Origin of the sequence: Botrimarina hoheduenensis, assembly GCF_007859815.1 — a bacterium.
Lineage (GTDB): Bacteria > Planctomycetota > Planctomycetia > Pirellulales > Lacipirellulaceae > Botrimarina > Botrimarina hoheduenensis.
Genome location: NZ_SJPH01000002.1, coordinates 630,324 through 745,666, shown reverse-complemented (window position 1 = coordinate 745,666; position 115,343 = coordinate 630,324). Strand labels below are relative to the sequence as shown.

At 62.7% G+C, this 115,343-nt stretch carries 93 protein-coding genes and 1 tRNA gene (2 of these 94 cut by a window edge); 58 read left to right on the top strand and 36 right to left on the bottom strand.

From position 1 onward, the window contains the following. Both dnaK and Pla111_RS06715 read left to right on the top strand, forming a co-directional pair. On the top strand, positions 1 to 1,542 hold the 3' portion of the coding sequence (gene dnaK, locus Pla111_RS06720; protein WP_146572585.1) for a molecular chaperone DnaK. It extends 360 nt beyond the left edge of the window; the window shows 1,542 of its 1,902 coding nt (coding positions 361-1,902); its start codon lies beyond the left edge, outside the window; its stop codon occupies positions 1,540 to 1,542. A gap of 1,055 nt (positions 1,543 to 2,597) precedes the next feature. Next, on the top strand, positions 2,598 to 2,855 hold the full coding sequence (locus Pla111_RS06715; protein WP_146572583.1) for a hypothetical protein: 258 nt from the start codon (positions 2,598 to 2,600) through the stop codon (positions 2,853 to 2,855). 226 nt (positions 2,856 to 3,081) lie between these two features. On the opposite strand, the gene Pla111_RS06710 is transcribed toward Pla111_RS06715, so the two are convergent. The 4 genes from Pla111_RS06710 to Pla111_RS06695 form a co-directional block, all read right to left on the bottom strand. Beyond that, positions 3,082 to 4,407 (bottom strand): NAD(P)/FAD-dependent oxidoreductase, encoded by a 1,326-nt coding sequence (locus Pla111_RS06710; RefSeq protein ID WP_146572580.1) that lies wholly within the window; start codon positions 4,405 to 4,407, stop codon positions 3,082 to 3,084. Next, the gene (locus Pla111_RS06705; protein WP_146572578.1) at positions 4,400 to 4,978 is read right to left on the bottom strand and encodes a gamma carbonic anhydrase family protein; all 579 of its coding nucleotides are present in this window, start codon (positions 4,976 to 4,978) and stop codon (positions 4,400 to 4,402) included. The genes Pla111_RS06710 and Pla111_RS06705 overlap by 8 nt, the downstream gene beginning before the upstream one ends. Then, on the bottom strand, positions 4,978 to 7,179 hold the full coding sequence (locus Pla111_RS06700) for a glycoside hydrolase family 30 protein (RefSeq protein ID WP_146572576.1): 2,202 nt from the start codon (positions 7,177 to 7,179) through the stop codon (positions 4,978 to 4,980). Before Pla111_RS06700 ends, Pla111_RS06705 begins: the two co-directional genes overlap by 1 nt. Positions 7,180 to 7,253: 74 nt before the next feature. Further along, positions 7,254 to 8,273: a LacI family DNA-binding transcriptional regulator gene (locus Pla111_RS06695; RefSeq protein WP_146572574.1), complete on the bottom strand. Its 1,020-nt coding sequence runs from the start codon at positions 8,271 to 8,273 to the stop codon at positions 7,254 to 7,256. 468 nt (positions 8,274 to 8,741) lie between these two features. Between Pla111_RS06695 and Pla111_RS06690 the strand changes: the two genes are divergently transcribed. From Pla111_RS06690 to Pla111_RS06675, 4 genes are all read left to right on the top strand, one after another. Continuing rightward, positions 8,742 to 9,377, top strand: coding sequence for a PEP-CTERM sorting domain-containing protein (locus tag Pla111_RS06690; RefSeq protein WP_146572573.1), 636 nt, complete (start codon positions 8,742 to 8,744; stop codon positions 9,375 to 9,377). A gap of 206 nt (positions 9,378 to 9,583) precedes the next feature. Then, entirely contained in the window at positions 9,584 to 10,933 is a 1,350-nt protein-coding gene (locus Pla111_RS06685; protein ID WP_146572571.1) for a hypothetical protein, read from the top strand. Positions 10,934 to 10,986: 53 nt separating this feature from the next. Continuing rightward, a complete protein-coding gene (locus tag Pla111_RS06680; protein ID WP_146572569.1) occupies positions 10,987 to 12,075 on the top strand; it encodes a DUF1559 domain-containing protein in 1,089 nt (362 codons plus the stop codon). Next, complete coding sequence (locus tag Pla111_RS06675; protein ID WP_146572566.1) at positions 12,072 to 12,521, top strand: hypothetical protein; 450 nt, start codon at positions 12,072 to 12,074, stop codon at positions 12,519 to 12,521. The genes Pla111_RS06680 and Pla111_RS06675 overlap by 4 nt, the downstream gene beginning before the upstream one ends. Before the next feature lie 21 nt (positions 12,522 to 12,542). On the opposite strand, the gene Pla111_RS06670 is transcribed toward Pla111_RS06675, so the two are convergent. The 8 genes from Pla111_RS06670 to Pla111_RS06635 form a co-directional block, all read right to left on the bottom strand. Further along, positions 12,543 to 13,370, bottom strand: coding sequence for a mechanosensitive ion channel family protein (locus Pla111_RS06670; protein ID WP_231930790.1), 828 nt, complete (start codon positions 13,368 to 13,370; stop codon positions 12,543 to 12,545). A gap of 419 nt (positions 13,371 to 13,789) precedes the next feature. Next, positions 13,790 to 15,967, bottom strand: a complete 2,178-nt coding sequence (locus tag Pla111_RS06665; RefSeq protein WP_146572562.1) for a cation:dicarboxylate symporter family transporter — start codon at positions 15,965 to 15,967, stop codon at positions 13,790 to 13,792. 427 nt (positions 15,968 to 16,394) lie between these two features. After that, complete coding sequence (locus tag Pla111_RS06660; protein WP_146572561.1) at positions 16,395 to 17,624, bottom strand: aldo/keto reductase; 1,230 nt, start codon at positions 17,622 to 17,624, stop codon at positions 16,395 to 16,397. A gap of 188 nt (positions 17,625 to 17,812) precedes the next feature. After that, positions 17,813 to 19,723 carry a 6-phosphofructokinase gene (locus Pla111_RS06655; protein ID WP_146572559.1) on the bottom strand — a complete coding sequence of 637 codons (1,911 nt, stop codon included), beginning with the start codon at positions 19,721 to 19,723 and terminating at the stop codon, positions 17,813 to 17,815. A 179-nt stretch (positions 19,724 to 19,902) separates the two neighbouring features. Continuing rightward, positions 19,903 to 20,628: a polyprenol monophosphomannose synthase gene (locus Pla111_RS06650; protein WP_146572557.1), complete on the bottom strand. Its 726-nt coding sequence runs from the start codon at positions 20,626 to 20,628 to the stop codon at positions 19,903 to 19,905. Between the two features lie 55 nt (positions 20,629 to 20,683). Beyond that, positions 20,684 to 21,799 carry an A/G-specific adenine glycosylase gene (gene mutY, locus Pla111_RS06645; RefSeq protein WP_146572555.1) on the bottom strand — a complete coding sequence of 372 codons (1,116 nt, stop codon included), beginning with the start codon at positions 21,797 to 21,799 and terminating at the stop codon, positions 20,684 to 20,686. Beyond that, entirely contained in the window at positions 21,796 to 23,850 is a 2,055-nt protein-coding gene (locus tag Pla111_RS06640) for a hypothetical protein (protein WP_146572553.1), read from the bottom strand. The genes mutY and Pla111_RS06640 overlap by 4 nt, the downstream gene beginning before the upstream one ends. Positions 23,851 to 24,145: 295 nt before the next feature. After that, on the bottom strand, positions 24,146 to 25,657 hold the full coding sequence (locus Pla111_RS06635) for a carboxypeptidase M32 (protein WP_146572551.1): 1,512 nt from the start codon (positions 25,655 to 25,657) through the stop codon (positions 24,146 to 24,148). Between the two features lie 118 nt (positions 25,658 to 25,775). Between Pla111_RS06635 and bshB1 the strand changes: the two genes are divergently transcribed. The 4 genes from bshB1 (at position 25,776) to xerC (ending at position 29,088) form a co-directional block, all read left to right on the top strand. Next, positions 25,776 to 26,465, top strand: coding sequence for a bacillithiol biosynthesis deacetylase BshB1 (gene bshB1 / locus Pla111_RS06630; protein ID WP_146572549.1), 690 nt, complete (start codon positions 25,776 to 25,778; stop codon positions 26,463 to 26,465). 121 nt (positions 26,466 to 26,586) lie between these two features. After that, complete coding sequence (locus Pla111_RS06625) at positions 26,587 to 27,717, top strand: hypothetical protein (protein WP_231930789.1); 1,131 nt, start codon at positions 26,587 to 26,589, stop codon at positions 27,715 to 27,717. 128 nt (positions 27,718 to 27,845) lie between these two features. Next, entirely contained in the window at positions 27,846 to 28,085 is a 240-nt protein-coding gene (locus Pla111_RS06620) for a hypothetical protein (protein ID WP_197524815.1), read from the top strand. A 103-nt stretch (positions 28,086 to 28,188) separates the two neighbouring features. After that, positions 28,189 to 29,088, top strand: a complete 900-nt coding sequence (xerC, locus tag Pla111_RS06615) for a tyrosine recombinase XerC (protein ID WP_146572547.1) — start codon at positions 28,189 to 28,191, stop codon at positions 29,086 to 29,088. A gap of 43 nt (positions 29,089 to 29,131) precedes the next feature. On the opposite strand, the gene Pla111_RS06610 is transcribed toward xerC, so the two are convergent. Beyond that, positions 29,132 to 30,139, bottom strand: a complete 1,008-nt coding sequence (locus tag Pla111_RS06610; RefSeq protein WP_197524814.1) for a hypothetical protein — start codon at positions 30,137 to 30,139, stop codon at positions 29,132 to 29,134. Positions 30,140 to 30,386: 247 nt separating this feature from the next. Here Pla111_RS06610 and Pla111_RS06605 point away from each other — a divergent pair, with 247 nt between their 5' ends. Beyond that, a complete protein-coding gene (locus tag Pla111_RS06605; protein WP_146572543.1) occupies positions 30,387 to 31,799 on the top strand; it encodes a sigma-54-dependent transcriptional regulator in 1,413 nt (470 codons plus the stop codon). 25 nt (positions 31,800 to 31,824) lie between these two features. On the opposite strand, the gene Pla111_RS06600 is transcribed toward Pla111_RS06605, so the two are convergent. After that, entirely contained in the window at positions 31,825 to 32,337 is a 513-nt protein-coding gene (locus tag Pla111_RS06600; RefSeq protein WP_146572541.1) for a DUF6960 family protein, read from the bottom strand. Positions 32,338 to 32,508: 171 nt separating this feature from the next. Here Pla111_RS06600 and Pla111_RS06595 point away from each other — a divergent pair, with 171 nt between their 5' ends. The 5 genes from Pla111_RS06595 (at position 32,509) to Pla111_RS06575 (ending at position 37,426) form a co-directional block, all read left to right on the top strand. Beyond that, complete coding sequence (locus Pla111_RS06595) at positions 32,509 to 34,008, top strand: hypothetical protein (protein ID WP_146572539.1); 1,500 nt, start codon at positions 32,509 to 32,511, stop codon at positions 34,006 to 34,008. Positions 34,009 to 34,095: 87 nt separating this feature from the next. Beyond that, positions 34,096 to 34,683 (top strand): hypothetical protein, encoded by a 588-nt coding sequence (locus Pla111_RS06590; RefSeq protein ID WP_146572537.1) that lies wholly within the window; start codon positions 34,096 to 34,098, stop codon positions 34,681 to 34,683. A 289-nt stretch (positions 34,684 to 34,972) separates the two neighbouring features. Beyond that, the gene (locus Pla111_RS06585; protein ID WP_146572536.1) at positions 34,973 to 35,365 is read left to right on the top strand and encodes a hypothetical protein; all 393 of its coding nucleotides are present in this window, start codon (positions 34,973 to 34,975) and stop codon (positions 35,363 to 35,365) included. A gap of 306 nt (positions 35,366 to 35,671) precedes the next feature. Next, complete coding sequence (locus tag Pla111_RS06580) at positions 35,672 to 36,439, top strand: segregation and condensation protein A (RefSeq protein WP_146572534.1); 768 nt, start codon at positions 35,672 to 35,674, stop codon at positions 36,437 to 36,439. Positions 36,440 to 36,586: 147 nt separating this feature from the next. Further along, positions 36,587 to 37,426, top strand: coding sequence for an MBL fold metallo-hydrolase (locus Pla111_RS06575; protein ID WP_146572532.1), 840 nt, complete (start codon positions 36,587 to 36,589; stop codon positions 37,424 to 37,426). 58 nt (positions 37,427 to 37,484) lie between these two features. Here the strand turns inward: Pla111_RS06575 and Pla111_RS06570 are convergent, their stop codons facing one another. The 6 genes from Pla111_RS06570 to Pla111_RS06545 form a co-directional block, all read right to left on the bottom strand. Beyond that, on the bottom strand, positions 37,485 to 38,924 hold the full coding sequence (locus tag Pla111_RS06570; protein WP_231930788.1) for an arylsulfatase: 1,440 nt from the start codon (positions 38,922 to 38,924) through the stop codon (positions 37,485 to 37,487). A 23-nt stretch (positions 38,925 to 38,947) separates the two neighbouring features. Further along, a complete protein-coding gene (locus Pla111_RS06565) occupies positions 38,948 to 40,525 on the bottom strand; it encodes a 30S ribosomal protein S1 (RefSeq protein ID WP_146572530.1) in 1,578 nt (525 codons plus the stop codon). A gap of 528 nt (positions 40,526 to 41,053) precedes the next feature. Further along, on the bottom strand, positions 41,054 to 41,938 hold the full coding sequence (gene fhcD / locus Pla111_RS06560; RefSeq protein ID WP_146572528.1) for a formylmethanofuran--tetrahydromethanopterin N-formyltransferase: 885 nt from the start codon (positions 41,936 to 41,938) through the stop codon (positions 41,054 to 41,056). Positions 41,939 to 42,016: 78 nt separating this feature from the next. Beyond that, positions 42,017 to 42,856 (bottom strand): DUF4974 domain-containing protein, encoded by an 840-nt coding sequence (locus Pla111_RS06555; protein ID WP_146572526.1) that lies wholly within the window; start codon positions 42,854 to 42,856, stop codon positions 42,017 to 42,019. A 272-nt stretch (positions 42,857 to 43,128) separates the two neighbouring features. After that, a complete protein-coding gene (gene xylA / locus Pla111_RS06550) occupies positions 43,129 to 44,442 on the bottom strand; it encodes a xylose isomerase (protein WP_146572524.1) in 1,314 nt (437 codons plus the stop codon). 73 nt (positions 44,443 to 44,515) lie between these two features. Further along, positions 44,516 to 46,651 carry an endo-1,4-beta-xylanase gene (locus tag Pla111_RS06545; protein ID WP_146572522.1) on the bottom strand — a complete coding sequence of 712 codons (2,136 nt, stop codon included), beginning with the start codon at positions 46,649 to 46,651 and terminating at the stop codon, positions 44,516 to 44,518. Between the two features lie 547 nt (positions 46,652 to 47,198). On the opposite strand from Pla111_RS06545, the gene Pla111_RS06540 reads away from it, so the two are divergent. The 10 genes from Pla111_RS06540 (at position 47,199) to Pla111_RS06495 (ending at position 60,214) form a co-directional block, all read left to right on the top strand. Next, on the top strand, positions 47,199 to 48,200 hold the full coding sequence (locus Pla111_RS06540) for a LacI family DNA-binding transcriptional regulator (RefSeq protein WP_146572520.1): 1,002 nt from the start codon (positions 47,199 to 47,201) through the stop codon (positions 48,198 to 48,200). 144 nt (positions 48,201 to 48,344) lie between these two features. Beyond that, positions 48,345 to 49,031, top strand: a complete 687-nt coding sequence (locus Pla111_RS06535) for a hypothetical protein (protein WP_146572518.1) — start codon at positions 48,345 to 48,347, stop codon at positions 49,029 to 49,031. Between the two features lie 98 nt (positions 49,032 to 49,129). After that, positions 49,130 to 50,545, top strand: coding sequence for a hypothetical protein (locus Pla111_RS06530; protein WP_146572516.1), 1,416 nt, complete (start codon positions 49,130 to 49,132; stop codon positions 50,543 to 50,545). 98 nt (positions 50,546 to 50,643) lie between these two features. Continuing rightward, positions 50,644 to 51,720: a DUF1559 domain-containing protein gene (locus tag Pla111_RS06525; protein WP_146572514.1), complete on the top strand. Its 1,077-nt coding sequence runs from the start codon at positions 50,644 to 50,646 to the stop codon at positions 51,718 to 51,720. A gap of 116 nt (positions 51,721 to 51,836) precedes the next feature. Next, complete coding sequence (locus Pla111_RS06520) at positions 51,837 to 52,244, top strand: hypothetical protein (protein WP_146572512.1); 408 nt, start codon at positions 51,837 to 51,839, stop codon at positions 52,242 to 52,244. Between the two features lie 14 nt (positions 52,245 to 52,258). Beyond that, the gene (locus tag Pla111_RS06515; RefSeq protein ID WP_197524813.1) at positions 52,259 to 53,608 is read left to right on the top strand and encodes an MFS transporter; all 1,350 of its coding nucleotides are present in this window, start codon (positions 52,259 to 52,261) and stop codon (positions 53,606 to 53,608) included. Continuing rightward, positions 53,605 to 54,789 carry an endo-1,4-beta-xylanase gene (locus Pla111_RS06510; RefSeq protein WP_197524812.1) on the top strand — a complete coding sequence of 395 codons (1,185 nt, stop codon included), beginning with the start codon at positions 53,605 to 53,607 and terminating at the stop codon, positions 54,787 to 54,789. The genes Pla111_RS06515 and Pla111_RS06510 overlap by 4 nt, the downstream gene beginning before the upstream one ends. A 42-nt stretch (positions 54,790 to 54,831) precedes the next feature. After that, positions 54,832 to 57,174 (top strand): glycoside hydrolase family 3 N-terminal domain-containing protein, encoded by a 2,343-nt coding sequence (locus tag Pla111_RS06505; protein WP_146572509.1) that lies wholly within the window; start codon positions 54,832 to 54,834, stop codon positions 57,172 to 57,174. A 115-nt stretch (positions 57,175 to 57,289) separates the two neighbouring features. Next, positions 57,290 to 57,916, top strand: coding sequence for a molybdenum cofactor guanylyltransferase (mobA, locus tag Pla111_RS06500; protein ID WP_146572507.1), 627 nt, complete (start codon positions 57,290 to 57,292; stop codon positions 57,914 to 57,916). A 63-nt stretch (positions 57,917 to 57,979) separates the two neighbouring features. Beyond that, positions 57,980 to 60,214, top strand: a complete 2,235-nt coding sequence (locus Pla111_RS06495; RefSeq protein WP_146572505.1) for an FdhF/YdeP family oxidoreductase — start codon at positions 57,980 to 57,982, stop codon at positions 60,212 to 60,214. 164 nt (positions 60,215 to 60,378) lie between these two features. Here the strand turns inward: Pla111_RS06495 and Pla111_RS06490 are convergent, their stop codons facing one another. Together Pla111_RS06490 and ribB are read right to left on the bottom strand one after the other, a co-directional pair. Continuing rightward, a complete protein-coding gene (locus Pla111_RS06490) occupies positions 60,379 to 60,861 on the bottom strand; it encodes a hypothetical protein (RefSeq protein WP_146572503.1) in 483 nt (160 codons plus the stop codon). A gap of 33 nt (positions 60,862 to 60,894) precedes the next feature. After that, complete coding sequence (gene ribB, locus Pla111_RS06485) at positions 60,895 to 62,112, bottom strand: 3,4-dihydroxy-2-butanone-4-phosphate synthase (protein WP_146572501.1); 1,218 nt, start codon at positions 62,110 to 62,112, stop codon at positions 60,895 to 60,897. A 145-nt stretch (positions 62,113 to 62,257) separates the two neighbouring features. Between ribB and Pla111_RS06480 the strand changes: the two genes are divergently transcribed. The 7 genes from Pla111_RS06480 to Pla111_RS06450 all read left to right on the top strand — a co-directional run bounded on the left by Pla111_RS06480 (position 62,258) and on the right by Pla111_RS06450 (position 69,655). Beyond that, a complete protein-coding gene (locus Pla111_RS06480) occupies positions 62,258 to 63,199 on the top strand; it encodes a hypothetical protein (protein ID WP_315851482.1) in 942 nt (313 codons plus the stop codon). Positions 63,200 to 63,361: 162 nt separating this feature from the next. Further along, a complete protein-coding gene (locus Pla111_RS06475; RefSeq protein WP_146572500.1) occupies positions 63,362 to 63,835 on the top strand; it encodes a CBS domain-containing protein in 474 nt (157 codons plus the stop codon). A 117-nt stretch (positions 63,836 to 63,952) separates the two neighbouring features. After that, entirely contained in the window at positions 63,953 to 65,818 is a 1,866-nt protein-coding gene (locus Pla111_RS06470; protein ID WP_146572498.1) for a 2-oxoacid:acceptor oxidoreductase subunit alpha, read from the top strand. A gap of 81 nt (positions 65,819 to 65,899) precedes the next feature. Continuing rightward, positions 65,900 to 66,928 (top strand): 2-oxoacid:ferredoxin oxidoreductase subunit beta, encoded by a 1,029-nt coding sequence (locus Pla111_RS06465; protein ID WP_146572496.1) that lies wholly within the window; start codon positions 65,900 to 65,902, stop codon positions 66,926 to 66,928. Between the two features lie 60 nt (positions 66,929 to 66,988). Next, positions 66,989 to 67,513, top strand: coding sequence for a CBS domain-containing protein (locus Pla111_RS06460; RefSeq protein WP_146572494.1), 525 nt, complete (start codon positions 66,989 to 66,991; stop codon positions 67,511 to 67,513). 89 nt (positions 67,514 to 67,602) lie between these two features. After that, the gene (locus Pla111_RS06455) at positions 67,603 to 68,571 is read left to right on the top strand and encodes an endonuclease/exonuclease/phosphatase family protein (RefSeq protein WP_146572492.1); all 969 of its coding nucleotides are present in this window, start codon (positions 67,603 to 67,605) and stop codon (positions 68,569 to 68,571) included. Between the two features lie 100 nt (positions 68,572 to 68,671). Beyond that, positions 68,672 to 69,655, top strand: a complete 984-nt coding sequence (locus Pla111_RS06450; RefSeq protein WP_146572490.1) for a hypothetical protein — start codon at positions 68,672 to 68,674, stop codon at positions 69,653 to 69,655. Positions 69,656 to 69,701: 46 nt separating this feature from the next. Here Pla111_RS06450 and Pla111_RS06445 read toward each other — a convergent pair whose 3' ends face one another. Next, the gene (locus tag Pla111_RS06445) at positions 69,702 to 70,604 is read right to left on the bottom strand and encodes a hypothetical protein (protein WP_146572489.1); all 903 of its coding nucleotides are present in this window, start codon (positions 70,602 to 70,604) and stop codon (positions 69,702 to 69,704) included. A gap of 227 nt (positions 70,605 to 70,831) precedes the next feature. Between Pla111_RS06445 and Pla111_RS06440 the strand changes: the two genes are divergently transcribed. From Pla111_RS06440 to Pla111_RS06430, 3 genes are all read left to right on the top strand, one after another. Then, complete coding sequence (locus Pla111_RS06440; protein WP_146572487.1) at positions 70,832 to 72,244, top strand: hypothetical protein; 1,413 nt, start codon at positions 70,832 to 70,834, stop codon at positions 72,242 to 72,244. Between the two features lie 66 nt (positions 72,245 to 72,310). Then, positions 72,311 to 73,153, top strand: coding sequence for an FAD-binding domain-containing protein (locus Pla111_RS06435; RefSeq protein ID WP_146572485.1), 843 nt, complete (start codon positions 72,311 to 72,313; stop codon positions 73,151 to 73,153). A 64-nt stretch (positions 73,154 to 73,217) separates the two neighbouring features. Beyond that, positions 73,218 to 73,640 carry a deoxyribodipyrimidine photo-lyase gene (locus Pla111_RS06430; protein WP_146572483.1) on the top strand — a complete coding sequence of 141 codons (423 nt, stop codon included), beginning with the start codon at positions 73,218 to 73,220 and terminating at the stop codon, positions 73,638 to 73,640. 10 nt (positions 73,641 to 73,650) lie between these two features. Here Pla111_RS06430 and Pla111_RS06425 read toward each other — a convergent pair whose 3' ends face one another. Then, a complete protein-coding gene (locus Pla111_RS06425) occupies positions 73,651 to 74,589 on the bottom strand; it encodes an SDR family oxidoreductase (RefSeq protein ID WP_146572481.1) in 939 nt (312 codons plus the stop codon). A gap of 52 nt (positions 74,590 to 74,641) precedes the next feature. Then, positions 74,642 to 76,324 carry an ExeA family protein gene (locus Pla111_RS06420; RefSeq protein ID WP_146572479.1) on the bottom strand — a complete coding sequence of 561 codons (1,683 nt, stop codon included), beginning with the start codon at positions 76,322 to 76,324 and terminating at the stop codon, positions 74,642 to 74,644. 124 nt (positions 76,325 to 76,448) lie between these two features. Between Pla111_RS06420 and Pla111_RS06415 the strand changes: the two genes are divergently transcribed. The 5 genes from Pla111_RS06415 (at position 76,449) to Pla111_RS06395 (ending at position 81,220) form a co-directional block, all read left to right on the top strand. Continuing rightward, positions 76,449 to 77,147, top strand: coding sequence for a phosphoribosylanthranilate isomerase (locus tag Pla111_RS06415; protein ID WP_197524811.1), 699 nt, complete (start codon positions 76,449 to 76,451; stop codon positions 77,145 to 77,147). A 199-nt stretch (positions 77,148 to 77,346) separates the two neighbouring features. Next, the gene (ahcY, locus tag Pla111_RS06410; protein WP_146572474.1) at positions 77,347 to 78,708 is read left to right on the top strand and encodes an adenosylhomocysteinase; all 1,362 of its coding nucleotides are present in this window, start codon (positions 77,347 to 77,349) and stop codon (positions 78,706 to 78,708) included. Between the two features lie 578 nt (positions 78,709 to 79,286). Continuing rightward, positions 79,287 to 80,033 carry a ParA family protein gene (locus Pla111_RS06405; protein ID WP_146572472.1) on the top strand — a complete coding sequence of 249 codons (747 nt, stop codon included), beginning with the start codon at positions 79,287 to 79,289 and terminating at the stop codon, positions 80,031 to 80,033. After that, positions 80,026 to 81,009, top strand: a complete 984-nt coding sequence (locus Pla111_RS06400) for a ParB/RepB/Spo0J family partition protein (protein ID WP_146572470.1) — start codon at positions 80,026 to 80,028, stop codon at positions 81,007 to 81,009. Before Pla111_RS06405 ends, Pla111_RS06400 begins: the two co-directional genes overlap by 8 nt. A gap of 137 nt (positions 81,010 to 81,146) precedes the next feature. Then, positions 81,147 to 81,220 (top strand) — tRNA-Pro (locus Pla111_RS06395). A gap of 62 nt (positions 81,221 to 81,282) precedes the next feature. Here Pla111_RS06395 and Pla111_RS06390 read toward each other — a convergent pair. From Pla111_RS06390 to Pla111_RS06380, 3 genes are all read right to left on the bottom strand, one after another. After that, positions 81,283 to 82,068, bottom strand: a complete 786-nt coding sequence (locus tag Pla111_RS06390; RefSeq protein ID WP_146572468.1) for an MBL fold metallo-hydrolase — start codon at positions 82,066 to 82,068, stop codon at positions 81,283 to 81,285. Positions 82,069 to 82,194: 126 nt separating this feature from the next. Beyond that, positions 82,195 to 83,385 carry an L-2-hydroxyglutarate oxidase gene (gene lhgO, locus Pla111_RS06385; protein ID WP_146572466.1) on the bottom strand — a complete coding sequence of 397 codons (1,191 nt, stop codon included), beginning with the start codon at positions 83,383 to 83,385 and terminating at the stop codon, positions 82,195 to 82,197. Beyond that, entirely contained in the window at positions 83,382 to 83,813 is a 432-nt protein-coding gene (locus tag Pla111_RS06380) for an MTH1187 family thiamine-binding protein (RefSeq protein ID WP_197524810.1), read from the bottom strand. Before Pla111_RS06380 ends, lhgO begins: the two co-directional genes overlap by 4 nt. Positions 83,814 to 84,025: 212 nt before the next feature. Here Pla111_RS06380 and Pla111_RS06375 point away from each other — a divergent pair, with 212 nt between their 5' ends. The 5 genes from Pla111_RS06375 to Pla111_RS06360 all read left to right on the top strand — a co-directional run bounded on the left by Pla111_RS06375 (position 84,026) and on the right by Pla111_RS06360 (position 88,253). After that, positions 84,026 to 85,153 carry a DUF1207 domain-containing protein gene (locus tag Pla111_RS06375; protein ID WP_146572464.1) on the top strand — a complete coding sequence of 376 codons (1,128 nt, stop codon included), beginning with the start codon at positions 84,026 to 84,028 and terminating at the stop codon, positions 85,151 to 85,153. Between the two features lie 99 nt (positions 85,154 to 85,252). Further along, the gene (gene tsaD, locus Pla111_RS06370) at positions 85,253 to 86,305 is read left to right on the top strand and encodes a tRNA (adenosine(37)-N6)-threonylcarbamoyltransferase complex transferase subunit TsaD (protein WP_231930787.1); all 1,053 of its coding nucleotides are present in this window, start codon (positions 85,253 to 85,255) and stop codon (positions 86,303 to 86,305) included. A gap of 259 nt (positions 86,306 to 86,564) precedes the next feature. Beyond that, positions 86,565 to 86,699, top strand: a complete 135-nt coding sequence (locus Pla111_RS17565) for a hypothetical protein (protein WP_261342117.1) — start codon at positions 86,565 to 86,567, stop codon at positions 86,697 to 86,699. Between the two features lie 279 nt (positions 86,700 to 86,978). Beyond that, positions 86,979 to 87,929: a substrate-binding periplasmic protein gene (locus Pla111_RS06365; protein ID WP_146572460.1), complete on the top strand. Its 951-nt coding sequence runs from the start codon at positions 86,979 to 86,981 to the stop codon at positions 87,927 to 87,929. 3 nt (positions 87,930 to 87,932) lie between these two features. Further along, positions 87,933 to 88,253 carry a hypothetical protein gene (locus tag Pla111_RS06360; protein WP_146572458.1) on the top strand — a complete coding sequence of 107 codons (321 nt, stop codon included), beginning with the start codon at positions 87,933 to 87,935 and terminating at the stop codon, positions 88,251 to 88,253. 104 nt (positions 88,254 to 88,357) lie between these two features. Here the strand turns inward: Pla111_RS06360 and Pla111_RS06355 are convergent, their stop codons facing one another. The 4 genes from Pla111_RS06355 to Pla111_RS06340 all read right to left on the bottom strand — a co-directional run bounded on the left by Pla111_RS06355 (position 88,358) and on the right by Pla111_RS06340 (position 93,699). Beyond that, positions 88,358 to 88,960: an REP-associated tyrosine transposase gene (locus Pla111_RS06355; RefSeq protein ID WP_146572457.1), complete on the bottom strand. Its 603-nt coding sequence runs from the start codon at positions 88,958 to 88,960 to the stop codon at positions 88,358 to 88,360. Positions 88,961 to 89,292: 332 nt separating this feature from the next. Further along, on the bottom strand, positions 89,293 to 89,874 hold the full coding sequence (locus Pla111_RS06350; RefSeq protein ID WP_146572455.1) for a hypothetical protein: 582 nt from the start codon (positions 89,872 to 89,874) through the stop codon (positions 89,293 to 89,295). Between the two features lie 558 nt (positions 89,875 to 90,432). Next, a complete protein-coding gene (locus Pla111_RS06345) occupies positions 90,433 to 91,542 on the bottom strand; it encodes a S1C family serine protease (protein ID WP_197524809.1) in 1,110 nt (369 codons plus the stop codon). A gap of 249 nt (positions 91,543 to 91,791) precedes the next feature. Beyond that, positions 91,792 to 93,699, bottom strand: coding sequence for an SLC13 family permease (locus Pla111_RS06340; protein ID WP_146572451.1), 1,908 nt, complete (start codon positions 93,697 to 93,699; stop codon positions 91,792 to 91,794). Positions 93,700 to 94,152: 453 nt separating this feature from the next. On the opposite strand from Pla111_RS06340, the gene Pla111_RS06335 reads away from it, so the two are divergent. Next, positions 94,153 to 98,349 carry a VWA domain-containing protein gene (locus Pla111_RS06335; RefSeq protein WP_146572449.1) on the top strand — a complete coding sequence of 1,399 codons (4,197 nt, stop codon included), beginning with the start codon at positions 94,153 to 94,155 and terminating at the stop codon, positions 98,347 to 98,349. Between the two features lie 79 nt (positions 98,350 to 98,428). Here Pla111_RS06335 and rph read toward each other — a convergent pair whose 3' ends face one another. From rph to argB, 4 genes are all read right to left on the bottom strand, one after another. Then, positions 98,429 to 99,169 (bottom strand): ribonuclease PH, encoded by a 741-nt coding sequence (gene rph / locus Pla111_RS06330; protein ID WP_146572447.1) that lies wholly within the window; start codon positions 99,167 to 99,169, stop codon positions 98,429 to 98,431. Between the two features lie 73 nt (positions 99,170 to 99,242). Then, on the bottom strand, positions 99,243 to 100,178 hold the full coding sequence (argF, locus tag Pla111_RS06325) for an ornithine carbamoyltransferase (protein ID WP_146572445.1): 936 nt from the start codon (positions 100,176 to 100,178) through the stop codon (positions 99,243 to 99,245). Between the two features lie 132 nt (positions 100,179 to 100,310). Beyond that, complete coding sequence (locus Pla111_RS06320; protein ID WP_197524808.1) at positions 100,311 to 101,522, bottom strand: aspartate aminotransferase family protein; 1,212 nt, start codon at positions 101,520 to 101,522, stop codon at positions 100,311 to 100,313. Positions 101,523 to 101,652: 130 nt separating this feature from the next. Then, complete coding sequence (gene argB, locus Pla111_RS06315) at positions 101,653 to 102,594, bottom strand: acetylglutamate kinase (RefSeq protein WP_146572831.1); 942 nt, start codon at positions 102,592 to 102,594, stop codon at positions 101,653 to 101,655. A gap of 255 nt (positions 102,595 to 102,849) precedes the next feature. Between argB and Pla111_RS06310 the strand changes: the two genes are divergently transcribed. The 11 genes from Pla111_RS06310 to Pla111_RS06260 all read left to right on the top strand — a co-directional run. Continuing rightward, a complete protein-coding gene (locus Pla111_RS06310; RefSeq protein ID WP_146572443.1) occupies positions 102,850 to 103,599 on the top strand; it encodes a sugar phosphate nucleotidyltransferase in 750 nt (249 codons plus the stop codon). Between the two features lie 115 nt (positions 103,600 to 103,714). Further along, positions 103,715 to 104,659 carry a ribose-phosphate diphosphokinase gene (locus tag Pla111_RS06305; RefSeq protein ID WP_146572441.1) on the top strand — a complete coding sequence of 315 codons (945 nt, stop codon included), beginning with the start codon at positions 103,715 to 103,717 and terminating at the stop codon, positions 104,657 to 104,659. Between the two features lie 581 nt (positions 104,660 to 105,240). Next, positions 105,241 to 105,858 (top strand): 50S ribosomal protein L25, encoded by a 618-nt coding sequence (locus Pla111_RS06300; protein ID WP_146572439.1) that lies wholly within the window; start codon positions 105,241 to 105,243, stop codon positions 105,856 to 105,858. A gap of 84 nt (positions 105,859 to 105,942) precedes the next feature. Further along, complete coding sequence (pth, locus tag Pla111_RS06295; protein WP_146572437.1) at positions 105,943 to 106,515, top strand: aminoacyl-tRNA hydrolase; 573 nt, start codon at positions 105,943 to 105,945, stop codon at positions 106,513 to 106,515. A 281-nt stretch (positions 106,516 to 106,796) separates the two neighbouring features. Then, positions 106,797 to 107,186, top strand: a complete 390-nt coding sequence (gene rpsF, locus Pla111_RS06290) for a 30S ribosomal protein S6 (protein WP_146572436.1) — start codon at positions 106,797 to 106,799, stop codon at positions 107,184 to 107,186. Between the two features lie 72 nt (positions 107,187 to 107,258). Further along, positions 107,259 to 107,720 carry a single-stranded DNA-binding protein gene (ssb, locus tag Pla111_RS06285; RefSeq protein ID WP_146572434.1) on the top strand — a complete coding sequence of 154 codons (462 nt, stop codon included), beginning with the start codon at positions 107,259 to 107,261 and terminating at the stop codon, positions 107,718 to 107,720. A 152-nt stretch (positions 107,721 to 107,872) separates the two neighbouring features. Next, positions 107,873 to 108,409, top strand: a complete 537-nt coding sequence (gene rplI / locus Pla111_RS06280; RefSeq protein ID WP_146572432.1) for a 50S ribosomal protein L9 — start codon at positions 107,873 to 107,875, stop codon at positions 108,407 to 108,409. A gap of 213 nt (positions 108,410 to 108,622) precedes the next feature. Beyond that, positions 108,623 to 110,083, top strand: a complete 1,461-nt coding sequence (gene dnaB, locus Pla111_RS06275) for a replicative DNA helicase (RefSeq protein ID WP_231930786.1) — start codon at positions 108,623 to 108,625, stop codon at positions 110,081 to 110,083. A 458-nt stretch (positions 110,084 to 110,541) separates the two neighbouring features. After that, on the top strand, positions 110,542 to 113,580 hold the full coding sequence (locus Pla111_RS06270) for a BamA/OMP85 family outer membrane protein (RefSeq protein WP_146572430.1): 3,039 nt from the start codon (positions 110,542 to 110,544) through the stop codon (positions 113,578 to 113,580). 698 nt (positions 113,581 to 114,278) lie between these two features. After that, positions 114,279 to 114,980 carry a hypothetical protein gene (locus tag Pla111_RS06265; protein ID WP_146572428.1) on the top strand — a complete coding sequence of 234 codons (702 nt, stop codon included), beginning with the start codon at positions 114,279 to 114,281 and terminating at the stop codon, positions 114,978 to 114,980. 128 nt (positions 114,981 to 115,108) lie between these two features. Further along, positions 115,109 to 115,343: the 5' portion of a hypothetical protein gene (locus Pla111_RS06260; protein WP_146572426.1), read on the top strand. The gene runs 605 nt beyond the window's last position; only the first 235 of its 840 coding nucleotides appear in the window; it begins with the start codon at positions 115,109 to 115,111; its stop codon lies beyond the right edge, outside the window.

Below are 115,343 nucleotides of genomic sequence, written 5' to 3'. Positions count from 1 at the left end.
CTCCGCAAGCTCAAGGAGTCGGCCGAGGCGTACCTGGGCCACAAGGTCAACAAGGCGGTCATCACCGTCCCGGCCTACTTCAACGATGCGCAGCGCCAGGCGACCAAAGACGCCGGCCAGATCGCCGGCCTCCAGGTCGAGCGGATCATCAACGAGCCCACCGCCGCCAGCCTCGCCTACGGCCTCGACAAGAAGGGCCAAGAAACGATCTGCGTCTTCGACCTGGGCGGCGGCACGTTCGACGTGTCGATCCTCGAAGTCGCCGACGGCGTGTTCCGCGTTATCAGCACCAACGGCGACACGCACCTGGGCGGCGATGACTTTGACGAGGAGCTGATCAACCACGTGGCCGATCAGTTCAAGAAAGAACAGGGCATCGACCTGCGCTCCGACACCATGGCGCTGCAGCGTCTGCAAGAAGCGTGCGAAAAGGCCAAGAAGGAGCTCAGCTCGGCCCAATCGACCGACCTCAACCTGCCGTTCATCACGGCCGATGCGTCGGGCCCCAAGCACTTGCAGATGACGATCACGCGCACCGAGTTCGAGAAGCTCTGCGACAACCTCTTCGATCGGGTCAAAAAGCCCGTGCTGAAGGCGATGGAAGACGCCAAGCTCAAGGCGGCCGATATCGATGAGGTGGTCCTCGTCGGCGGCTCGACCCGCATCCCCAAGGTGCAGGAGATCGTCAAGTCGATCTTCGGCAAGGACCCCCACAAGGGGGTCAATCCCGACGAGGTGGTCGCCATCGGCGCCGCCATCCAAGGGGGCGTGCTCGCCGGCGATGTGCAAGACATTCTGTTGCTCGACGTCACGCCGTTGTCGCTGGGCATCGAAACCCTCGGCGGCGTCATGACGAAGCTCGTCGAGCGCAACACGACGATCCCCGCCGAGCGGAAGCAAGTCTTCAGCACGGCCGACGACAATCAGACGGCCGTCACGGTGCGGGTGTTCCAGGGCGAGCGCGAGATGTGCGCCGACAACCGGCTGCTGAGCCAGTTCAACCTGGAGGGCATCCCGCCGGCGCCGCGTGGTGTGCCGCAGATTGAGGTCAAGTTCGACATCGACGCCAACGGCATCCTCAACGTGGCCGCCAAGGACCTGGGCACGGGCAAGGAGCACACGGTCAAGATCGAGCAATCGTCGGGCCTGTCAGACGAAGAGATCGAGCGGATGAAGAAAGACGGCGAGGCAAACGCCGAGACCGACAAGCAGAAGCGTGAGCTGATCGAGGCCCGCAACGCGGGCGAGGCGCTCGCGTATCAGGTCGAGAAGACGCTCAAGGAGCAGGGCGACAAGCTCGACGAGGCAAGCCGCGGCCCGATCGAGGGGGCGATCAAGAAGGTCCGCGACACGATCACCGGCGACGACAAGGCGGCGATCAAGAGCGCGACCGACGAGCTGCAGCAGGCCACCCACGCCATGAGCGAGGCGATGTACAAAGCGGCGGGCGACAGCGCCACCGCCGCAAACGGCGCCCCGACCGAAGCCGACGCCACGGAAGATGACGCGATCGACGCGGAGTTTGAAGTGAAGGAGGGGTGAGGCGGGTAACCAGAGATGTACGCAGATAAACACGGATGAACCGCGTGGGGTGCGATCCGGCGAATGCCGGGTCGCACCCCACGCTTCTTATAAGAAATACATTTGCCGAGATTTGTACGATCGTCGAGAGAAAGTGGTGCAGAGGACATGGCGGCTGGCCAGCGTGTCATCAAGACGTTGCGGCTAGATTCGAACCTAGACTCATACCGCGACTTCTTCACTACGGAGCAAGGTCAAGCTCTGTATTCGCGAATGCATCCGGGCAACGCGTCGCTTATCGACGATCTCGGATTTGCATGGCGAGCGGCCGCATACGCGGCTGCACTACCGGGCCAAGTCACGGGGCAAATCCCTGCTTTCCTTGATGGACTGAATCGGAGTCCGCAGTTCGCTGATTCTCAGCTAACGACGATGGAGCGGGTACTTGGCATACTTGCACAGCGGCTTCCTACGGTCACCGCGGACCCGAAGCTATTGAGGGATCTAAAAAAAACTGTGCTTGACATCCTTGGCGAACTGGCGTCTGCCAGAACCAAACATCCACTCCACATCGAACAAAACGACCTTTGGGAACAGTTTTTGGGGACCGCAGAATTTCAGTTCTATGTGGTGAGTTCGCAACGCTTCTGCTATCTGACGACGTACGCCGCGTATGAGGCATTCTTGGTTGGCGTGGCAAGGACCAAGACCGGAGACGACAGCATTCGGTCAAGCGATAGGAATCCGTCGTTCGCGACTCGTCTAGATCAGGCCATCGGAGAATCAACAAGTTCCAAGTGTTGGAGCGCGGAACCAGTCAAGATCGCGAGAGAAATACGTAATGCACTGATGCACGAGCGTGGGTGTGTAACCAGGCAGCTTGAGCAGTACCGGAGCAAGCTAAGGCTAGAGGGGGACGAGATTCAGCTTTGGCCTTCCGATAACCGGCGACTCTTCGAAGACTTGTTGGAGCGAGTACTGGTCGCATTGGACGATGACCGATGGCAGCAGACAGAGGTCAAGGCGTAGCTACTGGCATCAGCGACCTAAGCAGTCATCTCAACCGAATCCGTCTCATGCCCGACCCTACCGCTTGGCTCTTGATCCGCTTGTTCCTACTGGTGATTGGAATCGCCGCCGGGCTCTACGGGCTGCATCGCCTTGCCCTGCGGCTCGAAGCCGCCGGGTATCTCTACTACAAGCACAAGAAACCCACCGGCGGCGGCGGCACGGCCGTCTTCGGCGAGCTGGATCGGCTCGTCCGGCCCTCGATCGAGCACAGCATCGAAGCCCAGGACGAACGAAGGGTTGTTCGTCAGAATGATGGAGAGTGAAGCCCTGGCGAGCGGTGGACTTTTGTTTTGAGCCCCCGGACATTGACCGGGGGCTGATTGTGGTGAACCCGATCGTAAGTGATTTGAGCGGGCCCTATTCACGACGCCAGGTGCCGCTGGTGGCTCACCAGCAGCGGTAAGCGGCACCCGGCACGCACGGCTGAGCATATCAGCACCGGCAGCCAACGGTATCGCGCAACAACCTCTGCGCGACACCGCCGCTTGCTTATGGCGTGGGGGACGGTGCGGCGGCGGAAGCTGTCGGGCGCGTGTCTTTGCCCGTGATCAGCCAGGCCGAGCGGCCGCGCGTCAGGTAGCTCCAGGCCCACTGGAAGAGCACCAGCACCCGGTTCTCGAACGACACCAGCTGCATCAGGTGCACGAACAGCCAGGTGAGCCACGCGAAGTAGCCGGCGAACTTCAGCCGCCCCATGCTGACCACCGCCGCCGACCGACCGATGGTGGCCATCGAACCGTAATCGTAGTAGCGGAACGGCGTGGAGGGCTGCGAGCGCAGCCGCCGACGGATCATCGCCGCGGCGTGACTCCCCTGCTGGATCGCAACCGGCGCGACGCCGGGCAGCGGTTTGCCCCCCTTGCCGACACAGCTGGCCATGTCGCCAAGGACGAGCACGTTGGCGTGGGCACCGAGCGACAGGTCGGCACCGACGGGCACCCTGCCCGCACGGTCGGTTTCGAGCCCGGCGGCTTCGGCCAGGCGCTGCGCGAGCGGCGAGGACTGCACGCCGGCGGCCCACAGCACCGTAGCGGCCGGGATCGCTTCTTCGGCGGCGGCGTCGCGGACGACGACACCCCGCGCGTCGATCCGCGTGACGGTCTTCTGCGTGAGAACCGTCACCCCGAGCCGATGGAGGTACGCGGCCGCCTTGGCGGACAGGGTCGGATCGTAGGGGCCGAGCACACGCGGCCCGGCTTCAATCAACACCAGCCGAGCGTCGGCCGGATTGATACGGCGAAAGTCACCTTTGAGCGTGTGACGCGACAGCTCGGCCAGCGCGCCAGCGAGTTCGACACCGGTCGGACCGGCACCGACAACGACGAACGTCAGCAGCCGGCGTTGCTCTTGCAGGTCGTCAATCCGTTCGGCCTGCTCGAAGGCGCGGAGCACCCGCGCGCGGATGTCGGTGGCGTCGTCGAGGGTCTTGAGCCCCGGCGCGGCGGGGGCCCATTCGTCTTTGCCAAAGTAGCTGTGCGTGGCCCCGGTTGCGACCACCAACCAGTCGTAATTGAGGGTTCCGTCAGCGAGGAGCACGCGCTTGGCTGGCAGGTTGAACCCGACAACCTCGCCCTGCAACACGGTCGCGTTCTGTTGGCGATGAAAGATCGAACGCAAGGGGGCGGCGATGTTCGCCGGCGAGAGGCCGCCGGTCGCCACCTGATACAACAACGGCTGAAACAGATGGTGATTCGAGCGGTCAACGAGCGTTACCGACACGGGAGCCCGACGCAGCGCCCGGGCACAGGTGAGCCCCCCGAAGCCACCGCCAATGATCACGACCCTCGGCAGCGGAGCGGGCTTCCGATCAGTCACCACGATTGGCCCCCGCGAGACCGAGGTCGGGCGACTGCGGCGGAGCGCCCGTGTACCCGCCCGCGCGGTAGGCGGCAACGTAACGGACGTAGTTCTCGGCCGACACGTCGAGGAAGGCCCGCTCGGCGTCGGTGAGGGGGCGTTTGACAACCGCCGGCACCCCCGCCACGAGCATGCCGGGCGGTGCGGTGAAGCCGGGCCGGAGCAGCGCGCCGGCGGCGACGAGCGTGTGCGGCTCGAGCACGGCCCCGTCGAGCACAATGGCCCCCATGCCAATCAGCACCCGCTCTTTGACCGTGCAGGCATGCAGCACGGCGTTGTGACCGATCGTGACGCGCTCGCCGATGGTGAGCGGGCCGGTATCGTGCGTAACGTGGAGCGTGACGTTGTCTTGCACGTTGGTTCGGGCCCCGATCCGGACCGGGCAGACGTCGCCCCGGACAACGGCGTTGAACCACACGCTGGCGTGGGCACCGATGTGGACATCGCCGATGACGCGCGCGCCGTCGGCCAGAAAGACCGTCTCGTCGAGTTGCGGCCAGACACCGCGGAAGGGTAGCAGAGTCGCCATCAGCGCAGTCTAGCGGCGACCGGCAGGGAGCGAACGCCCCCCCAGCACAGCAGGCCGGCCGCCAGGAACGACGCCGCGGCGGGCTCGGGGATGCTCTGTGCCGAGGCGTTCGACGCCGACGCCGACGGCAACGTGGCACCAAAGTTGTCACGCCAGATCTGGTAGTCGGCCTGGGTGTAGGTTGTGCCGAGACCGTCGCGCCAGACCGTGTAGTCGGCGGCGTTGACCACGCCATCGTTGTTGAAGTCGCCGGCGAGGTTGGGAACCACGCCGAAGCTGACCCCATCCACCAATGCCGAGCCCCCCAAGCCGCTCGGCTGCGAGAACACAAACACCAGACGGGCCTCGACGGCCCCCGCCGGCGCGGTGCCGTCGAGTGCCGAAGCGATCCACTGGCCGGTTGGCGTGGCCCCCGTGGCGAGCGTGATCTGTTCTTGTCCCAAGAAGTTCGCGGACTGGAACTGCCCGTCGAAGACGCTGTAGTACTCGATCTTCATGAGCACTTGGTTGTCGGTGCCGGCGATCGATCCGACATTTGGCAGCAGCACGCTGGCGTCGATCCGCAGACGCTCGCCCGCGGTAACGCTGATCGCCTGCGAAGCGCCCGCAAAGCCATTGGTGCCACCGGGGCCCGAGAGCAAGAGGGCGTGCTGCCCGTCCAGGGCCTGGGAATTGGTCACGCGGACGTTGTTGCTTGTCACGCCCCACGGCAGCCATCCATCGAGCGACCCGCCGGAGGTGTGGTAGCCCCCCTGCTCAAAGCCACCGTTGCCGAAGTCGGCCCGATCGTCGGCGTCCCAGGCGAAGGTCGCGACACTGCGAGCCGGCAGGGTGTAACGAAAGTTCTTGCCGTCCCGCACCGCGCGAAACAGCAGCGGATTGGGGGTGGGGTTCAGCGCTAACAGAACCTGCGAGCCATCGGGATTCTGAAAAGCCACGGTTTCGATCAGGTTATTGATCGAGTTCGAGCCGATCCGCACCGCGCCGGGCTGAACGTGCTGGCTCGCGTGCCCGAGAGAGTAAAACTCCTCGTTGTGCGTAACCGCTCCGGATTGCGAGTTGACGGTGATAACGCCCCGGCAATCGCTGCAACCGCCCAGGTGAGGGTCGCCGTTCTCGTCGAGAGCCAGGTTCCACAGCAGCACGGTAGCCCCCCAGTTGCGGGCTCCGCCGATGAGCAGATTGCGCGCGTACCAGATAAGGTTGTCTTCAAAGACGGGGGCAAAATCTCCGCCGGTGACTTCTGTGAAGTAGATCTCTTTGTCGGGGTGGGCGTTACGGACGACCGACTGTGCGCTCACGTCGCCCGCGTAGCCGTGGAAGGCCGTGCCCGCGACATACTGCCGGGCGACCGGGTCGTTCAGCACCGCCAGCGGGTAGGCGGTGTTATCCCAGTTGTGGTCGTAAGCGAGCAATTGGGTTGTGAGCCCCGCGGCGGCAAAGTTCGGTCCGACGTGATTTTTGATTAGGTCGATCTGCTGCGTTGCGGGCATGCTCATGCCCGGGTAGCTAGTGGGGGTGAAGAGGGGCTCGTTCTGTAGCGTGAGCGTATCGATCGGGTGCCCCTCGGCGGCGTAGGCCTCGACAAACTTCTGCAAGTAAGTGGCGTAGGCACCGTGCCACTGCGGGGCCAGTTGGCCGCCGATGACCGAGCCGTTCGTCTTCATCCAGCCGGGCGCACTCCAGGGCGAGGCCATCAGTTGTAGGTCCGCATTGCGCGCGCGGGCGGCGTCCAGGCTCGGCAAGATCGTGGGGCGATCGGGGTCGATCGAAAAACCGGCCAGTGCGGGATCGGTCTGGTTCGGGCCCAGGTCGTTGTAGGTGTAGAAGCCGTCGGCCGTGAAATCGGAGGCCCCCATCGCGAGCCGCAGGTAGTTCAAGCCGATGCCATCGTCAGACGAAAAGAGATCATCCATAGCACGATCTCTTTGCGCTGGGTTCAAGCTGTTTTGCAGGAGCGAAGCGGAAGAGTTGGTCATCGCCGCACCGTAGCCGCGCATCGTCTGAAAGGTTTGCGACGCGTCGATCGTTATGCCGACACCGCCGCTGCCCGTGCCGTTCTGAAACACGACATCGGTCTGTTGGCTGAGCAGGCGCGACTTATCGCCGCTCGTGATCCACACATCAACCGCATCAGCGGGATTGGCGTTGACCAGCACGAGTGTCATGGCCGCGAGAACCATTCGGCGTTGCTTGAGCACGGTGGAGAGGTCCGTAATTCTGAGAGGATGACGTTGAAGATGAGTACGCCTAGAGCGGTGCCGAAACGCAATGATCAGCTTCGCAGGTCGCGACAAGAATTGCGTTCGATCAGTTTGCCGGGCAAGCGCATGACCATCGGTGCTTGCGGCGTGGCAACGAGTTCGCTCAGGCGGTTGACCGCCAGGCGTCCGACGCGTTCGCGGTCGAGCCCGATCGTGGTGAGCTTCGGGTGCAGGGTTTGGGACAGCGAGTTGTTATCGAAACCTACAACACTCAGATCGGCAGGAATCGACAGATCGCGCTCACGCGCCCATTGGTAGACACCCATCGCCAGGAAATCGCTCGCGGCATAAACCGCGCTAAAGCCCTCGGCTCGATCGTACAGCTCGGCAAGTCCCGAGGCACCGTGCTCGGTGTCGAAGAACGAGAGCAACGCGAGGTCGGGATCATCATCGAGCCCCAGGTCCTCGACGGCCCAACGATAGCCGAGAAAGCGTTCGCGGGCGTCGGCGTTGTTCGGTTCGCCACCGAGGTAGGCGATGCGTCGGTGCCCGCGGTTCGCGAGGTGCTGAACCACTTGGTACGAACTCTCAACGTTCTCGGGACCGATCGCGTCTCCGACCAAGTGGGCCAGCGAACAGCAGACCAGCACGTAGGGCACGCGGTCACGGTGGAGTCGGTCGATAAAATCGCGCGGCGGACGCCCCGTGATCAACAAGCCGTCGCAGGCCTCGGTAGGAAGTTCTGCTACGTCTTCGATCGGTCCATCGAATGCTTCAAAGCTGAGCTGCACGGCCATCTCACGAGCCGCGGCCGACGCACCCGAGAGGATGTCGCCGTAGTAGCTGTGCCCCAGCGCCGCGTTCACACCGAAGGCGTAGAAGCCGATCGAGCGCATCGCGTGGGCTGCCCGAGGGGCTGATTGCCGCGTGCGACGGGGGACGTAGCCGAGCTGCTGAGCGGCGTCGCTCACGCGACGACGCGTCGCGGTTGAAACGCCGGGCCGATTGTTCAGCACAAGCGACACCGCCGCGGAGGAAACCCCCGTGTGGGCGGCGATGTCTTTCAAACCGATGCGCGGGTTGTCGCTCATTGAGCGGGGCTCTTGCGAGGTGAGTCGAGGCAAAAGATTCAGACGAGACCAGCCGCACCGCGGCTCCCAGCAAGCTCAAGCAGCAAGCTACCTGGGAGGGCTCGGCGGAAGTAGCGAAGCGTCGAGGGCCGGAAGGATTCTGGCGTTTCTTATTCAATCCGTTAACTTAACTTTAGTTGTCTTCCGTAAAGAAGCAAGCGGTATGGAGGGTATATGATGGCAATTGCCGGCTAAAAATATTAATGCGTCAACTTAAATAATACTTGCTTGCCACTGAAAGAGTTACTAATCTGAAGTCAGTCGCGGGAGACGTAAAACTCGTCTTCCCTGGCTGATCCTTATCGCGCGAGCGGGGAATTCTGGCCCGCTCCGCAAGCTGACTCTCTTCCACGGTTAGGTCATCTTCTCCGCTGGGGTCGTTCGCCAGGCGATCTGCCCCGCCGCAGAACTCTCCCTGTTTCTCCCCTCATGAAGAAAGTGATCGAACTCATGCGCAGCGTACTCCTGACGATGTTTGTCTGCGGATTCGGGCTGATCAGCTCGGCTCCGCTGGATGCTCAAGAACTCCTGACCAATCCGGGCTTCGAAGACACCGATACCAATGGCAGCTACGGCGATGACTGGGGCAGCTTCGGTGCCGCAGGCTTCCATGCGTTCTTTGGCCCCAACGGTCACGCCAGCTTGTTTATGGATAACCCGGGCAACTTCGGCGGCGTCTTCCAGACCGGCATCGCGGGAGTCGCGGGGGCTGAGTACACGTTCTCGCTGCTCGACGTGAGGATCGAATCCAACGCCGCCGCCAACCTGCGATTTGGGCTTGAGTACTACCAAGCTGACGACAACACAGCCGCGGGTGCGTTTGACATTGTTCCCGTCGCGTTCCCGCCCACGGGTGACGGATTGAGCTTTACGATGAGCGCCATCGCGCCGGCCGGTACGGCTTTCGTGCGGCCGATCATCCTGTTCGACAACGTGACCTCGACCGCTTCGGGCCAAGAAAACGCGTTTGTCTTTGGTGCCTCGCTCACAGCGGTGCCCGAACCGACTTCGGCTCTGTTGCTCGGCACGCTCGGACTGAGCCTGGCGCGTCGCCGCCGACGGTAAGCGGTGCGGGGAGCACCGTGGTCAGCCCCGCCAGCTCACGGCCGAGCAGCGGGGCTGGCCGCGTCGCCACAGCGGAATCGCGGACACGATCAACCTGCCCCTACCCCGCTGATAATTCACTCGTCAGATAGCTCAGCGCATGACTAAGCGCTACAAGTTCCCCCTCCGCCACGCACAATCGCCCGACCCCCACGACAGGATCCCCCATGAAAACCTTCTTGAGCTGCTGCGGCCTTCTCGTGGGCTGCACCCTGAGCACGTCGTCGGCGCTGGCGGTGACCAATCTGGCCGTGAACCCGGGGTTCGAAGACCTCGACCTCAATACCGAGCTGGGTGACGGTTGGGGCCAATTTTTTAACGCCGGATTCAACAATTTCTTCGGGGCCAACGGTCACGCCAGCCTCTTTGGAGACATCGCGGGGAATAGCGGTGGAGTTTTTCAGCTAGGGATTCCTGGCGTCGCGGGACAGCGCTACCAGTTTGACCTTCTCAACACCCGCATCGAATCCGCTTGGGATGCCGACTTGTACCTCGGTGTCGAGTACTACGCCGCCGACGACACGACCCAGTTGGGCGTCGATGAGATGGTGATGAACACCGCGGAGCGGATCAACAACGGCACGATCGATGGCAATATTTTTAGCTTCCAGGGGGGGCCTGCTCCGGTCGGCACCTCGATCGTTCGGCCTGTTGTCCGCTTCGACAACGTGAACGCCACCTATCTCGGACAGTCGCAGGCCAACCTGTTCGTGTTCGACACCTACTTTTCAGAAGTCCCCGTGGAAGGGGGCAATCTGCTTAAGAACCCCGCCTTCGACGACGACTACAACGGCACGAATCTTCCGGGAGTTCTGCAATCGGGCGACAACTGGGGAACGTTCGGATCGGCCGGTGCCGTGCAGTTCAACGACTTGTTCGGTGGCAACCCCCACGTGAGTTTCTTCGCCGACACGGCGGGCAACAACGGCGGGCTCTTTCAGCAATCGCTGCTGGCTCAGGCTGGGGAAGAGTACCGCTTTACCCTCGAAGATGTCCGCCTGGAGCAGAACTTTGACGCCGACTTCAACTTCGGTTTGGAGTTCTTCGCCTCCGATGATTTCACCAAAGTGGGCGAGAGCATTGTTGCGGTTGATACCTCAACCACCGGCGACGGCTTAACCTTCAGCATGACCTCCACCGCCCCGGTGGGCGCGGTCTACGTCCGTCCTCTGATCACGTTCGATAATGTCAACGCGGCCTACCTCGGTCAGTCACAGGCCAGCGCGTTTATTTTCTCAACCTCGCTCGCGGTGGCGGTTGAGACCGCCGTCGATGGCGATTTCAACGGCGATGGCCGTGTCGACAACGGCGACCTGAACCTGCTTTTAGGTTCGTGGGGCTCCACGACGGTTCCGGCTGCGTGGATCAACGGCTTCGTCTCGCCCGTTGATAACGCGGAGCTGAATGCGCTGCTGGGCAACTGGGGCTTCGGCACGGCCGTGGCTATCCCCGAACCCGCGGCCGGTTTGCTGCTGATGGCAGGTCTGCTTGCTACAGGCGGTCGGCGACGTGCTTGAAGCTGGCGGGCAAATCTCTCCGACATACTGAATGTGAAAGGAAACCCCGATCCATGTCCGCTGGTACTCCCAAGCGCGCCTTCACCCTGGTTGAGCTGTTGGTGGTGATCGCGATCATCGGCATCCTGGTGGCGCTTCTGCTTCCCGCAGTCCAGGCCGCCCGCGAGGCGGCGCGACGCTCGTCCTGCGTTAATAAGCTGAAGCAGATCGCTCTGGCGGCGCTCAATCACCACGACGTGCAGGGGCACTTCCCCGTGAGCGGTGGCTATGTCGACTTCCCCGCCGCCAACTCTCGTGGTGAAAGACACAATTGCGCCGGATGGATTCTGCAGCTTTTACCACAGATCGAGGAGCAAACCCTCTACGACCAGTTCCAAAGCGGCGGTGCCTTTGAGGGACAATACCTCAACAACTTCTGCCGGTCGGGGGCGCGGATCCCCGATCGAGGATTGGGCTCTTTCAAGAACGGAATCTTTGTGCCCGATCTGATGAAGACCCAACTCTCGGCGTTGATGTGCCCCTCGGACGAATTCGTCAGCCAGCTCAATACCGGCCAGTTTCAATGGGCCGGTTGCGAGGTTTCGCTGACCAGCTACAAGGGAGTGGTTGACGATACCTTCGCTAACGGGATCACAGGCAGCACCACTCAACAGTTTCGCAACGACTTGTCAGCCTTTCCCTCAGGCATCTACCAGACGGGTGAGGGGGATAACGGTGACTTCAATTTCTCGGATAGCGGGGATCGCGACTGTCATGCCGACACGCGTTGCCGGGGCATGTTCTTCCGCGTGAGCTTCCGCAAGCCCGTGAAGATTGCGACCGTCATTGACGGTACGAGCAAGACCTTCATGATCGGCGAGAGCCTCCCCGAGTACGACGATCACTCGACCGCGTTCTACTCCAACGGCGACTGGGCCAGCTGCAACACGCCCATCAACTACGGCCTCAACGAGAATCCGGAAGAGTTCCGCGTGGACCGCTGGTTCGACGCCCAGGGCTTCCGCAGCCGGCATCCGGGAGGAGCCCACTTCGCCCTGGTGGATGGCTCGGTGAGGTTCGTCGTCGATAGCAGCGATTCGGTTGCCTACCGCACCGCCTGCACCCGCAACGGTGAAGAAGTCTCTGCGGGAGGCACTCCATGACCCTGCGCCCCACCGACATGCTCTATAAATCGGCTTACGGCTTTTTCCTTGCCTCGCTCTTGTTGGGCCCCCTAACGGGATGTGGATCGCGGCTGGCCACGGTCACAGGGACGGTCTCCCTTGGCGGAGATAAGGTCGTCAAGAACGAGTCGCGACGCGGCTACGTTTCGTTTGTCCCCGCTAGCGGCGACGGTGTAACCGCCTCGGGCTCGATCGACGAGCGCGGAGAGTACCGGCTCAGCCTCGGATCGAGCCAAACGCTGCCGCCCGGCGAATACGCCGTATCGGTGCGTGTGTGCGATGTCACGCCACCGCCTGAGCCAGGAGGTTACTCCTCTTCGCGCGACATATCGCCCGAGCGATACGGTTCGGCGAAGACCTCAGGCTTGCAGTACAAGCTCACCCCGGGCTCAAACCGCATTGAGATCGCGCTCGACGCGAGCTGATCGCGCCGCCGCGCGAGGGACTCAAGCAACGCGACGCATCGATTCTTGGGCGGGCGTTTGCAGATGGATTTCCATCTGCGGGAACGGGATGCCGATGCCGGCCCGATCCAGGTGATTCTTCACCGAACGGATCAGCGCCTGTTTGACCGTCAGGAAGTCGGTTGTGGGGGCCCAGCCACGCACCGACCAATCAACGCTCGAGGCTCCTAGTTGGACCAGCACTACGGCGGGCTTGGGCTCGTGCAGCACACCGGGAGTGGCCTCCAGAGCGGTTTCCAGCGTGGCGCGGGTCAGGTCGATATCAGCGCTGTAGACCACGCCAACCGCGATATCCGCCCGCCGCACGCGGTGGTGCGTGACGTTCTCGATCGTTGATCCGAAGACGCTGCTGTTGGGCAGAATGATGCGACGGTTGTCGAACGTGTCGAGCGTGGTGGTGAACAGCTCGATCTCATCGACCGTGCCGAGCTGACCGCCTACGTTGACCGTGTCGCCCACGCGGAAAGGGCGGAAGATCAGCAGCATCGCTCCCGCGGCAAAGTTCGACAGGGTGCCCTGAAAGGCGAGGCCGATCGCGAAGCCAGCGGCACCCAGCAGCGCCGCGAAGCTGGTTGTTTCGACGCCGAAGTAGCTCAGGCAGCAGACGCCCGCCACCGCCACGACCCCCCACCAAGCCAGCTTGGCGAGAAACTTTGAAAGGGTCGCATCGAACTTGAGCCGCGTCAGACTTGCCCGCACGGTCGAAGCGACCCAGCCGGCAAAGGTCAACGCCAGGAACAGGATGATGAGCGCCAGCGCGACGCGCATGCCCCCTTGCAGGGTGAGCACCTGCCAGTCGGCGGGTGACATCTCACTGATCCTAAAATTGAGCAGTTTTTCGAGCGCCAAGCGCAACGGCTCCGCCGCTTCTTGGGCTTTCTCGATAGTTTCTGTAGCAGCCTGAGCTGCGAGGGGGGTGTCCATTCGCGCGATTTACCAAACCGCAAGCGGACGTGGCAACGTCACTTCCGTGAGAAAGCGATCGCAGCGGTGCCAACTTGCCGATGGCGCGTTCCCCGCCACCTGCTAGCAGTCTCATCGCTATTCCACGGTTAACACGGTATGCGGCTGTGCACTCGGCCCCGCCGCGACCAGCGACTCATGCCAACCTCCGCCTCGGTCGGGATCGCTCCGCGCGGAGGAAGCCACCGCGGTGAGCCGAACCTGCTGATCTTAGGGGGGGGCGAAGCTTCCGTTGGCAGCCTTGGGGGGAATTGGCTTAGCGCGGGTCAGTCAATCCAGTTCAAGACGTCACGGGCGACACACCAGCGGGGGCCCGCCTCACTTGCCCCCTGGCCGAGGATCCATTTAGCGTAAAGTTGCTCGACACTGCCATCGGCGACCTTGAGGCGGATCCACGCATCGAGGAACCTGCGCCACTCCTCCTCACCCTGTGGGAGAGCAAAGGCGAGCTGTCCGCGCAGCTGTGGCTCGGCGATCGCGACGTCGAACCTCGGATGCCGAATCGTTTGCGTATAGCCCCCCTCGGTGGTCATCACGAGGCCATCGAATCCAGCGCCCTGGTTATTAAAAAACTCTTGCGGCGAATCGATTGCGATCACCTCCGCGTTGGGGAGGTGGTCGCGAATGCTTTGCGCCACCCGTCGGCCGAGAATCGCCAATCTCAGATCGGGAGTGTTCGCTATCTCTCGCCACGAGAGAAACTCGTCGCGACGGTGGTCCTCAACAACCACCGAGGTGGTGACCGTCATATAAGGCCAGGAGAAGTCGTCGCTGGCGAGCCTCCTCGCATTGACGATCAGCCCGCCGATCGCCAGATCTATCTCACCGCTGTCGAGCAGCAGGGTGTGGTTGTCATAGGACCAGGGGATAAAGCGCAAGCTGACCCCTAGTTCCGCCGCCAGATCGTGTAGCAGGGCGACGTCGAAACCGACGAGCTCCTCCTTCTTATTGAAGAAGGAGAAAGGTGCCATATCGCGATGGTAGCCCACTCGGATGACCCGCGTATCGAGAACGCGAGCTAAGCGACTCTGATCGCGCTCAAGTTGCCTCGCTGCAGCGGATTCTTGCTGGCTTACGTCGAGCACCTCGACCGCCACGCGCGAGTTGAGGCGCATCTCATTGAGTGTCATTTGAGCGCCGCTCGTATCGCTCATCAGCCGGCCTAGCAACGAGTTCATCGCTGGCACGGCGGCGACCAACAAGCCACACGCCAGGGCCAGCGTAACGATCGCTCGCACCGGTTGCACGCGTAGGCAGCCCGTTGCCGCACAAGTTGCGATCAGTGTGAAACAGAAGAGGTTCATCACCGCCAGGAGGGTCGCAAACCAGCCGTTGACGACTCCGGTAACGACGTACAGCTGGTACATATCCGAGGGAATGCGCAACTGATCCAGCAGAAATGGTAGCGCCAGATCGACGCCACCGAAGAGCGAAAGAATCCCGAGCGCCGAAAACATCGGGTAGTCCGCGAGAGAAACAGCGTTACCCGTGTACCAGCCGGCGAATAAAACGAAGGTTAGCGTCAGCAGCTTGCCCAGGTTCGGAAAGTTGAACGAGATCGGGATCAGCACCTCAATAAAGCTATCGGTGTCAGCCGTTCTGATGCCTCTCTCCTCAAAGAGAAGCTTGCCCTGCTCAACCAATAGCGGCAGGACCACGAACAAGTTGCCCGTCGCAAATCCGGTCAACAACGCCGTACGCGAGGCACGCAGCACCTCGAGAAATCGAAACGGCGTCAGCGCCGCGACGATGCCTGGCATCACAACAAACGTCAAGAAGAGCGTCATCAGCACGAAACTGCCGATGAAGACCTGCAGCCGACCGATCTGTTCAACCGACATCGTCCCCGCGGCATTCGCGGCAATCGCAAACAGGCCAAACGGAGCGAGGCGGATCACCATGACGGCCACTTTGGTCAGCGCCGTCGACATGACATTGAGCACCTCGAGCAACCCGTGCTTGCGATCCGCGTTGACCGAGATGAGCGCGACACCCGTCACTACACTGAACACCGCGACAGCGGGCACCGTTGTTTGTGCCATCGCCCGAAAAGGGTTCACCGGTATGTACAGGCCGAGAAAATCGAAATGCTTTAATTCGACGAGGTTCGGGCTGTAGAAGGTACCCGACTCGCTCGCGGGGAACATCAGTGGCGTTAAGAACACAAAGAAGAGGGCCAGCAGCCAGGATGCGAGAAGCACCATTCCGGGGGTCACTGCGAGGCGTTTCGCCTTCTCGGCCTCGAGGGCACCGATCCCCCCAATTAGCGAGACCATCATGTAGGGCAGTATCGCCATCTGGAGCAGACCGATGTACGCCTTACCGACCGGGTCCAAAGCGCCACAGATTTCTCCGAAGAACAAGCCGCAGAGAACACCCAACACCAGCCCTAACGGAATGCTTATCGATCGGTTAAGCCGAACGATCTTTTTCAGTTTGGGCATCGGGGTGGCGGGCGTGGATTGCTGCCCCGTTCAAATAGCCAGGTTCCGCTACGCGCGAAGCGCACTCGGAACGGCTTCTACGGGACGCTAGGTGGGGGGCGGGTGAGTCCTGGCTTTAAGCAAAGGACCCGGCGGGGCAATCACTATCACGGATTTCTGTCGGCTTGTCAGCTGCGATCTTGCAGCTGCTTCGATGCAAGCTGATTGGCCCTCCGCAAACGTGTGAGAGAGCGACACCAGAGTTTGATAGGCCTCTCCTGGCCTAAGTGATCTTGCGGTTTCCTCCTCCAACCACAGTGGAGAGTATTGCGAGAATCACCGTGGATTACCGTGGCGTCGTCCCCTGTCACGCGATGATGATTGCCGAAGGAACCCGTCGAGCACACCAAGCTGGGGGATCGGCTCCTCACAACCGCGGCGGATACCGCTAGCTAGCGCTCAGCCGTTTGATCTCCGCACCGCCGAGCAGCTCGTGCGTTTCACGCAACCAGCCGACGATTTGATCGGCGAAGGGTGATGCCCCGTAAGCCTTGGCGAAGCGCTCTTCGGTGATCGTGTCGAGATGCGCCGCGCTCAGGCCGGGGAACCAGTGCCCGCCGTTACCCAGCAGGTTGTAGCGCATCTGGCCGTATTCGATCATGTCGTACGCCAGCGCGAGCTGTCGCAGCCAGAGCACCACGTGTGTGTTAATGTAGCCGGCGTTCTTCTCGGCGTCCCACGCGGGGAGCCCCTCGCGAAAGCGATCGGCGTGCTCGGCACCCACCGCCTCGACGAGCGCCGCGTGAAGCCGCTCGACGATGGGCCCGATCACGGCGTGCGCCTCGTGCAGGTGCGCTAAGCTCGAGACTTGCAAATCAAAATCGCTCGGCTGCGAGGCACCGAGGCTCAGCGTGTGAATCTCGGGACGATTCAGACAGAAGAGACAATTGAAAACGATCGGGTGCAGCGGCTGGCACAACTCGACGAGTCGCTCCGAGGGGCGATAGAGCATGCCCCCCTTATCGCTGGGCGAGATGATGAACACCCCCAGATCGCGCCGTGTGGCCGCTTCCACCGCGGGCCCGTTCCACTGGTTGATGTAGTACCAGTGAAGATTCACATAGTCAAAACCACCGAAGGGCTCGGCGTTGATAGCGTCGACGATCAGATCAGTAGCACCGTGGGTCGAGAAGCCGACGTGGCCGACGCGTCCCTCGGCTTGCAACTGGCGGGCGACTTCGAGGCACCCCCCCGGCCGGATCGCCCACCAGAGCAGCTCGTGCGTGTTGATCCCGTGCAGGCCTAACAGATCGACGCGTTCCATCTTCAGCCGATCGAGGGAGTCGAGCACCTGGCGGCGGAACTCGTCGGCGTCGCGCAGCGGAGCGACCTTTGTCTGGACGATTAAGCCGTCGGGGCCTCCCCTGGAGGGCCGTTGCTCGCGCAGCGCGGGCAGGATCTGACCCAACTGCCGCTCGCTGGTTCCGTAGCCGCGTGCGGTTTCGATATGCGTAATGCCCAGCTCCAGCGCTCGGACGATCGTGGCTTCAAGATTGCGCTGATTCTCTGCCTCGACGACGTCCAGCGGGGCGTCGTCCCAGGTCTGCTGATACCGCATCCCCCCGCAGCTAAAGACGGGCATGGAAAGCTCGGTCTTGCCAAAGCGTCGGTATTGCATGGGGATGATTCAGAAGACGGTGGGTCGCTCAAAGCAAACCGCCATCCTATCGCTCCACGGCTGGTTGCAGAACCGCGGGGTCGGTTCAGAATCTCACCAAACACCCGCCGCAAAGCGCTACGAGCCGCGAGAGAGTGACTCTCTCGCGGCTCGTTGTCGTTATTCCCAATTGCTACGCTAGACAAGGCTCACTCGGTGAGAGCGGCCTCGAGCGCAGCCCGCGCCTGTTCGACCGAATCCTCTTCCAAGTCGGACTCGGCTGACTCGGTCAGAGGGGGCTTGGCGGCGGGAGCGGGGTCGGCCGAGGTTGAAGCCGCGGCAAGCTTCTGCTTGACCAACTCCGCGACGTCAATTGCCCCCAGATCGGCGCTGACCGTTGACGAGGCGGGTGCTTCATCACGACGGGCCTGGGCGGCCTCGGCGATGCGCTTCGCCAATTGGGCCTGTGCACGGCGGATCGGGTCTTCCGCGTCAGTCGCGGCGCCTGATTCCTCGACGATTGCCTTAGCAGTTGTCTCCTCGTCATCACTGGCTTCTGTGTCGGTGGACGCTTCTTCTTCCTTTAAGGCTTCCAGCGGGCCTTGGGTCGCCGTATCAACCTCGTCGAGCATCTCAAGCAGCGACTCCGCGACCGCTTCGACTTCATGGTCCTCGTCGTCGGCCGCAGTCTCAGCGGTTGGGTCGATAACGATTTTCTGCGCTACCGGCTCGGTGGTCGTGATGGCATCGGGCCGCTTCGCTTCCGTTTCTGCCGGTTGCGCCATTGCGGTCTCAGCCGATGCTTGGGGCTCGGTCTCTTCCGCAACGGCCTCTGCTACAACGGCCTCTTCCGCAGGGGCCTCTGCCACGGCGGGCACTTCTACCGTGATCTCATCCACCGCGATCGCTGCTACAGCCGCCCCGACTTCTAGGGTTTCAATCGGCATACCCGCAACGAGCTGGACCTCCTCCGTCGGCCCCGCAGCAAGATTCACGTAAGCCTCTGAGCTGAAAACGTCGTGTCCCAACGCATCGGCCGGACGATCGCCAAAGCTGATGCCCAACGCCCGAGCCGCCTGGACTGCCGGTCCGTTTTGATCGACCTGGCGCAGGACGTTGACGGCCTCCATAATCGGCACGCTTGTCATCTCCGGTGGCCGGCTGCAGATCATCTCGCCGAAGCGTTGCTCTTTGATCAGGCGTACGGCATGGGCCCCGAATTGGGTGGCCAGAACGCGGTCGAAAGTGGTGGGCTTGCCGCCTCGCTGCAGGTGGCCCAGCACGCTGAGGCGGGTTTCGCGGTGCAAGCGTTTAGCGATCTCGTCGGTAACGGCGCGGCCGACACCGCCGAGCTTCATTTGCTGACCCGCACGTTCCTCGCCAACCAAGCCACCATCGGGCAGATGCGCTCCTTCGGCGACGACGACCAGTGTGAACTTCTTGCCCTGACTCTCACGGTGCAGAATCTTATGGCAGACGTGGTCATAGTCCCATTTGATCTCGGGAATGAGGATCACGTCACCGCCGCCGGCGATGCCCGCGTGCAGAGCGATCCAGCCGGCGTGCCGACCCATCACCTCAAGGACCATGATCCGCTCATGGCTGGCGGCCGTGGTGTGCAACCGGTCGAGGGCGTCGGTTGCGCACTCGATCGCGCTGTCGAAGCCGAAGGTGAACGCCGTAGCCGACAGGTCGTTGTCGATGGTCTTGGGAACGCCCACCACATTGATGCCGTTCTCATGAAACTGCTGGGCGACGGCGAGCGAACCATCGCCGCCCACGCAAATCAGGCCGTCGATGCCGAGTTGCTCGATCGTTTGCTTCACGCCAGCAATCAGGTCGGGCGCGATCTCGACGCGGTCTTGCACCCCGACCGTCGCGGCAAAGCGACCCTTGTTGGTCGAGCCCAGGATCGTTCCGCCCTGGCTCAAGATACCCGCGGTGCTACGCGGGGTGAGGTGAACGTATTGAACGGGGTCGTAAAGCCCCTCGTAGCCCTTCAGGAAGCCAACACAGTCGTAGCCGAGCTGGTGGCAGGCCTTCACGGCACCACGGATGACGGCGTTGAGTCCGGGACAGTCGCCGCCCGACGTAAGGATACCGATGCGTTTCTTGGTCATGGACTTTGTTTCCGTGCGGCAGAGACTCAGAGAGAGGGGGGAGCAGCCAGTAACCTCGCCGCGCGGGTTTACTCACGCGGGCGCAAGAGGTCCGCATAAGGCTAGGTCACCCCAAACAGCGCGCAGCCCGGTACCAACCGCTGGGAGAGAGCCACCCTCGCCTTTGCCGGCGCTAGCCCTTACGACCGGCGTGACCCGAACCACTCGATAGCGCCGAGCCGAACGAGAAGCCTTGCCGCGGCATAGACTTCGCTGCGGTTGATCTTTGAGGCCCCGGCGCGGCGTTCGGTGAAAGTGATCGGAGCCTCGGCAAAACGAGCCCCTGACTGCTTGAGCCGCCAGAGGATCTCTTCCAGATAGGCGTACCCGGTGCATCTGAGCTGGGTAAAGTCGAGCCGACGCAGCGCATCCACTCGATACGCCCGGAAAGCACCGCTGCAGTCCTGCGTGGGCAACCACAGCAGCCAGCGGGCCGCGGTGTTGACAAACCGGCTCGCCAGCCGGCGTTGCAGTGGCCAATCCACGATCGCACCGCCAGCCACATAGCGCGAACCGATCGCCACATCGGCCCCGGCGTCGATGAGTTCCAAGAGCTTCGGCAGCCGGTCGGGCGGATGACTCCAATCGGCGTCGAGCGTGGCCACCACGTCGTAGCCTTCATCGATCGCCACACGCATCGCGGCCAGGGTGGCCGATCCCAGCCCCAATTTCCCCTGACGGCTTAACAGACGCACCCGCGGGTCGGCCTTGGCCCGCTGCGCGGCCCAGGCTCCTGTTCCGTCAGGCGAATTGTCATCGACAATCAGCACTTCGGCCTGAGGGACCCTGGCGAGGACCGCCTCGACAAGCGTCGGGAGGTTCTCGATCTCGTTGTAGGTAGCGATCGCGACGAGCGTCTGTGCCATGTCCCCCAGTATCTGCCCAAACAAGGGCTGCGCCGAGCGCAGATCGCTCCGCGATCTACTCCGCAACCAGCCGCTTGGCGATCTTCCGGGCGGTGACGCTCAGCGGCAGATCGCTCAACTCCACGGGCTTCAGCCAGCGCGGCGTGCCGGGACGGGCAATCCGTCCGTCAATGGCATGAGCCTCGTAGACTTCTAAGGTAATGCGGAAGCGCGTGACACCGTGCTTAAGGGTCAGCAGTTGTGTCCCCACTTCGCACCGCACGCCGGTCTGGTCACGAACCTTATCGGCAATCTCGTCGCGTACCAAGAACGACTCCTCGGCATCGAGTGAGAAGCGCGGGAAGTCCCACAACCCGGCCCAACGTTCGTCGGCAGCGCATTGTCTCACGAGCACCGCAGCGCCCTTGCGGACGACAACCGCCGCCTCGCGCACGTCGGCGAATACCAGCTTCTTAGTCGTCGGGGCCAACTTACCGACAACTCCCTGCCGTCGCGCCTCGCACAGTGTCTCGACAGGGCACCGCGGGCAGGCGGGGCTGGTTGGCGTGCACACTAACGACCCGAGCTCCATGAGCGCTTGATTAAAATCGGCCACGTTCTTCGTGGGGAGCAGCTCTTCGGCGAGCGACCACAGCCTTTTCTGACCGGCGGAGCGAGTGGGATCTCCCTCGTAAGCGATCAATCGTGTGAGCAGCCGGATCGTGTTGGCTTCCAAAATCGGCGCGCGCTTCCCAAACGCGATCGAGACAATCGCCCCGGCCGTATAGCGGCCGATGCCCGGCAGGGTCTGCAGGGTGGCGAGGTCGGCGGGGAAAACGCCAGCATGCTCTTCGGTCACGCGGCGCGCCGCAGCATGCAGCGAGCGGGCGCGCCGATAGTAGCCAAGCCCTTCCCACAACCGAAGCACCTGCTGCTCATCGGCAGCGGCCAGATGTTCGACGGTTGGAAAAGCGGTCATGAAGCGCTCGAAGTAAGCGCGCACCGTCTCAACTTGCGTCTGCTGCAGCATCACCTCGCTGACCCACACGCGGTACGGATCGCCATCTTGGCGCCAGGGCAGATCGCGGCGGTGCGTGGCGTACCACGCCAGCAGCCGCTTCCGGAAGCGGTCCTTCCATGCCGCGGGGCGAGGCTTGTCGGCGGTTAACGGCTTGCCCGCGGGGCGGGTCACAGCTCGCCCGGTTCACCCAGGGCGAACGTCTTCCGCGACCACACCGCACGGGGATCTTCTCCTTCGTAGCCGTCGATTCGTTCGGCGGGCGATTCCACCACCACTCCTACCACTCCTATCATCTGCGCGCGCGAGGAGATAAATCGCTTCGCATCGATCGGCTCGGTCGTGATGACTGGCACCCGAATTCCGTCCAGCTCAAACTCATAGCGAACCATTTTACCGGCCTTGGCGGGGGGCCCAACCGGCATGGCTGCGAAGAACACGCCGCCGTGCGGGCGATCCCCCCATTCGATCCAATGGCGTGCAATCACCCGCGAGCTTTCGCGGGGCAAGGCCTCTCGCCAGAGCTTGGTAAACACATCCCGGGCCGCGAACTCGGCGTCGCGACGCAGACGCGTGGGGGCATTCGGATCGTGAAGCGTCAGCGCCTCGCCGAGCTCGCAAAGCGTTGCGTATGCTCGGCCCATCGAAGGTGCCTCGTCCGGCACTTGCAGCGATCCTTCGGAGAAGATGCCTGCCGCCTCACGGGCACCGGTCGCGAGCGCCGCGAGGGAAGCGGCGTCGTACAGCGGTGCCCCACGCAGTGGGAAGCTCGGAACCGACTCGAACGAGGCGTTCTTCGCCCGATCAGCAGCGGGCGAGGAGGTCGGAAGTGAGTTATTCGCAGGAACCACCGCAGAGCGGGCCGCGCGGATCGGTTTGTCGGTCGACGGGGTCGGGGCCTGCGCGCTCGCCATCGCTGGCGGGGTGGCGCGAAGGGTGTCGTCGGGCAAGGTAAACTCAGCAGGTTCGGCGTGCTTCGTTGAATCCGGCACCTTGTTCAGCTCCGGTTTTGAAGCGTCTCCATAACGCGAGCCGACGCGCTCTTCTCCCTTCGGGATTGACCATGCTGCGGGGATATCGGGTTGAGCATCGTCCTCATAGGTCGCGGTCTCGACTCCGCTGTGCTCGTAGCGGCTCCGTGGAGCGGCGGGGCTAACCGCCGATGGAGCCGCCTCACGCAACGCAATCGGCTCGTCACTCGGCACTGCCGGGGGGAGCGTTAGGCTTGCGGGCTCGCGGGCCGGAACCCGGTCGCTGGGAGTCTCTCCCGAAGCGGTAAAGTTGGGCATGGGTAGTTCAACGGTTTCGAAATCGCTCAACGTCAACCAAGCCGCGGGCACCGCAATCATCAACAGTCCTGCGACAGCGCTGATCGGACCGCTCCATCCATGACGGCGCGGCTCCGAGGTACCGAGCAGCAGCGGCTCGAGCGCTTCGTCTTCGATTCGATCTGCCTCTTGTTCTACTGCTTCTTCCCCCAACAGATGGCTGAGGTCGTTCTGAAACGAATCGCTAGCGGAAGATAGCTGACTCGCTTCTTTGACTGGCTTGGAAACGCCCATCGTTACCGAGGCCCGCGCTGCCACGATCGGTTCTTTAGGCGTTGCGCTGATTCTTCGCTCGGATACCGAGGGGGCAGGAACCACGGCCGGTGCCCGCTCGAGCGCTGCCGTTGATCCTGCGGCTGAGGGCTTTGGTTCGTCAGTCGCTGAAGGCTCTTGATCGAGCGGCGTATCGCGAAAGTCGAAGCCGAACTCTTTCAGCAGGTCGGACGTCTGCTTAGCTGAGTCGGCTCCGCGCGCCGAAAGTGGTTCGTCGCCCCTCTTCGATGTGGTGCCGAACGGCTCCGACAACGCTTTGCCGGTCTGCGCCTCACCATCGCGGGACTTGTCGAGGTCCTTCGCAGGAGATGCGTTACCCGTCCCGATTGAGGAATTCGGCTCGATCGACGGTGGAGTCCACCCGCGTGCTTGGCTGAGCGTCGGACGCACGGAGGCCGAGGGCGAACTATCTGTGGAGGCGACTACCGGAGTAGGGCTGCTGACGACAACCGCCGGACGAAGGCTGCGCACGCGCAGCCGCTCATGCTCAACTTCGGTCTGGCAGTGCGGGCACTCCAATCGCCCGCGTGGCGAGGCCGGGCCGGGGAGCGCAAACAGCTCTTCGCACGCCGGGCACACGCCGACCACAGGGAGCGAGACTTCGGAAGTGTCGTTAACAGGCATCGGCGGGCGGTCCTCCAAGACCTCAGGCGTCGGCAAGCGGGCGGGGCCGGCAAGCGAAACGGGGCTTCAAGCGGTGCTGACTCTTGCCGTATCCATGCCCCGCTAGAAGCGGTTGTGGCAACCGGCGCAATCGATCGGCATGTGCATTCTGCACCGAATCGACCGATTACGCAGCGCTGGGTAGCGGGTGCTAGCACCCGGTTCGGCCCCCAAGGGTCCACCAAATCCGCAAAAACCGCAAAGTCTACCGCTCCCGACGCACCGAACGCCCCCGCCGCTGCGCTGGGATCAAGTTTCAAAGCCCATAGAGGCCGCCGAACTTGGTCCGCAGATGGGCCATCAGCGGCTCGGCCGAAAGCGGCTTGCCGGTAATCTGCTCGACCAGCTGCGCGGCGCTGACACGCTGTCCGACCGAATGGATCTTGGTGCGGAGCCAATCGAGCAGCGGGGCAAACTCGCCCCGAGCGAAGCGGGCCCCTAAGTCGCCGAGGTCCGACTCTGCCTGCTCGAAAAGCTGAGCGGCGTAGAGATTCCCCAGCGCGTAGGTGGGGAAATAGCCGAAGGCACCCATGCTCCAATGCACGTCTTGCAGGCAGCCCTGAGCATCGTTCGCGGGAGTCGCGCCGACGATGCGCGTGTACGCCTCGTTCCACGCACCGGGCAGGTCGGCCACCGCCAGATCGCCCTCGATCATCGCGCGCTCGAGTTCGTACCGTACCACCACATGCAGGTTGTAGGTCGCTTCGTCGCTGTCGACACGGATCAGCGAGGGTTTGGCCTCATTGATCGCGAACCACCACTGGTCGGGATCGACTCCTTTCATGCTGGTGGGGAAGGCCGCACACAGCGGAGCAAAGAAGTGCTGCCAGAAGCCACGGCTGCGGCCGACCAGGTTCTCCCACATGCGTGACTGCGACTCATGGATGCCCAGCGAGATCGCCGTCCCCGGCGGCAAGCCAAACCATTTTTCCGAAAGTCCCTGCTCGTAGAGACCATGTCCCGTCTCGTGCAGGATGCTGAAGAACCCGTCAACAAAGTCGTGCTCGTTGTAGCGCGTCGTGAGCCGGATATCGCGCGGGCCGGCCCCGCCGCAAAACGGATGGGGGGTCACGTCCAGAGAGCCGGCTTGGAAATCGAAGCCGACGGCCGCCGCGGCGACTTTACCAAAAGCCACTTGCTGTTGAACCGGAAAGCTCCGCTGGGTTAGTTCGCTCGGGGCCGTGACGCCGCTCTGTACAATCTGCTGGACAAGCGGTGTCAGCTGGTCGCGCAGCGCGGCAAGCGCCGCGCCAACCGAGTCGCCCGTTTCACCGGGCTCGTACTCATCCAGCAGCGCATCATAGGGTGAGCCGTTGTACCCAAAGGCTGCAGCGCGTTGCCGTTGCAACTCGAGCATCCGCTCGAGCGATGGACGAAAGGTCGCAAAGTCGTCTGCCTTGCGAGCCGCCGCCCAGGCATGATGCGACTGGCTCGCGACGCGGGCCACTTCCTCGACGAGCTCGCCGGGCAGCTTGGTGAGCCGGTGGTAGACGCGCGTCATCTCTCGGGCCACGCAGCCGATGTCGCTCTCGGGATCAGCAGACTCGTCCGCAGCGCTTAGTTCAGCCAGCCAATCGCCCAGTTCGGGGGCGGTGCTGCGACGATGGATAACGCCGGCAAGATACGCTTGCTGCTCGGCGCGCCACGCGGCCCCCGCCGGCGGCATATGGGTTTGCTCGTCCCATTCGACGAGGCCCGAGATTGACGACAGCAGGGCGGTCTCACGGGCGTGCGCGCGGACCTTTTCAAAGGTGTTTGCAACAGACATAGCGATATCGTGCGGCGTTTTAACGACGGGAACCAAGGACGAGTTACACTAGCTTTTCTGTTAGCGTAGAGATTCGTCGCCAAACTCCCCACCCCCGCTCACCGACCCGCCGCCACGCATGCTGGACGCCCTGATTATTGCCCCGCACCCTGACGACGCGGAACTCGGTGCCGGCGGCGTCATCCTGAAACTGCTGGCCGAGGGAAAGCGGGTCGGCGTGCTCGACCTGACAAGCGGTGAACCAACGCCGCACGGCTCGCCCGAGCTGCGCGCGCGTGAAACCGCCGCCGCCACGGAAGTGCTCGGCCTGCCGTGGCGAGAGAATCTCGGACTCGTGAACCGCTCACTCGAGCCGACCCTTGAGAACCGCGCGAAGCTAGCGGGAGTCCTGCGGCGAGAGCGGCCTCGGTGGCTGTTCGCTCCCTATTGGGAAGACGCCCATCCTGACCACACCGCCGCCACCAAGCTGGTGGAGGATGCCCGCTTCTGGGCGAAACTCACCAAGTGCGACCTACCGGGCGAGCCGTATCACCCCGAGCGGATCTATTACTACTACTGTGTTCATCTGAAGCTGGCACCTCAGCCCGCGTTTGTGCTGGACATCTCGGAGGTCTGGGAGCAAAAGCTAGCGGCCATCCGTTGCTACCACAGCCAGTTTGTCACCGGCCGACCGACCGAGCCCCCCACGTTTCTCGAGCGCTTGCGCGATGAAGCGGCTTACTGGGGCAAAGCGATCGGCACCGCCTACGGCGAGCCGATCGCAACGCGCGAGCCGCTGGCGTTGCGATCGCTAGCTGGCCTCGTTTGAAACCACGATCTCTGCCCGAGAATATCTGTAGCGGTTGTGACGATTGTGCCGATGCCCCCTGAGACGGCGCATCCGCGCGCCGCGTGCTAGCAGGGGGGCTGCTGGCAAGGCTATTGCCCCGATGCGGTCGTACTTTCGACTACTGCTGCTTGCGCTCGCGCCGCTCGTCGTTCTGACGACCGGGTGCCACATTGTCGTGCCCGAGGTCTCGCACCAAGCGCTCTTGCACAACCCCTTCCCGCAGCTGAGCCGGGTGGCGGTTACGCCATTTTTCAACCAAAGCGAAGAGCCGACGGTTGATGGTCGCCAATTCGCGCGGGCTTATTTCTCAGAACTGCAAACTATCCCCGGCTATGAAGTCGTTCCGGTTGGCGTCGTGGAGACGGCGATGCGCGAGATGGGGATCGTGAACCTAGACGATCCGGCGAAAGTGCGTGCCCTGGGCGAAGCGCTGGGGGTCGATGCCGTGGTTGTCGGAGCCGTCACGGAGTTTTCACCCTACTATCCGCCCCGGTGCGGCCTGCGTGTCAGTTGGTACGCCAGCAACCCCGGATTCCACGAGATCCCGGCCGGTTATGGGCTCCCGTGGGGCACGGCGATGGAAGAGTACATCCCGCCGAAAGTGGTTTTCGAAGCCGAGATGGCGTTGGCTCGCGCACAGCTAGAAACACAATCGCCGACGGTTGGTGGTCTGCCCCAGGTGGTCACGCCGACCGATCAGGCACCCTTGAGTGAGCCGCTCCCCTTCCCCTTGGAAGCAACGCAGCCGCTCGAGGCCGATCCTTTCGAGGGTTCGGGGGAGCCTGCCGAATCTCTGCCCGCTCCGCAGGACGCTATCGATGCGCGCGACGCCGGCGCAGAGGCCACTTCGTACGCTGCGAACGATGCGATCGGCCCGACAGGATCAAGCGTCGCTACTGATGCCACCGGCGCATTCCCCCCGGAATGGCCCGATGCGAGCGGCTTCACGCCTCCCGGTCCCTCTGCCGTGCGTCCTCAAGCGAGTCCGAACTTCGGTCCGGTTATGACGCAAACGCAGGTTTATCATGGTGCCGATGCCGAATTCACTGCAGCGCTTGCCGACTATGTCGGTTTTCGCGACGACGCGCGCACCGGCGGCTGGCAGTCGTACCTGTCGCGTAGCGACGACTTCATCCGCTTCTGCTGCCACCGCCATCTGAGCGAGATGCTGATCGCGCGCGGTGGAGGTGGTGAAACGCGAGTGGTGAGCCGCTGGCCGCGTGGCCGATAGACGGTCGTTAGAGCACACGATCGTTCTGTGTCCTCTAGCGCGGTGGCCCGGATGCCGCCCCCTAGCGGAGCTCGGTCGTCCCCGCCGCTCGCATTCCCCCCGCAAGCTGCCGCACGGAGGCGCCCGCCGTGAGTGATGAAGTGAATGTTCTGGCTTTAGTCAAAGGCACGGAACGGTACCTATTTTTGTACAGCGATGATCAGCAAGCCGCCGCGCTCCGAGCCCTCGGCCGCGCCGCGTCGAACCCTGAGCTGAGCTTCACGTGGTACGACGCCGCGGTGCTCAGCAAGCGGATCCGCAACGAGGCCCAAAAGCAACAGCTTTTTGGTTCACGACTGTCGGGCAAGGCACCGCTCCCCAAGGAGTGAGTTCTTTCCCGAACGATCAAGCCACAGGCTGCGGGGTCTCGCTTACCACTAGGTTGGCGATGCCCTGCAGCCTTTTTCTTTTCTTTTGGGAGATTCTTGAATCGTGCGTCGCGAAACGGGCCAGTTCCTGCGTCACTTGCAGCGCGAGCGCAACGCCTCGCCGCACACGATCAAGGCTTATCGAGAAGACCTCGCCGGCCTGGCCGAGTACCTCGAAGACGAAACCGGCAAGACCCCCGAACCCGCGTCGATCACTCCCACCGAACTGCGCGGCTACGCCGCGGCGCTGGGCGAAGCGGGCTATGCCAAGTCATCGATCGCGCGTCGGCTCGCGTCGGCGCGCAGCTTCTTTCGTTTCGGGCAGCGTGAGGGCTGGGCCCCCGCGAATCCCGCGGCCGCTCTGCGCAACCCCCGCAAGTCGCAACGGCTGCCGCACTTCCTCAGCAGCGACGAAGTCGGCCGTCTGCTCGCGACCCCCGCCACGAAGACCGCCCAGGGTCTGCGCGATCGTGCGATCCTCGAAACCCTGTACTCGGCGGGCCTCCGCGTCAGTGAGCTTGTCGGCCTGTGCGACGGAGACCTCGACCTCGAAGAGGGGGTCCTGCGGGTTCGCGGCAAGGGCCGCAAAGAACGGCTCGCTCCGCTCGGTTCTTTTGCTAGCGCTGCGCTGCAAAACTGGTTTGCGGCCCGATCGCTGCACCCCGCCGAACCCTCCGGCGAAGCGGCGGCCGTGTTCACGAATCGCTTCGGTCGGCGGCTCACGACGCGCAGCGTTGCCCGGATGCTGGAGAAGCATCTGGCAACCGCGGGGCTCGATCGCCGCACCAGCCCGCACACGCTGCGGCACAGCTTCGCGACCCACCTGCTGGATCGCGGAGCCGACATCCGCAGCGTGCAAGAGCTGCTCGGCCATAAGAGCCTGGTCACCACGCAAATCTACACCCACCTCAGCACACGCAACCTGCGTGAGGCATACGAGCGTGCTCACCCCCGCGCCCGGTAAGTCGGGCGCAGGAGCTACCCCATCCGCCAACCGCTGGTCGTGATCAACGCCGCTTGTAAAGAAGCGTCGCCGCCGACAGCAACATTAGCAGAGCGCATGAAGGTTCTGGGATCGGAACGCTGAAGCCAAAGTCATCGAAGAAGTTCTTGCCCAGCAGCGGCCCGGCGTTCAGGCCATCTTCGAGACGCCAGCCGAGCACGGTCAGGTCGTTGAGCGCCGTTCCGAGCGCTGTTCCCGCAGGGGCCAACGGCGTCCAGGTGTTGGCCGAGAGATCAAAGTAGTCCAGCGAGAACGTGTCCGCGGTCAGATCGATCGAAACCCGCACGCCATCCCAGTTGTTCTGGTCAGCGATGAAGGCCGTGGCGTTCCAGGGATTCGAAGGGCTGTCACGCCAGTAAACCGAATTGTCTCGGGCGTATCCCCACTGCAAGCCAATGTTGTTAGCGCTGTCTTTGAACGACATGGTGAACTTGTCGCCCGACTTGTCGGGCGTCGGCGTGTCGCCCGGATTGGGGCAGAAGTAAAAGCTCACATCGACCGTTCCCGAGGTAACGCTGGCTGGCGTCACGCCACCGAAGTCGTAGCTATCGAGGTTGTAGTCGTACTCCATGGCTCCGGTCCCCAGCGGCGTATCGTTGCGCAGGGCTAGGTTGTAGGCGTCGGTCCGACCACCGAAGTGGCCGCCGACAGCGTACGCGCCCACACCGTTAGGATCGGTCGGCGCATACGCCGGTGCCGTCGCGGTGTAGCTGAGGCGGTTCACCGCGGAGGCAAAGTATCCGCCGACAGGGCTGGTCAGCTCCCACAGACCGCTATCGGGCAGCAAGAAAGTGGGGCCCGAACCCCCGCCTGAGTTGGCCCCGTACTGCCCGGCGTTGTAGTAGGTCACGTCACCGGTGATGCTCCCGTACTGCGGGGCGTACCCGTCCGCGGGGGTGAAACTGTTCAGGTGGGCATTAGCGTGCGAAGCCCCCCCCACCAAGCCAACAAGAAACAAGACGCGCAGCGCGCATCGACTCCGCAAATCGGCGTTCATTAGCGTGTCACTCACAAGAAGCGAGGCGGCGAGAAGAAACCGTGATTGGCCCCGTGTTCGGTTGACCAAACTTGTCACGGCGTGTTGAGCATAGCTCTCCGCCAGGCAAACACTAGCGGATTATTTTGATTTTTCTGGTTGGATCGATTTCCCGGTTACCCGGGAATCGGTGCCGGGGCGGTGTCTCTTTTTTGACACAGCCAGTCTGTGACGTAGGTATTTGGCGACACAAGTCGTGTGCCAATCACCCCGAAAGCTCAAGATGACCGTCGGCTCCCCCCCCGCTGCGCTCCAATCCGCCTCGCTCCTGCTGGTCGATGACGACCACCACGTGCTCGAGTCGATGGCCGATTGGCTGCGGAGTTTTGGCATGCAGGTTGATGCCGAATCGAGCTACGCCGGCGCTTTGGACCGCATCACCGCCCGTTCGTACGACCTGGTTCTGGCCGATATCCGTCTCCGCGATGGCGACGGCTTCGACCTGCTCGAACAATCGCTCCGCCGTCGGCCCGGCACCCAGGTGCTGCTGATGACCGGCTACGGAACCGCCGACTCCGCGATCGACGCGGTTCGCGCAGGGGCCTTCGACTACCTGACCAAGCCCCTGATCGACGACGAATTGGTCATGGCACTGGAGCGTGCTCTTTCGCAACGCAAAGTGCTCGCAGAAAACACCGAGCTGAAGCAGCAGCTGGATCGCAAACACGGCATGAGCCACATCATCGGCTCCGACCAGCGGATGCTGCGCGTCTTCGACATTATCGAGAGCGTCGCCAACACCCGCGCGACGGTGCTGGTTACCGGTGAGAGTGGCACGGGTAAGAGCCTGATCGCACGAGCGATCCACACCCGGAGCGAGCGCCGCACCGGCCCGTTTGTCGAAGTCGCGTGCGGAGCCCTGCCGGAGAACCTGCTTGAGAGCGAACTCTTCGGCCATGTTGCCGGAGCGTTCACGGGAGCAACGACCAACAAGGTGGGCAAGTTCCTCCAAGCCGATGGCGGAACGATCTTCCTGGACGAGATCGGAACGGCTACGCCTGCCATGCAGGTCAAGCTGCTCCGGGTGCTGCAGGAGCTCGCCTTCGAGGCGGTGGGCGGCACACAAACACACCGGGTGGATGTACGCGTTGTTCTGGCTACCAACGAAGACCTGGCCCAGCGTGTTGCCGAGGGGGCGTTCCGCCAAGACCTGTACTACCGCATCAATGTCATTAATCTCGAGCTGCCGCCGCTGAGGAGCCGTCCGAGCGACATCCCGCTGCTCGCCAAGCGATTCTTGGAAGAGGTCCGCGAAGACGCCAATCGGCCAGGCGTGACGGGGTTCTCCGACGAGGCGCTAGCCGCGATGCAGCGCTTTCACTGGACCGGCAACGTCCGCGAGCTGCAAAACGTCATCGAGCGCGCCGTCCTTTTGGGCAAGGGAGAGGTGATCCAGCTTTCTGACCTGCCGGTCGAGATGCGGTTGGTGAACCCGCACGCGAGTGGTTCAGCGGGCTACACGGGCCAGACGCTTAAAGAAGCCCTTGAAGGCCCTGAGCGACAGATCATTCTCGAAGTGCTCGAACTCAACGGCTGGAATCGCAACGAGACCGCCGATCAGCTCGGCATTAATCGCACAACGCTCTACAAGAAGATGAAGCGGCTGGGGCTGGAAGACCGCATGCCGGTGAGCTGAGCGGTCCCCGTGGCGGGGACGGGCTTCAAGGGTCTAGCAACTCGAAGTCGCCCTCGTCTCCGGAAGGTTCGATCCGAAATTCTTCCTGCGGACGCGGGGCTTCCGTGTGGCGAAGGTCTTGCGCCGTGTAGGCGTGTTCGAAAGGCGTGCCTTCCACGCCCAGCAAGAAGTACTCGATCCGTCCTTCGTGCTCGTTCCAAAGCACGTCGCGAACGTGCCCGGTGTGCGGCTCGTTGGTCATCCCCCGGGGGCGGACCTCGACCATGTCGCCGACTTCAAACCCTTCCGATCGCAACTCTCGCCAGAGGGTGCGTCTTACACGGATCTGTACCGATCCGTACCTCATCACGACATAGTCCTCTGGCGTAGCGGGCTCGATTCCCTCGCGACGCCACACCCGAGAACTGGGAATCACCGATCGCGCGACCGCGACGTCCTGCGGATGAACCCAGTTGTCGCCATCCTCAGGCCACCACGGGAAGTAGCCGTGTTTGGGGTCGGTCTTGAGCGGCGGTAACGGTGGCAGGGAATCGGACATCGCACCAACGATTATACGGATTATTCTATCCTCAGTCGCACCACCTACCGTGGCGAGCAAAGACTCGTCTCGGCTGCTGGCCTAAACTGGTGCAGGGGCCCCGCCGCGTTATTCGCGGAGATACCGCCCTGCCCTTCTGACAACGATTGAGTCGCCCCCCTCGGGTCCGTCATGCGTACGCAGCAATTTTTTGATCATCACGGCGTGCAGAGTAATCCGTTTGCCGAGGAAGACGCCCAAACCGACCAGGTCTTCAAGTCTCGCTGCGTCGAGGTGCGTCATCCGGCCTGGGACAAGGTCTTCGGCGATCCGGCGGACCCCGCGACCTCGGTCGTCTTCGGCGAGAAGGGTGCCGGCAAAACCGCCATGCGGTTGCAGATTGCCGACGCCATCAAGACGCACAACGCCCACGCGCCCAAGGGGGATCGGCTGTGGGTTGTCGAATACGACGACTTCAACCCGTTGCTCGACCGCTTTGCCGATCGGCTGCCTGCCCGCAAGCAGCGGGACCCGAGCCGGGTGCTCGCCGAGTGGAAGCTCTGGGACCATATGGACGGCGTGCTGTCGCTGGCGGTGACCGATCTGGTGGATCGCCTGTTGCACGCCGCCACGCCCCGCGGGCCGGCGGCCAATCGGATCGATCCGGCAGACGCTCGCAACAAGCTCGATACTGCCCAGAAACGCGATCTGCTTCTGCTCGCCGCGTGCTACGACGACTCACACGCCGAGCCGCCGCTGGAGCGTTGGAAACGGCTTAGCCGGTCGATCGGCGGGGGAACCTGGCGGAGCTGGTACAGCGCACTGCTGGGCGTGGCAATCACGATCGCGGTGCTGGGTCTCATCGCCTGGTCTCGCGAGTGGTCGTGGCTTAAGACGGCCTGGCCCTATTTGGCGATTCTGCTGGGCTGGTCGCCGTGGATCTATAAATGGTGCGACCGCCAGATCGCGGCGGGGTCAATCCGGCGTCGGTTGCGGGTGATTCGTCGCGACGCGACCGCCCTGCGTCGGCAGCTCATGTGCCTCGATCAGTCGGCTCTGGCGAACCAGCCGCTGCCGATCCATCGCCGCACGGACGACCGCTACGAGCTGCTCGCGAAACTGCAAAGCGTGCTCCGCTCGCTCGGTTCGAGCGGTGTTGTCGTGCTGGTTGACCGTATCGATGAGCCGCACCTCACCGGTGGCCGAGTCGAACACATGCGCGATTTTGTCTGGTCGATGCTGGACAACAAGTTTCTCAAGCAACCCGGCCTGGGTGTGAAACTCCTGCTACCGGCCGAGCTGCATGAGCACTTAGCCCGCGAAGGACGTGACTTCCATCAGCGCGCACGGCTCGACAAACAGAACGTGGTGCCCTCGCTCGACTGGACTGGCGAAGCGCTCCTGGACCTTGCCAATGCGCGATTGCTGGCCTGCGCCGCGGAAGGACGCCGGCCCCTGCTGCGCGACCTAATCGATCCGGCCGTCAGCGATGCACGACTCATCGATGCCCTGCGATCTCTTCGCACGCCCCGGCACGTGTTTAAGTTCCTGTTTCGGATGCTGACCACGCACTGTGCCGCTCACATCGATGGCCAGCCCGTGTGGAAATTCTCCCCGCAGACTTTCGAGGCGGTGCTAGCGGTTTACAGCCGCGAGCAGGCGTCGGTGGATCGAGGGCTTGTGGCCGGATAGCAAGCCAACCCGACGTTGACGTCAAGGCAACGGTTTGGGACGGTCGCACCCCAGTCCCACCGTCACCAGCCCCCGACAGGCCTCACGATGAGCCACCGCGTCGAATATCCGTTGCTCCTGGTTTGCGTTCTGGCGCTACAAACTGGCTGCGGCCAGCCGGTTCCTGCCACCGCACCGCAAGCTGCAACTGTGGCACCAACGGGGCCCGCGGCAGTCGCCACGACTAGCGAGCTGCGGGTTGCGGCCGAGCGGTTTGTTGCGGCGCTGCTGAGCGGCGACGCGGCCGGGGCTTCACGCTGGTTGACCCCCACGGCTGCACAGCGTGTCGCAACCGAGCCAGACCTGCTAGCGAGCGTGGGTCCCTCAGAATTAGCCCTCGAGATCGCCGAAGCCCGGCTTGTTGATACCGATCAAGGGGTTGTGCAATGCCTGCTGACTCCCACGGGAGAAGGGCAAACGGAGGAACTTTTGTGCCTGCTGCGTCGCGGCTCCAACGGCTGGAGAGTGTTCGGCTTAGCGTGGGACTCCGGCCTGGGGGCCGAACCGCGCGTGCTCCAGTTCGAGCCCGCCGACGAAACCGAGGCGACCGCGGGACAGTATGTCGAGGCACCGGCCACCCGCCCCGCCGCACGCACAGCAGCGATCGATGCGGAACCGGCTGCGGATCGGCGATAGAGGACCCTCCAGCCTTAAGTCGTATTGGTTCAAAGACTTGTGCGATTTTATGGCCTTTCTGTGCCATAACTTTGCGCTGTTTTTTTCCAGAGCGCAAGCAGGGGCCCTTTACAGCAGAAAGGGCGGTGATAACCTCAATCACCCAGGCCGCATTTTCGACCCAGTCGCCGCAAAGGCTGCAGGTGCGAAAGTGGCCCGGCGGCTCCCGCCTCGGTGGCGGCAGCAGAGAACACCAGGGCGGGAGCCAAAAGTCCCGCCTCCCACCCTGATCAGTTTCTGGAGAGTCACTATGTCGTTTGTTTCTTTCGTGCGTGCGACGATGATCGCTGCTGTGGCCGTTGTCGCCCTGTCGAGCGCCAGCAACGCCGACGCGTTCGGTTGCCGCAAGAACCGTTGCTGCAAGCCCGCCCCGGCGTGCTGCGAGCCCGCCCCCGTCTGCTGCGAAGCTGAGCCCGTTTGCTGCGAGCCCGCTCCCGTTTGCTGCGAGCCCGCTCCGGCCCCTTGCTGCGAGCCCGCCCCGGTTGTTGAGACTTGCTGCGAGCCCGCACCCGTCTGCTGCGAAGCTGAGCCCGTCTGCTGCGAGCCCGCTTGCGACCCCTGCTGCAAGCCCGCCAAGAAGCGTTGCGGCCTGCTGGCTCGCCTCCGCGCCAAGCGTGCCTGCTGCGACCCCTGCTGCATGTGAGTTGGTTGTGCGGCGATTCGCTTGCCGCCTTCCGAACCCACTTAGATCGATTAGCTCGCCGCTCGTACCTACGGGCGGCGAGCTTTTTTTGCTAGCAGGCAGAGTTGTTTGGCGAGATTCTCAAGTACTGACAGCATCGAGGCGGCTGGTTCGTCTCCCGCAGACCGACTTCGCCTGTTAAAAGCCCGGCTTGGCAAACCGTTACGGTGTGGAAGAGGCCCTCTGCATGAAGTCGGCCCGGCTTTGCTAGGCCAACTCTAGCGCGCTGGCAACTGCCCCACCTGCGTCCCCGCGTCGTGACTCACTATGGAATTTCGCGTCACGATCGAAGGCTTTCACGGCCCGCTCGATTTGTTGCTCTACCTGGTCCGTAAGGACGAGGTAGAGGTTGCCCAGCTCTCGCTTTCGGCAGTGATCGATCAGTACCTCGCTCACGTCGAGCGTTTGCAATCTCTCGACATCGACGCGATCGGCGACTTTTTGGAGGTCGCCACCGTACTGATCGAGATAAAGTCGCAGATGGTTCTGCCCGACGAATCGGTGTCCGCTCCCGAGGAAGTCATCGAGTCTCAACATGACTTGGTTGAACGACTGCTGGAATACAAAGAGTTCCGCGACCTTGCAGAGCGATTGGCGGCCCGCAACGAGGCGTGGGGCGCCCGCCGTTCGCGGCGTGCCCTGCCACCCGTGACCGAAGAACCTACCACTCGACCGATCGAGGCGATCGAGGTCTGGGACTTGGTGAGCGCGTTTTCGCGGGTGATGAGCGAACGGCTCGCCAAACCCGCCGAGCCGACCACGATCCGTTACGATGACACGCCGGTCCATGTGCACATGCAGCGGATCGATAAGCACCTCCGCTCGGCCACAGCGCCGGTCCCTTTCGAAGAACTCTTTATCGAAGGCCCGGTTCACCGCTCGACGCTGGTGGGGCTGTTCCTGGCGATCCTCGAGCTGGTTCGATACGGTCACGCGCTGGCGGAGCAGCCCGAGCGATTCGGCCCGATTGTCGTCCTACCCGGTCCGCGGCCTCTGCCGGCGGGATTCGGCCAGACGACACTGTCTGCCGCATGAAGGCCTGAAGACGAGGATTAACGATAGGCCTCCGGCGGGCCCGGGTGACGCCACCTGCCATCCGGCTAGAATCGCTCCTCTGACCGTGACGTTATGCTCCACGGTGACCGCTCACTGCCCCCACTGACTTAGCCCGCCCCGATTCCGTTGGTCGATAACGCCCCGGTAAAGACGCTCCAGCACGACGACCTCACGATCGAGGGGTACAGCCGCGCAGCGGTCCAAAGCTACTGGCGGCTGCCTGAGCTAAATCTGGGCTTCGATCTGGGGCTGCAACCGTGGAGCTTCATGGGCACGGAGACCTGGTTTGTCTCGCATGCCCATCTGGACCATATCGCCGCGCTGCCGGTGTATGTCGCCCGACGACGCATGATGAAGATGGAGCCGCCGCGGATTTTTCTACCTCAAGAGAACGTCGAAGCGGTTCAGCAGCTTCTGGCGGCGTTCATCAGGCTTGATCGGGGACGGATGCCCTGCGAGCTGATCGGCGTGTCTCCAGGAGACGAGATCGAGCTCTCGCGTGAGCTGGTCGTCAGCGCCCACGCGACCACGCACACGGTCCCCTCGCTCGGGTACATCGTTTGGCATCGTCGCAACAAGCTGCTTCCCAAGTACGAGGGACTCAGCGGCAACGAGATCCGCGACTTGCGGCTGGCCGGCACCTCCGTCACCCACGAGATCCGCCTGCCCCGCGTCGCGTATCTGGGAGACAGCTCGCCCAAAGGGCTCGACGCGACGCCCGACATGTATCGGGCCGAGGTGCTAATCGCCGAGCTCACGTTCGTCGCTCCCGAGCACCGCAAAGAGAAGATCCACAAGCACGGCCACATGCACCTGGACGACTGGGTCGAGCGTGCCGCGCTGTTTGAAAACCAGCTCGTGATCGCCGCTCATTTGAGCACGCGCTATCACCCTCGACAGGTCGAGAAGATGGTGCAGAAAAAACTGCCCGACATGCTTGGCGGTCGCCTGCATCTGTGGTTGTAGCGTGGAGTTGCTCACGCCGGTGAACCCCAGGCAGCAAGCTTTACCCGGGCGGAGGGATTCACCGACCAAAGTCGAAGCGTTCCGATGGAGTCCTTGCCGAGTCCATCAACTCGCTCAGCTCGCGGACCAGTTCGGGCCTATCGGCGGCCAGGTTGTGGCTCTCGGCGGGATCGGTCGGCAGGTGATACAGCTCGGGCACCCCGGCGGGTTCTTTACGCACGTTCTGACGAACGATCTTCCACGCTCCGCGACGCAGGGCTTGCCGACCGCCCTGCTCGTGGAATTCCCAGTACAGATAATCCCGTTGGGGAGGATCCCCCTGCCCCAGGAGCACGGGCACGAGCGAGACACCGTCGATTTCGGCAGGAGTTTCCGCTCCGGTCACCTCGCACAGCGTGGGCAACCAGTCCCACCCCGCTGAAGCAAAGTCGCTCACGCCTCCGGGCGTGATATGTCCGGGCCAGCAGGCGATCGTTGGAGCTAGCAAGCCTCCTTCATACAGGTCACGCTTGTGACCGCGATACGGACCATTAGAGTCAAAGAACACGGGGTCTTGCCCCCCCTCCTTGTGCGGCCCGTTGTCGCTGGTGAACACAATCAGCGTGTTGTCCGTGAGGCCAAGCTCCTCCAACACAGCAACAATCTGGCCTACGTCGCTGTCGAGCTGGGTGACCATCGCGGCGAAGGCCGCGATCGGGTTGGTCGTTTTCGTGTGGGCGTACTCGCCTACGCGTCCCTCGAATTGAGCGAACCGGTCGCGCCACGGTCGCACCCGCTCGGCGGGGGCTTCCATGGCGGCGTGCGGCAGCGTGGTTGGCAAGAAACAAAAAAACGGCTCAGCTCGGTGCGCGCGCAGAAAAGCGATGGCTTGCTCGCGGATCAGGTCGGGCGTGTAGGCCGCGGGATCCACCGCGACACGCTGCGTATCGCTCCACAAGTAATCCGTAAAATAGCGATGGGCGTGAACTTGGCAGTTGTAGCCAAAGAAGCGGTCAAACCCTCGGCGTGTTGGATCACCGGCCGATCCAGGGTAGCCCAGGCCCCACTTGCCGAACGCACCGGTCGCGTAGCCGGCTTTGTGGAGCACCTCGGCGATGGTGGGAGCGGGGCCAACCATCGGCGACTGCCCCTCCGAAGTCCGCAGTGGATCGCCCCCCTGCTGAGGCGCCCTGCGATGCTCTCGGTTGCCGCGAATCTCGCAGCGGCCCGTATGCAGGCCGGTCATCAGCGCGCACCGCGAGGGTGCACAAACCGTGCTGCCGGCATAGTGCTGCGTGAGCCGCATGCCACGCTCCGCCAGACGGTCTAGGTGGGGTGTTTGGAAGCGCTGCTGACCGAAACAGCTCAGGTCGCCGTACCCCAGATCGTCCGCGAGAATAAAGACCACGTTCGGCGGCCGAACCGGCGTTGCGGCCGGATCGAACGCCTCATCTGCCTCGGCGCAGGCAAGCCCTAGCAGCACGGCGAACACCATGCTGGTGGCTATCGCCAGCGGCAAGCGACTTTCACTCCGAAGCGCGATCACCACTTAAGGCCAAAGTTTTCACCGCCGGTCGGCGTGCTGATGCCACCCTTGAGTCCCTTGAAGGACTGACGGGGTTGGCGAGTCTCAGGCTCGTCGGCGTATTCGGTCTCTTTCTTGCCGCCCTCGGGCTTCGGCGGAGGAGCCATCATCGCTTTCAGCGAGAGGGCGATCCGTTGCTTACCCCGATCGACCGAGACAACTTTCACTTCGACATCTTGCCCTTCGCTGAGCACGTCGCTGACGCGGTGGATGCGCTTGTGATCGAGCTCCGAGATATGGATCAGCCCCTCGACCCCCGCTTTGAGGCGAACAAAGGCGCCAAAGTCCATGATCTTGCTAACCTTGCCCCGGGCAACGGAAGCAATCGGGAAGTCTTGCTCAACGGAATCCCACGGATTGTCGGCCGACTCGCGGTAAGAGAGCGCAATCTTGCCGGTCTGCTGATCGATTTTGTCGATCTTGACCTTGATCTGCTGCCCTTCGGAAAGCACCTCTTTAGGATGCGTGATGCGGTCCCAGCTGAGCTTCGAGACGTGAATCATGCCGTCGACTCCGCCCAAGTCGACAAACACGCCGAAGTCACGCAGGCTGCGAACAACCCCTTCGCGGGTCTGTCCGGGAGCCAGCTCGGCGAGCAGCTTCTCGCGATTGGCCGCCTTGTCTCGCTCCATCACCGCGCGATGACTGAGTATCAGATTTCGTTTGCCGCGGTTGGCCTCTGTGATGACCGCGGTCATCTTTTGGCCAACGTACTCTTCAGCGTTCTCGACCCGGTAGACCGAGATCTGCCCCATGGGCATGAAAGCGCGGATGCCAGAGACCTTGCACTCCAAGCCACCTTTGTTGTGGCTTGTGATCGAGACCTCGACGGTCTGTCCGACCTGAACCTCGTCCCAGTTGCCGATGTCGATAGCGGCGGTCGGCAGCTTCAGCTCATAAGTGCCCTCGTCGGCATTGAGCGAAACCACGACCACCTCGATATCCGTTCCTTCCGCTGGTGCGTGCGCCGCGGGAGCTTCCTCGCTCGGCGAGGGGGCAACGGCTTCATCGGCTGAGGCTGACACCGCCTCGGCGGCCACCGAGCCGCCGGAGCCCTTAACTTCAAACTGCTTAAGCGGCACGAGGCCCTGGCGATTGCTGCCCAGATCAACGATCACCGCGTCGCCGGTGACCTGCAGGACACGTCCCTTGATCTTGGTTTCAGGCGGCAACTCGTCGGGGGCGGCCGCCGAGTCCATCGCGTCTTCGGCCGAACCTTCTGCGAGGATCGCTTGCAGCTCTGCCTCTTGTTCTGTGGAGAGCTGCGCACGAACGTTCGGCGGCGGATACTTCTTGGCATCGCGGGGCGTCTCGGCTCCGGTGCTGACGGGCATCACCGGCTTCGGTTTAAGCTCGAGTGGCTGCTCCTCTTGCGCGTCACGCTGCGTGCCGATCCGCAGACGCTCGCTCGGGCGATCGCCCGATTCGGCTCCGGCCTGCGCGTTAGCCGCCGCGGAAGAATCCGTGGGACGCTCGTCGGAAGGAGAAGAGATGGAAGACTCGATCGGCGCGGACGCCTGCGACTCGCTGCTCATCGGGCTCGTGGCCTTGGGACTCTCGCGAAGGAGGCCGCACCGCGGACTCCGCTACTACTCGATATCGACTCCATCGATCCGTCGACTGCTTTCCTGTGTGGGAGCGTCGAGGGGGGCGATGGCACAGCCGGAAGTTTACTCATCCACCGCCCGTGCTTGCAACGATTCAACCCACTCCGACTCGCCCCGAATCACCCCTGCCGCGTTCGCTTGAGCGTCTCATGAGAGGGCTTCTGGCACGAATTCAAGCGGCCCGCGCCCCCAAGGTTTACTAGTGAAACGGCGTTTCTACCTCGGCAAAACGCGGGCGGCGAGTCGCTCGGGCCCCACGTGGGCCGGTTGTCGTCCGTTGGTCGAGGCGGCGAGCTGAGAACGGCTGACTTTTGGCGCAAGTGCCTCAGAAAAAAACGGGCGATCAAGGCTGTGACCGCCTGAGAGCCTCGTCCGCGACCCTGACGGGGGTACCCCACGGTGAGAGCCGCACCCGGCAAGCTACCTGGAAAAAGCTTCCCGACTGTGGACGCTGCTTTACCGCTTCTCGCCATCAGCCAGCTCAACAAGCGGGATAACAATCTTGCCCAGTTTGCCACCGTACGAGCTTGCCGTGATACCGAGCACCGCGGGCCCCTGGCCCGTACGGATCGCAATCTGCATCGCTTGGCGGAGCAAAGTTTCTTCTGCGGCGTTGATGATGACCTCGTAGGCCACCGTGGCACCCTCTGGCAACCGTGTCGCGACGCGGTCGCGGAGCGTCGGGCAATACGCTTCGTTCGTCGAGGCCACCAGGGCCGAGTAACGGGAGCCGACTTTGCTGCCGCTCCGGCAAACGCCGCCGGGGAACGGCGTGATGACCCCCGCGAGGTCGGCGAGCGCTAGAGCCGCGCTGCGCGCCGCCGCGAGCACCGGTGCCGGAGCGCTCCCCATAAAGATCAGGTTGCCTCCCGCCACGCCCGACGCAACGCCACAGGTGGCTGGGATCGCAATGTCGCCCTCCATTACCGGAAGGACCCAGGCTTGACCACTGGTGCGCTCGTGGCCATCGCCAAAGTAGTGCAGGTAATCACCCAGCGGCGCACGCTCGGCGGCTTCCGGCAAGCCATCGAAGAGCGCAGCGGTGGGGCATGTCAACACGGCTTGGCCCACGCGGTTGGCGATCGCCCGCGCCACCTTAGCGACGCTGAACGCAAACGCCATGATCGCCACGCCGGGTCGGCCATCGGGAGTTTCGTTGCCCGACAGTCGGCGTTCGACGGCCAGCTCGGCATCGCAGCCGATGACGCTTGTGCCATAACCGGTTAGCGCGGCAGTCGCAGCGGCGAGCCACTCTTCATCTTGGGCCGTAACAATCACGCGCGTCCAGGCGGCGTGGAACGCTTCGCAAACGGCCGAACGATCAAGCGAATCTCGGGCCAATCAGTTCATACCTTGAGTTTGATCGAGCGGCGTTGATAAGTAGCGTGGCAGGTACCGGGGCTGCCAGGCATTAAGGGCCTAAAATTGGCCGCCCCCACTTAATCCTTGTTCTCCGAATACATCTTCTACCACGGGGGGCTGCCAGTTGTCGTCCAGCGGAGCCTCGCGCAGCCCGGCAATCAAGCGCTGGATTGATTGGTGCGCGGCCGTATCACCACTCACCACCAGCGCGCCGCGTTGGGGCACGACCATCACCTGCACGTCCCCCGTGGCGTTGGCAGAAAGGCATTTCTGGATGGTGGCCACGAGGGCCGCATAGTCGGGCACCGAGCCGAACAGATCACGCACCGGATAGATCGCCACGCAGGCAATCTCTTGGGCACGATTCTCGCTCGTAATCGTGAGGACGCCATCACGCACCGCATAGGTCAAACTCAATTTGCGGAGCACCGACTCCAAGGCCACGCCCAGCTTGGCATCTTTCAACGAACTGGTCACCGGCTCGTCGGTACCGATCCCCGCTTCGTCGAGCGCGTTGCTATCGAGAATTATCTCGAAACCGAATGTATCTTCGACGAATGCGACCAGCTCTTCGAGCGGGATCTCTTGAAAATCAAAGCCGGCCGACCCCAACGACGCATCGAGCTGGCGGAGGATTGCTTCGCTGCGTTCGGGGTAGGCATCGAGCCAGATGCGCCGTTGGGAAGTCACCGCGGACTGCTGGGGGACTGCCTCGCCGGTTTGTGATAGGCCTGGCTCTTTGGATTGTGGTTGGGCGGAATCCAGCGATTCACGCACGACTTCCACCGCTGCGGGCTGAATCGCCTGCACCGTGGCTGGCAACAAGAACGCGAGTAGCGTGAGCACGCCCAACACGGCTTGGCCCAGCGGAGCTAGCGTGGCTAGGCACCGTTTCAACCTTGCATCGGCCCGTCTTCGATCACCTGCGCGCATCATTTGCCCCTTTTGAAGAAAGGAGGGCGGTATCCCGAGCCAACCGGTTAACCCGCCCACGGTACTGTTCCGTGGGCGAGTCTGACGCTTCAGGCAGCGCCTGTCAAAAAAATTCGTGCCGGCTTAAATTCGCGCCGGCTTTAGTGGCCTGCCGGTCAGCTGGCCAGACCAACAAAAGCAACGATACTCGCGGCTGCTTGCCGATGATGCGGGCGCTGGCGAAGGCCGCAACTTGATTAAACGTAATCGTTGACGACGTTCTCGAAGAGTTCTTGGCGACCGCTTTGGTTTGGTGCCGCATCCCCTTTGTCGAGCATGAGCTTCTCGAGCGACGCAAAGCTGTGCGCCCCCGACTCGATCTGCGCCCCCAGACCGCTGTCCCAACTGGCGTAGCGGTCGCGGACCATCTGTTCCAAGCGCCCCTCGGCGCGGATCGCGGCGGCGATCTTCAAGCCCCGGGCAAACGCATCCATACCGCCGATGTGGGCGTAGAACAGATCAATCGGCTCAAAGCTCTCACGCCGCACCTTGGCATCGAAGTTCACTCCGCCGGTCGTTAGACCTCCCGACTTGAGGATCGACAGCATGCACTGCGTTGTCAGGTAGATGTCGGTCGGAAACTGATCGGTATCCCACCCGAGGAGCAGGTCCCCCGTGTTGGCATCGATCGATCCCAACGCGCCTGAGCCGCTGGCGACTTCCAGCTCGTGCTGCATGGTATGCCCGGCCAGCGTCGCGTGGTTGGTCTCGAGGTTGAGCTTGAAGTACGGCAGCAGGTCGAACTGACGCAGGAAGTTGAGACAGGCCGCGGCGTCGGAATCGTACTGGTGCTTGGTCGGCTCCTTCGGCTTGGGCTCGATGTAGAACTGCCCCTTAAAGCCGATCGCTTTGGCGTAGTCCACCGCCAGATGCAGGAAGCGCGCAAGGTGCTCCAGCTCGCGCTTCATGTCCGTGTTCCACAGCGACTGATACCCCTCGCGACCTCCCCAGAAGGTGTACCCCTCACCGCCCAGGTTGTGAGTCACCTCGAGCGCTTTTTTGACCTGTGCCGCGGCATAGGCGAACACGTCGGCGTTGCAACTGGTAGCAGCCCCGTGCATGAACCGCGGGTTGCTAAACAGGTTGGCGGTGCCCCACAGCAGCTTAACCCCGGTGCGCTGTTGCTCTTCTTGGAGCACCGCGGCGACGGCGTCGAAGTTCTTGTTGGTTTCGGCGAGCGAGGCCCCCTCGGGTGCGACGTCGCGGTCGTGCCAAGCGTAGTAGGGCACACCGAGCTTCTCGAAGAACTCGAACGCAACGCGGACCCGGTTCTTGGCGTTCTCGACCGAGTCGCTGCCATCGTCCCACGGGCGTAGCATGGTGCCGGGACCGAACGGATCGGCACCCGTGCCGCGGAACGTATGCCAGTAAACAACGCTGAACCGCAGATGGTCCCGCATCGTTTTGCCCTCGACCAGCTCGTCGGCGTTGTAGTGCTTGAAGGCCAGGGGATTGCGGCTCTTCGGACCCTCGTAGGCAATCGGAGCAGCGACTTCGGCAAAAGCGGGCATGGCGTCGAACGAGGCAGGTTGATTAGGAAATCGGTCAGGTAAGGTGTCGGCAGGGTTATCTGCCCCCCGTGGTTTAACCGCGCCGACGTCCGCTCGCAATGATGGTCATCAGCGCGAGCGCCACCGCGCTGGCTGGCTCAGGCACCGCCGCCGCGGGCGGGAAGGCCGCTCCGAAGTTGTTGTTCCAGATCAGATAGTCGGCCTGATTGATGAAGCCGTCGCCGTTGCCATCGGCACCCGTGCCCGGGGTGACAGTTGTGTCTTTCGAGTCGCGCCAGACCGTGTAGTCAGCGGCATCGACAAAGCCATCGTTGTTGTAGTCGCCAACCAGAAACGGCAAGACAATCGTCAGTAGTGCTCCATCCGTAGAGAGGGTCGCCGTCTGGCTGACACTTTCTCCGCGAGCCGAGGCGGTGACCAGATAATCGCCCTTGAAGCCGCGAGCCGACGTCTCACCCAAGGCGTCGGTCGTCGTGCTCTCGTCGGTCCACCATTGGTTGTAGACCAAGTCGAGGTATGCCTCGCCATTGGGTTTGATCGACCAGTCGCTACGGAACATCGCGGCATCGGGCTTCCAGTGGGCGTCTTCCCAGAAACCCCACATGATGAAGTCGTCGATTCCTTCGTGCGCGAAAACCGCGGTCATGAAGTCGCGCAGATAGTCGGCCTGGAGCTGTTCGTCGGTGGTATCGAAGTCGAATTCGGTGATCTGCATCTTCAGTCCCAGTTGCTGAAACTGATCGAGGACCTCCCAAATCTGTTCGGGACCCGAGATGTCGCTCTCGACGAAGTGCCCTTGAAAGCCAATCCCCTCGACCGGGGCACCCTGGGCTTGGAGCTGCTGGATGGTGTTGAAGTACTGGTTGCGGTTGTTGCCGGCACCCCAGTTGTTGAGGATGCCGAAGTCGTTGATATAGAGGTCGGCCTCTCCAGCAGCGGCGGCGGCCTGCTGGAACCACGTGACCATCGCCTGGTCACCCTCGCTCAGCTCGCGCATCAGATCGTTGTTGGTGCGGGTCTCGTTGATGACGTCCCAGCCGGCCAACTTGCCGTTGGTCGCCGCGGCGATCGAGGCGATATGGGCAGCGATCCGATTCCGCACGGCGGTTTGTTCGGCGGGATTCAGATCATTATCCGCAAGCATCTGACGGAGGTCTTGCGGAAGGTTGTCTTTGCCCGGCCAAACCATAACGTGGCCCCGCGCGTCGAGCCCTTGCTGGTCGAGCCAGTCGAGCGCTGCGAGCGCGCCCTGCTGCGTCCACAGGCCGCCCCATTCCCCTTCCCAGGCAGGCCACTTCAGGTTGTTCTCGATCGTCGCGAGGTTGAAGAGCTGCGAGGTAAAACTCTTGTAGGTGGCATGCTGTGGCTGGTTGTCTCGTAAACGGAAGGCTTGAACCGCTGAACCGAAGCCGAACTCATGCTCGCGCATGTTGAACTGCACCGTGGCGGAAGGGACCGGATTCCCCGCCGCATCAACCACCGACACGGCAAAGTCCGCTTTGCGAACCACCTCAATCTGACTTGCCGCCTGGGTTCGCCAGGGAGCGTTCGGCTCGGCACCGGGGTAAGCCGGCGGCGGGGCAACATCGGTCGAGATCGCCACTCGATCGAATGAGAAATCGAACGGAGCAGCGGTGGTGAAATCACCGAGCACCTGCCATGTCGAGATCTGTCCCAGGTTCAGATTCTGAAAATCGCCGATACCCGTATCCGGCGCGTCGAGCGTCGTACGCGAAACAAGAGTTGTCGGCACGCCAGGGGTTAACGACGAAACATCGAAAGACCATTTACCGCTTCGCGAGGTCTGGCCGTTGGTGGAAGATTCGATCAGCTCGAGGTCGAAGCGGTTCGCACCGTTCCCTACAAGCGGTGTCACATCGATGACCAATCGGCCGTTCGCAAAGCTGTTCAGATTAAGCGACCCCAGGCCGATGCCGGCTCCGCCCGAGTTGTCGGTGGGATCGGTCAAGCGGACGCCAGTGGCACCGATCGTTTGGTTGAAGCCACTAAACGTGTAGTCAAACCCTGTGCCGTTGAAATCGCTCAGAACCAGCTCGGCTGATTCGGCAGAGGAGGTCATCACGAGTCCAACCACCAACGACACCGCTATCCGACTTGCTGTGATCCGGACCCCCGCCAGTGAGCTTGAGGGGTTAACAAGCGGCATGCTGTTGCGAGACGACAATCGCAAGGGCGCAGAAGATGGCATCGTGCGTTCCGAAGGAGGCGAGGCAGAGGCTGAACCCTAGAGCTCATCCTCTAAAGGGCCAGACGTGCGTTGTGAGAAGAAGAAAGAAGACCGTCGGTGTTGCTCTTCGTCGCGAGCTTGCCGATGAAGTCCGCGCCTGCGCAGCAGGACGACGCAGGAGAAGCCACTGGTTTCACCGTTGATCGCCACCGCGTTAGTAACGATTTTGGCACAATTTGCCAGCGCTGTCAAAATCTCGTCGAAAGTTGTTGACACCCGCTCGGATCGAGCTTAAAAAGCAGAAGGAAAGAGGATACTAGCGATTAAATTCGCTGCTGCTGGCCCGCCAGCGTATTCTCGGCTTTTCTCCCTGCTACGGTGCTCCTCTGAAGCGATCCGCTTGGCCAATATGGCAGCGTTGGCATACTGCCCTGCTAAGCAGACGCTTATGGCAAGTACTTGAATCCCCCCTTTTTCGACTGACGGCGCCTTAGCCGGAGATCATTTTGGGGCGAAACGCGTTCGCTTCCAAGATAACGACTATCTAAAGAGACCACGACGAGAAACTATGTCGGTATCGATCGACGAAATTGCCGAACGGGCTGGGGTTTCCAGCTCGACTGTCGCGCGCGTGCTCCGCGGTGATGTTAAAGGGGCCCATCGCAAGAGCGCCAAGCGTGCGCAAGAGATCCTGCGCATCTCCGAAGAGCTCGGCTATCGGCCCAATTGGCGTGCGCGGGCCTTTTCGCGGGGTAAGACTCACACCATTGGCCTGCTGTATTCGGACCCGATGTGGATCTTCGAGGATCCGATGAACGAGATCGCCATCTCGTTCACCCAGTCTCTGCAAGAGCTGAATTACGATCTGCGGCTGATCCCCGTCACCCCTTCCAGTGACTGGAAAGGGCTTGTCTATGGCAACGGCGTTGATGGCTTGGCGTTTCTGCAGCACGTTCCGGAGTCGACCGAAGAGGTTATCCGAGACGGCCGACTGCCCGTGATGCTGCTCAACGACCAATTCGAGGGGGCCCCCTCCATCGGCACCGATGATGCTTCGGGCGGCTACCTAGCAACCCGCCATCTCATCGGCCTAGGTCACAAGCGCATCGTTTTTTATATCGCCGATACCATCCGTGAACATGTGAGCGTTACCCAACGCCGGTCAGGCTACGAGCGTGCGATGCGCGAGGCGGGTCTCGCCGATCAGATCGCGTTTTGGCGCAGCGACATCGACGAAGCGATCGGCCGCTTGCTCGCACCCGAGCCGCCGACCGCCATTGTTGCCTACTGCCATGTTGAGGCCCTGCTGATTACGCACGCAGCTTGGTCGCACGGGTTGGCGATTCCCACCGACCTTAGCCTCGTCGCGTTTAACGACATGGCAATAACCAAGTACATGACGCCACCTCTTACCGTCGTCGGGTTTGAAACCGCCGAGATGGGAAGGCTTGGCGCTCAGCAGCTCATCGCTCGGATCAACGATCCTGAAGCCCCCTTAGAGAATCTCGTTTTGCGGCAACGGCTTGTCATTCGCAGCACGACCGCTCCCCCTTCTTCAAAGAATCGTTAGTCGACTGCTGCGATCGTCTTCGCGGCACGCCACCGATCCGCGTCTTTTTTTCTGCAACGCCATCCCCTTAACGCCATCCACCTTCTTCGATGACGGGAAACAGCTTCCCTAGCTTCTCAAGACTCTATCCCCTGAGTGTTCCTCATGATTCGCCTCTTGTTCGTGCTGCCGTGCCTACTGCTCGCCGTCCCCCTATCAGCCGCGACGCTCGTGTTCGACGAGAACGCGCTCCCCACGAATGATCCGGTTAACGGCTTCGGCTCGTTCACTTTCGATGATTTCGGCGGCGGGGCGGTTACCGAGACCGCAACGAGCCTCGTTTTTGACGTCAGCGATAACAACGCCTCAAACGGAGTGTTTGGTGGGGTCGGCGTCGATTATGTGGTCGAGAACCCGCCCGGATCGATGACCTTTGTTCCCCAACACTTCGATGCGGCTACGCACCAATGGGAGCTGCGCGTCAAGCTGCTACCGAACAATGCGGCCGGCGCCCTTCGCGCCGTCTTTATCGATGACGACGGGGCCGGAACGGCCGACGAGCACCAGTACGAGTTCAATCTGCTCTCGGTTCCCAACGACGGCGAGTTCCACGTGCTCACGCTGCCCCTGAGCACGCCGCTTTTCAGTCAAGGTGCTTTTGGTTTCACCCTGGGTAACGGAGCCGTCGATCCGGGGCTGCGTCAGATCCAGATTCAGACTCCGTTCGGTTCCACCGGCCGACTCAATGTCGAGGTGGATTATCTGCGCATAACCCCGTCGATCCCCGAGCCGGCATCGCTGGGTGGCGTGTTGATTTCGATGATGATTCTTGGCCAGCGACGTCGGAGCTGATAAGGCTTTGATTCGTTCTTAGTTTTGATTAAGCGGTTTACAGAACAGCCGATCTCCCCCTCCCCACTCTTCTCGCACACCCTTCTGTGGAGACCACGATGAGTTCTTATCATGTCGCTGCGCGGCAACTGCTCAGCGGTATCGCTTTGACACTTGTTGCGACGACGGCTTCGGCCGTTGCTGTCGCAACGTTTGACGCGGATCAGTTCAACGCCAACGGCTTTCGATTCGGTGATTTTGACGACAACTTCTTTGGTACGTTCGACTCCTCGATGGGGCTGCTGAGCCTCGACATCAACGACTTCGACTCAAACGGCGACTACTTCGGCGGTGCCGGTTCCGACATCGCTGCGGATTTCGACGTCAACACCACTCAGCTCGAAGTGCGTCTGCAAGTTGGTGCCAACAACGTGGCACAACAGTTTCGTGTCACGCTTAAGGATCTCGATGGTGCGGGCTTCAGCGATGAGCACGTCTACGAGTTCGATCTCACCGGCATCAGCCCCGTGGACGGTTTTGTGACGCTTACCAAGCCGCTCAACCTTGGCCCGCTCTTCACACAAGGTGGCTTCGGGGATATGCCCGGTGACGGCATCCAGAACTATGGCTTGGCGCAGGTGCAGATCCAGACCGTCTTCGGTCTCGCAGAGCGTCTGCAGGTAGACATCGAAAGCGTGACCCTCGTCGATTCGGCTGAAACGACCCTCATCGAGCTAACCCCCGCGACGTTTGCCTCTCAATTGCAGAGCTTCAGCTTCGGGACCTTCCAAGAGACAGGAGTTGTCGATCAGACCAACGGTAATTTTGTCATCAACACCGCGCTGAGCGCCACCCCGCTCGCAGGGGGCGGGCTAGGATTCACCGGCTTGAGCGTCGATTTCGAAGCAACCGAGTACGCCATCGAGGTCGAGGCCCGGCTGTTGCCCGGCAACGCCGCGACCAGCTTCAACCTGCTGATGGGTGACAACGACGGCGACGACAGCGGCCCCGGTTTGGGCAATGAAGACTTTATCTTCACGGTCGATACGAGCGAATTCAACTCGAGTGGGTTCACCACCCTCACGATCCCCCTCGGATCGGGATCGGAAAGCGGATTCCTCACCACCTTTGGCTTCGCCAACGGCGGTGACGGGCTCCAGAATTTCGATCTCAGCCAGCTGCAGATTCAAGTAGACGCCGACAACTCACTCGGTGCACTGGGCATCGAGATCGCGCGGTTCTCGATCGTGCAGTTCACCCCCACGGCGGTTGATGGCGACTTCAACGGCGACGGCAAAGTCGATAACGGCGACCTGAACCTGCTCCTGGGCAGCTGGGGTTCGCCCACCGTTCCCGCCTCGTGGATCAACGGCTTCACCTCGCCCGTCGACAACGGCGAGCTGAATGCGCTGCTGGGCAACTGGGGCTTTGGCGTTGCTGGCGCAGCGGCCGTGCCAGAACCGACTGCCGTATTAATCATGAGTTCGATGGTGTTGCTCTTGGTGGGGGGGCGTCGCGACGCTCTGAAGCGCTAGCGCACCGTCAGCGAGGCGCTGGCGAACGTGCAGGGGGTTCGCCAGCGCCACTTTTTTCTTCTCTCACGTAAAATGTCTACGTTCACAGGATAGCGAGCATGACGCGTTCCCTTCATCGACCCCGGGCGTTCACGCTCGTTGAATTACTAGTCGTTATCGCGATTATTGGCATCTTGGTGGCGTTGCTCTTGCCGGCAGTGCAGGCCGCACGCGAAGCCGCCCGGCGCATGAGCTGCATCAACAACATGAAGAACGTCGCCCTCGCGACGATCAACTACCACGACACCTACGGCCACTTCGCCGTCGACGAGGATTACTTCGAGAGCAACAGTGTCCAAAAAGTTGATGTCGGGGCATTGTCCTTTAACTGGGTGAGCCGTTCGACTCTGGGTGTACCCAAAGAGGGCTTGGATGGCGGCGGCTGGATTGTCCGCACCCTGCCGTTCCTTGAGGAGCAAACGCTCTACGACCGGTTCGACGTTCCCAATCACGGAGTGAATGGCAGCTGGACCGACCGGACAAAGCTGGGCATGAACTGGACCCTCGACCCCGATTTCAAGCAGGCGCTCGGACAACAGCCCTCGGTATTGAGTTGCCCTAGCGATGAGAATGCCCGCGCTCAGGCGGGCACTCAGTACCCCTATAGCAGCAACTCTCAAGTACCGTTGGGCGCGCAAGTAACCGTCGCTACGACCAGCTACAAAGGTAACGCCGGCGATGGTGCTTTCGAGAATGAACCGCAGGGGTTCACCTATACACCCCGTTTTTCTTGTTACACGGGTGACGACTGTGTTGGCGTTTTCTGGCGCGCCACCTATATCCGCGGCGGCGTCAAGATGCGCGAGATCACCGATGGAACGAGCAACACGTTCATGATCGGTGAGGGCTCACCCCTCGACGGGAATAGCGCCGCATGGTCGAGCGACGGCGACTGGGCCGTCACCTCCGTGCCCATCAACTTCGATTACCGGAACGACTCGGAATGCCTGGGGGCAGACGGGGCTCCCGATCCCGGAGCCTGCTGGTGGTTGGTGCGTGGCTTCCGCAGCCTGCACCCTGGCGGTGTTAACTTCGCCTACTGCGACGGTTCGGTTCGCTACGTAACGGACGACATCGATCACATCTTTTACCGTGCAAGCTCGACACGCCAAGGCGGTGAGGTTGTGAACGAATGACCCTCATTAGCCGATCAGGAACAAGCGAGACACGCCCGGTACCGATTCGTGCCCACCAACCGATAAATGCGCGGCGAGTGCTCGCCTGTCGAGGGCTCTACCATCGAGTTCCGGGAATGGCTCTCGCTGCAACACTACTCTTTGCCGTTGGCTGCAGCAACAACCCCTTCGGGGCCGACGTCACCGGTTCCGTAACCCTAGATGGCAACCCGGTTCCGCCAGGTGTGGTGCTGTTTGTGCCCGCCAAGCCCGGTGTCGAACCGGCGCGGGGGAATATCGACGAACAGGGACGCTACTTCTTGGTCACCAAGAAGCAGCGGGGAGTGGCACCGGGAGATTATACGGTTGCGGTGAGGGTCTTTGACCGAAGTGGATTGGTCCCCGGTGAGCGGGCACCGCTCAAGCAGATCCCCCTAATACCGACACGCTACCTCGACTCGACCACCGCGGGCCTGAGCTACTCCGTTGCAGCGGGGGACAATCAGATCGACTTGACGCTCACTACAAACGATAGCGAGGGCTGATCATCTCGCGCGCGGTGAAAGCAACGCAGAAGCTCTCGCTGACCGAAAAGGTGGGCTACGGTCTGGGTGATTGCGCGGCCAACTTCGTCTTCCAGACGCAGCTCATTTTTTTAATGAGCTTCTACACCGATGTGCTCGGCATCTCTTCGCTGACCGTCGCGGCCATCTTTCTTTACTCGCGTCTTTGGGACGCGGTAAACGATCCCCTTATCGGCGCGTTGGCCGACCGAACTAACACCCGATGGGGCAAGTTCCGGCCGTGGATCGTCGCAACCGCCATCCCGTTCGCGCTGTGCTTTATCCTGGCCTACACAACGCCGGATCTGAGCGCTACCGGTAAGGTGATCTGGGCGTGCGTAACGTACAACCTGCTCATGATGGTCTACACAGCCAACAATATCCCGTACGCTGCGCTTACGGGTGTGATCACCGCCGACCCGGTCGAGCGGACCAGCCTGACAGCTTGGCGGTTTCTGCTGGCGATGACGGCCGCCTTTATGGTGCAGACCTACACGCTTGATCTGGTGCAGTACTTAGGCGCGGGAGATACGGCGCGCGGTTACCAGCTCACCATGACGTTTTGGGCCCTCCTTGCGGTGCTCTTATTTGTCATCACTTTCGCCACGACGAAAGAGCGCGTCAGGCCGCCAGTTGAGCAGAGAAACTCGTTTACTACCGACCTGAAAGACCTGGCTACCAATCGTTCGTGGGTCGCCCTGGCGGTGCTCACACTGTTCTACTTCATCTATCTTTCGATGCGGGGCGGGGTCGGCATCTACTACTTCCGGTACGTGATTCAGCAAGAAGCCTGGTTCGGCTGGTTCAACGGTGCCGGCATGTTGGCTTCGATGCTTGGTATCCTGTTCTCAAAATCACTGTCGATACGATTTGGGAAGCGAAACGTATTCATCCTCTCTCAGTTTGTCGCGGCGTTGATCACAGCGACCTTCTATGTCGCGCCTGAAGCACACGTGGGACTGATCGTTGGTTTGCAGTGCTTACTCCAGTTGGTATACGGCGTATCGATCCCTCTCCTGTGGGCGATGATGGCAGACGTGGCGGATCTCTCCGAATGGAGAACCGGACGCCGTGCTACCGCCATGACCTTCGCCGCCACGGTCTTTGCCCTGAAGCTCGGGCTGAGCATCGGGGGTGCCTTGAGCGGCTGGCTGCTGAACGCTTACGGCTACGTTCCTAACGCCGCGCAAAGTGCCGATGCGATCGAAGGCATTCGGCTCATGATGAGCCTGTTCCCCGCGATCGCATTCCTTGTCGGTGCCGGCGTCCTGTTTTTTTACGAGATCGATCGAGAGCTCGAAGGCTCTCTGTGCGATCGGCTTCAAGAAAGACGAGCCTTCTCATGAACCGCAACGATTACTGCACAACACGATCCCAAGCTTTTGTCTCACCAGCCCCCCGTCGCCAACAACGGAGCCTCGCGGCAGGATTGATCGCGTGCTGCTTCGCATCACCGGTCATGGCAGGGGAACCCGTTACGCTCAAAGAGGCCTATCAGGATGATTTTCGGATGGGCGTTGCGATCGCCACCCACTGGCTGACCGAACCGCACCCCGAGCTGCTGAAGATCGTCGCCGAGCAGTTTAACGCGGCCACGCCCGAGAACCTCTTGAAGTGGCAGTCCGTCCATCCGGAGCGAGATCGCTATCACTTCGCCGACGCCGACCGATTTGTCGACTTTGCCGAGCAGCACGGGATGCGGATCACGGGCCACACGCTGGTGTGGCACAATCAGACGCCCGACTGGGTCTTTCAGGGAGCTGATGGCCAACCCGCGACCCGGGAGCAGGTCTTGGCCACGCTCCGCGAGCACATTCAGACCGTCGTCGGACGCTACCGCGGACGGATCGCAGGCTGGGACGTTGTGAACGAGGCAATCAACGACGACGGCACCCTCCGCGACACGCCATGGCGAAGAATCCTGGGCGACGATTACCTCGAGATCGCGTTCCGTTTGGCTCACGAGGCGGACCCCGATGCCGAACTGTACTACAACGACTACAGCTTGTACCTGAAGGATAAAGCTCGTACAGCCTCACGCCTTGTCCGGACAATGAAGCGCAACGATGTGCGGATCGATGGCATCGGCATGCAGGGCCACTGGAGCCTGGATTACCCGCCGATCGAAGACATCGATCGCTCGATCCAATCGCTTTCCGCTGCGGCGGGCAAGGTAATGATCAGCGAGCTGGACATCAACGTTCTGCCATGGCCGGGTGACCAGATCGATGCCGACGTCGCCCGCCAAGCCGTCGGTTCACCCGAGCTTGATCCCTACACGCAGGGTTTGCCTGCCGAGAAACAAGCCCAGTTAGCGAATCGATACACCGAAGTCTTCGAACTCTTCGTACGTCATCGCGATTTCATCGATCGCGTCACATTCTGGGGCCTAGAGGACGGCGCTTCATGGCACAACAACTGGCCGATCAAGGGCCGTACCGCGCACTCATTGCTGTTTGATCGCAACCTCCGGCCGAAGCCCGCTTTCGACGCGGTTATCGCGGTCGGCACGCGCCCCAATGAATAGTTGATGCTGAACGAGACCTGACCTCTTCTGACTTGCGCTCCGATGAAACTATTGATAGTTCTGATTCTGTTGACGACCAACATGAGCACCGTTGCCACCCAGCCCGCCTATCGCAATCCGTCGCTACCTGTCGATCGTCGCGTTGACGACCTGTTGGCACGAATGACGCTGGAAGAGAAGGTCGCGCAGATGGTCTGTGTTTGGAACGAGAAGGTCACCAAGCTGCTCGACGATCAAGGAGGGTTCGATCCCGCGCGAGCGACCGAGCATTTTGGTCACGGACATGGGATCGGCCAGGTAGGGCGCCCTGGCGATGCCCACGGCGGCGCAACCCCTCGAGATTTCGCGGAACTGACCAATGCGATCCAGCGATTCTTTGTCGAGAACAGTCGGCTCGGTATCCCGGTGCTCTTTCACGACGAATGCCTGCACGGCCTTGTCGGGCGCGACGCAACAAGCTTCGCGCAGCCGATCGGACTGGCATCGACATTCAATCCTGAGCTGGTGCGTCGTTTGTACGAAATGACCGCTCGCGAGGCGCGTGCCTGCGGCGTTCACCAGGCGCTGGGACCGGTGCTGGATGTTGCCCGCGACGCCCGCTGGGGACGCGTTGAAGAAACCTTTGGAGAAGACCCGCATCTGGTTGGAGAGATGGGACTCGCCGCCGTGCGTGGCATGCAGGGAGACAACCAGCTACGCGATCCCGATCGCGTGATCGCGACCCTCAAGCACTTTGCCGCGCACGGTCAGCCGGAATCAGGCACCAATTGTGCGCCGGTAAGCATCTCGGAGCGGCACCTCCGCGAGATTTTTTTAACGCCGTTTCATAAAGCGATCGCCGAGGGTGGCGCACAAAGCGTCATGGCATCGTACAACGAGATTGATGGCGTGCCCTCGCATGCCAATAGCTGGCTGTTGCGCGACGTGCTCCGCCAAGAATGGGGATTCACGGGAACCGTTGTCTCTGACTACTACGCAATCTCTGAGCTGCACCATCGTGAAGGACTCTTTGGGCACCATGTCGCCGCCGATGCGGCAGCCGCAGCAACCGCTGCCGTCCGAGCCGGTGTGAACATCGAGTTACCCGAACCCGACTGCTACCTGCACTTGGTTGATCTGGTTCGTCGTGGCGTGGTGGACGAGGAAGAGATCGACGAGTTGGTCGCACCGCTGCTGGCTCAAAAGTTCGCGCTGGGGCTATTTGAATCGCCGTATGTCGATCCGCCCGCTGCCGAAGCGGTAGTTGGCTGTGAGGAACACCGTGCGCTGAGCCTCGAAGCGGCCCGCCAGATTATCACCTTGCTCAAGAACCAGAGCGATACGCTGCCACTGCAAGCCGATCGCTTAAAAACCATCGCCGTGATCGGTCCGAATGCCGATCGCGTCATGCTCGGTGGCTACAGCGGCAAGCCCAAACAGTTTGTTACCGTTCTCAAAGCGGTCGAACAGGCGGTTGCTCAAAGCGTAAACGTGCTCTACGCCGAGGGCTGTGCAATAACGGTGGGCGGCGGATGGTTTGAAGATTCCGTGGTTCGCGCCGATGAAGAGGAGGATCTTCGGAAGATTGCCGAGGCGGTCTCTATCGCTAACCAAGCGGACCTTGTCATCTTCGTTGGAGGGGGCAACGAACAAACCTCGCGCGAGGCGTGGTCTGCCGAGCACATGGGAGACCGTACCGATCTCCAACTCGTTGGCAAACAAGATGAACTAGTCGAGGCGTTGCACACCACCGGCAAGCCGATTGTTTCGGTGCTGTTCAATGGTCGACCGCTCGCGGTTAAAGACCTGGCGGATCGATCCGCGGCGCTGCTGGAATGCTGGTACCTGGGACAAGAGTCTGGTACCGCGGTCGCCGACGTCCTGTTTGGACGTTGCAATCCGAGCGGCAAGCTACCGATCACTATCCCGCGTTCGGTTGGCCATGTGCCGGCGTTCTATAACCATCGTCCCTCCGCACGGCGCGGTTACCTGTTCGACGACATCTCGCCCCTGTTCCCGTTCGGATTCGGGTTGAGCTATACACGCTTCGCGTTCGATGAGCCAAGCCTCAGCGATCCGGTAATCGACACCGACGGATCAACGACGGTCCGCGTGCGGGTGACCAACACGGGCTCCTACACCGGTGCCGAAACCGTTCAGGTCTATGTGCGTGACTTGGTCAGCTCGGTCACCCGCCCGGTGATTGAGCTAAAGAACTTTAAGCGTGTCACGATCCCCGCGGGCGAATCGCGTGACGTCGAACTAACCCTCACGCCTGCGGAGCTGGCTTTTTGGAACATCGACAAGAAATTGGTCGTCGAGCCGGGTGAGTTTGATGTTCTTGTGGGGCCCAGTTCGGTCGATCTCCAGACGGTCCGTTTGCGAGTCAATCCGAGAAAACGTTGACCTTGCGATGCGTTCGGCATGGTCCGCGCTGCGCAGCGGGGCCAACCGTCTCAGCCGTCTGCCGGACTGTGATACGATGCGGGTCTTCGCCCGCAAGTAGCTAGGCCGCCCGCTAATGTCCCTTCAATCCGACGCGCATCCGCCGGTTTATGTGCTTATCGGTGGCCAGAGCCGTCGGTTCGGGACCGATAAGGCGACCCACTCTGTCGAGGGCGTTCCGTGGGCAATCGATGTCGGTTGCCGATTGGCTCCTGCGGGTGACTTTGTCTTCGTCGGTCAGCCGCGCACGCCCGGGGTGTTTGCCCAGGTTCGGACCATCGCCGATTGGCCCGGTGGTGTCGGCCCGCTGGCGGGTGTCATCGCGGCGCTGGAAGATCGATTAGCAATGCACGGGCCCGGCACGATTGTCATCGCAAGCTGCGATCTCGTGCGTCCGCACCGCGATTTACTGATACCGCTGCTAGAGGCAATCGAAGCCGACCGTACGCTCGACGCCGCAGCGTATCGCGCGGCGGATCTTTGGCAGCCCTTCCCCGCGGTGCTGCACACGCGTCTGCTGGACCGAGCGATCGATGTCGCGGCCGAGGGGGGAGCGTTGCAGCGGCTTTTCGCCCAACGGGCTTACGCTGCTCCCTGGTCCGCGCACAGTGCGGGCCCCCCCCAAGCGAATTCTCTCACGGAGCTTGCCGAGCATCTTGCCGCTGCGGCACCTTCCAAGAATCCTCCGCGAACGCTCGGCTAAAAGCGGCGGATGGCTTAAGCTGGCGTCGCTATCCGATTCCACTGTTCTCCCCCGCGCAACTCTATGCGACGCGTCCGTACTGGCGGTGGTTGGCCCGCCGTGGCCTACACGCTGAAGAAAGCCCGCGAGGCGGGCGGGCTGTGGAAGTTTTGGAAGGCGATGCGCTCACGCAATGCTTGTAAGACATGTGCGCTCGGGATGGGTGGGCAACGGGGCGGCATGGTCAACGAGGCAGGTAGCTTTCCGGAAGTCTGCAAGAAGTCGATGCAGGCCATGGCGGCCGACATGCAAGGCGCTATTCCCGCTGCGTTCTGGCAGCGTTTCGGAATCGCCGAGATGCGCGCGATGACGCCCAAGCAGCTCGAAGCCGCTGGCCGGCTCACGACCCCCCTCGTCGTCGACCAACGCGACGCCCAAGGTCGCCCCGCTCATTATCGGCCGATTACCTGGGACGAAGCGCTCGAGCGGATCGTCAACCGGCTAGCGGAACTCTCGCCCGACCAGTCCTTCTGGTACTTCAGTGGCCGCAGCAGCAACGAGGCCGGATTCTTGCTGCAACTCGTCGCACGGCTGTACGGAACGAACAACGTCAACAACTGCAGCTACTACTGTCACCAGGCCAGCGGTGTCGGCTTGGCGAGCGTCACCGGCAGCGGCACCGCCACGCTCGTGCTCGAGGACCTCGACCAATGCGACTTGGTGTTTGTCATCGGGGGTAACCCTGCTTCGAACCATCCGCGGCTGATGCGCACGCTGATGGACCTACGGCGGCGTGGCGGTCAGGTCATCGTGATCAACCCGATCCGGGAGACGGGGCTGGTCAACTTCAGCGTTCCCAGCGATGTGCGGAGCCTGTTGTTCGGCTCAGAAATCGCGAGCCTGTACGTGCAGCCACACATCGGCGGCGACCTGGCGCTGCTAACGGCAGTTGCTAAACGGCTCGTCGAGCAAGGCGCGCACGACGAGGCTTTTCTCAGCGCGAACACCAACGGCTGGGAAGAACTCAAGGCTTCCTATGAACGGGTGGGCTGGGACGAGCTGGTCGCCAAGTCGGGTGTCGATCGACCAACCATCGATCGGATCGCCGAGGGCTATGCACGTTCGCGGGGTGCCGTCTTCAGCTGGACCATGGGCATCACGCATCACGCCCACGGCGTGCAAAACGTGCAAGCGATCGCGAATCTCGCGCTGCTCCGGGCAATGGTCGGCCGGCCGGGGGCAGGCCTGATGCCCATCCGCGGGCACTCGAACGTGCAGGGAATCGGCACGGTCGGCGTGACACCCCAGCTAAAGGACGCGGTTTTCCAGCGGTTGCAGACGCACTTTGGCGTCACCCTGCCGACCACCGCCGGCCGCGACACGCTGGCTTGCATGGAAGATGCGGCCGCCGGCAAGCTGCGGTTTGGTCTCTGCCTGGGAGGTAACCTCTACGGTTCAAACCCCGACGCAACCTTTGCCGCCAAAGCGCTCGGTGCTCTCGATCAATTGGTGTACCTCAGCACGACCCTCAACACGGGGCATGCTTGGGGCGTCGCTCGTGAGACGCTCATTCTGCCGGTGCTCGCCCGCGACGAAGAGCCCGAACCCACCACCCAGGAGTCGATGTTCAACTACGTCCGGCTCAGCGACGGCGGGCCTCGCCGCCATGACGGGCCACGTAGCGAGGTGCGTCTCATCGCTGAACTGGCCGATCGGTTGGCACAGCGTCTTTCTGCCAAGCAGGGGCCTTGTCAACTCGGAGCGATCGATTGGCGTACGCTTCGTCACACGGGCAATCTGCGTCAGGCGATCGCCCAAGTGATCCCCGGCATGGAAGCACTCGGCGCTATCGACAAAACGAAGCAAGAGTTTCAGATCGAAGGCCGCACGTTCCACACGGCACGTTTCGCGACCCCCGATGGCCGCGCAAAGCTGTTCGCGCACCACCTCCCGCCACTCGCTGGCGGAGCCCCCCAGGAGATGCGGCTAATGACCCTCCGCAGCGAGGGTCAGTTCAATACCGTTGTCTACGAAGAAGACGATCTGTATCGCGGGGTCGAGGGCCGCCGCGTGATCCTTCTGCATCCCGAAGACCTGGCTCGTTTGGGATTGTCCGACGAGCAACAGGTGTGCGTGTCTGGCCCGGCCGGCCGAATGGAACACGTGCGTGCCGTGGCGTTCCCCGCGATCCGGGCCGGCAACGCGGCAATGTATTACCCGGAAGCGAATGTGTTGGTAGGCCGCACGGTCGATCCTCAAAGCAAAACGCCGGCGTTCAAGTGCGTGCTGGTGCGTGTTGAGGCGCAGGCACCCGCTTAACTTTACCCCGGCGCACCAAGAGCGACCTCGGCAATCCGTTGTGCGTCTTGCGGGCCGATCACGCGGCACCTCCCGATGCGGGTCCTGGCAAGAAATCGCCCAAGGAGGTTCCCCGGCGTTGTGCAATCAGTCGCACCGCGAGCGGGGCTCGCCGACCGTTTGGATCAAACAGCCTCCGCTGACGCCGCATAGCGGCGAAAGTCGTCTTCGCCGAGCGTTACTCCTTCTTGCACAAGCTCAAAAGCCAAGGTGGCGTCAGGCCAGCCCATCGTCCGCAGAACCATGTCGAGAAAGCCGGCGGGGCACTCGCCATTGAGCTCTACCCGATGCATACGCGGGGTAGCGCTTTCCTCGGGCAGGTACTCTTGCATGTGACCGCTAAGCCGCCAGAAGTATCCGTCGGACGTTCTTCCGGTCAGCAAGAAGAAGCCGTCGGGTTCACAATCGCATTGGGGCAGCTCGGCGAGCCTCAGCTGCATCTGGTCGAAGGTTGCGGGCATCGTCGCCAGAAACAGGGGCGGGCCCCCGTTGGGCCCCGTCATCGTCCTGCGCTCGGCACCGCGCAGCGGTCGGATCGGTCCCGCAACCGCCGACTCGGGAAGCTGGTAGACATTGACATGGAAAGCAAGCAACACAGCGACAGCCATTCGTTTTTATCGGACTACGGCCGAGCGCCCCTCTCAGGACCTTGGCAAGGTGTGGCCCATCTTGGTCCGCTTGGTTTCCAGATAAGCGGCGTTGTGGTCGTGCACCGGGGGAACAATCGCCACTTGGTCAACCACCTCCAGATCAAACCCACCGTACACCACCGCGTCGAGCTTCTTGGGGTTGTTCGTGAGCAAACGAATCTTGGACAGGCCAAGGTCCTTAAGGAGCTGGATCCCCACGCCGTAATCGCGGGCGTCCGCCTTGAAGCCCAGCGCGACGTTCGCCTCGACCGTGTCCATGCCGTTATCCTGCAGAGCGTAGGCCTTGATCTTCGCCGCCAGGCCGATCCCGCGCCCTTCTTGCGGCAGATAAATCACCGCTCCGACCCCCTCGGCCCCGATCTGGCTGAGAGCCATCTGGAGTTGGTCTCCGCAATCGCACCGCAGCGATCCGAGCACGTCGCCGGTGAAACAGCTCGAGTGCAGCCGCACGAGCGGTGCCTCGACCGAGGTGAGATCGCCGAAGACGATCGCGACGGGCTCCATCGCTTCGTATTTGACGCCGTAGACAATGATCTGGGCCTCGCCGTGCTTGGTCGGAAGGGCCGCCTCGGCCTGTCTTTCAACCAGCTTTTCGCGGATCCGCCGATAGGCGATCAGCTGCTCGATGGAAACGATCGGCAGGTCAAACCTTTCGGCAAGCGCGACCAGGGAGTCGTGGTCGGCGCGGTCGCCCTGCTCGTTGAGGATCTCACACAGCACACCGGCCGGCTTGAGGCCCGCCAACCGCGCCAGATCGACTGACGCCTCGGTGTGGCCGGCACGCCGCAGCACGCCGCCTTCCTTGGCGATCAGCGGAAACATATGCCCCGGACGGACAAAATCCTCGGGCTGACTTGCGTCGTCGCACAGGGCACGGATTGTCGTCGAACGCTCTTCAGCCGTGATGCCCGTCCGCGAAGAGCGGTGATCCACCGAGACCGTGTAGTTGGTTTGTAGCGGGGCGTTGTTGACCCCCGCATCGACCATCAGAGGCAAGCGGAGTCGCTCAGCAGCGTCGGGCAGCAGGGGCATGCACAATTGACCGCGGCCATGCGTAATCATGAAATTGACCGTCTCGGGGGTCACTTTCTCAGCAGCAGAGACAAAGTCGCCTTCGTTCTCGCGGTCTTCCGCGTCGACGACGATCGCAACACGACCCGCCGCGATCGCCTCAACGGCTTGATCGATAGTAGAGAAACGGCTGGACACGGGGCCGCAGGGGTTTGTGGTGAGGGAAGGGGGGCAGCCATCTACTATAGAGCTAACTCCGCCTACTATAGAGCTAACTCCGCGTTACGACGATTGACCGCCGCCCAGCCGCGATCGGCTGATTCCCGTCCTGAGCACCCAACCGATGCCCAACACCTCACTCCCGGACGGACAGGCAGACAACCGCCTGGTGGATCAGAGGGGACACGCCGCCGTGACCACCCTGGGATCGGACGAGTACATCGAGCAGGCCCACTTTTTTGAGATGCTCGCCACGCGGCTTGCCGAGGGCGCACCGGCCCAAGAAGTGTTGCGTTCGGCTCGGGAAGAGGCTCTGGCAACCACCAAGCTTCCGCTGGCGATCGATTTCCTGCTGGATGAGCTCCGGCACGCCGGCCTGATGACGCAGGGGATGGCCAGGCTGGCCCACTATTTTACGGCTTTTCAGACGTTTGTCGTGGGCGAAGGGGAATCCGAGCGGGGACGTTTCGACCTGCGACGGGGCTTCCTACTGCTGTCGCAGGAGGCCAAATACCGTGCCGGCCCGCTCGGCGGAGGCGTTCTGCCTACCCGCCAGGGGCTGTTCCTCTATCAGTTTGAGGTCCTCTGCCGTAATCGGCTCGGCTATGACCGCGGGCTGACGGCTATCTCTGCCGATCCGGCGTACGACGAGGCCTGGCGCACCTGGATCCTCGCGATCCGTCGGCAGGTGGGCATGGTCGATCTGGCGGACCTGATCTATGTGAACAGCGCCCTGGCCCAACAGCGCGCGAGCGGCGTTGCCGAAGGAACCGAGGCCCTGTTTGGCGTGAGTGAGGGCCGGATCGCCCTGGCCAATCGTCGGAAAGACCCCCTGTATCTGTTTAATTCGCTGCACCGCCACCTCGGCTACCCCGCCCCGCCACGTCCCGAGGTCGGCCAAGAAAAGGAGGATCTGATTCCGCAGCTAGCGCGCCGTATCGAGCACCTGGAGAAGCGACTCAAGCTGATCGAAGAGGAACAGCGAGGCGGATTCGACCTCTCCAAATTCTATGTTGACCCCCAGACAAAAGGTTTGGCGGAGTCAGGAGAGGGGCCGCCCGCGTAAAAACGCGAAAATCCGACCGGGTTTGCGGTTTAGCCAGATTTTGCGTCGTGGTATTCTCAGATCATCGCGTCGAGCCTTTGGCCTGCTCCTAGTGTTATTGCGATCATTGTCGATCGCTTCCGAGCACCCGCCGCCGCGTTCCCCCGTCGACCCGATCCGGCTGTGGATTTTCAGCTGAGCCTCGCGACCGAGAGCGCCACCTCGGCGTACCCCGAGAAACCGGTAGCGGTTCTTGCCGGGGTCGCTATCTCTGAAGTCGTCAAATTGATGCGTGCCAACCGCACCGGTGCCATCATCGTGCTGGACGAAGCCGAGAAGCTAATCGGCGTGTTCACCGAGCGCGATGCCTTGCGGTTAATGGCGGAAGGGGCCGACATGTCGGGCCCGATCGAGTCCGAGATGTCGAAGACGCCGGCCTCCATCACCACTACTTCGACCATGGCCGAAGCGATTCGGGCCATGAGCGATGGCGGCTATCGCCACCTGCCCATGGTCTCGCCCAGCGACCCCACCCAGACCGTTGGCATGATCGACGTGCGGGGGATCCTGCGCTACCTGGTCGAGCACTTCCCCAATACGATCTATAACCTGCCCCCCACCCCGGTTGGCACCACTCCGGAGCGTGAGGGAGCCTAGGCAATCCGGGTAATGCTGCGATCCACCGGTTCCTTTGGTTGGGGCCCTTGAATCGTTCCCCGCCGCTAGCACTCCACGTTCGATCCGCCCAACTCTCCCCGTTTTCTGTCGCCGTCCATGTCTACCGTTGCCGAGTCTCCGTCGAAGCCCGTTGAAACCCTGATCGAGGCCACCGTGCGATTCTGCGGTGACTCGGGCGACGGCATGCAGTTGGCCGGCACGCAGTTCACGACCACCTCGGCCCTCGCAGGCAACGATGTCGCGACGTTCCCGGACTTTCCGGCCGAGATCCGTGCTCCGCGCGGCACCAAGGCGGGCGTCTCGGGCTTCCAGGTTCACTTCTCCAGCGAAGAAATCTTCACGCCGGGCGACACGGTCGATGCCCTGGTGGCCATGAACCCGGCTGCCCTGGCAACCAATCTGGTGGACCTGCGCGATGGCGGCATCCTGATCGTCAACGAGAGTGCCTTCGACAAGAAGGGGCTCGAACTAGCCGGTTACGAGGCCAATCCTCTCGAACCCGGCGGCCTCGTTGACCTGGAAGAAAAGTACAGGCTCTACAAGGTCGATATGACCCAGCTCACGCGCGACTCCGTTAAGGAGTTCGGACTGGGCACAAAAGAGGCGGACCGCTGCCGCAACTTCTTTGCGATGGGATTGGTCTTCTGGATCTACGGTCGCTCGCTCGACCCCACCATGCGGTTCATCGAGAGCAAGTTCGGCAAGCGACCCGATGTGGCCAGCGCCAACACTTCGGCGCTAAAGGCCGGCTTCAACTACGGCGAAACGGTCGAGGCAATCAGCACCCAGTACGCGGTTCCCAAGGCCGAACTCGCGCCGGGAACTTACCGCAGCATCATGGGCAACACCGCGTTGTCCTACGGGCTGATCGCCGCTGCCAAGATGTCGGGCAAGCGGCTGTTCCTGGGTGCCTATCCGATCACCCCTGCCAGCGACATCTTGCACGAGCTGTGCAAGCACAAGAATTTCGATGTCGTGACGTTCCAGGCTGAGGATGAGATCGCGGCGATGACGGCGGTCATCGGCGCCTCGTTCGCCGGGGCCATGGCGGTCACGGCCAGCAGCGGTCCGGGCATCGCCCTCAAGGGCGAGGCGTTCGGGCTGGCGGTCATGATGGAGCTGCCGATGGTCGTCATCAACGTCCAGCGGGGCGGCCCCTCGACCGGTTTGCCGACCAAGACCGAGCAGTCAGACCTCTACCAAGCGATGTACGGGCGCAACGGAGAGTGCCCCATGCCGGTGATCGCGGCCCGCTCGCCCGGCGACTGTTTCGAGGTTGCCCAAGAGGCCTGGCGACTCGCAACGCGTTACATGACCCCGGTCTTCTTGATGACGGACGGGTACATCGCCAACGGTTCGGAACCGTGGAAAGTTCCCTCGGCAGCGAGTCTGCCGAAGATCGAGATCGAGCACCCCGGGCCCGCGGCCAATGGCGAGAAGTTCTTGCCCTACAAACGCAACGAGCGTCTCGCGCGCCCGTGGGCCCTGCCCGGCACGCCGGGCCTGGAGCACCGCTTGGGCGGACTCGAGAAGCAAGACGTTACGGGCAACGTCAGCTACGACCATAACAATCACCAGTCGATGACCGATACGCGTGCCGCCAAGATCGCGAAGATCGCTGACGACATCCCGGCGCAAACGGTTGACGGTCCCGCGACCGGCGACCTGCTGGTTGTGAGCTGGGGCGGCACGTATGGCTCGTGTGTTTCGGCGGTTCGCTCGGCGCGCGCCAAGGGCAAGTCGGTGGCACACGCCCACCTGCGCTATATCAACCCCATGCCCAAGAATCTGGGCGACCTGTTCGGCTCTTACAAGAAAATTCTTGTCCCCGAGCTCAACAGCGGTCAGCTCCGCACGATTCTTCGCGATCGCTACCTCGTCGATGCCATCGGTTTCAACAAGATGCAAGGCAAGCCGTTCAGCGTTGCCGAGTTGGTCGAGATAATTAACTCGCTCGCTTAACGCTGCTGCTGTCCCCTCGATCCCCCAACTCTAGCGCTAAGCTCCGCTTGCTGAGCGGCCCCAACCACACGAAGCGCCCCCATGTCTGTCGAACTCGAACTGCCCGTTCTTAAGCCCACTGACTTCGCTAGCGACCAAGACGTGCGCTGGTGCCCCGGCTGTGGCGATTACTCGATCCTCGCGCAGATGAAGAAGGTCATGCCGACGCTCGGCATTGCCCGCGAGAAGATCGTGTTCATTTCCGGCATCGGCTGCTCGAGCCGATTCCCCTACTACATGAACACCTACGGGCTGCACACGATCCACGGCCGAGCGACGGCTGTCGCGACCGGCCTGAAGACCGTTCGCCCCGATCTGAACGTGTGGGTGATCACGGGCGATGGCGATGGTCTCTCGATCGGTGGCAACCACCTGATGCACTGCATCCGGCGGAACATGGACCTGAACATCATCCTGTTCAACAACCGAATCTACGGCCTCACCAAGGGGCAGTACTCGCCGACCTCGCCGCTGGGTCAACGGACCAAGAGCACGCCGATGGGGGCGATCGATAATCCGCTGCATCCGCTCTCGATCGCGATCGGTGCCGAGGCGACCTTTGTCGCGCGGAGCATCGACACCAACATCAACCACCTGGGCGAAACCCTCAAGCGCGCCGCCGCACACCGTGGCACGTCGTTCGTCGAGGTTTACCAGAACTGCAACGTCTTTAACGACGGTGCCTGGGACTACGCCAAGGACCGTGACACCAAGGCCGACACGACACTCGAGCTCGAGCACGGCAAGCCGCTCGTGTTTGGCAAGGATCGGGACAAGGGCATCCGCCTGCACGGCCTCGAGCCGGAAATCGTGCAGCTCGGTAAGGGAATCAACGAAGACGACTTGCTGTTCCATGACGAAAAGGCGGCCGAGCCGAGCCTTGCCTACCTGCTCAGCCGCATGCGGCACGAAGACGGTTTCCCCGAGCCGATCGGCGTGTTCCGGAGCGTCGATGCCCCGCGGTACGACGCGCTGGTGAACGAGCAGGTCGAACTCGCGACCAAAGAGAAGGGGCCTGGAGACCTCGACGCCCTGTTCGCGGGCGGAGAAACCTGGACCGTTCAAGCGTAGCCCCCTCCAGCGCGAAGCCGCTCTCACTGTCTAAGCCCTCTCGTCCTCGGCCTGTCACGCATGATTCTTTGTCCGTTTTGCGGCTTCGACGAACTGATCGAGGGTGCCGACACCTGCGAGCAGTGCGAACAGGCCCTCACCGATGTCTTTATCCGAGCGCCGGCCAAGGGGATTGAAGCCTCTCTGCTGCACGATACGGTTGGGGCACTTCCGGCGCACCCCCCGGTCGAAGTAGGTGGCGAAGTCTCACTAAGCATGGCGCTCAAAACCATGGTCGAGCGCCGCATCGGCTGCCTGCTGGTGGTCAACGAAGACCGACTCGTCGGCATCTTCAGCGAACGCGACGCGCTGATCCGCCTGGGTGTCAACGCGAAAGATCTGCACGATCAACCGCTCGTAAAGTTCATGACCCCCAACCCGATGGTGGTCTCGACGCACGACAAGGTCGCGGTCGCGATCCATCGCATGGCGGTCGGCGGCTATCGTCACCTGCCCGTCATGGACGGCGAGAGACCGGTCAGCTTGATCTCGATCCGCGACATCCTGCGCTACCTAACCGAGCACAGCGGGACCTCCGCGGCGTGAGCGATCGCGCTTCGCTTCGCAACCTCTTAGCGAGTGGACTGCCGTTGGTCGGCCCCGCTCCGATGGCGAAACCGATTCGGATGTTCGCTTTGTCTTTGCTCCCAGCGTTGCTCAGTATCGCATGGGCAATCGGACAAGTCTGGCGCGATAAATACTGGCTCACTGGACTGTGTTTTTACGCCCCCTCGCCGGTGGTCGCGGCGCTCTTGGCTTTGGGCGGTCTGACGGCGTGGTGGCTAAAAAGGCGCTCATTGGCGTGTTATGCGCTGCTGCTCGCCTGCGCGCCACTCACGTCGGTGCTGCTGTTTGAGCATCGCTGGTTCGCGACGGATCACACCGCTGCCACTCTCGTTGAATCACGAGCATCTCTAACGTCGAAGGAGCGCGGGCTGGTGGCTCCCCAGGTTATCGGTTCACGGACACTTCGCGTCGTGCACTGGAACGTCATGTGGGGCAAGCGTGGTTGGTCGCGCGAGGTCGACGAACTGCTTCCGCTGCAGGCCGAGTTGTACGCCTTATCTGAGATCGACCCGAGCGCCGATTACTCGCGTTTCGAGGGCTACTCGGTCCTTGGTGACATGGCGATGGTGATTGTCGCGCGCGGCACGCTCACGGGGCAGCAGCGTCGGTTGAATAAATCTGACATCCGCACATGGGTGGTTGATTGGTCTCCCCCCTCGTGGCCTGAGGGTGAGCCGCCGGTGCGTGTGATGATGGTCGATCTGACCGCCATGCTCCAATTCCATCGCGACCCGCCGCTAGCACTGCTACGGCGTGAAATAGCCGAGCTGCGTCCCGACCTGGTGCTGGGCGACTTCAACGCCCCGCGGCAGTCAAGACGGCTCGCGCCGTTGCCAGCAGGTTATCGCCACGCTTATGACGTGTTGGGTGCCGGCTGGAGTGCAACTTGGCCCTGGCCGCTGCCCGTGCTAGCGATCGATCAACTGATTACAGGACAACGGCTTACGCCACTTCGCTACGCGATCCAATCGTCCGGGCTGAGCGATCATCGCCGCCAGTTTCTGGAGGTGACACTCGGGGCGGAAAGCGGCCTGTAACCGAGGTGGGCTTGGCCGTGCGTTCTGCGGCACGCTAAAAGCCCCGTGCGTTTCTGAGCGGCGAAGACGCCGCCCCGCCTCGATCTGATTGCCCCCCGATATGCTGATTCTTGTGGAACTGCGTTCATTCCTGGCTGCCATGTTGGTTGCACTTGCCGCGTTGGTAAGCGTCGTACCCGCCGGGGCCGAAGACGTGGCAGCGCACGGCCCCGTCGCGAACCCCGCCGCCACGAGCCTGGAGATCGATGTCGAGCACGGCGAACCGATGCCGGTCATCGACGGTGTCGGCTGGGTGCTGGGGATCCCTAAAAAACTGGTGCTCTGGGACCGTCGCGTTGACAATCATCAGATCTCGAGCGAGACCGTCGATGAGGCGGCCGATTTCTTAGCGAACAAAGAGGTGGATGGGGTGATGATCCGCGTCAACCAGTACGACCCGTTTGGCGAGTGGAAGCGACTCGGCGAGAACGAGCGGGTCGGCCTGGGCTGGCGTGCGACGTTCGGCACGGTCTACACACTCGGTTACTCGGTGCTTCCGGGGCGCCTCTTCGGTGGCGACTGGTACAACCCGTTCACGAACACGGTCCACGTGTACTCCGATGTTCCGGCGCTCGCACTTGAGCAAGCGGCTCAGGCGGCAGATACACGCGAGCGGACGCATCCCGGTTTCTATTCGGCCGTGCGGGTGCTTCCGTTCGTGGGGCTTGTCCATGAGACGCGAAGCAAACAAGCCGTCTACAACTATGTTGACGAGACGGGGACCCCCGCCGAGCGGGCCGAGGCCCGGCGCGTTCTCCAACCGCAGTTGGGGACCGAGGTCGGCGGCCAAGCCGCCATTCTCGTGCCCCAAGGCGATGCGCTGCTACAGCTCGGCGGGGCCGCGATCGGACACGCCGTTGGCCGCTATCAAGCCGCTCAGATCATCGAAGAAGCCCAGGCGAACCCAACCACGGCAAACGGTCCTACGCCGGCCGCACCCTCAGCGCCAGTTACCACTTCCGTCAAGGAAGCAACTTACGAGTCGGGGTCCCGTACGGTTACAGCGCCAGAAGACGCGGCCTTCGCGCGCTACTTTGACGAGTAGACCGCGACCGTTCGACGCTTAACAGAGACGTCTCCGCGACGAACGGCTATGGTGCGTCCGGATTGATCCATGCCTGGTAGGCTTCTTCCAGGAAGCCCTTGCCGTGGATCAGCTCCCCGCCGATGTGGCCTTCCCAGGCCACCGCCAGCGCAAGCCCAATCAGTCCGATTCGCCACAAGATGCCCAAGCGGAAGCTGCCCCGAGCTAGGCTGATAATCGCAACGAGCGACAGCACACACGAAGCGATCGCCAGTGCGACCCCCGCCCAGCGGTGCTGGGTCAACTGCTCCGACCAATCGATATCACGCAGATGAGTGGCCCCGTCCCAGGGCTCGCCCCACTCGTGCTCGGCATACCACCAGCCACTCGCGGCCGCGAAGACCGACGACAGGGCTCCGCCGATCAAGCACGCCGCGGGGATCTGGTTGCGGAGGCTCGGGGCAACGACCCCAAGTACCACAAAGAACGCCCCGAACAGCCACAACGCAATCGGCAGATGAACGGCCGCATGGTGCATCAGCGCTAAGAACGCCGGGGATCGTTCGATCAGCCCGTTCCAATCAACTTCTCCTGGGATTGGCTCCTCGGGAGAAGATTCCTCTGGCGCATCGGCTTTTCGATCGCCGTCTTCTTCGGATTGCTCGTCGGGCGTGGCTTCGAGGGGGGCAACGCCAGGCTGGTCGGAACGAACCGGCACGCCTTCATCTGAGTCAGGCGAGCCCTCAGACGCCGATGCTGATTCATCTGACTGCGGGGGCGGCGCATCGGCAGAGGGTGCGCTAACGGGCCCCTCGGCCAGGGGCTCTTGCTCAGCGGCGGATTCGCCGGGGGTGACCGCCTGGAGCGATGACGCCGGCTGGTCAGCCGCTAGGGGTTGGCCCGCAGTAATATTCGGAAGCAGCAGCAGGGCCGTGCTAACCAGCACGCCCAACGACGAGATTCGCTTCACGGTGCCCTCTCTGGACAAGTACCGAGCAGATTAATCTGAAAGATCGAGACCCCCCGCAGCAGTGCCCCATCGTAGCGGAACGGCGGGCTCCCGAAGAGGTACCACCCCCCGCGAGTGTGGCTTGTCGGGTGGCAAGAATTTGACTCACACGTTGCCTAGAGGCTAAGGTCGCAACGAAGTCTTCGTTACGAACAGTCTTTTTCGCCTAGCACCACCGAGCGCCACCAATGCCAGTTCGCCCCTTCAACTGCCTGAGTTTGCTGGGATTGATCGTTGTTTCTCTGATCAGCCCCTGCCTCCAGGCACAGGTTGTTTCGGTCGATCTGCAGCGCAGCGGGGGCGTACCGGTGCTGGACGCCAACGGCGACTGGGTTTGGCAGGTGCTGCTTGACACCTCCCCCACCAGCATGTCGTTCGCCGTCGAGATGGGGGTGACGTTCTCCGACGCTACGGTCATCTCGGGCAGCGTGACTACCACCGGTATTGGCAACGGTGGCGTCGAATCGATCAATCCGGGCTTGCCCGTTTTCGGGTGGGAGCCGCTCACAGGCGGCTTCGGTGGCAACTTCCCCGAGGGCTTGCACGTCGCCCCCAGCGAGGGGACTCACGGCCAGGCCTTTTACTCCTTCGGCACGGGCATCCTTCCCGGAGTGCAAGGTTTCCCGCTCGCGACGTTCACCACCACGGGACCAACGCTCAGCGCACCGACTTCGGGCATCCAGGTGCTAGGGGCCTACGACTCCGCCGGGAACATTTCCGGAGCGATGCCCGGCACCCACGGCTTGCTGTTTGCTTCGAACGGATTGTTCCCCTTCGCCACAAGCGGAACGATCACGGCCGGTGCCGGCGACATCGATCTGGACGGTTTCGTGGGCGACCTCGATGCGTCGGTCCTGTCGCTGAACTTTGGTACCGCTGCGTCGGCCGGTTGGGCGAGCGGCGACCTCGACGGCAACGGACAGGTCGACTTCGAAGACGTCTACGCCTTCTCGCCGAACTATCAAGCGGTGCTGAGCTCGGCAACCACCGAAGGCACGCCCGGCGACGGGCAGGTATCAGTGCGCTACGATCCGTTGACGGGCGAGATCGCCCTGTTCCCCGACACGAACGATATCGGCCTCGTGCGTCTGAGCTCCGCCAGCGGCGTCTTTACAGGCAGCGCAGCCGTGCTACCCAGCGGCTCGTTCCAGACCGACACCGACACGCTTATCGGCGTTGTGACCAACACGGGTGGCGGGTCCATCCTCTCCGGAGGCGGCATCTCACTCGGGCCGATCGCGGCACCGGGGCTCGACCTGAGCTTCTTGCTGCAAGACCTCGAACTGAATTGGAGCGGGGGGTTCGGCACCCCCAACCAGGCCGCCGATCTGATTGTGGCCTCGATTGGCCCCGGCGACTTCAACGGCGACGGAGCTGTCGATAACTTCGACCTCAACCTGCTGCTTCTCAACTGGGGTTTGGCCGCCACCCCCACCCCCGCGGGCTGGGACGGGGCGCTGCCGCTCGGCACGGTCGATAACGATGAGCTGAATCAATTGCTGCTCAACTGGGGTGTTGGCGTGAACATCGCCGCAATCCCCGAACCCGCAGGCCTTGTGCTGGCAGTGATCGCCCTCGCCTTGGCGGGCCGCCGTCGGTAGGCCCCGAACGATGCGTTTCCCGCTACGAGCGGTGGTCGATGGGGCACGCGGCACCTAGGGTGCTGCGTGAACCCTAAAGACTCTCGCCGCAACGCATCCGATTCCGGTTCGGCTCGCGCATGCGGAGCGCTCCGAACTCACTTCGCCACACACGAAGAGCTCGTTGCCTACTGTGCTGCGGAGTTCCCTTCTGCCCCGCAGACCGGTGCCCCCGCGAGCCCGCAGTTCCGCGGAGGACGCTCGCAGGCCATGCAACGGATGGCCGCGATCGATCCGATTGCCTACGGGGCCAATCGCAACCACTACGACGGGGCCGTCACGCGGTTGTCGCCCTACCTGCGTCATGGCGTTCTTTCGCTGAAAGAGGTCAGCGAACACGTTATCGCTCTGGTGCCCACGCCGCGGAGCGCTGACAAGCTGCTGCAAGAACTCGCCTGGCGCGACTACTACCGGCGTGTCCTGGGCGAACGCGGCGACGCCGTCCGAGAGGATCTGGAACCCTACAAGACGGGCTATCAGCCCTCCGACTACGCCGACGCTCTGCCCGCAGACTTCTTGGCCGCGCAAACGGGCAACGACTTTGTCGATGCCACGGTGCGCGAGCTCCACGAGACCGGCTACTTGCACAACCAGGGGCGCATGAAGATCGCCGCCTATGTGGTCCATTGGCGGCGGGTCAAGTGGCAGGCCGGGGCCGCGTGGATGTACGCGCATCTGCTCGATGGCGATCTGGCTTCAAACCACCTCTCGTGGCAGTGGGTCGCGAGCACATTTGCGGCGAAGCCCTACCTGTTCAACCTCGACAACCTGCTCCGCTGGACCGGTGGGCGTTTCACCGGCTGCGATGCGGACGGTCGCTCTCCGTTCGACGCCAGCTACGACGAACTGAATCGGCGTCTGTTCGCGTGAAGGGGGCCAGCGCACAGCACCCCTCACACGTTTAACCCTCACATGCCACGCTGCTAACTCCGCGATGTCTGCCGCTGTCACTTGGGTACACGACGAAATGCTTTCGGCCACGGTGCTCACACCGGGGCAGTCCGCGGTGTTCGTCTATGACGAGGCATGGCTCCGCTGCGAGGGCATGTCGCTCAAGCGGATCGTCTTCATGCACGAGTGTCTGTGCGAGATGCCGGGCGTTGAAGTTCGGCGCGGCGATGTTGTCCACGAGGTTCGCGCATTTGCAGAACGGCACAGCGCACACGTTATCGAAACCTTCGCCAGCCGTGATCCGCGTCTCCAGGCCCAGGCTCGCGAACTTGGTGCCCAACTTCTTGAGCCCGAGCCGTTTATCGACCTTCCTGCCGGGGTCGATCTGAAACGCTTCAGCCGCTATTGGCGGCGGGCCGAGCCGCTCGTCTTCCGCAAACCGTCCGAACCCGCTGAGAAGCTTTAGCGGGCTCGCCTCAGCCGGCGAGTTCGCGGTAGTAGTCGATCGAACGAACCAACCCTTCTCTCAGCGACACCTGCGGCTCATAGCCGAGGATCTGCCGCGCCGTCGTGATGTCGGCAAGACTCTCGCGGACATCTCCTTGGCGGGGTTCGGCAAAGATCGGTTCAACCGCGGTCCCCATCGCTCCGTTGATGGCAGCAATCAGGTCGAGCAGGGTCGTATGCCTCCCGGTTGCCACGTTGATCACCTGTCCCGACGCCTGCACAGCATCTGCGGCGAGCAGATTGGCCCGCACGACGTCACCAATAAAAACAAAGTCGCGGCTCTGCTGGCCGTCGCCAAACACAGTCGGCCGCACACCCCCTAGCATCTTGGTCACAAAGATCGGGATCACCGCCGAGTACTCGCTCGCTGGATCCTGTCGCGGTCCGTACACGTTGAAATACCGCAGCGCTACGGTTTCTAAACCGAACGACCGGGTAAACGCTTGGCAGTAAAGTTCGCTGGCAATCTTGGAGGCGGCGTAGGGTGAGAGCGGTTCGACAGCGTCGGTCTCGCGCTTGGCCGCAAACGGCCGATCACCGTAGGCCGCGCTCGACGCGGCAATCAGCACGCGTCGCACGCCGGCCCGCCGGGCCGAATCGAGGACTTGAACGGTCCCGGTCATGCACGCCGCATGAGAGATCAGCGGGGTCCGCATACTCGCTGGCACCGAGGCCATCGCGGCTTCGTGGAAAACCGTATCGACCCCCTGCACCGCACGATCGACGACCGACGGATCGCACACATCGCCCACCACCAGTTCCACTTCGGGGCATCCGGCCAGGTTTCGCTCAAAGCCGGTGGACAGGTTGTCGAGCACGCGCACCCGGTCTCCGCGCTCGACCAACGCGGTAGCAAGGTGCGAACCAATGAAACCGGCCCCGCCGGTAACCAGATGCAAACGCGTCATCAAGGAAGATCCGGACAGGTGGGGCGGCTATCTTCGGTGCAGAGAAAAAGTTTCACCCATGCCGCAAGCCGGCAAACAGTTGCCGATACTCGGCCTGCTTCACCTGCGGAGGGATCTCTTCCGGGTCCGCTTCGATCACCAGCAGCGGCTCTTCCGTTGACGAGTCCACGACTTCGGCAACAAGGGGCGCAGCACCAGGGCTTGGGGCCGCAACTGCCGCTGATGAAATCTCTTCGAGTTCGGTGAGCGACTCTTCGATCTCGGCTAATTCGTAGGAGTCGTCTTCAACCCTCGCCGGTTTCGCAACCGGAGGCACCGGCTTGAGAACCGTGAAGCCCACGCGTTGGGCTTCGTCGCGGGCCTGAACTTCCTCGACCAAACTTTCCACGGCCGGTTCGAGCGCTTGGAACAGCTTGCCAAACTCCAGGTCTTGTCGGTTGACGACACGCTCGATGCCCGGTCGCGTGACTAATGCCAGATCGGCAAAGCGATCCAGCACGACCTCTTCCTCGTCGAATTGCTCGTCGAACGGATCGTCGGCAAGGGGGCTTGGCTCTTGCGCAGGCTCTTCGATCGGATCGTTCGTGGCCTGCAGACGCCGTGACGCTACGCCTGGAAACGCGAGCGAAACACAATCATCTTGCGAGTTCGTTGATTCGTCGGCGTCGTCAACCTCTGAGCAGGAAGGCGCACCGAGCGAAAACAAGCCTTGATCCGCGTTCCACAACCCCTCGGCTGCCGGCCGGCTGTTGCGGACCGGAAGGTCCATCGCCTCGGATGATGGGGTTTCCGATTCAAGCGCGGTCGGCGTGGAGGCAACCAAGTCTTCTGAGTCGAGATCGTCGAGCGCACCGAACTCGATGGACGATTCTCCATCCATCGCCAGCGGGGGCACCGCTCCCTTACTGGTTGGCGATTGCCAGGGCATTGGGAGCTGATTCAAGTCGGACCAAGCCACCTGGATATCGGCTCCGTCGATCTGAGTCGCGCCCTGCTCAACCGCCATGACCAACGCCCGATCGGTGAGCTGATTGATGAGCCGCGGCACGCCATCGGTGGCCGTATAGATTGCCGAGAAAACGTCTCCCGCTAGCAGACTGTCCGGGTCTCCTCCCGCAGCCCCGAGGTGCGCACGCACATACTGCGCGGTTTCTTCGTACCCCAGCGGGGTCAGATAGCACCGCGCCGCAACGCGCTGACTGAAAGACTCGAGCTCGGGTGCCGTCAGTGCTTCGTCCAGCGAGGGCGTGCCAGCAAGCACCAATCGAAGTTGTGGTGCACCGTCCACCGTGACATTCGATAGCACACGCAGCTCCTCAAGCAGCCTCAGCGGCAAGGACTGCGCTTCATCGACCAACAGCGCGACCGGCCCTTCTCCCGTTTCGATCGCGTCGATCAGCGATAGACGCAAGACACCTTCTTCCCGATCGCCGTAAGGCAGACGCAACCCACGCAAGATTGCCTGTAACAAGGCCCGCCTCGTACAGAGCTGGGTACAAGCTAACCGCACGACACGCAGCGGCGACGGCAGTGCCGCCGCGATCGCTTCTAACAGCATCGTCTTTCCGAAGCCCGGCGCACCGATCAACAAGCCGGGACCATCGCCACGTCGGAGCAGGTCCACCAGCCGGCGGCGGGAGGCCTCGTTTGCTTCGGCGGCAAAGTAGCGGTCTACTCGCGGATGCGAGGGAAAAGCGCGCTGGGTGTCGGCCGATTGGGGCGACGAAACGGACATCAGGGCAATCCTTGCTAGGAGCGGGAGCGCGCCGGGGCGACACGGCGAACCTCCCTTGGGATCGGCGCTTCTATGAGGCAGGCTTCAATCCGAGAAGTAACGGTTGTGATTCCGATATCTGTACGTGCGTATACTCACGGGGGCGTCGTTGTTCCGAATCAAGGTCTGTGGCCTCACCACTTCGGACGAGGCAGCTCATGCCGTGGCTGCTGGCGCTGACGCGATCGGGGTCAATTTCTATCGGCCCAGCCCGCGCTCGATCGACCTGCCCACCGCGCAGGAAATCGCCCGAGCGGTTGCGGGCCAAGCGCTAGTTGTTGGTGTTTTTGTGAACGCCCCCCCGGAAGAGATCCTCCGGCTTGTCGAGGCGGTACCGCTCGACGCGGTGCAACTGCACGGCGACGAAACGCCTGAGCTCGCGGCCCAGATCCCTGCGGATATCCCGATAGTTCGAGCTTACCGATGCGACCAGTCGGGCTTGGCCCCGCTGCGGAAGTGGCTGGATGACTGCGAGCGGCTCGGGCGTTGCGTTGCGGCGGTGCTGATCGATGCGCCCGGCGGGCCCGGCGAATACGGGGGTACGGGAAAAACAGTCAACTGGGGGGACTTGCGCAGAGAGGCACCCCGCTTGGGAAACGTGCCGCTGATTCTGGCCGGGGGACTCCGCCCGGAGAACGTCGCCCAAGCGATCGGTGCGGTTCAACCCTCGGGGGTTGATACGGCCTCGGGCGTCGAATCGGCTCCTGGACGCAAATCGCCCGAGCGGGTCGAGGCGTTTGTCAGAGCCGCCCTTGCCGCCCTCAACGTATCTTCAGCGGGTTAGGCGTTTTCTTGTGGGGCCGTTTACGGTTAGCAGCGTACCGCAAGAAAGCCCTTTAAATCCTGTCGCCAGCGATTGAGCCGGGGCCCGGATAAGGGTTAGACTGAGGCGTTACCGCACCTGATTATTTCCTACCGGCCCGGCGTCGCGCTGCGACTTGCCAGATGGCCAACCCGCCCCCGCGAAGACTGGAGACCGCCACGTGGCTACTGTTGCTGCCGAAAAGCTGCCGTACAAGGTTCTGGATTGCACCCCCGACGAGTTCGAACGCCTGGCAGCGTTCGGCCGCAAAGAGATCCAGCTGGCCGAGAACGAGATGCCCGGCCTGATGTCGCTGCGGCTGAAGTACGGCAAAGAGAAGCCGCTGAAGGGCGCGCGGATCGCCGGCTGCCTGCACATGACGATCCAGACGGCCGTCTTGATCGAGACCCTGATCGAGTTGGGAGCCGAGGTCACCTGGAGCAGCTGCAACATCTTCAGCACCCAGGATCACGCCGCCTGTGCGATCGCCAAGGCGGGCATCCCCGTGTTCGCTTGGAAGGGCGAGACCGATCAGGAGTTCGACTGGTGCATCGAGCAGACGCTCACCGCCTTCCCGTCGGGCAAGCCGCTCAACATGATCCTGGATGACGGTGGCGATCTGACCGCCATGCTCCACGATCGCTTCCCTGAGATGCTGGCGGATATTCGGGGTCTGTCGGAAGAGACCACGGCTGGTATCCACCGGCTTGAGGTTCTCAACCGCGAGGGTCGCCTCCAGGTCCCCGCGATCAATGTCAACGACTCGGCCACCAAGAGCAAGTTTGACAACCTTTACGGCTGTCGCGAGAGCTTGGCCGACGGCGTGAAGCGGGCGACCGACGTCATGCTCGCCGGAAAGGTGGCGGTGGTTTGCGGATACGGCGATGTCGGCAAGGGCTGTGCCCACAGCCTGCAGCGTTATGGCTGCCGAGTGATCGTCACCGAAATCGACCCCATCAATGCCCTCCAAGCCGCGATGGAAGGTTTCGAGGTCACGACGATGGAAGAGGCCTGCAAAGAGGGGGCTCTCTTCGTCACGACCACCGGCAATAAGGATATTATCCTTGGCCAGCACATGTCGCAGATGAAAGAGGATGCGATCCTCTGCAACATCGGTCACTTCGATACCGAGATCGACGTCGCTTGGCTCGAGGCCCAGGTCAAGGCGGGCAAGGCCAGCAAGAGCGTCATCAAGGGCGAAAAGGAAGGTGCGGTTGATCGTTACACGTTCAAGGATTCGGGCCGATCGATCCTGATCCTGGCCAAGGGTCGTCTCGTCAACTTGGGCTGTGCGACAGGCCACCCGAGCTTTGTCATGAGCACGTCGTTCACCAACCAAACGCTCGCCCAAATCGAGCTCTGGAAAAACACGGATCAGTACGAGGCGAAAGTCTACATGCTGCCCAAGAGCCTCGATGAGGAAGTCGCACGGCTGCACCTGGACAAGCTCGGTGTCAAGCTGACGAAGCTCACCAAGGACCAAGCGGACTATATCGGTGTGCCGGTCGAAGGTCCCTACAAGCCCGACCACTACCGCTATTGATCGTCGTGGCCGGGCCCCCCCAGGGCCGGAGCCACCCCGATACGCTCCCAAGCCGCCGGTGCTACGCACCGGCGGCTTTTCTTTTTGGGCGTTGCTAGAGCGTGGCTTCCACGCAAACGGTCCTTCGCGTCACGCTCACAATTAATGCATGGCCGTTCGGAAAGAAACCCGGGCTGCCCGCTCCGTCACTTTGCCCAGTCGCTCTGCATGGTCCGCTCAGCTTGGGTCGCTCAGCTTGGGCCCGCGCCCTTTGGAGTTTCAATGTGCAACCGGCATTCGGACAGGGGCTCCGCAGCGGAGAGCCGGAGACGAGTCGATCGGCAAAATGGGGCGCGTAGGTAATGACGGGGTTTCACGTGAAACACGCCCGTCGGGTGATCAGCACCGGTTGTTTCACGTGGAACGACCGCGGCTCGATCGTCACTCCCCCCCCGAAAGAGGTCACGGACTGACGTTTCCTTGGCGGTCGACGGCTCCTAAACTCCCCCCCGCGCCGCTCCGGCTGACGGTACGCGGCGGGAGTTTACGAGCCGCCCAACGAAACCACGCCCCCCCGCTCAAACCGATCATCTCCCGCCATGGGCCGAGTGCTGTGCATCGCGAACCAGAAGGGGGGCGTCGGCAAGACGACCACCGCGGTCAACGTTGCCGCCTGCTGCGCGCGTGCCGGGCTACGGACCCTGCTGGTCGATCTTGATCCCCAGTGCAACGCCACCGGTGCCGTCGGCGGCCAACCGACCGACCGCCACCCGCTGGTGAAGCGTTCGCCGCTGGGCGAAGCGATCCGTCCCACCGAGGTCGATCAGCTCGATCTGCTGCCCGGCAGCCGTAGCTTTCACGATGTCGATCACCTGGCATCGGCTGGCGGCAGCGAGTCGCGTTTGGTCTCTGATCATCTCTCGGCCAGCCTGAGCCTCTACGACTTTGTGCTGGTCGATTGCCCCCCCTCGCTGGGCACCCTGACCGAGACGGCCCTCGCGACCGCCGACGAGGTGCTCATGCCGCTGGAGTGTGAGTACTTCGCGATGGAGGGGCTCACGCAGATGATCGAGCTCATCAAGCGGGTCATGGCCCGGCGAAACGCTCGACTCCGATTCGGTGGGATTCTGCTCACCAAGCACGACCCCTCCCTCGAGCTAACCAACGAGGTCGAGGCGGAAGTGCGTGATTTCTTTGGCGAAGTCGTGTTCGACACGGTCGTGCCGCGCGACGTTGCCCTGGCCGAGGCCCCCAGCCACGGCCAATCGATTCTGGACTACGACCCCCGCTCGCGCGGAGCGCGAGCTTACATTGAAGTGTGCCTGGAGGTGCTCGATCGTGAATAATCAACGCCGCTTAGGAAGAGGATTGGAAGCCCTGTTGGGGCGCTCGCTGGACGAGCACGCTCCCGGCTTAACCCCTTCGACCACTGACACCAACGCAGCCGCCGAGGACGGCGACGGCCTGATGAGCCGCGACGCAGAAGGCCAGCGCTGGCTGGACCTAGGCGTCATCGAGCCCAACCCGTTCCAGCCACGCCAGCGTTTCGATGAAGAGCAGATCGCCGACCTGGCGGACAGCATCCGCGCGCACGGCATCCTTCAGCCCCTGCTGGTGCGCCGTGTCGAAGACCGCTTTCAATTGGTTGCCGGCGAACGGCGCCTCCGCGCGGCGCAGGCGGCCGGGTGGGAGCGGGTGCCCGTGCAGGTTAAAGACCTGACCGATCAGCAAACCGCGGAACTCGCGCTGGTTGAGAATCTGCAGCGAACCGACCTGAACCCGATCGAAAAGGCAACCAGCTTCCAGCGTTACCTGACCGAGTACGACTGCACCCAGGAAGAGCTTGCGCAGCGGGTCAACGTGAACCGTTCGACCGTCGCGAATCTGATCCGGCTGTTGGAGCTCGACGAGAACGTCAAGCAGATGGTCGTTGCGGGCGAGCTCTCACAGGGCCACGCCCGGGCGCTGTTGCCGCTCTCACAGGATCGTCAGCGTGAGATGGCCCGCCGCGTGGCGAGCGAAGGCCTTTCGGTGCGTAAGATCGAACAGCTCGCCCAAGACGCCGCGGTCGAGGCCTCTGAGGGGCTGCGGATCGTCGGCAACGACGGAGTCAGCCGCAAGCCACCCCGCAGCGAACGCAGCGCTCAGGTCGCGTCCCTGGAACAAGAGCTTCAAAAGATCCTGGGTACCAAGGTCGAGCTCCGTCAAACCGCCAAGGGAAACGGCCGGATGACCATCCACTTCCGCGACGCCGACGAGTTCGAGCGGCTCCGCGACCTGCTTTCGCCCAGCCCCGGCCTGGGGGCGACGGGGGCCGGCTGAGACGAGCCGCAATCTGCCCGGGATCGGGGCAAGGCCGACTCCCGGCGCGGAGCCGGTCGTTGTGGCAAACCGGGCCCCGGCGTACCATGATCAGTCACACCACGTGGGGGCCAGCCGCCCCCACGTGGTGATGAGAACGGGGCGTAGCGCAGTCTGGTAGCGCGGCTGGTTTGGGACCAGCAGGTCGCAGGTTCGAATCCTGTCGCCCCGACTTTATCCGATGCCTTTTCTGCTTCGGAGCAAGGCCCTCTCAGTGTGGGCTTTCATTCCCCGCTAGGGCTTAAAGCGGGCGACGCTCGATGGCAGCTCCGTCGAATCGTGGTACCCCATCAGCTCGATCTCGCTCCCGTAGCGCTGGTGGATCGTTCGCAGAGCAGCAAGCGCGTCAACACGCAGCGAGTCGTTCTCGGCTCGTAAACGGGCCAGCTCCGTAACGGGGTGCTCGGAAGACTCCAACTCAGCGCGCAGGTAATAGGCGTCGCCGACGTGTAGCAGCCACGAATCTCGCTGCGATATGGCGACCCCACAATGGCCGAGCGTGTGGCCGAACAAAGGGATGAGGCGGATGTCACGCGCGATCGAAGTCTTCAGCTTCCTTGATGGCAGTCCAAACCAATCTTCGTCGTTCGTTGAATAAGCTGCCCATAGTGGTCTGTGTTGGAACTGTGCGGGGCAGTAACGAGGGCATCCGGCCTGAAGGGCCCGCAACTCCTCCGCTGCGATGTGGACCTTGGCCGCGGGAAAATCGGAGAGCCCCCCCGCGTGATCGGGATCGGCGTGCGTGAGCACGATGTCGGACACCGCTTCGCTCGGGATGCCGCTCGAGGCGAGAAGCGACGTGGCGGTCAGCGATTCCTCCAACTGAAAGCCGGCCGCTTCGAGTTGCTCGCGTCCGATTCGCTCGAGCGGCGACCGCACATCGGCGAGGCCGATTCCCGTATCGATCAGCACACAGCGCTCTCCCTGCTTGACGATCAAGCCGTGGCAACAGGCGGGCGGAAAGGGCGGTGCATGGAGCCAGCCAAAACTCTGATGCGTGATTCCGTCTTCGATCGGCATGGGTAATTTTTGTCGCTCGGGGGGTGTCTTTGCCACGCGGTCCAGTTTTGCTGAGATCGCGATTGGCCTCGTGACCTGCTCGAAAAGTTCAACCGTCGAACTTGGGACCGGTTTGGGGGCCCTCAGCTAAATAGCGAGCCGATCGACGATCGCTTTGCCAATGCTCAGCGACGCCGTCGCGGCGGGCGAAGGGGCGTTGAGCACGTTCACCACGCAACCCGCTTTTTCGAACAGGAAGTCGTCCACCATCTGACCATTTGCCAGGACCGCTTGCGCGCGGATTCCCGGCGGGGCGGGCTCGAGTGCCGCAGCAGTGATCTCCGGCACCAGTCGCTGCAGGGCCCGCACAAAGGCTCCTTTGCTCACGCTCCGCCAAACCTCACCGGCCCCCATCCGCCAGTGCCGCGCCGCGAGTTTCAAGAAACCTGGGTAGCTCAGCGAGTCGGCAACGTCCCGAAGATTAACCGCCGCCTTGCTGTAGCCTTCCCGCGCAAGCGAGAACACCGCGTTCGGTCCGCACTCGACCGAGCCATCGATCATCCGCGTGAAGTGGACCCCCAGAAACGGAAACGAGGGGTCGGGGGTCGGATAGATCAGGTTCCGGCACAAACCGCGTGCTGCGGGAGCGAGCTTGAAATACTCGCCGCGAAAGGGAACGATCCGAGCCGCTGGATTCGCCCCGCCCAACCGAGCGACCCGATCGCTGTGCAGGCCCGCACAGTTAACTGCCCGCGGCGCAGCAAACACACCAACAGGCGTCTCGATCACAACCTCTACGGCGCTCTGCCGAATCGCGGTGGCCCTTGCCCCCGTGTGGACGCTCCCCCCCTGCGCTTCGATCAGCTTCACCAGCTGCTGACAGACCGCTGTGTAATCGACGATGCCTGTTTCCGGCACATGGATCGCGGCGATACCGCGGGCGTGCGGCTCGATCTCAGCCAGGCGTTCGGGGCTGATGCGTTCGCACTCAATGCCGTTCGCCCGCCCTCGCTCAAGGATCCGATCGAGGGCGGGCAGCTCTTGCTCATCGACCGCGACAATCACCTTGCCGCATCGCTCGAAAGGTATCGAGTGCGTTTGACAGAAGGTCTCGAGGGCCCGTTTCCCTTCGCGGCAGATGAGCGCTTTGAGCGAGCCCGGCTTGTAGTAAATCCCCGAGTGCAGCACGCCCGAGTTGCGCCCCGTCTGGTGCAGGGCAATTCGGTTTTCCTTTTCCAGCACGATGGCGCGGCGATCGGGAAACCGCTGAACAAAGGCATAGGCGGTTGCGAGCCCGACAATGCCACCGCCAATCACGATCACTTCGCCCCGGATCATGGCGTGGCTTCCGCGGAGCGGTCTGCCTGCTGCAAACGGCGTTCGACGCTTTCGACTTTGCCGCGCAGGCGGCCCCGCGCGTCGCGACGATAGTCGAGCTTGGCGACGCAGCTCACCCGCGGGTGATCGGCTGCCATCAGCTCAATGCAGGCTTGTAGCAACGCCAGCACCTCTGACAGCTCCCCCTCGACGATGGTCCCCATGGCGTGCAGCTCATAAGGCAACCCGCTCTGGGCGATGAGCCCCACACACTTCGCCACGGGCTCACTCACGCTCTGGCCCACGCCCAACGGCGTGACGCTCATCTCTAGCAGAACCATGACGGGGGGGATCGGCAGGGGTTTAGGGCGAAAGAAGCGGGGACGGAGGATCGCTAACGAGCCGCCGGGGCAGTCGCGAAAGCCCGCCGGTGCCAGCAGTGATGGCACACGAGGAACTGTTGCCCGCCACTGGCTGACTTTTCGTTTTAGATAAACCGCGTAACAGTGTCGACGGTACGCGGCCCAAGACCCGAGCGGCAACGAGTTTACCTTCCGTCAAAGGTTGGTATGTCGGCCGACCGATGTAGTCGATACGTTTCGCAATTCCGGTACTTTCGGTGGGACCGTTGCGTCGCCACGATCCGCCTCGCGAGCTTGCTGTGAAGCTAACCAATCACCGTGTTGCAAAACGCACCCCGCTTTTGGCGGGAATGTGGCGGCACGTCGCGGCGGTCGTTGGCCTGTTCTGCTTGATCGGCCTGACGGCTGGCGCTGCGGCCCAATCTGCAGCCGACCCGTTTCTTGTGGCGAGTCAAGCTTCGCTCACAACGGCATACAATGATCCGGCCGCCATCCGCCTGGCGAGCCTCGGGGCTCCGATCGGCGAGCCGGTTACGACCAGCGTGGTGGATTATCCGAGCTACTCGCCGACGCAAGCCGATCCGCTCGCCCTGAGTGGGTACGCGGGCGGCTACGCCGGTGGCTACAACACCGAGTACACGATGGGTACCGGGGGATGGCGGTGGGAGCTGATGCCCGACGGGCTGATCTATCGCTCGTATCAGGCTGGCCCGCGCGAATCACGCCTCGGGCTGCACACCATCCACACCGAGAACCCGATCAACCGCAGCGAATGGCTCTGGGACGCCACGCTCGGCGGTCGCAAAGGCGTGCTCCGCTTTGGTAACGGTGATCCGACCGATCCGCGCGGCTGGCAGCTCGACCTCGAAGGTGCCACGACCGTACGTTTGAACTTAGACGAAAACCGCGACGTTGATTCGAGCGACTTCCGCTTCGGCGTGCCGATCACTTACACGAGCGATGGCATCCTGAAGTACAAAGTGGGCTACTACCATGTGAGCTCTCACTTGGGCGACGAGTTGATCACCCGCACGGGCGTCAACTCGCGCATCAACTACGTCCGCGACGCGATCATCGCCGGCGTATCGTACAACGTGACCCCTTCGGTACGCTTGTACGGCGAAACCGCCTACGCCTTCTTTACCGCTGGCGGAGCCGAGCCCTGGGAGTTTCAGTTTGGAGCCGAGTGGTCTGCTCCCGGTCCGACCGATATCTACGGTACGCCGTTCCTCGCAACGAACGCGCACCTGCGTGAAGAAATCGACTTCGGTGGGGATTGGACCTTGCAGACCGGCTGGCTATGGCGCGGGGAAACGGGCAGCACGCTGCGGCTCGGGCTGCACTACATGAACGGCAAGAGCACCCAGTACCAGTTCTTCGACCGCAATGAAGAACAGGTCGGCATCGGCCTGTGGTGCGACTTCTGATCGCCCTCCGCCGAGGGCGATCGTCTGAAGACCTGGGTGTAGCCTCAGCTGGTGAGCAGGTAAGCTAGGCGGCCTTCCGCCTCGCCCGTGAGCCGCTCCGTGGTCCGTCTACTAACGCTCGAATCAACCTGTGACGAGACCGCCGCCGCGGTGGTCACGGATCAGTTTGAGGTGCTCGCCGCGGTCGTTGCTTCTCAGCATCAACTACACGAACGCTTCGGCGGTGTGGTGCCGGAGATCGCCTCGCGGGCGCATGTCGAACGGATCTTGCCGGTGATCGACGAAACGCTCCGGGCGGCAGGGCTAAGCCTCTCCGAACTCGACGCGATCGCCGTGGCGAATCAACCGGGACTCTCCGGATCGCTGCTGGTTGGGCTCTGCGCCGCCAAGGCGCTCGCCGTGGCGACGGGGCTCCCGCTGATCGCGGTGAATCATCTGCAAGCGCACGTGTACGCATGCCGGATCGCGGCGGGCCGCGACATTTTCCCGTGTGTAGGGCTGATCGTCAGCGGCGGGCACTCGAACCTGTACCGGTGCCTCGGCCCCACCGATTTCACGCCGATCGGCGGCACGATCGATGACGCCGCGGGCGAGGCGTTCGACAAGATCGGCAGCCTGCTGGGACTCCCTTTCCCCGGCGGGCCGGCTGTGGCGGCGGCGGCGGAGCGGGGCGACCCCGCGCGGTTCCGCTTCCCCCGCCCGCTGCGCGATGATCCCGAGCGGATCGCGTTCAGCTTCAGCGGCCTGAAGACGGCGGTGCGTTATCAACTGTGCGCTCTGACGGGCGTCTCGCCGAATGAGCCGCCGCCGGTCGATCGGCTGAGCCCCCAGGATCGCGACGACATCGCCGCCGGATTCCAAGAGGCGGTCGTCGATTGCCTCATCGCCAAGGCGCAGCTCGCGCTCGAGCGCTCAGCGTACAAAACGCTCTGCGTCGGCGGCGGCGTGGCCGCCAACGCACGGCTGCGTGAACGACTGGAACAGATGGCGCGCGACCGCGAGTACGAACTGCACATCCCCCCGCCATCGCTGTGCACCGACAACGCGGTGATGGGCGCGATCGCCCTGGAGCGCTACCGCGCCGGCAAGTTCGCCTCGCTCGACCTCGATATCTATCCGGGGCTAGAGCGCGTCGCTAGCGGTGTGAGGTGAGCCGGCGACTGCCAGTTCCGCGTGCGTCATCCTCGTCGCATTAACAGAAGTCGTCGCGTCCGACGCGCCGAAGCGGTTCGCCCAAGTCCGGTCGTACAATACAACCTCAACAGGTTTGCCGGTCGCGTCTGGCTGCACAGGAGGGGCACACATTTGTACTTAGCGACGACCAGAACAGCCGCGCAGAAGCGATAGGTGGTGGACGGCTTTGGGCATCGACAAATCCGCTGAGGTGACGGGCACCGACGCGCATTAGTCTATGCAGAAACTCGCCGCGGTTGAGGCACCCGATCGTCCGACATGGGCTTACGAGCTGAACGAGGTGAGTTCCTCCGACCTCCACTGGAGGAAGCCTGCCGAGGACTCGGGGTGTCCCACCTGGAGCACGTCGTGACCATCCGATTCAACAGGCGGCGGATGGTCTCTGCGGATTACACTGTCCTGAATCGCGGCGGACGCGGTGTCCGGAGTCCAGCCGACGGGCTGCGCCACCGGCCTCGATGAGCGCTAGGCAGGGTCGGCCTATCACGCAAAAACAGGGATGCCATAGAAGCAAGCCACTGATACAATTGAACTTATGACAACCTACTGCCTGCGCGTTAGGCCGCAAATGTGAGGCCTACAGGTAATAGGCAGAAACTTCCTATAACCAAGTTGGGCCCAAGAGAGCGTGATGGAAATTGTTATTGGAGTGACTGGTCTTCTAATCGCGATAGCCTCGGCTGTTTTTGCATGGCCAGCCTTTGAAGACTACTTGGAAAAGAGGCGTGAAAAGCAACAACCTTCGGCGGGTCGCTTGTTGAACGCCGTCAAGACTCGTGGCGAACTCCGAATTGGTCTCTTTGAATATCCTCCCTTGGCGAGTTATCGAGCCGAAGGAGTCATTTTGCTCCCCGAGGGATACTATATCGAATTATTGAACCAACTATGTTCTATTCATAGAATCAAACCAGTCCTTGTTCCAACTGCCTTGTCAGATTCGATCACTTCACTTAAGGCAGGAACCATTGATGTGTTTGCTTGCATTTTCAAGACCCCGAAGCGTTGCGAGTCTTTGGATTTTGCTGCACTTTTGCATTTCATTTCAGTAACTGGAGTTTGCCGCGATGGCTACTCGAAAGTCAATGTTCACAATGATCTGCAGCGCAATGACGTTCGCATTGTTGTTTGCAAAGGGGAGATAGGCCACGAACTGCTAATTGACGATTTTGGTATCCCAAAGCACGACAAAAGGGTCACCGTAATTGACGCAACAGACATTGCGGATGCGATCGCATTGGTCGAAACAAATCGTGCGGACATCGGTATTGCCGATTCCCTTTCCATTACACGCTTTCTAAGCGAAAGTCACGAAAGCAAGTTCCGCCATTTGTTTGTTGATGAACCACTGTACGTTGCCAGTTGCGGATACGCGATCCGGAAAGGTGAGCACGAGTTTCGCGAATGGCTGGACTCGGAATTGCGCGCGTTGGCGAAGACTGTAGAAAATCAACAACACGAGAAAATCGCGCTGCAAGGTTACGATCGGGTCGTTAGAACAGTATTCAAGGCCCAACAATCGCATGCACTGGAGCCGGCGAAAGGGCCGGTTTCAAATGGCGAATCATCACCGCCGGCCCAGTGATGCGTGGCGTTATGTGACTTCGTAATCGTGGATCGAGCGACACTGCATCGGATACTCTCGATCGGCCACGACACGAGCATGCGTGGCGAGGGGATCAGTCTTCGTGATGCGCTGGAGCAAACCCATTATCGCGATCATCGGCCGTATTTCTGTGCTGCCGAATTGATTCCGCTTATTGAGGCCGACCCAGATCTCATCACCCAATGGGCTATGTACAGCGAAGACAAGCGGACAAGCGGCGGATTTGCTCTTGATGGTATGTCGCCGCAAGCAGTGGCGGACTACGTTGTTCGAGAACTCGATTTCTGGGCGTCACAAGAATAGTCGCCTAACCAGCGGCTGCAATTGACCGGCTGCGCCAGGTGCCACTGCTGGCTTTGTCCAGCAGTGCGAAGCGGGTACCGGTCTACCTCCCCAATCTAGGCGACTCAACCCGAGAAGTCTCCCCGTCCCGGCCAGCAATCGGCCGGTAGCGGCGTCAGCCGCGGCAAGTCGGGTTCCTCAAGCCGGGCGTCCGTAGCGTACCACCGGACGCTCGACCACTTCCAATCGGTCGCCGACGCCACCAGCCCGCGTCGGACCGGGTTCGCGTGCACATAGTCGATCGCGGCCGCGAGCGCTCGCTGACTTCTCAAGTTCCGGTCGTAGCCCGGACCTTCCTGCCAAAATCGAAAGGCATCGACCCCCGGTCGCTGCCGAACCGTGAGCTGCTCGACCAGGGGATTCTTCTCGGCCGCCAGACACCGCTTTATTCGGAAGGAGAACGGCCGCTTGATCGAGAAGAGGAGCCGTGACACCCTCGCTGTGGGCGTCACCGGGAACACCAGCAAGTGAACGTGCTCGGGCATGAACACAAAGGCCGCAAGTCGCCAGCCGTTCCTGTCCGTCGCTGCGTCGAGAGATTGCGCCAAGAGTCGGAGACGGCCGTCGTGCTCAAGCAGCGGGAGCCGGCGGTAGCACGAGAAGGTTAACTCATGTGGCTCGGGGGTCGCGTCAAAGTGCCGGACACGCTTGCGATGAGGAGGGGGCATACTTGGCAGAGTAACTGCCGTCTAGGAGCGATGCGAATCTTCTGGCTTGCCGCTTCGGCGTGGTCGGCTGGTACCCGCTTCGCACTGCTGGGCAAAGCCAGCAGTGGCACCCATGATTTGCTGTTCCGAGTCGCAGCGGCTGGACCAACCTCAGCGGCTTCGGTAGCGGCCACAAGCACGGCGGTCGAGCACCACGGCGACACCCTCGCCGGGGACGGTCGAGGCGATTCGCTTGAAGCCTTCGATGCCGCATCCGGCACGCGCTCAATGACACGGGGCCTGGGAAGCATCTTCCCAGGCCCCGTGCGGTTTAAAATTAGCTCGCAGCTGGCTCAGCGCAGCTGGCAGCTCGGGCAGTACGGCTGCGGCGACGGTGTGGTGGGCATCACGAAGCCACCGGTCGACGGCGAGAACTGAGTGGGGGCCGAGTAGGCCGGCGTCGTGACGCCGGTCTCCCCTGAGCCGGAAGCCGTAACCACCGGCTTGGCAACCGTGTAGCGGCCCACGCCTGCGCGTTGGCCGTCTTGATGCTCACGCAAAGCGAGCGCCCAGGTGTCACGCGAGATCGTGCCCGACATCCGCTTCAGGATGACCGAACCGGTCTTGTCGATGATCGCTACGTGCGGGAACGAGGTCACATGAAAAACCTGGGCAACCTGCTTGCCATACGCGGTCGATGCGTCAACGTGGCACAGCTCGAAGCTGTCCAGCGGAAAGGCTCCGCTGGCGGGGCTCAGCAATTCCGCGTCGAGGCTCTCCCCCTCCACGCCCGGTCGATCGATCACTACCACCAATGGCTTAGCGGCCTCACGGGTCTCCGCCAGTGCAACGCCGTAGTCGGCTTGCCAGCCGGTCGTGGCACCAGCGTTCGGGAGCGCAGCGATCAATGCAATCGTTAGCTGACTCAACAACATGCCTTCATCTCCTCGGAAGCGTACGGCGCGGGGATCTCCCGAACGGTCGGCTCGCCGGCAAGCACGGCGGGCGATCGGCGACGGACGCGGGGAGCCTCACTCGATTCTTTTGCCCGGTAGGAACTCGGCTGCGCTGTGCGGCCGGTGGGGGCGTTCTGCTCACAGGGAGTGAGAAAGCGATCGGAGCGAGGCGGGACTTCCTATCGGTGGGGCCGGTGGGGCCGTGATGACGCCAAGCCATCACGGATCGAAAGGCTCTTCGTGATCTCAGATGCGATCACGAGCGATCGACACTACCCGGACGTCCGCCTGTCACAAGGGGCTAGCCAAGCTCCCGCTGCGGATTGCGTGGACTTTGCTAACGGCCTACGCCCTCGCCAGAGGCACGGGCAAAACGCCGTAAGTAGATAATTTACAAGTGTTTAGCAACATCCTCACGAACCGCTATGAACGCTCGAAGCCCGCTTCGGGGCCCGAAAAAATTCGGGAAGACGCAACTCGGCTCGGTGGTAGGGCGGCGAGACTGGGCAGATTGGCGAGAGGGTTGACAAACCACCGCTACGCCGCACCCAAGACGACCGGCACATCGAGCCGCTGCCCCTCGCGGACCACGGTAAAGATCACTCGCTGTCCGGGTCGGTAGCTATCCATCAGCGTGACAAAGTCTTCGTGATTCGCGACGGGCTTGGTGTCGATCGCGACAATCAGGTCGGCATGATCCCGATCCAGCCGGGTTCGTTGAACAATAAACGGCCCCTGGCGTCCGGTCTCGATGACTTCAACAAAGGGCCGTAGGCCGGCGTTTTCGGCGGGGCCCCCTTTCGCCAGCTTGGCGATCTGGAGGCCGCGCGGGGTTTCGTTCAGCAGGACAATCCCGTGATAGGCGCGGATAACACGTCCGTGTTCGAGCAGCTCCGGAAGAAAACGGCGGATGCGGTTCATAGGGATCGCGAACCCCACGCCCGCGTTCTGGCCGGTGGCGCTAACAATCGCCACGCACATGCCGACCATCTCGCCCGAGCTATTGAGCAGCGGCCCCCCCGAGTTGCCCGGGTTCATGGCGGCGTCCGTCTGAACCATGCCGGTCATGGCCCGCCCGCCCCGACGACTCGGCACGGTGCGGTTGAGGCTGGAAATCATGCCCGTGGTCAGCGTGCCCTCAAGGCCGAACGGATTGCCCAATACGTAGGCCTTTTGGCCCACGCGCAGGTTGTCGGAACGCCCCAGCTTGACGGGATTCAGGACCTCAGGATCGGCCTCGATCTTGAGCACCGCCATGTCGTATTCCTTGTCAGAACCGATCACGCGGGCGTTGAAGGCCGCTCCGCTGGCCAGGGTTATCTGAACCTGGTCGGCACCGTCGATCACGTGCTGGTTAGTGAGGATATGCCCCTCTTTGTCCAGAATGGCTCCCGAGCCCGATCCCGACCCCTCGATCGGCATGCCCATAAAGTCGTACTGAACGGTACTCGTCGCGATATTCACCACGCTCTGATTCACGGTGTCGTAGACACGGATGTTGGCCAGTTCCTCGGGCGTGAGCCGCGGATCACTGGACGCGACCACCCCCTCGGTCCTGACCACGTCATCAGCCTGGGTCACGAGCGCGCGCTGCGCTGGGGCTCGCAGACCCAGCGCGAGGCCCAGAAGCACTACGCCAGCGCCCACCACGAAGGGGCGTTTTAATATCGGGGCGAGACGGGATTGGTTTGAAAGGGACATACAAATCCGTAGACGGAAAAATGAGTACTTTATTCTGATTGGCGACGTGCCACCGGCAGGCCCCCCGCCGACTCGGCGCGGCGAAGCTCCGTCGGCCTGCCAGGCGGAAGGTGCCGATGCCCGGTCCTAGGCGAGATACGCTACCGACCCCGGCAGCGTTCGCCAACGCCACGCACCGCAAGCGACACCGGGGGGTCAGAATCCCCAAATCATGCCGATCAAGGTGATCGCCACCGTCGCAAGGATCAGGGTCATCGGTCCACCCACTCGCAGATAATCACGCGGTTGGTATCCGCCCGGGCCCATCACCATGAGGTTGGTTTGGTACCCGATCGGCGTCGCGAAGCTGAGCGAAGCGGCGATCGCCACCGCTATGATAAAGGGCCGCGGCGACAGCTGCCCCGCCACGGCTACGCTCACCGAGAGCGGGATCATGATGGTCGCCACCGCGACATTCGTGATCGCCTCGGTCATCAACATCGAGAGCAGATAGATCGCGGCGAGCAATACCCATGGAGCCGTCGCGGGCGAGATGGGCAGCGCTTGGACCCCCGCCACCACCCCCTCGGCCAGCCAGGTTGCGGCACCGCTTGCCTGTAACGAAGCCCCCAGGCCCATTGCGCCAGCAATCGTGATCAGCACTTGCAGATCGATCGCGTTGCGAGCCTGACTGGTCGTGAGACAACGGGCACCAACCATCGCGATCACGACCGCGATCGCCGCCACCGGGCCGCTCGCTGACATCATCCAGGCGGGGGGCTCATCAAGCAGCTTGGCCAGCGAGGTGATAACCAACCAAGCAATCAGTACCAGAAACAGGCCCCCCGCCAGCAACGCACGGTCGTGCCTCCGAGCCGAGGAGTTGCCCACCTGGCTCACCAAGAAGAAGTCACGATTGTTGCGGTGTGCATCAACAAAACTGCTGCGGGTTTGCACCAGGAGGGTGTCGCCGGCTTCCAGGCGGATCTCACCGATCTTTTCGCTGAGCCGAGCACCGCTGCGGTGTACCGCCACAATCGCCGCATTGTAGCGCTGGCGGAAATTGGCTTCTCGTACGGTTCGTCCGATGAGGGGCGAGGTCCGTGAAAGAACCGCCTCGGCCAGCACCCGCTGGGTGCGGGCGGCCGGTTGAAACTCGTAGGTTAGATCCGCCGCCGGAACGAGCCCCGGGATCCGTTCGAGGTCGGCGATCGTGGTCACGACGCCGGTGAACACCATCCGGTCGTGCGACACGATCAGGTCCGTAGGTTCGACCGGCGTGATGACCTCGTCGCCCCGATCAATCTCGACCAGAAACAGCCCGGGCAGGCGGCGCAAACCCGCCTCCTCAATCGATTTGCCGATCAACGGGCAACTGGGTTGGACCATCATCTCGACGAGGTATTCGCGGCGACGATCACCGAAATCGCTCAGCAGGTCGCGCCGGTCGGGCAGCAGCCGCGGGGCGACGAGCATCAGGTAGGCTCCGCCGATCGCCGCCAGCGGCAGCCCCACCGCCGTGATCTCAAACAGGCCAATCTCGCGCACATCGGCCGCTTGCTCAGGCATCGCCTGCGCAAGCTGCGTGAGCTGGGCGTTGCAAACCAGGAGGGTGCTCGTCCCGATGACGGTGATCACCCCGCCGAGGATCGTCAGATAGCTCAGCGGTATCAGCAACCGCGAGGGAGAAACCCCCCGGCTACGGCACCAGTCGATCACCACCGGAGCGAGCATCGCTACCAGTGGCGTGTTAAGCACAAAGGCTGACACCGGGGGGACAAGGAGCAGGCGGAACAGGGCTTCGCGCTCGGTCTTGGCATTTCCGAGCAGCCGCGCTCCGACCCAATCGAGGGCTCCCGTTGTGCGGAGACCCGCTGCCGCGGCGAAAAGCGCGGCAATCAACAGCACTGGCGCGCTCGCAAACCCCGCGTAGGCCTCAGCAAAGCTCACCACTCCGGCGAGTGCTAGGAGCGTAACGCCCGCCAGCACCAAGAGATCGACCGGGGCGTTCCGCCGGGTCATGACCACCACGAAGACGAGCGTGACGGTCAAGATCGAGAGGCCCCCCGCTAGGGAAAGCGGTTCCCCGGTCGCCAGCAAGGGCAGCTCTGGTGCTGAGAGCAAGAGGGAGCAGATGGGGGGCGAGATGATCAAGTGATGGGCGGGGGAACAGAGATTGCGGAATCATCGGCGGCACACCGCACGAATTGTTGACTAGCGAGACCCTCGGCAACCCCGCCGGTGGTTAAGAGTGATCCAAGCCCTCCAGACCGGACAACCGGCCTCACAAACACCCCAAGCCCCCGAAACTCTCCGCAGGGCCGGCGGCCGCCCCGCGTAATCGTCGCGCTGGATTGTCGAATAGCCCTTATAGCCCGAGCTAATTGCCGCTTCACAGGTCGCAAAATGCCATAATCCGGTGGAAGGCGTTCCCAGAGACAGATAAGATAGAAGCTCTCGGTTAAATACGCAGCCTGAAACAGGTTGCGCCCACCATGATTCCCGGTTGATCCCTCCCCTCGACCCCCAGGCATGTGCCCGGATCGAAGGGGGCTCGCCTCGCGGAGCCCGTAGAAGATGACCTTCTCGCGTCGTGCGTTGTTTGGCGTTGTTGCGCTTGTTGCGTCGATAACGATCCCGTCGGTCTTTGCCGATGAGCAATTGTCGGTGTACCTCCATGAGGACGCGCTAGGAACGCGGCGGTTCGCCGCGAGCCTGGGCCCGATCCCCGAGCAGGCCTCAACCACGCCGCTTGAGCTAGTGGTTTTGGTGGATACGTCGGCCAGCCAGACAGGGCTCTATCGCGAGACCGCGCTAGCCGCGGTCGAGGCGCTCGTTGGTGCCGTTGAACCGGGCAGCCAGGTTCGCCTCATGGCGGTCGACCTGGATGCCCGTCCGCTGCACGAAGGTGCCTTTGAACCCGGCAGTGCCGGAGCCAGCGAAGCGCTAGCGAGCCTACGCGAAGTTGCCCCCTTGGGCACGACCGACCTGAACGCTGCCCTTTCCGCTGCGATCGACACCCTTCGCTTGGCTCCCGCTGGGACCTCGCGAGCGGTCGTCTATGTGGGCGACGGTCTGAGCACAACGGGTCAGCAGATCGACGCCGCACTGGCCGATGTGCTGCGGACGCTTCGCACCGAACGGATCGCCGTTTCTTCGTACGCGATCGGACCCCGCCGCGACGCGGCGCTGCTGGCCGCCATCGCCAACCAAACCGGCGGTAACTTGTACGCCGACGCCCCCATGGAACTGGCCGGTGACGACCTGACCGTCGACCGTGCCACGCAAGAGAATGTCAGCCGCGGCGCCCGCGTTGGCCGCACCCTCGCCGCCTGGGCTCAGGCCACGGTCGCGTGGCCTGCTTCGATCACCGGCGGCGACTCAGTCACCCGACTGTACCCCGACTCGCCGCTGCCGCTGCGATCGGACCGCGACACCGTGTTGCTGGGCGAACTCGCGGATAACGCCACTTCGGTGTCGCTGACCGTCTCGGAAGGAGACTCCTCGAACGTCTGGACCGCCGCGGTCCCCCCCTCGGACGACGTGCATGCCTACCTCGTGGACTTGGTGGACAACTCCGCCCGCGACGGGGGTCGCTCGCTCACCACGCTCGGCACAGCGGGCCTTGAGGAGACCGGTCGGACACTGCTCAGCGGCATCGACAACCTCGCGGAACTTGCCGAACGGGCCGTCTCGATCGGCGATCAGGAATCGGCTCAACGGATCTCGCAGGCGGTGCTTCGTCGCGATCCTGGAAACCCGCGTGCCCAAACCGTCCAAGCCCTGATCGAACGCGGCGCAGCCGCGCCCGATGGGATCCGCACGGCGCAGCTCGAATTCGCTGAGCCCATCGAACCGGGCGACGCGCTGATCATGACCCAAGAACCCACCCCCGCCCTGACCGACGGGGCCATGGTGCCGGAAGACGGTTTCTTGCCCGGCGAGGGACAAATCATCGACGGCGTCATCGTTAACCCGAACGATCTCGATTCGGGCTATGTCGATCAAGGTTTCTATCCGCCGTCGGAAGTGGTCGTCGACGGCCGTTTCCTCAGCTCGGTCGAGCGTAACCGTCGCGTGTTCGCGCAGCTGATTGAGAAAGAGGTGCAGAACGCGATCGCCGACGCTCGCGCGGAGATGTCAGAAGACCCGGCAGCCGCCACGCAACGCCTGAAGCTGACGCTCCAGAGCGTGAATCAAGCTCCCGAGCTGATCGCCGCGGTGCGGGCCGGACTGGTTGATCGCCTCCAGTCGGCGTTGCGGGAAGCCTCGCGTGCAGCGGCCATCAAGGACGACGTGGACCGCGAGCGTCAGGCCGCCCTGGCGGCCACCCGCGAGCGCCGTCTGCTGCTCGATCGTCTGGAACTGCGCCGCGAGCGTGAAAAGCAGCTGATCGAGCGTTTCAACGCCCTTGTCGATGAGGAACGCTTCGACGAGGCCGCAAAGGTGGCCCTCGAGGCCGAGAAGATCGATCCGGAAGGGGTCGCCCCGCGCGTTGCCCGGGTCTGGGGTCAGCTCAAGCGCTACCATGAATTCAATCAAGACTTGCGTCGCCAGCGCGACGCCGCCTTTCTCGCCACCATGGGCGAGGTCGAGAAATCGTTCGTCCCCTTCCCGGACGATCCTGCGATCGTCTACCCGGATCCCGAGGTGTGGAGCGATCTCACCGAACGCCGCCGCAAGTACGCGTCGGTTGACCTAGCGGGCGAAAGCGATTCCGAGCAGAAGATCAACGCCGAGCTGAAGAAGCCGCTCCGCTCGAGTCTCGACTTTCAGGATACCGCCCTCGAAGAGATCATCACGTTCATCCGTGAAGAGTACGAGATCGAGATCCAGCTCGACGAACCCGGCCTGGACGACGCCGGCATCGGCCCGGACGAGCCGGTCAGTGTCAACCTGCGCAACATCTCGCTCCGCTCGGCGCTGCGGCTCATGCTGAAGCCGTTGGAGCTGACCTACATCGTCTCGGACGAAGTGCTGCTGATCACGAGCGAGCAGCAAGCCCTTGAGCGGCTGAGCGTGAAGGTCTATCCGGTTGCTGACCTCGTGCTGCCGATCGTCACGCCTCAGGTCACGGGCCTGGGCGGCGGTGGCGGCGGCGGTGGCGGCGGCCTGGGTGGCGGTGGCGGTGGTGGTGGCCTGGGCGGCGGCGGTGGCGGCCTGGGTGGCGGTGGTGGCGGCGGCGGCTTCGGCGGCGGTGGCGGCGGGCAGTTTGCCGTGCCCGACACCGGCTCGACGGCTCCGCAATCTGAAACACAACTCGAACCCCTTTTCCTGGGCTCGAGCTTCACGGAGAAAAATTCGGCCGCCAAGACGAGCGCACCTGCCAGCAACCTTGAGCGGACCACTGCCAAGCAGCCCGAAGCCGGCGACATTAGCGATTCGGACAGCCCGGCGGAATCGGACGCTGCCGAAGCAGCCGACCAAGCGCGCGAACAGGCTCGGGAGCTGATGTCCCAAAAGCGCTACGAAGAAGTCAGCGAGCTGATCCTCGCTTCGATCCGGGCGGGTAAGCCGCAGCCCTGGATGTACGAGTCGCTTGCGATCGCGCTGGAATTGTCCGGTAAAAACTCTACCGATGTCGAGCGGGCGCTGATGTCGGCCGTCGATTTCGCGACCAGCAACGAGCAGCTTCTCGCGATCGCCCGCTATCTGGTTGGTGCCGGTCACGACACGCGCGCCGTTGAGGTCTGCCGCCTCGCGATCGCCAACGACCCTACCTTTACCGAGGCCCTGGGCCTCGCGCTGCGAGCGGCACGGCGTGCCGATAAGCTGCCGGACCTCGAATGGGTCGCGCTGGAGATCGTTTCCCGCTCCTGGCCACTCGAACAAGCGACCATCGAACAAACCGCACATGGCATCGCCGACACGCTGGCGGAGCGCTATCACTCAGCGGGCGATACGGCGGGTGCCGAGCGTGTCACGGCTCAACTGCTGGAAGCCACACGACGTGACTGTGTGGTGACCGCCACCTGGGCAGGCGAAGCCGACCTCGATCTTGCTGTTCAAGAGCCGGGCGGAGCCATCTGCTGGGTTGGCGAACCGATGACCGCCGGTGGCGGTGTCTCACTCGCCGACGAAGGGAATCTCGACGCCGAAGACGCCGAACACACCGAGAGCTACGTCTGTTCAAGGGGCTTCCCCGGCAAGTACCGCGTCTCGGTTCGACGCGCGTGGGGCGAAGTGGCGGCCGACACCGCGACGATCTCCGTGACGCTCGCCAGCGGCACGCCGAACGAGGAAACCATCACACGCCAAGTCAAGCTTGGCGAAGCGGGCGAAGCAATCGTCGAGTTCGAGATGGCCAGCGGACGCCGCGATGAAGCGGTCGAGACGCAGCAGATCGCTGGTGCGATCCGTCGCCAGCAGGCGATCGGCCAGGCCGCGCTGGCGCAGCAACTCAGCTCACTCTCGGGAGACGGGCCGGTTTCGCTCCGTCCCGACGAGATCCGGCGACGCCGGCTAGCGCTTGCTCGCCAGGGTGCCGGCGTTGGCTTCCAGCCGGTGATCACCACCCTGCCAGACGGCACCAACTTTCAGGCGACCGCGGTTGTCTCGGCTGACCGACGCTACGTGCGAGTGACGGCGGTGCCGTTCTTCTCGGGTATCGCGGGCGTCGAAACGTTCCAGTTCGTCGGCAGCGGTACCGCGGGTGGCAACAACGGTGGTGCCGGCGGCGGTGCCGCCGGTGGCGGCTTAGGTGGTGGCGGTGGTGGCTTAGGTGGTGGCGGCGGAGCGGGAGGATTTGGTGGAGGTTTCGGAGCGGGCTCGTAAACCGCTCAGAAACTCATCCCCATCCCCAAGAGAAGTTGGGGGCAGCGCAATCACCGAGCCCCCGCGTCTGGCTCGCAACCTAAAGCGGCCAGTCCGGGCCGAGACATTCGCGTTGCGTTTGGGTAATGCATTGGATGCCCGCCGAACCGGCCGCGATCATGCCGCTGAGTTGCTCCGTACTGAACGTCGCCCCCTCGGCGGAGCCTTGGACCTCGATGAATTGGCCTGAACCGGTCATGACCAGGTTCATGTCCACGTCGGCTTGCGAGTCTTCCACGTAGTCGAGGTCGGCGACGACGCTCCCGGCGACGACGCCCACACTGACCGCGGCAATGCTGTCCGTCAGCGGGGTGCGGCCCGGCGCAAAGAGGGGATTCCCCTCCGGATCGGTCAGCGAAGCAATCGCATCGACCAGCGCCACCCATCCCCCGGTGATGCTCGCGGTGCGCGTACCACCGTCGGCCTGCAACACGTCGCAATCGACCGTGATCAGCCTTTCGCCCAGCTTGTGCATGTCGACCCCGGCACGGAGCGAGCGCCCGATCAGGCGCTGGATCTCCGTCGATCGGCCGTCGGGCTTGCCTTTTTCTCGTGGCTTGCGCGGCGAGGTGCTGCCGGGCAGCATGCTGTACTCGGCGGTAACCCAACCCTTGCCCCGCCCGGCGAGCCAGGGGGGCACGTCCGACGAGACGCTCGCGGTACACAGCACCGTCGTCGCGCCGGCTCGGATCAATACCCGACCCGGTGCCGCACCAAGGTAGTTGCGTTCGATCGAGAGTGGGCGGGGCTGATCATCGGCGCGGCCGTCGTGACGTGGCATGGGGGGGGTGCCGTATTACCAGAGGTGATGAGAGTTGTGCGCCGGGCGACGAAAAGGCATGGCAACCGGAAATCTAGCGCGCCGCCGAATCGTTGGCGTGGGCACCGAGCAGCCAAACCAAAATACCCTTTTGCACGTGCATGCGATTGCCCGCCTGCGGCACGACGACGCTCTGCGGGCCATCGATCACCTTAGCCGTGACTTCTTCACCGCGGCGGGCGGGTAGGCAGTGCATGAAGATGCTTTCCGGGGGGGCGATCGCCATCAGCTTTTCGTTGACCTGGTACGCGGCAAAGTCGCTCTCGCGCTGCGCTTGCTCAGCTTCTTGACCCATGCTGGCCCAGACGTCGGTGTAGATGGCGTGGGCCCCCTCGACCGCGGCGGCCGGATCGTCGGTCTGTTCGAGTCGGGCCCCCGGGTGGTCTTTGCGCAGCCGGGCCAGCAGCGCTGGATCGAGTTCGTATCCCTTGGGGCTCGCAAGCGTCATCGCCACGCCGGTCTTAGCGCAGCCGATCGCCAAGCTGTGAGCCACGTTATTCCCATCGCCAACCCAAGCGAACTTCGCCCCGTCGAGCGTGCCACGGTGTTCACGCAGCGTGAACAGGTCCGCCAGCGCTTGGCACGGATGTGAGAGGTCGGTCAAACCGTTGATGACCGAGCAGGTTGCGTGCTCGGCGACCTTGGTGACGGTCTCGTGCTTCTTGCTGCGGATGACGATCACGTCAACCATCGCGCTGAGGACGCGGCTAAACTCCTCGATGCCTTCGCGTTTACCAAAGCCCGTGTCTTCTCCCAACCGCATGCATCCCCCGCCAAGATGGGTCATGCACGCCTCAAAGCTAACGCGCGTGCGGAGCGACTGCTTCTCGAAGAGCAGCGCCATGACTCGGCCCGGCAGGAGCGGCTCGCGGATGCCGCGCTGAAACTTATCCTTCAGGTCTTCGCTGATCGCGAAGATCGTCTCGATGTCCTTGCCGGAGAGGTCTTCCAGTGTCACGAGGTGCCGCATGGGGCCCCCCCTTGGTCGGTCGTTAGTACAAAGAGACTTGGTGCAGTCGGAAATAGCGGGCACGCCCTGCTGTGCATAACGGCGAGGCGAAACGGCGGGGCATTAAGCGGCGGGGCATTAAGCGGCGGGGCATTAAGCGGCGGGTTCGTGCTCCCGCAGTACGCTGGAGAGAATCTCACAGCCCTCGTCCAGTTCGGCGTCGGTCAGATTGATCGCGGGCAAGAGGCGGATGACGGTTCGCTGGGTGCAGTTGATCAACAGGCCGCGCTGCATGCAGGCGGCAACGATCGGTGCTCCTTCGGTGAGTAACTCCAGGCCGATCATCACGCCCGCTCCGCGCACTTCGTGTACGAAGGGCAGTTCATCCACCAGCGGCTGCAGCCGCTCGCGGAACCGCTTTTCGATCTGTACGGCACGCGGCAGCAGTTGCTCGCGTTCGATCGTTTCGATCGTGGCGATCCCGGCGCGCGCGGCAATCGGATTCCCACCAAAAGTGGCGGCGTGCATCCCCGGGCGGAGGCTCGGGGCGATCTCGGCGGTGGTGAGCATGGCTCCGCCGGCGATCCCGCCGCAAAGACTCTTGGCGAGAGTGATGATGTCGGGCGTGACGCCAAACTTCTGGTAAGCAAACCACTCGCCGGTCCGGCCGCAGCCGGCCTGCACTTCGTCAAAGACCAACAGCAGGCCGTGCTCGTCGGCCAGCTCGCGCAGCCCTTCGAGGAAACCCTCGGGCGGCAGCCGCACGCCGCCCTCACCCTGGATCGGCTCGACCATGATGCCCGCGGTCTGCTCGTCGATCAGATCGCGCGTGGCCTGAAGGTCACCAAACGGAGCGTACGCAAAGCCGGGCACGAGCGGCCCGAGACCTTCATGGTATTTGGGCTGCGCCGTGGCGGTTGTCGAGCCGAGCGTGCGGCCGTGAAAGCCGCCGCTGAAGGTGATGATCTTGTAACGCTGCTCGGGCGTGTGCAGACGCACGAGCTTGATCGCGGCCTCGTTGGCCTCGGTGCCCGAATTGCAGAAGAATGCCTTGCCGCCGAACGATCGCTCGCTGAGCAACTGGGCCCACCGACCTTGCGACTCCATGTACCAACTGTTGGGCACATGGATCAGCGTGGCGACCTGCTCCTGGACGGCTTGCACCACCGCCGGCGGGCAGTGACCCAGCAGGTTGCATCCCCAGCCCGGAAAGAAATCCAAATAACGCCGGCCTTGATCGTCCCACACCCACGAGCCCTCGCCTTTGACGAGCGCCACCGGGTATCTGCCGTAATTGGGCACCACGTAGTGGTCAAAGAGCTCCGTCGTGGCCGGAGACATAGATGTCGGCATGGTCGCGGTCATTCGATGAGCTCTACTGAGGACGGTACGCCACGGACAGGGTGAATCGTAACCTGAGGGGGGCCGCTGCCGAGTTCCGCGGCGGCGGCTCGCCCGAAAATCAGCCGATCCAAACGCTCGGCAGTGGTTTGTTCTAGCCGCGCCCCGCCGACGGACTCGCGGGCGATCCGACAGGTTCGGGGACAATCTGCGTGCCAACTCCCTCGTTGGTGTAGATCTCCAGCAGCAGCGAGTGGCGTAATCGGCCATCAATGATGTGGATCTTGCCCACGCCTTTGTCGAGCGTTTCGAGGCAGGCTTCGACCTTCGGGATCATGCCCGAACCCACGACACCGCTCGCGATCAGTTCCTGCGATTGGCTCGCGGTGAGCGACTTGATCAGGGTGCTGGGATCGTCCTTGTCGCGGAGCACACCCGCCACATCGGACAGAAAAATGAGCTTGTCCGCGCCGATTGCCTGCGCGACCGCCATCGCGGCGGTGTCCGCATTAACGTTCAAGAGCTGGGGGGCCGAGCCATCGGTGGGTTCGGTAAAGCATAAGCTGGGGATCACCGGGACCTGTCCGGCGTAACACAGGTTGTCGATCGTGTTGTGCTCGACCCGGGTTACGGCTCCGACGTGCCCCAGATCCAACGGGTCGCCGTTGGGGTTGGGCAGCTTGATCGGCTCACCGAACAGCACGTTGTTGTCCGTGTCACCCCAAGAGTTCAGCGGCATCGCACGGCCGCCGTAGTCCTCGATCCGCTCGGCGATCAGCTGATTGACTTCTCCCGCTAGCACGCGGTGAACAATCTCGAGCGTCGCGTCGTCCGTGAAGCGGCGTCCCTGGACGAAGCGAGGCTCGATCCCGGCCGCGTCCATTGCTTTGTTGATCGCTTTGCCGCCGCCGTGAACGATCACGGGCCGCATGCCGACGGTCTCCATAAAGACCACGTCGATCAGCAGATGCCGCAGCGCTTCCTCGTCTTCTAAGAGGCTGCCGCCGAGCTTCACCACGGTCACACTATCGCGGAACCGGCGGATCCAGCCAAGGGCCTCGATGAGAACGTCCGCTTTCGCGATCGCTTCTTTCACGGGGGGAAACGGGTCCAACAGAGCGTGCGGTGGCTGAGAGGAACGCGATCGTACAAACGCCCCCGATGGCAACCCGAGCCGAGTTGCCCCACCCAACGGTGCTGACGGGGCCAGATAGCCAGTCTATCCGGCCCCCCCCGGCCGGGCCAGGGCATTGCGGGCGGTGGCCCGGTCATTGCGGGCGGTGGAAGGTCCGGCGGGAACTTGCCATGATACCGCCTCAGCCACACGCCCTCGCCCCTCTGCTGACCCCCGATGCCCAACGCAATCGCTGTCGTCCTTGCCGCCGGCAAGGGCACCCGGATGAAATCCGATCTGCCCAAGGTGCTGGTCCCGGCCTGTGGCCGACCGATGATCCGCTACGTTATTGACGCCCTGCGAGCCGCGGGCGTGAGCCGGGTGCTCGTCGTGGTGGGCTACAAGGCGGACCTGGTGCGCGCAGAACTGGCCGGCGAACCCGATCTCGAATTTGTCGAGCAGACCGAGCAGCTGGGTACCGGCCACGCCGTGATGGTGTGTCGCGATCAGCTCACCGGGCACAACGGTCCGGTGGTGATCGTTACGGGAGACTCGCCCCTGCTCCAGGTGAAAAGCCTCCGCACGCTGCTCGACGAGTTCGCCGCGACTCAGCCCGCCTGCCTGCTGGGCACCGCCCACCGCGAGGACCCTACCGGCCTGGGCCGTATCGTCCGCGACAACCAGGGGAAGTTTCTCGGCATCGTCGAGCAGAAGGACGCCACCGAAACCCAGCGCCAGATCACCGAGGTCAACATGAGCACCTATCTGTTCGCCGGCCCCAAGCTTCTCGAAGCGCTCGAGGCCCTCACGACTGAAAACGCTCAGCAAGAGTATTACATCACGGATTGTCCGGGCATTTTGCTCGACCGCGGTGACGACGTCCGCGCACTCGCCGCGTTGCAGCCCTGCGAAGCGTTGAGCGTAAACACCACCGAGGACCTCCTCGCTGTCGAGGCCGAGATGCGGCAACAGGCCGGCTCGTCGTAGTCGTCACGCGCCCCCGCCCCCCTCACACCCGACGACAAAGTCGGCTCCCCGCCGACGTCCTCTCGCCGCTCCCGCCTCGTCGGCCCTCTACCGCTCCTGCGAAGCCCCCTCCGCTATGAACGACCTGAAGCTTTTCAGCGGCACCGCCAACCCGCGTCTGAGCCAGTCGATCGCCGACTACTTGGGGGTGCCGCTCGGGCGTGTGTCACTCGGGCGTTTCCCGGATGGCGAGATCTCGTGCAAGGTGGAGGAAGATGTCCGCGGCCGCGACGTGTTTCTCATCCAGCCGACGTGCCCGCCGGTGAACGAGAACCTGATGGAGCTGCTCGTGCTGATCGACAGCTGCCGTCGTGCGAGCGCCGAGAAGATAACGGCCGTGATCCCCTACTTCGGTTACGCCCGGCAGGACCGCAAGGACGAGGGCCGTGTCCCCATTACCGCAAAGCTGGTGGCGAACCTGATCACCCGCGCCGGTGCCCATCGGGTGCTGACGATGGACCTCCACGCCCCGCAGATTCAAGGTTTTTTCGACGTCCCGGTCGATCACCTCTACGCGGCACCGGTGCTCAACGAACACTTTCTCAAGACGATGACCAACCTCGAAGACGTGGTGATTGTCAGCCCCGACGAGGGGAGCATCAAACGCGCCCTGGGCCACGCCAAACGGCTTGGCGGCTCGGTCGCGATCATCGACAAACGGCGGATGAACGCCACGACAACCGTGCAGGCCAACATTCTGGGCGGGCCGGTTAAGGGACGCGTCGCCCTGATGTTCGATGACATGATCAGCACGGCCGGCTCGATCTCAGGGGCGGCACGGGTGCTGCACGATCACGGCGTGAAGGAGATTCACGTGGGCACGTCCCACGCCGTGCTCTGCGGACCCGCGCTGGAACGCCTGGGAGAGGCGAACCTGGCAAGCTTGGTCTGCACCAATTCGATCCCGCTCCGCGAAAATCAGCGGCCCGAGAACACCGAGGTGCTCGACGTGGCACCGCTGCTGGGCGAAGCGATCAAGCGGATCCATCGCAACGAGTCCGTCAGCAAGCTGTTCCGCTGACAGGCCAGACCCGCACCCCAACCCGAACGGACTGGGGCCCTACAAAACCACGCAACAAATCCCCCCCCATATGGGTGGCATGCCCGCGGTTGTCGGCGCCATGCTGGGCTGAGGGCAAACGGCTGAAAGCCAAAATAGGGCCGAACGCAAAACAGCCGGCTCAAGGCTTTCCACGGGATCCGGCCAACTAAGCCGAGTGTGAGGCCGCTCTTGTTCGCAGAGCGGCGCCCTACTTGCTGTGGCCTCGCCACCAGCCGCCGCTTAGGCAGTTTGCCGACCGATAAATCGGAAAACCCGTAAGAGTCTTCCACCACCGGGCGGGCGGGCGATTGTTCGCGGCGGTTGTTTCCCTCTTTTGGCCTTGAGATCGTCGGCAACTGCGTCATAATCCGCGGTTCGCTAGGCCCGAACTGCCCCGACATACGGGGGGCGGGGGCCGGCGTCACCGGGCAACAGGCGTTGCTTGGCGCCAGAATAAAAGTCGATTCCCCATGCCCGTGTCTTGCAACACGAGCCTCGACCCGTAAGCCCTTTCGCCCACAGCGAAATAGGCCCGGAATTCGAGCAGTTAAAGGCCCACGATGTCTGAGACTCTGACCGTTTCCGCCCGCGACAAGGTCGGCACCCGAAACAACCACAAACTCCGCGTTTCGGGCCACGTCCCGGCGGTACTCTACGGCCACAACGAGGCCTCAGTACACCTTTCGGTCCCCCTCAAGCAGCTTGAGAAGGCCCTGTCGCAAAAGGCCAAGGTGGTCAGCCTGGATGGCGCTGAAACGGGCCAAGCGGTCGTCCAGGCCCTGCAATGGGACACTTTCCATCGCGATCTGTTGCACCTCGACCTGCTGCGAGTTCGCGCGGGCGAGAAGGTCACCGTGACGATCCCGATTGAGATCAAGGGGGAAGCCCCCGGGTCGGCTGAAGGCGGGATGATCGAGAAGGTGATGATGCAGGTTGAGATCGAGGCCGCCCCGGCCAGCATCCCCGAGGTGCTGCATGTTGATATCAGCAAGCTCGCGCTAGGCGACGCGGTCCACGCGAGCGAGATCATCGATCTGCCCGCCGGTGCCACGCTGCTGACCGATCCCACCGCCGTGCTCGTCCACTGTGTTCCGCCCGCGGGGGCCCCGGCCCTGGGCGACTCGGTGGGTGACGCCGACGAACCCGAAGTTATCGATAAGGCCAGTGCCGGAGAGTAATACCGCGAGCCTTATCGACGGGCGTCTGGCTGCTGTGTCAGGCTCTCGGCCGAGATGCCACGATCGACCGCAGGAGACCTTTCTGTGAAGCTGGTTGTGGGGCTCGGTAATCCGGGCAAAGAGTACCAAGGAACGCGGCATAACGTTGGATTCGATGTGCTGCGGCTGCTAGCCGAGCGGTGGCAAGCCGAGACGCCAAAGCAGCGATTTGAGAGTTTTGTGGCCGAAACACGGCTCCGCGACGAGCGGGCTCTGCTCATTTGGCCGCAAACCTACATGAACAAAAGTGGGCGGGCTGTCAGAATGGCACTCGATTTTTACAAGGCACCGCTGGAGGACCTGCTCGTAATCTGCGATGATTTCCACCTGCCCACGGATCGCCTCCGCTTACGCGGTGGCGGCAGCTCGGGCGGACAGAATGGCCTGAAAGACGTCGCTGATCAACTCGGCGAAGACGGATACTCGAGGCTCAGGATTGGCGTCGGTCCCGTACCGGCAGGGGGCAAATCCGCCGTCGATTTCGTTCTTGGTCGGTTTAGCAAGAGCGAGCTCGAATCGGTCAGCGTCACACTGCAACTTGCGGCCGATGCGACCGAGGTCTGGGCCAACCAGGGACTTACCGAAGCGATGAATCGTTACAACGGAGCCGCCACCTAGCCCAAGTGGCTCTACTGATTTGCACCACTGATTTGCTGTGCTGTTTTGCTCTACTGTTTTGCTCCACTGAGCAGCCAGCCGGCAATAATGAGCAGCTAGCCGGCAGCCTGCCGCTCCCGGGCGACGGATCGACCACACCACACCAAACCATAAAAAGCTCGTCGCGAAAGCGACCGATGAACCTAGATACTCAAAGTGGCTAACGCCGCTTCTGCACCGATCCTGATCCCGCAAATACCACTCGCATCGACCCGGCCGAGGCCGGCAAGGGAGTCTTAGCTTTGACCGATAACGTCTACGAAGGCTTGTTCATCTTTGATTCGAACAAGTACGCGCGCGATCACGACGCGCTGCCCAAGGCCGTTGAAGAGGTGATCTCCAACGCCGGGGGCGAAGTGCTTGTCAGTCGGCTCTGGGAAGAGCGGCGCCTTGCCTACGCTATCAAGAATCAGCGTAAGGGGGCTTACTGGCTGATGTACTTCCGCCTGGGTAGCCAGCACCTTACCGGTCTGAACCGTTCGTGCGAGCTCAACGAGAGCGTCTTGCGTCACCTGGTTCTGAAGATTCACCCGCGGCTGGTCGAGCCGATCCTGGCGCACGCTTCGGGCGCTGGTGCGGTTGAAAACGAAGCGGAAACGGCTGATGAGCCCGTTGCCGCCGCCGCCGAATAACTTCGCTGACCACCGAACTCCTCGTCGAATCGCGGGACGCCCGCGTCGCGAGATGGCAACCAAGGATTCCCCATGGCGAGCTACAACCGAGTCGTCCTGGTCGGCAACCTGACCCGAGACCCCGAGCTGCGCTATATCCCTAGCGGTGCCGCGGTCTCGGAGATTGGGCTGGCGGTCAACGATCGCGTTAAGAAGGGCGATCAATGGGTCGATGAAACGACCTTTGTCGATGTGACCCTCTGGTCGCGGACGGCCGAAGTTGCCAACGAGTACCTAACCAAAGGCTCCTCGGTTCTGATCGAAGGCCGCCTGAAGCTCGACACTTGGGAGAAAGACGGCCAAAAGCGTTCCAAGCTGCGTGTGGTCGCTGACAAGATGCAGATGCTCAGCGGTCGCAGTGGCGGGGGCGGTCCCAGCGGCGGGGGCGGTGGCAGCCACCGCAGCCGATCGTCGGACGACGCCTATGGAGCTCCGTCAGACAGCTACTCGCAGAGCGGTCCGGTGGCCCCCCCCGACGATGACATTCCGTTCTGAGCCCTTTTGGCGGCGTTCCCTCCGGTAGCGTTTGTCTCCGGCACGCCGCGATTGCGTCTAATATCCTCTGCTGCTTACGAGCCTCTTCAGCAAGCTATCCGTCAGCAAGCACAACTCACTCCCGCTAAAAGCACTCCGCGAAAGCGATCGCCATGGCTACCACCAAGCAAAAGAAACTCAAGCGTCGCCCGACCCGCGCCAAGCGACTCCCGCAGGGCCCGACCGGCGGCGTTGAGCTGCTGCTCATTCAATCCGTTGAGCATGTCGGCAAGCAGGGCGAGATCGTTGAGGTCAAGCACGGGTATGCCCTCAATTATCTGATCCCTGAGGGGCTCGCGACCATCGCCAGCGACCATCACAAGCGGATGGTCGATAAGCACCGGGCGAAGCTGCTCGAAATCGAACGCGCCCGTCAGGCAGAGCTGCGGACGCTGGCTAACGAGATCGCGCGGCAGAGCGTGACGATCGAGGCCAAGGCGACCGAGGAAGGCCACCTGTATGGCAGCGTCGGTGCCGTCGAGATCGTCAACGCCCTTAAGAAGAACAACGTGACGCTCGCTCCCGAGCAGATCAAGCTTGAGGGTCAGCTCAAGGAGCTCGGTCTGTACACCGTCAAGGTTCGCTTCTCGAGCGAGGTCGAGGGCGAGCTCAAGGTATGGGTCGTTCCCGCCGTTGGAGACGACCGCTAAACCGCACGGCTCAATTCACTGAGATCAACGCTCAAGGCAGCGGACGCACTCGTGGCGCCGCTGCCTTTGGCTTGTCCGGCGACCATGCTTCCCCAAGTCCGGGCAGCATCGCGTCGGACCGCTCACTGCGACCTTGCTTCAACTGATTCCCTGCGCCCCCCACCCGCTCCCCGCCGGCGGCTACGCGCCGGCGAGTGGCCGAAGGAACGTGCCATGATGCCCCCCTCGGACGGTCTCCAGCGGTCGGACAAAGCACATCGCCCGCGTCCCTCGGCCTCGGCAGAAGAACTGTTAGTCAAGCGGCTCCCGCAAAGCCCCGAGGCTGAACAGGCGGTGCTCTGTAGCTTGATGCTGCTTCCCGAAGTCTGCGACGACGTTGCGCTGCAAGTTCGGCCGGACGATTTTCTGGACGACGCCAACCGACGCATCTATACGCACCTTCTTAACATGCACGAGCAGGGGAACGCCATCGATACGATGCTGCTGATCCAGCGGCTGCGAGACTCGGGTGAGTACGAGGCGGTCGGCGGGGCTCCTTACTTGGCTCAGATCGCTTCGGCGGTGGCGACAGCCGCCCACGCTGAGTACTACGCCAAGATCGTTCGCGAGAAGTCAACGCTGCGGGCTTTGATCGGAGCCAGCACCGACATCCTGCAAGAAGCCTATGACCCGACGGTCGAACCGCGCGAGGCGCTCAGCCGCGCGGAAGAGCGGGTCTTCGGCATCCTCGAGAATAAGGGCGAGGGCCAGCTCACCAACATCCGCGAGGTTCTGCACGACTCGCTCGCGCGGATCGACGCCCGGATGCAAGATGACCACGCCTTCGGCGGGCTCGAAACCGGACTGCACGACTACGACGACATGACCGGCGGGCTGCACGGCTCTGAGCTTGTCATTCTCGCGGCACGCCCGAGTATGGGAAAAACTGCGCTCGCGCTGAACATTATCGAGCACGTTGCGATCAATTTGCAGCAGCCGACGCTGTTCGTCAGCCTAGAAATGTCATCGACCGAACTGGGCGACCGCATGCTCTGTTCGCGCGCCGAGGTGAACAGCCATCGGCTCAGGAACGGACAGCTCTCCAAGGAGGAAAAACGCAAGCTGATCGAGACGGCGGCCGTAATGAGCACCGCACCGCTGTTCATCGACGATACGCCCAGTCGCACCATGACAGAAATCGCGGCCTCGGCCCGGCGTTTGAAGCGACGCGACGGGCTAGCGCTCGTCGCGATCGATTACCTGCAGCTCATCGATCCGGATAATCCACGTGATCCCCGCCAAGAGCAGGTCGCCAAGATCGCGCGGCGGTTGAAGGGGCTCGCGCGTGAATTGGAGGTGCCGGTGCTTTGCCTGGCGCAGCTCAACCGACAGACCGAGGCGTCGCGCGACAATCGTCCGCAGCTCAGCAATCTGCGCGAGTCGGGTGCGATCGAGCAGGATGCCGACGTGGTGATGTTCATCCACCGCGAGGAGTACTATCGCTCGACCGAAGAAGAGCGGGCCCAGGTGCGCGGCGAGGCCGACCTGCTTGTCCGCAAGCAACGCAACGGCCCGGTGGGCGATGTCAAATTAACGTGGTTGCACGAGTTCACTCGCTTTACGAATCGGGCGCCTGAGCAGTACGACGAGTTTGCTAGCTACGCTGGCTCGACGCCCGATGCGGGCGGCTTCTAACGCATGCCGCACGGCCGTGTCGCGTCAGCGGCGATCAAGCAGCGATCGATGCGGTGAAGCAGAACCCTCCGGCTCTTTGACGCGTGCTCTCTAGCGTCCCCGTCGGGGGACGATCGTCTTTGCCGGTTAGGGCAAGATCCCCCCTTTACAAGATCCCCCCTTTATCAGGCGGCCGTAGAATCTCTCTGCTTCCGAGCAGAATCCGTCGGGAGCCGAAAGTAACCCGCTCTTCGCACAAAAAACTGGTGCAAAACGGTTGCTCAGGCCCGGCAGAGACCGCTTGCCAACCGCCAATTGGGCCGTTGGTGCCAGCACGTCGCACGGATTCATCTTGTGGGGGGTGGTCGCTTTTCCTACTTCTACGCGGCCAATTTTTCAGCTGACAGCGCATCGAGCGGACGCCTGGGTGCATCTGTCCGCCGAAACGCTCCTCGCCGAGACTGAACCGAGAGCCGCCGATGCTGCCTTCGCGACCCTGCCGATACCCTTTCGCCTTTCTGTTCAGCCTGCTGCTGATGATGGGGGCGCTTGCGCAGCCGTCGATAATGTTAGGCCAAACGTCAGGGGATTTTGGCGGCTCGCCCGCAGCGCGACCTCCGCAACCGATCGCCAAACCAACACGCAATGTTGGCGGGCTGAGCGAGTTTGCAACCAATGAGAACGTGGTCGCGATCCGCGTGCAGGGCAACCGGACGGTGCCCGAGTCACGTATCACGGGCGAGATGCAGACACGTGTGGGCCGACCGTTCGACCCCAAGACGCTGGCCTCCGACGTCCGAAAGCTCGCGGCACTACCCTACTTTGTGTCGGTGCGTCCGCTCACGGAGCAGACCGCCGAGGGCCGCATCGTGATCCTCGAGGTTTCAGAGCGTCGCACCATTCGCTGGGTCAAGTACCTGGGTAACGAACGGATCAAAGACAAGAAGCTCGCCAAAGAAACCGGTCTCAAAGTGGGCGGTGCCATCGATCCGTACGCGGTCGAAGAAGGGCGTCGCCGCATTGAAGAGTTGTATCGCTCGAACGGCTTTGGGCGTGTCGTGGTCCAGGCGCTCGAGGGCACCCAACCGACCGACAAGGGGGTCACTTACGTGATCCACGAAGGAGAGCGGCAGCGGATCTGGAGTGTCGCGTTCGAGGGCAACGAGTGGGCGAGCGACGGGCAGCTTAAGAGCCGCGTGAAGAGCAAACCGAACCCCGGCCGGATCTGGCCCGCCAAGCTTAAAGGGGATCAGATCGATGAAGACGTCGCTTCGCTGACTTCCTACTACCGAGCGTTCGGATTCTTCCGGGCACGGGTCAGCCGGGTGGTCGAATACAACGACGAAGGCTCGTGGGCAGACATTAAATTTGTCATCTACGAAGGCCCCCGATATGAGGTGCGTCAGGTGGTGCTCAGCGGTGTCGAACTCTTTGACAATCCGCAGGTGGTGGAGGGCATGGAGATGCGATCGGGAGCCCCGTTCGAGCAATCGCTGGTGAATCGCGATCAGTCGCAGCTGAAAGACCTCTACGGCAGCCGCGGCCACGTGTTTGCCGATATCAAAGCCGAGACGGTCTTCCTCGAAGAGCCGGGGAAAGTCGACCTGGTGTATTCGGTGGAGGAAGGAGACCGTTTCCGTGTCGCGAATATCTATGTGCAGATCGAGGGCGAAGCTTCACACACGCGGATCCAGACGGCGCACAACCGGCTGTCGATCCGTCCGGGCGACATCTGCGACACCCGCGAGATCCAGGCGAGCGAGCGCCGGCTTCGTGCGGCTTCGATCTTCAACACCAACCCCACCCAGGGCGCGGTGCCGAAGATTTCGTACAAGCTGCGTTCCAACACGCGCGTCGCGGAAGAGGGAACCCAACAGCGCACTACCTATAAGCCGGTGATTCCGGACGGGCAATTGACGCCGGCAACGCCGCCGCCTGTGTATCAGGTGCAGCCGACCGGGCCGCAGCGTCAGGTGGTCTTCGCGCCGCCAACGCCCAGCTATGCTCCCCCTGAAAGCTATGCCCCCCCCGGGAGCTACGCACAGCCCAGCAGCTATGCTCAGCCCAGCAGCGACCCCTACCGTTATGGTGCGACGCCGCCGGCCTCGGTCAATCAAGCCAACTACACCACGAGCGGGGGCACCGCTCCGAACGCGACCGTACCGGCCTGGCCGCCTGTGCCATCGGCGGTGCCCGCCGTCCAGCCGGTGCAGTATCAGCAGCCAATCACTCCCCAGCAGGGCTATGCCCCCACGCCGGGCTACCCTTCGACCACCACATATCCGCCGGGGCCGACTTTCAGCGGTCCTTCGGCAGGCGCGCTGCCTCCGCCCAACTTTGGTTCGGGCGTCGTCCCCGAGCCCCTGCCCCCTTCGCCGGTCAACACACAGGTCTTCCCCAGCCAGCAGTTCGCACCGATCTCACCCAATCTTCAGCCTGATCCGGAAGTTGATCTCTATGTGAATCTGGAAGAAACCCAGACGGGACGCTTTGTCGTCGGGGCGTCGGTCAACTCCGATGCTGGCTTGCTTGGTCAGATCATGCTGGACGAGCAGAACTTCGACTGGCGCCGTTTTCCCACGAGCATGCAGGACTTCTACAACGGCACCGCCTTCCGCGGCGGCGGCCAGCGTTTTCGCTTGGAAGCCACTCCGGGTACCCAGGTACAGCGTTATATCGGTAGCTGGCAGGAGCCGTACCTCTTCGACACGCCGATCATGCTTAGCCTCTCCGGCTCGTACTTCGATCGTCGCTTCGACGACTGGGACGAACAGCGCGTTGGTGGCCGAGTTGGCCTGGGCTACCAGTGGGTCGATCGCGACGTTTCGGGCCAGCTCACTTATCGGGGCGAGAACGTCAAAATCCTTGACGTTTCCGACCCCACCCTGCCCGAGTACCAAGAAATGCTCGGCAGCAACACGCTGCACGGGTTAGGCGTACGGCTGATTAACGACACCCGCGACAACCCGTTCCTCGCCACCGAGGGCTACTATCTGAGCCTGTTGCTCGAACAAGTGGTCGGGACGTTTGACTACCCGCGGGCTGAAATCGAAGCCAAAACTTACTTTCTGCTCCGCGAGCGGGCCGACCGCACGGGCCGACACGTGCTCGCCTTGCAAACCCGACTCGGCTTTACCGGGTCGAATACGCCTTCGTACGACCGGTTCTATGCCGGCGGCTTCTCGACGATGCGTGGTTTCGACTTCCGCGGAGCTTCACCGGTCCGGGGCTCGGCGAACGCCGAGATCGGTGGCGACTTTCAATGGATCAACACCGCCGAGTATCTGTTCCCGCTTACCGCGGATGACATGATCAACGGCGTGGCTTTCTGTGATTTCGGCACGGTCGAAGAGAACATCGAGATCAATGACTTCCGCGTCTCGCCCGGCGTGGGTCTGCGGATCACGGTACCTGCCATGGGCCCGGCTCCGATCGCGCTGGACTTCGCATGGCCGATCGCGAATGCCGACACCGACGACAAGCAGGTCTTCACCTTCAACGTCGGCTTCATGCGTTGATCACGGCCGCTACCAGCGAAATCCGCTGAGCAGCCCCCGCACGATGCTGCTGCCTCGGTCCGAGGGAGAAACCTGTGCGGCGTGGAGACTGAAGCAGGTAAAGAAAGCGCTGGGACCAGATAACGCCAAAGAGATGAGCAACGAGAAAAACTTCGGGCTAGAACCACGCGCCGTGTTCAGCCTACGTCGCTCCGGGTTGACGCTCTGACACACCTTTTGAGCTCAGCTCAGCGTGCCCCTTGCGCACTGCTTCTCTTCGCAGTGCTGAAAACTCAGTACTGCCGATGCGTGGTCCACCGCGTTGGTGCCGAGTGGTAGCCGGTGCTCCAGCGTGCTTTCTGCTGGAAAGAACTGGCACCAAAGTACCCCCACTGAAACGGCACGGGGGGCGGCGTAAAAGGAGCATGAAAACTAGGCGCTGACGAAGAGCCCCCGCTCAGGCAACCGGGGCCCCAGGCCGAGTTTCCGCCGGCAGCAGCGACGCCAGCTAGCGTAGCAAGAACCGTAGCCGCTAAGGCACGGAACAACGAGCGGCGGCGTTGGTGAGCAAACATCGTGGCCTGCTGAACGGCGTGAAAAATGGTAAGCCTTATCGGTTGCATCGACTGACGGGGCGGTCGAGCTTGCGAGCGATTCACGCGCTTTGGTGCCAGCACCGCCAGCTTTGCCCCCCGCGAAGAACAGGAGCAGCGCTAGCAATGAATTATTTGGCCCACGCCCTGCCGCTGGTGAAGCGATCGATGGCACATCAGCCCCCCGCTGCCGATCTGTGCTACGCGATCGCCGGCGTTGCGATCCCCGACTGGCTGGGTGTCGCAGCCCGCCGTGTGAAGTGCCGCTCGAAGCACGCCAGACCGCTAAAAAATCACGCCGATCCACGCCTCGCGGCGCTTGCTTGCGGCGTGATCCAGCATCACACCGACGACGGCTGGTTCCATGAATCGCGGGCTTTCTCTGATCTTTCGCTGGCGTTCGCCAAACAACTGCGGGGGTGGCTTGGTGAGCAGACCGCGATGCGGCCCTGGTTTGTCGGCCATATCTTGGTGGAGATGCTGCTGGACGCCGCGATCGACGATCGATACCCCGGCCACCTCGATCGCTACTACGAACTCCTCACGCAGGTTGATCCGCAGCTGGTGGGCAACGCCGTTCAGCAGATGACCGGACAAGAAGTTCCCCGCCTGCCGGAGATGATCGAGCGCTTCATCGGCGTGCGATTTCTTGAGGACTATCGCGCGAACGTCTCGCTGCTGATGCGGCTCAATCAGGTGATGGGGCGTGTCGGCCTCGAGCCGCTACCGGCTGAGCTTGCTGAGCGGCTGCCCAGCCTACGCGGCAGCGTCAGCCAGCGGCTTACTGAACTGCTATCGCCACCAGCAGTGAAGTCGCGTGTCGCTTGAGGATTCGCTGCTTTCCTGCCTGATTCACTAAACCGACGGGCAGGGCCGCTCGTACGAACGGCCAGGGGGGCAAGAGTTCTCTATCGCGCGGCGGCCCCCGCCGCGCGCGTCGCCAGCAGGAGGCACCGATGGTCCAGGATAAAGCGGTAATCGTAAGAATGATCGGACTGCTCTTGGCGGCCGGATTCACCTTAACGGCAAGGGCCGAGATGCCGTTCCTGCCGGCTCCGCCCGAACTGGCGCTGCATCGGGAACGCATCGATTTAGAGTTCGATCTGCCCGCAACGCTCCCCTGTCGCGAGCTAGCGACCGACCCGGCAACCGGTAAACGCCTTCTGGAGGTCATCGCTCCGGTGTCGCTCG

Bases quoted from the DNA above. Each gene is read 5' to 3' on its own strand.
- Pla111_RS17565 (WP_261342117.1), top strand. From the start codon at position 86,565: ATGCAGAAACTCGCCGCGGTTGAGGCACCCGATCGTCCGACATGGGCT.
- Pla111_RS06425 (WP_146572481.1), bottom strand. From the start codon at position 74,589: ATGACGCGTTTGCATCTGGTTACCGGCGGGGCCGGTTTCATTGGTTCG.
- Pla111_RS06685 (WP_146572571.1), top strand. From the start codon at position 9,584: ATGAAAACCTTCTTGAGCTGCTGCGGCCTTCTCGTGGGCTGCACCCTG.
- Pla111_RS06715 (WP_146572583.1), top strand. From the start codon at position 2,598: ATGCCCGACCCTACCGCTTGGCTCTTGATCCGCTTGTTCCTACTGGTG.
- Pla111_RS06480 (WP_315851482.1), top strand. From the start codon at position 62,258: ATGCCCAACACCTCACTCCCGGACGGACAGGCAGACAACCGCCTGGTG.
- Pla111_RS06505 (WP_146572509.1), top strand. From the start codon at position 54,832: ATGAAACTATTGATAGTTCTGATTCTGTTGACGACCAACATGAGCACC.
- Pla111_RS06640 (WP_146572553.1), bottom strand. From the start codon at position 23,850: ATGCCTGTTAACGACACTTCCGAAGTCTCGCTCCCTGTGGTCGGCGTG.
- Pla111_RS06440 (WP_146572487.1), top strand. From the start codon at position 70,832: ATGCCAGTTCGCCCCTTCAACTGCCTGAGTTTGCTGGGATTGATCGTT.
- Pla111_RS06305 (WP_146572441.1), top strand. From the start codon at position 103,715: ATGAACGACCTGAAGCTTTTCAGCGGCACCGCCAACCCGCGTCTGAGC.
- Pla111_RS06450 (WP_146572490.1), top strand. From the start codon at position 68,672: ATGCTGATTCTTGTGGAACTGCGTTCATTCCTGGCTGCCATGTTGGTT.
- Pla111_RS06490 (WP_146572503.1), bottom strand. From the start codon at position 60,861: ATGGCTGTCGCTGTGTTGCTTGCTTTCCATGTCAATGTCTACCAGCTT.
- Pla111_RS06495 (WP_146572505.1), top strand. From the start codon at position 57,980: ATGCGACGCGTCCGTACTGGCGGTGGTTGGCCCGCCGTGGCCTACACG.
- lhgO (WP_146572466.1), bottom strand. From the start codon at position 83,385: ATGATCCGGGGCGAAGTGATCGTGATTGGCGGTGGCATTGTCGGGCTC.
- Pla111_RS06320 (WP_197524808.1), bottom strand. From the start codon at position 101,522: ATGACCGCGACCATGCCGACATCTATGTCTCCGGCCACGACGGAGCTC.
- Pla111_RS06660 (WP_146572561.1), bottom strand. From the start codon at position 17,624: ATGCAATACCGACGCTTTGGCAAGACCGAGCTTTCCATGCCCGTCTTT.
- Pla111_RS06680 (WP_146572569.1), top strand. From the start codon at position 10,987: ATGTCCGCTGGTACTCCCAAGCGCGCCTTCACCCTGGTTGAGCTGTTG.
- rph (WP_146572447.1), bottom strand. From the start codon at position 99,169: ATGCCACGTCACGACGGCCGCGCCGATGATCAGCCCCGCCCACTCTCG.
- Pla111_RS06405 (WP_146572472.1), top strand. From the start codon at position 79,287: ATGGGCCGAGTGCTGTGCATCGCGAACCAGAAGGGGGGCGTCGGCAAG.
- rplI (WP_146572432.1), top strand. From the start codon at position 107,873: ATGGCTACCACCAAGCAAAAGAAACTCAAGCGTCGCCCGACCCGCGCC.
- Pla111_RS06265 (WP_146572428.1), top strand. From the start codon at position 114,279: ATGAATTATTTGGCCCACGCCCTGCCGCTGGTGAAGCGATCGATGGCA.
- Pla111_RS06695 (WP_146572574.1), bottom strand. From the start codon at position 8,273: ATGAGCGACAACCCGCGCATCGGTTTGAAAGACATCGCCGCCCACACG.
- Pla111_RS06355 (WP_146572457.1), bottom strand. From the start codon at position 88,960: ATGCCCCCTCCTCATCGCAAGCGTGTCCGGCACTTTGACGCGACCCCC.
- Pla111_RS06635 (WP_146572551.1), bottom strand. From the start codon at position 25,657: ATGTCTGTTGCAAACACCTTTGAAAAGGTCCGCGCGCACGCCCGTGAG.
- mobA (WP_146572507.1), top strand. From the start codon at position 57,290: ATGTCCCTTCAATCCGACGCGCATCCGCCGGTTTATGTGCTTATCGGT.
- Pla111_RS06565 (WP_146572530.1), bottom strand. From the start codon at position 40,525: ATGAGCAGCGAGTCGCAGGCGTCCGCGCCGATCGAGTCTTCCATCTCT.
- Pla111_RS06390 (WP_146572468.1), bottom strand. From the start codon at position 82,068: ATGCCGATCGAAGACGGAATCACGCATCAGAGTTTTGGCTGGCTCCAT.
- Pla111_RS06535 (WP_146572518.1), top strand. From the start codon at position 48,345: ATGATTCGCCTCTTGTTCGTGCTGCCGTGCCTACTGCTCGCCGTCCCC.
- Pla111_RS06650 (WP_146572557.1), bottom strand. From the start codon at position 20,628: ATGGCACAGACGCTCGTCGCGATCGCTACCTACAACGAGATCGAGAAC.
- Pla111_RS06530 (WP_146572516.1), top strand. From the start codon at position 49,130: ATGAGTTCTTATCATGTCGCTGCGCGGCAACTGCTCAGCGGTATCGCT.
- Pla111_RS06350 (WP_146572455.1), bottom strand. From the start codon at position 89,874: ATGTTGTTGAGTCAGCTAACGATTGCATTGATCGCTGCGCTCCCGAAC.
- Pla111_RS06420 (WP_146572479.1), bottom strand. From the start codon at position 76,324: ATGTCCGTTTCGTCGCCCCAATCGGCCGACACCCAGCGCGCTTTTCCC.
- Pla111_RS06665 (WP_146572562.1), bottom strand. From the start codon at position 15,967: ATGCCCAAACTGAAAAAGATCGTTCGGCTTAACCGATCGATAAGCATT.
- Pla111_RS06465 (WP_146572496.1), top strand. From the start codon at position 65,900: ATGTCTGTCGAACTCGAACTGCCCGTTCTTAAGCCCACTGACTTCGCT.
- Pla111_RS06545 (WP_146572522.1), bottom strand. From the start codon at position 46,651: ATGCCATCTTCTGCGCCCTTGCGATTGTCGTCTCGCAACAGCATGCCG.
- Pla111_RS06690 (WP_146572573.1), top strand. From the start codon at position 8,742: ATGAAGAAAGTGATCGAACTCATGCGCAGCGTACTCCTGACGATGTTT.
- Pla111_RS06470 (WP_146572498.1), top strand. From the start codon at position 63,953: ATGTCTACCGTTGCCGAGTCTCCGTCGAAGCCCGTTGAAACCCTGATC.
- Pla111_RS06590 (WP_146572537.1), top strand. From the start codon at position 34,096: ATGAGCCACCGCGTCGAATATCCGTTGCTCCTGGTTTGCGTTCTGGCG.
- Pla111_RS06600 (WP_146572541.1), bottom strand. From the start codon at position 32,337: ATGTCCGATTCCCTGCCACCGTTACCGCCGCTCAAGACCGACCCCAAA.
- Pla111_RS06270 (WP_146572430.1), top strand. From the start codon at position 110,542: ATGCTGCCTTCGCGACCCTGCCGATACCCTTTCGCCTTTCTGTTCAGC.
- argF (WP_146572445.1), bottom strand. From the start codon at position 100,178: ATGCGGCACCTCGTGACACTGGAAGACCTCTCCGGCAAGGACATCGAG.
- Pla111_RS06310 (WP_146572443.1), top strand. From the start codon at position 102,850: ATGCCCAACGCAATCGCTGTCGTCCTTGCCGCCGGCAAGGGCACCCGG.
- Pla111_RS06525 (WP_146572514.1), top strand. From the start codon at position 50,644: ATGACGCGTTCCCTTCATCGACCCCGGGCGTTCACGCTCGTTGAATTA.
- Pla111_RS06585 (WP_146572536.1), top strand. From the start codon at position 34,973: ATGTCGTTTGTTTCTTTCGTGCGTGCGACGATGATCGCTGCTGTGGCC.
- Pla111_RS06670 (WP_231930790.1), bottom strand. From the start codon at position 13,370: ATGTCACCCGCCGACTGGCAGGTGCTCACCCTGCAAGGGGGCATGCGC.
- Pla111_RS06300 (WP_146572439.1), top strand. From the start codon at position 105,241: ATGTCTGAGACTCTGACCGTTTCCGCCCGCGACAAGGTCGGCACCCGA.
- Pla111_RS06605 (WP_146572543.1), top strand. From the start codon at position 30,387: ATGACCGTCGGCTCCCCCCCCGCTGCGCTCCAATCCGCCTCGCTCCTG.
- Pla111_RS06520 (WP_146572512.1), top strand. From the start codon at position 51,837: ATGGCTCTCGCTGCAACACTACTCTTTGCCGTTGGCTGCAGCAACAAC.
- Pla111_RS06595 (WP_146572539.1), top strand. From the start codon at position 32,509: ATGCGTACGCAGCAATTTTTTGATCATCACGGCGTGCAGAGTAATCCG.
- Pla111_RS06430 (WP_146572483.1), top strand. From the start codon at position 73,218: ATGTCTGCCGCTGTCACTTGGGTACACGACGAAATGCTTTCGGCCACG.
- Pla111_RS06540 (WP_146572520.1), top strand. From the start codon at position 47,199: ATGTCGGTATCGATCGACGAAATTGCCGAACGGGCTGGGGTTTCCAGC.
- dnaB (WP_231930786.1), top strand. From the start codon at position 108,623: ATGATGCCCCCCTCGGACGGTCTCCAGCGGTCGGACAAAGCACATCGC.
- ssb (WP_146572434.1), top strand. From the start codon at position 107,259: ATGGCGAGCTACAACCGAGTCGTCCTGGTCGGCAACCTGACCCGAGAC.
- Pla111_RS06335 (WP_146572449.1), top strand. From the start codon at position 94,153: ATGACCTTCTCGCGTCGTGCGTTGTTTGGCGTTGTTGCGCTTGTTGCG.
- Pla111_RS06510 (WP_197524812.1), top strand. From the start codon at position 53,605: ATGAACCGCAACGATTACTGCACAACACGATCCCAAGCTTTTGTCTCA.
- Pla111_RS06625 (WP_231930789.1), top strand. From the start codon at position 26,587: ATGCGGTCGTACTTTCGACTACTGCTGCTTGCGCTCGCGCCGCTCGTC.
- Pla111_RS06675 (WP_146572566.1), top strand. From the start codon at position 12,072: ATGACCCTGCGCCCCACCGACATGCTCTATAAATCGGCTTACGGCTTT.
- Pla111_RS06655 (WP_146572559.1), bottom strand. From the start codon at position 19,723: ATGACCAAGAAACGCATCGGTATCCTTACGTCGGGCGGCGACTGTCCC.
- Pla111_RS06705 (WP_146572578.1), bottom strand. From the start codon at position 4,978: ATGGCGACTCTGCTACCCTTCCGCGGTGTCTGGCCGCAACTCGACGAG.
- Pla111_RS06580 (WP_146572534.1), top strand. From the start codon at position 35,672: ATGGAATTTCGCGTCACGATCGAAGGCTTTCACGGCCCGCTCGATTTG.
- Pla111_RS06460 (WP_146572494.1), top strand. From the start codon at position 66,989: ATGATTCTTTGTCCGTTTTGCGGCTTCGACGAACTGATCGAGGGTGCC.
- Pla111_RS06365 (WP_146572460.1), top strand. From the start codon at position 86,979: ATGGAAATTGTTATTGGAGTGACTGGTCTTCTAATCGCGATAGCCTCG.
- bshB1 (WP_146572549.1), top strand. From the start codon at position 25,776: ATGCTGGACGCCCTGATTATTGCCCCGCACCCTGACGACGCGGAACTC.
- xylA (WP_146572524.1), bottom strand. From the start codon at position 44,442: ATGCCCGCTTTTGCCGAAGTCGCTGCTCCGATTGCCTACGAGGGTCCG.